Origin of the sequence: Psychrobacillus psychrotolerans (assembly GCF_900115805.1) — a bacterium.
Classification (GTDB): Bacteria; Bacillota; Bacilli; order Bacillales_A; family Planococcaceae; genus Psychrobacillus; species Psychrobacillus psychrotolerans.
The window spans coordinates 1-115,343 of sequence record NZ_FOXU01000003.1 but is presented as its reverse complement, the minus strand read 5'-3'; the positions used below and the strand labels follow the sequence as shown (position 1 = coordinate 115,343).

The 115,343-nt window shown below is 36.5% G+C and carries 113 protein-coding genes, 13 tRNA genes, 1 riboswitch and 3 other annotated features; of the genes, 35 read left to right on the top strand and 91 right to left on the bottom strand.

Translation table 11 applies throughout. The features are described 5' to 3' along the window. Positions 1–25: 25 nt before the first annotated feature. Positions 26–1,141 (bottom strand): alanine dehydrogenase, encoded by a 1,116-nt coding sequence (gene ald, locus BM260_RS08305; RefSeq protein ID WP_093536880.1) that lies wholly within the window; start codon positions 1,139–1,141, stop codon positions 26–28. Between the two features lie 222 nt (positions 1,142–1,363). Here ald and BM260_RS08300 point away from each other — a divergent pair, with 222 nt between their 5' ends. Next, positions 1,364–1,819, top strand: coding sequence for a universal stress protein (locus BM260_RS08300; protein ID WP_093536879.1), 456 nt, complete (start codon positions 1,364–1,366; stop codon positions 1,817–1,819). 527 nt (positions 1,820–2,346) lie between these two features. Here the strand turns inward: BM260_RS08300 and BM260_RS08295 are convergent. From BM260_RS08295 to sppA, 5 genes are all read right to left on the bottom strand, one after another. Next, positions 2,347–3,537, bottom strand: a complete 1,191-nt coding sequence (locus tag BM260_RS08295) for an acetate kinase (protein WP_093536878.1) — start codon at positions 3,535–3,537, stop codon at positions 2,347–2,349. Between the two features lie 62 nt (positions 3,538–3,599). Then, positions 3,600–4,541 carry a class I SAM-dependent methyltransferase gene (locus BM260_RS08290; protein WP_245762672.1) on the bottom strand — a complete coding sequence of 314 codons (942 nt, stop codon included), beginning with the start codon at positions 4,539–4,541 and terminating at the stop codon, positions 3,600–3,602. Positions 4,542–4,686: 145 nt separating this feature from the next. Beyond that, positions 4,687–5,193 carry a thiol peroxidase gene (gene tpx, locus BM260_RS08285; RefSeq protein ID WP_093536877.1) on the bottom strand — a complete coding sequence of 169 codons (507 nt, stop codon included), beginning with the start codon at positions 5,191–5,193 and terminating at the stop codon, positions 4,687–4,689. Between the two features lie 35 nt (positions 5,194–5,228). Continuing rightward, a complete protein-coding gene (locus BM260_RS08280) occupies positions 5,229–5,807 on the bottom strand; it encodes an RDD family protein (protein ID WP_093536876.1) in 579 nt (192 codons plus the stop codon). Positions 5,808–5,819: 12 nt separating this feature from the next. Further along, a complete protein-coding gene (gene sppA, locus BM260_RS08275) occupies positions 5,820–6,833 on the bottom strand; it encodes a signal peptide peptidase SppA (protein WP_093536875.1) in 1,014 nt (337 codons plus the stop codon). A gap of 104 nt (positions 6,834–6,937) precedes the next feature. On the opposite strand from sppA, the gene BM260_RS08270 reads away from it, so the two are divergent. Next, entirely contained in the window at positions 6,938–7,738 is an 801-nt protein-coding gene (locus tag BM260_RS08270; RefSeq protein WP_093536874.1) for an NAD kinase, read from the top strand. 151 nt (positions 7,739–7,889) lie between these two features. Here the strand turns inward: BM260_RS08270 and rarD are convergent, their stop codons facing one another. From rarD to ezrA, 6 genes are all read right to left on the bottom strand, one after another. Next, a complete protein-coding gene (gene rarD / locus BM260_RS08265) occupies positions 7,890–8,795 on the bottom strand; it encodes an EamA family transporter RarD (RefSeq protein WP_093536873.1) in 906 nt (301 codons plus the stop codon). 123 nt (positions 8,796–8,918) lie between these two features. Continuing rightward, positions 8,919–10,502, bottom strand: coding sequence for an acyl-CoA synthetase MbcS (gene mbcS, locus BM260_RS08260; protein WP_093536872.1), 1,584 nt, complete (start codon positions 10,500–10,502; stop codon positions 8,919–8,921). A 175-nt stretch (positions 10,503–10,677) separates the two neighbouring features. After that, complete coding sequence (locus tag BM260_RS08255; protein WP_093536871.1) at positions 10,678–10,881, bottom strand: alpha/beta-type small acid-soluble spore protein; 204 nt, start codon at positions 10,879–10,881, stop codon at positions 10,678–10,680. An 82-nt stretch (positions 10,882–10,963) separates the two neighbouring features. Next, complete coding sequence (gene thiI, locus BM260_RS08250) at positions 10,964–12,166, bottom strand: tRNA uracil 4-sulfurtransferase ThiI (RefSeq protein WP_093536870.1); 1,203 nt, start codon at positions 12,164–12,166, stop codon at positions 10,964–10,966. Between the two features lie 6 nt (positions 12,167–12,172). Continuing rightward, positions 12,173–13,306 carry a cysteine desulfurase family protein gene (locus tag BM260_RS08245; protein WP_093536869.1) on the bottom strand — a complete coding sequence of 378 codons (1,134 nt, stop codon included), beginning with the start codon at positions 13,304–13,306 and terminating at the stop codon, positions 12,173–12,175. 117 nt (positions 13,307–13,423) lie between these two features. Beyond that, a complete protein-coding gene (ezrA, locus tag BM260_RS08240) occupies positions 13,424–15,124 on the bottom strand; it encodes a septation ring formation regulator EzrA (protein WP_093536868.1) in 1,701 nt (566 codons plus the stop codon). A gap of 150 nt (positions 15,125–15,274) precedes the next feature. On the opposite strand from ezrA, the gene hisJ reads away from it, so the two are divergent. The 4 genes from hisJ to BM260_RS08220 all read left to right on the top strand — a co-directional run bounded on the left by hisJ (position 15,275) and on the right by BM260_RS08220 (position 19,064). Next, a complete protein-coding gene (gene hisJ, locus BM260_RS08235; protein ID WP_093536867.1) occupies positions 15,275–16,072 on the top strand; it encodes a histidinol-phosphatase HisJ in 798 nt (265 codons plus the stop codon). A gap of 16 nt (positions 16,073–16,088) precedes the next feature. Beyond that, positions 16,089–16,568: a GAF domain-containing protein gene (locus BM260_RS08230; RefSeq protein WP_093536866.1), complete on the top strand. Its 480-nt coding sequence runs from the start codon at positions 16,089–16,091 to the stop codon at positions 16,566–16,568. A gap of 312 nt (positions 16,569–16,880) precedes the next feature. Next, a complete protein-coding gene (locus BM260_RS08225; protein ID WP_093536865.1) occupies positions 16,881–17,966 on the top strand; it encodes a DUF1611 domain-containing protein in 1,086 nt (361 codons plus the stop codon). Then, complete coding sequence (locus BM260_RS08220; RefSeq protein WP_093536864.1) at positions 17,967–19,064, top strand: alanine/ornithine racemase family PLP-dependent enzyme; 1,098 nt, start codon at positions 17,967–17,969, stop codon at positions 19,062–19,064. Between the two features lie 253 nt (positions 19,065–19,317). On the opposite strand, the gene megL is transcribed toward BM260_RS08220, so the two are convergent. Next, on the bottom strand, positions 19,318–20,505 hold the full coding sequence (megL, locus tag BM260_RS08215; protein ID WP_093536863.1) for a methionine gamma-lyase: 1,188 nt from the start codon (positions 20,503–20,505) through the stop codon (positions 19,318–19,320). A gap of 70 nt (positions 20,506–20,575) precedes the next feature. Further along, on the bottom strand, positions 20,576–22,438 hold the full coding sequence (locus BM260_RS08210; RefSeq protein WP_093536862.1) for a sensor domain-containing diguanylate cyclase: 1,863 nt from the start codon (positions 22,436–22,438) through the stop codon (positions 20,576–20,578). A 363-nt stretch (positions 22,439–22,801) separates the two neighbouring features. Here BM260_RS08210 and rpsD point away from each other — a divergent pair, with 363 nt between their 5' ends. After that, positions 22,802–23,404, top strand: coding sequence for a 30S ribosomal protein S4 (gene rpsD / locus BM260_RS08205; RefSeq protein ID WP_093536861.1), 603 nt, complete (start codon positions 22,802–22,804; stop codon positions 23,402–23,404). Positions 23,405–23,520: 116 nt separating this feature from the next. Further along, positions 23,521–23,949, top strand: a complete 429-nt coding sequence (locus tag BM260_RS08200) for a hypothetical protein (RefSeq protein ID WP_093536860.1) — start codon at positions 23,521–23,523, stop codon at positions 23,947–23,949. Between the two features lie 474 nt (positions 23,950–24,423). Here the strand turns inward: BM260_RS08200 and BM260_RS08195 are convergent, their stop codons facing one another. Next, a complete protein-coding gene (locus tag BM260_RS08195; protein ID WP_175496237.1) occupies positions 24,424–24,672 on the bottom strand; it encodes a DUF3006 family protein in 249 nt (82 codons plus the stop codon). 199 nt (positions 24,673–24,871) lie between these two features. On the opposite strand from BM260_RS08195, the gene BM260_RS18405 reads away from it, so the two are divergent. Next, positions 24,872–25,036 carry a hypothetical protein gene (locus tag BM260_RS18405; RefSeq protein WP_175496234.1) on the top strand — a complete coding sequence of 55 codons (165 nt, stop codon included), beginning with the start codon at positions 24,872–24,874 and terminating at the stop codon, positions 25,034–25,036. 60 nt (positions 25,037–25,096) lie between these two features. Here the strand turns inward: BM260_RS18405 and tyrS are convergent, their stop codons facing one another. Next, positions 25,097–26,359 carry a tyrosine--tRNA ligase gene (tyrS, locus tag BM260_RS08190; RefSeq protein ID WP_093536858.1) on the bottom strand — a complete coding sequence of 421 codons (1,263 nt, stop codon included), beginning with the start codon at positions 26,357–26,359 and terminating at the stop codon, positions 25,097–25,099. Positions 26,360–26,407: 48 nt separating this feature from the next. Further along, positions 26,408–26,603 (bottom strand) — a binding site (T-box leader). 99 nt (positions 26,604–26,702) lie between these two features. Here tyrS and BM260_RS08185 point away from each other — a divergent pair. Beyond that, positions 26,703–29,624, top strand: coding sequence for a transglycosylase domain-containing protein (locus BM260_RS08185; protein WP_093536857.1), 2,922 nt, complete (start codon positions 26,703–26,705; stop codon positions 29,622–29,624). A gap of 484 nt (positions 29,625–30,108) precedes the next feature. Next, positions 30,109–30,486, top strand: a complete 378-nt coding sequence (locus tag BM260_RS08180; protein ID WP_093536856.1) for an SET domain-containing protein — start codon at positions 30,109–30,111, stop codon at positions 30,484–30,486. Between the two features lie 78 nt (positions 30,487–30,564). On the opposite strand, the gene BM260_RS08175 is transcribed toward BM260_RS08180, so the two are convergent. The 4 genes from BM260_RS08175 to acsA all read right to left on the bottom strand — a co-directional run bounded on the left by BM260_RS08175 (position 30,565) and on the right by acsA (position 35,091). Next, positions 30,565–31,746, bottom strand: coding sequence for an amidohydrolase (locus BM260_RS08175; RefSeq protein WP_093536855.1), 1,182 nt, complete (start codon positions 31,744–31,746; stop codon positions 30,565–30,567). A 146-nt stretch (positions 31,747–31,892) separates the two neighbouring features. Then, positions 31,893–32,771, bottom strand: a complete 879-nt coding sequence (locus BM260_RS08170; RefSeq protein WP_093536854.1) for a phosphotransferase family protein — start codon at positions 32,769–32,771, stop codon at positions 31,893–31,895. Positions 32,772–32,841: 70 nt separating this feature from the next. Continuing rightward, a complete protein-coding gene (locus tag BM260_RS08165) occupies positions 32,842–33,261 on the bottom strand; it encodes a DUF4181 domain-containing protein (protein WP_093536853.1) in 420 nt (139 codons plus the stop codon). Between the two features lie 111 nt (positions 33,262–33,372). Beyond that, entirely contained in the window at positions 33,373–35,091 is a 1,719-nt protein-coding gene (gene acsA / locus BM260_RS08160; RefSeq protein WP_093536852.1) for an acetate--CoA ligase, read from the bottom strand. Positions 35,092–35,263: 172 nt separating this feature from the next. Between acsA and BM260_RS08155 the strand changes: the two genes are divergently transcribed. Genes BM260_RS08155 through BM260_RS08145 form a run of 3 tightly spaced genes read left to right on the top strand, consistent with a single transcriptional unit; the run spans position 35,264 to position 37,749 of the window. Beyond that, the gene (locus BM260_RS08155) at positions 35,264–35,896 is read left to right on the top strand and encodes a GNAT family N-acetyltransferase (RefSeq protein WP_093536851.1); all 633 of its coding nucleotides are present in this window, start codon (positions 35,264–35,266) and stop codon (positions 35,894–35,896) included. Positions 35,897–35,932: 36 nt separating this feature from the next. After that, complete coding sequence (locus BM260_RS08150) at positions 35,933–36,580, top strand: acetoin utilization AcuB family protein (protein ID WP_093536850.1); 648 nt, start codon at positions 35,933–35,935, stop codon at positions 36,578–36,580. After that, complete coding sequence (locus BM260_RS08145; RefSeq protein WP_093536849.1) at positions 36,577–37,749, top strand: acetoin utilization protein AcuC; 1,173 nt, start codon at positions 36,577–36,579, stop codon at positions 37,747–37,749. The genes BM260_RS08150 and BM260_RS08145 overlap by 4 nt, the downstream gene beginning before the upstream one ends. 24 nt (positions 37,750–37,773) lie before the next feature. Here the strand turns inward: BM260_RS08145 and ccpA are convergent, their stop codons facing one another. Together ccpA and BM260_RS08135 are read right to left on the bottom strand one after the other, a co-directional pair. Further along, the gene (ccpA, locus tag BM260_RS08140) at positions 37,774–38,772 is read right to left on the bottom strand and encodes a catabolite control protein A (RefSeq protein WP_093537077.1); all 999 of its coding nucleotides are present in this window, start codon (positions 38,770–38,772) and stop codon (positions 37,774–37,776) included. A 137-nt stretch (positions 38,773–38,909) separates the two neighbouring features. Then, the gene (locus BM260_RS08135; protein WP_093536848.1) at positions 38,910–39,995 is read right to left on the bottom strand and encodes a bifunctional 3-deoxy-7-phosphoheptulonate synthase/chorismate mutase; all 1,086 of its coding nucleotides are present in this window, start codon (positions 39,993–39,995) and stop codon (positions 38,910–38,912) included. 165 nt (positions 39,996–40,160) lie between these two features. Between BM260_RS08135 and pilM the strand changes: the two genes are divergently transcribed. Next, complete coding sequence (pilM, locus tag BM260_RS08130; RefSeq protein WP_093536847.1) at positions 40,161–42,296, top strand: pilus assembly protein PilM; 2,136 nt, start codon at positions 40,161–40,163, stop codon at positions 42,294–42,296. 182 nt (positions 42,297–42,478) lie between these two features. On the opposite strand, the gene BM260_RS08125 is transcribed toward pilM, so the two are convergent. Genes BM260_RS08125 through BM260_RS08115 form a run of 3 tightly spaced genes read right to left on the bottom strand, consistent with a single transcriptional unit; the run spans position 42,479 to position 44,446 of the window. Beyond that, positions 42,479–43,138, bottom strand: coding sequence for a uridine kinase family protein (locus BM260_RS08125; RefSeq protein ID WP_093536846.1), 660 nt, complete (start codon positions 43,136–43,138; stop codon positions 42,479–42,481). Between the two features lie 46 nt (positions 43,139–43,184). Beyond that, entirely contained in the window at positions 43,185–43,802 is a 618-nt protein-coding gene (locus tag BM260_RS08120) for an NUDIX hydrolase (RefSeq protein WP_093536845.1), read from the bottom strand. Further along, on the bottom strand, positions 43,799–44,446 hold the full coding sequence (locus tag BM260_RS08115; protein ID WP_175496247.1) for an HAD family hydrolase: 648 nt from the start codon (positions 44,444–44,446) through the stop codon (positions 43,799–43,801). Before BM260_RS08115 ends, BM260_RS08120 begins: the two co-directional genes overlap by 4 nt. A gap of 361 nt (positions 44,447–44,807) precedes the next feature. Here BM260_RS08115 and BM260_RS08110 point away from each other — a divergent pair, with 361 nt between their 5' ends. The 4 genes from BM260_RS08110 (at position 44,808) to BM260_RS18785 (ending at position 46,775) form a co-directional block, all read left to right on the top strand. Further along, the gene (locus BM260_RS08110) at positions 44,808–45,098 is read left to right on the top strand and encodes a hypothetical protein (RefSeq protein WP_093536843.1); all 291 of its coding nucleotides are present in this window, start codon (positions 44,808–44,810) and stop codon (positions 45,096–45,098) included. Between the two features lie 564 nt (positions 45,099–45,662). After that, positions 45,663–46,010 (top strand): ABC transporter, encoded by a 348-nt coding sequence (locus BM260_RS08100; RefSeq protein ID WP_245762671.1) that lies wholly within the window; start codon positions 45,663–45,665, stop codon positions 46,008–46,010. Positions 46,011–46,211: 201 nt separating this feature from the next. Beyond that, positions 46,212–46,640: a hypothetical protein gene (locus BM260_RS08095; RefSeq protein ID WP_093536841.1), complete on the top strand. Its 429-nt coding sequence runs from the start codon at positions 46,212–46,214 to the stop codon at positions 46,638–46,640. A gap of 3 nt (positions 46,641–46,643) precedes the next feature. Then, positions 46,644–46,775, top strand: coding sequence for a hypothetical protein (locus tag BM260_RS18785; protein WP_281249747.1), 132 nt, complete (start codon positions 46,644–46,646; stop codon positions 46,773–46,775). A 52-nt stretch (positions 46,776–46,827) separates the two neighbouring features. On the opposite strand, the gene xerA is transcribed toward BM260_RS18785, so the two are convergent. Further along, positions 46,828–47,667 carry a site-specific tyrosine recombinase/integron integrase gene (xerA, locus tag BM260_RS08090; protein WP_093536840.1) on the bottom strand — a complete coding sequence of 280 codons (840 nt, stop codon included), beginning with the start codon at positions 47,665–47,667 and terminating at the stop codon, positions 46,828–46,830. Between the two features lie 582 nt (positions 47,668–48,249). Here xerA and BM260_RS08085 point away from each other — a divergent pair. Then, positions 48,250–48,444 carry a hypothetical protein gene (locus BM260_RS08085; RefSeq protein WP_093536839.1) on the top strand — a complete coding sequence of 65 codons (195 nt, stop codon included), beginning with the start codon at positions 48,250–48,252 and terminating at the stop codon, positions 48,442–48,444. Positions 48,445–48,902: 458 nt separating this feature from the next. Here BM260_RS08085 and BM260_RS08080 read toward each other — a convergent pair whose 3' ends face one another. The 10 genes from BM260_RS08080 to BM260_RS08035 form a co-directional block, all read right to left on the bottom strand. Then, positions 48,903–49,469 carry a YtxH domain-containing protein gene (locus BM260_RS08080; protein ID WP_093536838.1) on the bottom strand — a complete coding sequence of 189 codons (567 nt, stop codon included), beginning with the start codon at positions 49,467–49,469 and terminating at the stop codon, positions 48,903–48,905. A gap of 14 nt (positions 49,470–49,483) precedes the next feature. Next, positions 49,484–49,948: a DUF948 domain-containing protein gene (locus tag BM260_RS08075; RefSeq protein WP_093536837.1), complete on the bottom strand. Its 465-nt coding sequence runs from the start codon at positions 49,946–49,948 to the stop codon at positions 49,484–49,486. 142 nt (positions 49,949–50,090) lie between these two features. Continuing rightward, positions 50,091–51,392 (bottom strand): UDP-N-acetylmuramate--L-alanine ligase, encoded by a 1,302-nt coding sequence (murC, locus tag BM260_RS08070; protein WP_093536836.1) that lies wholly within the window; start codon positions 51,390–51,392, stop codon positions 50,091–50,093. 112 nt (positions 51,393–51,504) lie between these two features. Beyond that, positions 51,505–54,012 (bottom strand): DNA translocase FtsK, encoded by a 2,508-nt coding sequence (locus BM260_RS08065; RefSeq protein WP_093536835.1) that lies wholly within the window; start codon positions 54,010–54,012, stop codon positions 51,505–51,507. A gap of 320 nt (positions 54,013–54,332) precedes the next feature. After that, the gene (gene ytpR / locus BM260_RS08060) at positions 54,333–54,938 is read right to left on the bottom strand and encodes a YtpR family tRNA-binding protein (RefSeq protein ID WP_093536834.1); all 606 of its coding nucleotides are present in this window, start codon (positions 54,936–54,938) and stop codon (positions 54,333–54,335) included. After that, positions 54,935–55,750, bottom strand: a complete 816-nt coding sequence (locus tag BM260_RS08055) for a DUF1444 family protein (RefSeq protein ID WP_093536833.1) — start codon at positions 55,748–55,750, stop codon at positions 54,935–54,937. Before BM260_RS08055 ends, ytpR begins: the two co-directional genes overlap by 4 nt. Before the next feature lie 187 nt (positions 55,751–55,937). Next, on the bottom strand, positions 55,938–56,249 hold the full coding sequence (locus tag BM260_RS08050; protein ID WP_093536832.1) for a thioredoxin family protein: 312 nt from the start codon (positions 56,247–56,249) through the stop codon (positions 55,938–55,940). Positions 56,250–56,262: 13 nt separating this feature from the next. Next, positions 56,263–56,775: a hypothetical protein gene (locus BM260_RS08045; protein WP_093536831.1), complete on the bottom strand. Its 513-nt coding sequence runs from the start codon at positions 56,773–56,775 to the stop codon at positions 56,263–56,265. 62 nt (positions 56,776–56,837) lie between these two features. Further along, positions 56,838–57,371: a DUF84 family protein gene (locus tag BM260_RS08040; protein WP_093536830.1), complete on the bottom strand. Its 534-nt coding sequence runs from the start codon at positions 57,369–57,371 to the stop codon at positions 56,838–56,840. Between the two features lie 82 nt (positions 57,372–57,453). After that, positions 57,454–58,527, bottom strand: coding sequence for a M42 family metallopeptidase (locus BM260_RS08035; protein ID WP_093536829.1), 1,074 nt, complete (start codon positions 58,525–58,527; stop codon positions 57,454–57,456). A 156-nt stretch (positions 58,528–58,683) separates the two neighbouring features. On the opposite strand from BM260_RS08035, the gene BM260_RS08030 reads away from it, so the two are divergent. After that, a complete protein-coding gene (locus tag BM260_RS08030) occupies positions 58,684–58,998 on the top strand; it encodes a hypothetical protein (RefSeq protein WP_093536828.1) in 315 nt (104 codons plus the stop codon). A 275-nt stretch (positions 58,999–59,273) separates the two neighbouring features. On the opposite strand, the gene BM260_RS08025 is transcribed toward BM260_RS08030, so the two are convergent. The 7 genes from BM260_RS08025 to pepV all read right to left on the bottom strand — a co-directional run bounded on the left by BM260_RS08025 (position 59,274) and on the right by pepV (position 65,552). Continuing rightward, complete coding sequence (locus tag BM260_RS08025; protein WP_093536827.1) at positions 59,274–60,119, bottom strand: YtnP family quorum-quenching lactonase; 846 nt, start codon at positions 60,117–60,119, stop codon at positions 59,274–59,276. A gap of 74 nt (positions 60,120–60,193) precedes the next feature. Continuing rightward, positions 60,194–60,835: a tRNA (guanosine(46)-N7)-methyltransferase TrmB gene (gene trmB, locus BM260_RS08020; RefSeq protein WP_093536826.1), complete on the bottom strand. Its 642-nt coding sequence runs from the start codon at positions 60,833–60,835 to the stop codon at positions 60,194–60,196. A gap of 19 nt (positions 60,836–60,854) precedes the next feature. Further along, positions 60,855–61,772 carry a diacylglycerol/lipid kinase family protein gene (locus BM260_RS08015; RefSeq protein WP_175496236.1) on the bottom strand — a complete coding sequence of 306 codons (918 nt, stop codon included), beginning with the start codon at positions 61,770–61,772 and terminating at the stop codon, positions 60,855–60,857. Beyond that, entirely contained in the window at positions 61,765–62,748 is a 984-nt protein-coding gene (locus BM260_RS08010) for a nuclease-related domain-containing protein (RefSeq protein WP_093536824.1), read from the bottom strand. The genes BM260_RS08015 and BM260_RS08010 overlap by 8 nt, the downstream gene beginning before the upstream one ends. Further along, positions 62,732–63,295, bottom strand: coding sequence for an RNA 2',3'-cyclic phosphodiesterase (gene thpR / locus BM260_RS08005; RefSeq protein ID WP_093536823.1), 564 nt, complete (start codon positions 63,293–63,295; stop codon positions 62,732–62,734). Before thpR ends, BM260_RS08010 begins: the two co-directional genes overlap by 17 nt. Further along, positions 63,292–64,143, bottom strand: coding sequence for a D-amino-acid transaminase (gene dat / locus BM260_RS08000; RefSeq protein WP_093536822.1), 852 nt, complete (start codon positions 64,141–64,143; stop codon positions 63,292–63,294). Before dat ends, thpR begins: the two co-directional genes overlap by 4 nt. A gap of 2 nt (positions 64,144–64,145) precedes the next feature. Continuing rightward, positions 64,146–65,552, bottom strand: coding sequence for a dipeptidase PepV (pepV, locus tag BM260_RS07995; protein ID WP_093536821.1), 1,407 nt, complete (start codon positions 65,550–65,552; stop codon positions 64,146–64,148). Positions 65,553–65,891: 339 nt separating this feature from the next. Between pepV and BM260_RS07990 the strand changes: the two genes are divergently transcribed. After that, positions 65,892–66,113: a DeoR family transcriptional regulator gene (locus BM260_RS07990; RefSeq protein WP_093536820.1), complete on the top strand. Its 222-nt coding sequence runs from the start codon at positions 65,892–65,894 to the stop codon at positions 66,111–66,113. Between the two features lie 36 nt (positions 66,114–66,149). Here BM260_RS07990 and BM260_RS07985 read toward each other — a convergent pair whose 3' ends face one another. Together BM260_RS07985 and BM260_RS07980 are read right to left on the bottom strand one after the other, a co-directional pair. Then, positions 66,150–66,872 (bottom strand): pseudouridine synthase, encoded by a 723-nt coding sequence (locus tag BM260_RS07985; RefSeq protein ID WP_093536819.1) that lies wholly within the window; start codon positions 66,870–66,872, stop codon positions 66,150–66,152. A 9-nt stretch (positions 66,873–66,881) separates the two neighbouring features. Beyond that, positions 66,882–68,498: a putative polysaccharide biosynthesis protein gene (locus BM260_RS07980; RefSeq protein WP_093536818.1), complete on the bottom strand. Its 1,617-nt coding sequence runs from the start codon at positions 68,496–68,498 to the stop codon at positions 66,882–66,884. Positions 68,499–68,856: 358 nt separating this feature from the next. Here BM260_RS07980 and BM260_RS07975 point away from each other — a divergent pair, with 358 nt between their 5' ends. The 3 genes from BM260_RS07975 (at position 68,857) to BM260_RS07965 (ending at position 72,414) form a co-directional block, all read left to right on the top strand. Continuing rightward, positions 68,857–70,119 (top strand): BaiN/RdsA family NAD(P)/FAD-dependent oxidoreductase, encoded by a 1,263-nt coding sequence (locus BM260_RS07975; protein ID WP_093536817.1) that lies wholly within the window; start codon positions 68,857–68,859, stop codon positions 70,117–70,119. A 24-nt stretch (positions 70,120–70,143) separates the two neighbouring features. Next, positions 70,144–70,375, top strand: a binding site (T-box leader). 66 nt (positions 70,376–70,441) lie between these two features. Continuing rightward, positions 70,442–71,830 (top strand): anthranilate synthase component I, encoded by a 1,389-nt coding sequence (trpE, locus tag BM260_RS07970; RefSeq protein ID WP_093536816.1) that lies wholly within the window; start codon positions 70,442–70,444, stop codon positions 71,828–71,830. Then, the gene (locus BM260_RS07965; protein ID WP_093536815.1) at positions 71,827–72,414 is read left to right on the top strand and encodes an anthranilate synthase component II; all 588 of its coding nucleotides are present in this window, start codon (positions 71,827–71,829) and stop codon (positions 72,412–72,414) included. Before trpE ends, BM260_RS07965 begins: the two co-directional genes overlap by 4 nt. A 199-nt stretch (positions 72,415–72,613) precedes the next feature. Here the strand turns inward: BM260_RS07965 and BM260_RS07960 are convergent, their stop codons facing one another. From BM260_RS07960 to BM260_RS07920, 9 genes are all read right to left on the bottom strand, one after another. Next, complete coding sequence (locus BM260_RS07960; protein WP_093536814.1) at positions 72,614–73,321, bottom strand: DNA alkylation repair protein; 708 nt, start codon at positions 73,319–73,321, stop codon at positions 72,614–72,616. Between the two features lie 67 nt (positions 73,322–73,388). Then, positions 73,389–73,799 carry a VOC family protein gene (locus BM260_RS07955; protein ID WP_093536813.1) on the bottom strand — a complete coding sequence of 137 codons (411 nt, stop codon included), beginning with the start codon at positions 73,797–73,799 and terminating at the stop codon, positions 73,389–73,391. A 419-nt stretch (positions 73,800–74,218) separates the two neighbouring features. Beyond that, positions 74,219–76,630 (bottom strand): leucine--tRNA ligase, encoded by a 2,412-nt coding sequence (leuS, locus tag BM260_RS07950; RefSeq protein WP_093536812.1) that lies wholly within the window; start codon positions 76,628–76,630, stop codon positions 74,219–74,221. A 228-nt stretch (positions 76,631–76,858) separates the two neighbouring features. Next, positions 76,859–77,071, bottom strand: a binding site (T-box leader). Positions 77,072–77,119: 48 nt separating this feature from the next. Next, the gene (locus BM260_RS07945; RefSeq protein WP_093536811.1) at positions 77,120–77,773 is read right to left on the bottom strand and encodes a 3-oxoacid CoA-transferase subunit B; all 654 of its coding nucleotides are present in this window, start codon (positions 77,771–77,773) and stop codon (positions 77,120–77,122) included. A 13-nt stretch (positions 77,774–77,786) separates the two neighbouring features. Continuing rightward, positions 77,787–78,476: a CoA transferase subunit A gene (locus BM260_RS07940; RefSeq protein WP_093536810.1), complete on the bottom strand. Its 690-nt coding sequence runs from the start codon at positions 78,474–78,476 to the stop codon at positions 77,787–77,789. A gap of 152 nt (positions 78,477–78,628) precedes the next feature. Then, positions 78,629–79,396: a 3-hydroxybutyrate dehydrogenase gene (locus BM260_RS07935; RefSeq protein WP_093536809.1), complete on the bottom strand. Its 768-nt coding sequence runs from the start codon at positions 79,394–79,396 to the stop codon at positions 78,629–78,631. A gap of 44 nt (positions 79,397–79,440) precedes the next feature. Further along, a complete protein-coding gene (locus BM260_RS07930; protein ID WP_175496246.1) occupies positions 79,441–80,763 on the bottom strand; it encodes a GntP family permease in 1,323 nt (440 codons plus the stop codon). A 421-nt stretch (positions 80,764–81,184) separates the two neighbouring features. Beyond that, entirely contained in the window at positions 81,185–82,528 is a 1,344-nt protein-coding gene (locus BM260_RS07925; protein WP_093536807.1) for a sigma-54 interaction domain-containing protein, read from the bottom strand. Between the two features lies 1 nt (position 82,529). Next, the gene (locus BM260_RS07920) at positions 82,530–83,714 is read right to left on the bottom strand and encodes an MDR family MFS transporter (protein WP_093536806.1); all 1,185 of its coding nucleotides are present in this window, start codon (positions 83,712–83,714) and stop codon (positions 82,530–82,532) included. A gap of 121 nt (positions 83,715–83,835) precedes the next feature. Between BM260_RS07920 and BM260_RS07915 the strand changes: the two genes are divergently transcribed. Both BM260_RS07915 and BM260_RS07910 read left to right on the top strand, forming a co-directional pair. Continuing rightward, positions 83,836–84,795 carry a TIGR01212 family radical SAM protein gene (locus BM260_RS07915; RefSeq protein ID WP_093536805.1) on the top strand — a complete coding sequence of 320 codons (960 nt, stop codon included), beginning with the start codon at positions 83,836–83,838 and terminating at the stop codon, positions 84,793–84,795. Beyond that, positions 84,792–85,364 (top strand): class I SAM-dependent methyltransferase, encoded by a 573-nt coding sequence (locus BM260_RS07910; protein ID WP_093536804.1) that lies wholly within the window; start codon positions 84,792–84,794, stop codon positions 85,362–85,364. The genes BM260_RS07915 and BM260_RS07910 overlap by 4 nt, the downstream gene beginning before the upstream one ends. Before the next feature lie 67 nt (positions 85,365–85,431). Here the strand turns inward: BM260_RS07910 and BM260_RS07905 are convergent, their stop codons facing one another. Next, entirely contained in the window at positions 85,432–85,899 is a 468-nt protein-coding gene (locus BM260_RS07905; protein WP_093536803.1) for a hypothetical protein, read from the bottom strand. 420 nt (positions 85,900–86,319) lie between these two features. On the opposite strand from BM260_RS07905, the gene BM260_RS07900 reads away from it, so the two are divergent. After that, on the top strand, positions 86,320–87,402 hold the full coding sequence (locus BM260_RS07900; RefSeq protein ID WP_093536802.1) for a type III polyketide synthase: 1,083 nt from the start codon (positions 86,320–86,322) through the stop codon (positions 87,400–87,402). 82 nt (positions 87,403–87,484) lie between these two features. Next, a complete protein-coding gene (locus BM260_RS07895) occupies positions 87,485–87,946 on the top strand; it encodes an isoprenylcysteine carboxyl methyltransferase family protein (protein ID WP_407691707.1) in 462 nt (153 codons plus the stop codon). A gap of 16 nt (positions 87,947–87,962) precedes the next feature. Here BM260_RS07895 and BM260_RS07890 read toward each other — a convergent pair whose 3' ends face one another. The 9 genes from BM260_RS07890 to BM260_RS07850 all read right to left on the bottom strand — a co-directional run bounded on the left by BM260_RS07890 (position 87,963) and on the right by BM260_RS07850 (position 94,861). After that, positions 87,963–89,285 carry an NAD-dependent malic enzyme gene (locus tag BM260_RS07890; protein WP_093536800.1) on the bottom strand — a complete coding sequence of 441 codons (1,323 nt, stop codon included), beginning with the start codon at positions 89,283–89,285 and terminating at the stop codon, positions 87,963–87,965. Between the two features lie 60 nt (positions 89,286–89,345). After that, positions 89,346–90,281, bottom strand: a complete 936-nt coding sequence (locus tag BM260_RS07885; RefSeq protein WP_093536799.1) for an ABC transporter permease — start codon at positions 90,279–90,281, stop codon at positions 89,346–89,348. After that, positions 90,274–91,179, bottom strand: coding sequence for an ABC transporter ATP-binding protein (locus tag BM260_RS07880; protein ID WP_093536798.1), 906 nt, complete (start codon positions 91,177–91,179; stop codon positions 90,274–90,276). Before BM260_RS07880 ends, BM260_RS07885 begins: the two co-directional genes overlap by 8 nt. A 1-nt stretch (position 91,180) precedes the next feature. Beyond that, positions 91,181–91,882, bottom strand: a complete 702-nt coding sequence (locus BM260_RS07875; RefSeq protein ID WP_093536797.1) for an ATP-binding cassette domain-containing protein — start codon at positions 91,880–91,882, stop codon at positions 91,181–91,183. Beyond that, a complete protein-coding gene (locus BM260_RS07870) occupies positions 91,879–92,244 on the bottom strand; it encodes a GntR family transcriptional regulator (protein WP_093536796.1) in 366 nt (121 codons plus the stop codon). Before BM260_RS07870 ends, BM260_RS07875 begins: the two co-directional genes overlap by 4 nt. Then, complete coding sequence (locus tag BM260_RS07865; RefSeq protein WP_093536795.1) at positions 92,241–93,008, bottom strand: hypothetical protein; 768 nt, start codon at positions 93,006–93,008, stop codon at positions 92,241–92,243. The genes BM260_RS07870 and BM260_RS07865 overlap by 4 nt, the downstream gene beginning before the upstream one ends. A 180-nt stretch (positions 93,009–93,188) precedes the next feature. After that, a complete protein-coding gene (locus BM260_RS07860) occupies positions 93,189–93,521 on the bottom strand; it encodes an ArsR/SmtB family transcription factor (RefSeq protein WP_093536794.1) in 333 nt (110 codons plus the stop codon). Then, entirely contained in the window at positions 93,521–93,943 is a 423-nt protein-coding gene (locus tag BM260_RS07855; protein ID WP_093536793.1) for an SRPBCC family protein, read from the bottom strand. The genes BM260_RS07860 and BM260_RS07855 overlap by 1 nt, the downstream gene beginning before the upstream one ends. Positions 93,944–94,069: 126 nt before the next feature. Next, on the bottom strand, positions 94,070–94,861 hold the full coding sequence (locus BM260_RS07850; RefSeq protein ID WP_093536792.1) for an alpha/beta hydrolase: 792 nt from the start codon (positions 94,859–94,861) through the stop codon (positions 94,070–94,072). Between the two features lie 108 nt (positions 94,862–94,969). Between BM260_RS07850 and BM260_RS07845 the strand changes: the two genes are divergently transcribed. Then, complete coding sequence (locus BM260_RS07845) at positions 94,970–95,482, top strand: gamma carbonic anhydrase (protein ID WP_093536791.1); 513 nt, start codon at positions 94,970–94,972, stop codon at positions 95,480–95,482. 807 nt (positions 95,483–96,289) lie between these two features. On the opposite strand, the gene metK is transcribed toward BM260_RS07845, so the two are convergent. Next, a complete protein-coding gene (gene metK / locus BM260_RS07840; protein WP_093536790.1) occupies positions 96,290–97,486 on the bottom strand; it encodes a methionine adenosyltransferase in 1,197 nt (398 codons plus the stop codon). A 249-nt stretch (positions 97,487–97,735) separates the two neighbouring features. Further along, a riboswitch (SAM riboswitch) is annotated at positions 97,736–97,852 on the bottom strand. A 192-nt stretch (positions 97,853–98,044) separates the two neighbouring features. On the opposite strand from metK, the gene pckA reads away from it, so the two are divergent. Continuing rightward, positions 98,045–99,631 (top strand): phosphoenolpyruvate carboxykinase (ATP), encoded by a 1,587-nt coding sequence (gene pckA / locus BM260_RS07835; RefSeq protein ID WP_093536789.1) that lies wholly within the window; start codon positions 98,045–98,047, stop codon positions 99,629–99,631. Between the two features lie 132 nt (positions 99,632–99,763). On the opposite strand, the gene BM260_RS07830 is transcribed toward pckA, so the two are convergent. The 7 genes from BM260_RS07830 to BM260_RS07805 form a co-directional block, all read right to left on the bottom strand. Continuing rightward, positions 99,764–100,213 carry a hypothetical protein gene (locus tag BM260_RS07830; protein WP_245762670.1) on the bottom strand — a complete coding sequence of 150 codons (450 nt, stop codon included), beginning with the start codon at positions 100,211–100,213 and terminating at the stop codon, positions 99,764–99,766. Beyond that, positions 100,213–101,004, bottom strand: a complete 792-nt coding sequence (locus BM260_RS07825; RefSeq protein ID WP_093536788.1) for an alpha/beta hydrolase family protein — start codon at positions 101,002–101,004, stop codon at positions 100,213–100,215. Before BM260_RS07825 ends, BM260_RS07830 begins: the two co-directional genes overlap by 1 nt. Then, entirely contained in the window at positions 100,982–101,455 is a 474-nt protein-coding gene (locus BM260_RS07820; RefSeq protein WP_093536787.1) for an NUDIX domain-containing protein, read from the bottom strand. The genes BM260_RS07825 and BM260_RS07820 overlap by 23 nt, the downstream gene beginning before the upstream one ends. 85 nt (positions 101,456–101,540) lie before the next feature. Continuing rightward, positions 101,541–101,699, bottom strand: coding sequence for a hypothetical protein (locus BM260_RS18400; protein WP_175496235.1), 159 nt, complete (start codon positions 101,697–101,699; stop codon positions 101,541–101,543). After that, entirely contained in the window at positions 101,696–102,031 is a 336-nt protein-coding gene (locus tag BM260_RS07815) for a hypothetical protein (protein WP_093536786.1), read from the bottom strand. Before BM260_RS07815 ends, BM260_RS18400 begins: the two co-directional genes overlap by 4 nt. Before the next feature lie 225 nt (positions 102,032–102,256). Next, on the bottom strand, positions 102,257–102,436 hold the full coding sequence (locus BM260_RS07810) for a YjfB family protein (RefSeq protein ID WP_093536785.1): 180 nt from the start codon (positions 102,434–102,436) through the stop codon (positions 102,257–102,259). Between the two features lie 58 nt (positions 102,437–102,494). Next, positions 102,495–102,959 carry a Dps family protein gene (locus BM260_RS07805; RefSeq protein WP_093536784.1) on the bottom strand — a complete coding sequence of 155 codons (465 nt, stop codon included), beginning with the start codon at positions 102,957–102,959 and terminating at the stop codon, positions 102,495–102,497. A gap of 102 nt (positions 102,960–103,061) precedes the next feature. On the opposite strand from BM260_RS07805, the gene BM260_RS18780 reads away from it, so the two are divergent. The 3 genes from BM260_RS18780 (at position 103,062) to BM260_RS07795 (ending at position 104,517) form a co-directional block, all read left to right on the top strand. Further along, positions 103,062–103,184 carry a hypothetical protein gene (locus BM260_RS18780; RefSeq protein WP_281249746.1) on the top strand — a complete coding sequence of 41 codons (123 nt, stop codon included), beginning with the start codon at positions 103,062–103,064 and terminating at the stop codon, positions 103,182–103,184. 3 nt (positions 103,185–103,187) lie between these two features. Then, complete coding sequence (gene yidD / locus BM260_RS07800; protein WP_093536783.1) at positions 103,188–103,421, top strand: membrane protein insertion efficiency factor YidD; 234 nt, start codon at positions 103,188–103,190, stop codon at positions 103,419–103,421. A 100-nt stretch (positions 103,422–103,521) separates the two neighbouring features. Further along, positions 103,522–104,517 carry a metal ABC transporter solute-binding protein, Zn/Mn family gene (locus BM260_RS07795; RefSeq protein ID WP_093536782.1) on the top strand — a complete coding sequence of 332 codons (996 nt, stop codon included), beginning with the start codon at positions 103,522–103,524 and terminating at the stop codon, positions 104,515–104,517. Between the two features lie 697 nt (positions 104,518–105,214). On the opposite strand, the gene BM260_RS07790 is transcribed toward BM260_RS07795, so the two are convergent. From BM260_RS07790 to BM260_RS07770, 5 genes are all read right to left on the bottom strand, one after another. Beyond that, on the bottom strand, positions 105,215–106,633 hold the full coding sequence (locus BM260_RS07790) for an o-succinylbenzoate--CoA ligase (protein ID WP_093536781.1): 1,419 nt from the start codon (positions 106,631–106,633) through the stop codon (positions 105,215–105,217). A 621-nt stretch (positions 106,634–107,254) separates the two neighbouring features. Continuing rightward, a complete protein-coding gene (gene menB, locus BM260_RS07785) occupies positions 107,255–108,073 on the bottom strand; it encodes a 1,4-dihydroxy-2-naphthoyl-CoA synthase (RefSeq protein ID WP_093536780.1) in 819 nt (272 codons plus the stop codon). Next, positions 108,070–108,897 carry a 2-succinyl-6-hydroxy-2,4-cyclohexadiene-1-carboxylate synthase gene (gene menH, locus BM260_RS07780; RefSeq protein WP_245762669.1) on the bottom strand — a complete coding sequence of 276 codons (828 nt, stop codon included), beginning with the start codon at positions 108,895–108,897 and terminating at the stop codon, positions 108,070–108,072. Before menH ends, menB begins: the two co-directional genes overlap by 4 nt. Further along, positions 108,885–110,594, bottom strand: a complete 1,710-nt coding sequence (gene menD / locus BM260_RS07775) for a 2-succinyl-5-enolpyruvyl-6-hydroxy-3-cyclohexene-1-carboxylic-acid synthase (protein ID WP_093536777.1) — start codon at positions 110,592–110,594, stop codon at positions 108,885–108,887. Before menD ends, menH begins: the two co-directional genes overlap by 13 nt. Then, positions 110,587–111,948, bottom strand: a complete 1,362-nt coding sequence (locus BM260_RS07770; protein WP_093536775.1) for an isochorismate synthase — start codon at positions 111,946–111,948, stop codon at positions 110,587–110,589. Before BM260_RS07770 ends, menD begins: the two co-directional genes overlap by 8 nt. A gap of 152 nt (positions 111,949–112,100) precedes the next feature. On the opposite strand from BM260_RS07770, the gene BM260_RS07765 reads away from it, so the two are divergent. Beyond that, the gene (locus BM260_RS07765) at positions 112,101–113,012 is read left to right on the top strand and encodes a 1,4-dihydroxy-2-naphthoate polyprenyltransferase (protein WP_093536773.1); all 912 of its coding nucleotides are present in this window, start codon (positions 112,101–112,103) and stop codon (positions 113,010–113,012) included. A 51-nt stretch (positions 113,013–113,063) separates the two neighbouring features. On the opposite strand, the gene BM260_RS07760 is transcribed toward BM260_RS07765, so the two are convergent. The 14 genes from BM260_RS07760 to BM260_RS07695 all read right to left on the bottom strand — a co-directional run bounded on the left by BM260_RS07760 (position 113,064) and on the right by BM260_RS07695 (position 115,335). Further along, on the bottom strand, positions 113,064–113,903 hold the full coding sequence (locus BM260_RS07760; protein WP_093536771.1) for a hypothetical protein: 840 nt from the start codon (positions 113,901–113,903) through the stop codon (positions 113,064–113,066). Positions 113,904–114,112: 209 nt separating this feature from the next. Next, positions 114,113–114,184, bottom strand: a tRNA-Glu gene (locus tag BM260_RS07755). 6 nt (positions 114,185–114,190) lie between these two features. Then, positions 114,191–114,281 (bottom strand) — tRNA-Ser (locus BM260_RS07750). 5 nt (positions 114,282–114,286) lie between these two features. After that, positions 114,287–114,361: transfer RNA gene (locus tag BM260_RS07745), tRNA-Asn, on the bottom strand. 4 nt (positions 114,362–114,365) lie between these two features. Further along, positions 114,366–114,442, bottom strand: a tRNA-Ile gene (locus BM260_RS07740). Between the two features lie 7 nt (positions 114,443–114,449). Next, positions 114,450–114,523 (bottom strand) — tRNA-Gly (locus tag BM260_RS07735). 6 nt (positions 114,524–114,529) lie between these two features. Then, a tRNA-Phe gene (locus BM260_RS07730) sits at positions 114,530–114,605 on the bottom strand. Between the two features lie 74 nt (positions 114,606–114,679). Continuing rightward, positions 114,680–114,755 (bottom strand) — tRNA-Asp (locus BM260_RS07725). Between the two features lie 3 nt (positions 114,756–114,758). Further along, positions 114,759–114,833 (bottom strand) — tRNA-Met (locus BM260_RS07720). A gap of 52 nt (positions 114,834–114,885) precedes the next feature. After that, positions 114,886–114,978: transfer RNA gene (locus tag BM260_RS07715), tRNA-Ser, on the bottom strand. A gap of 10 nt (positions 114,979–114,988) precedes the next feature. After that, positions 114,989–115,065, bottom strand: a tRNA-Ile gene (locus BM260_RS07710). Between the two features lie 6 nt (positions 115,066–115,071). Then, positions 115,072–115,145 (bottom strand) — tRNA-Met (locus BM260_RS07705). 25 nt (positions 115,146–115,170) lie between these two features. Then, positions 115,171–115,246, bottom strand: a tRNA-Ala gene (locus tag BM260_RS07700). Between the two features lie 12 nt (positions 115,247–115,258). Then, positions 115,259–115,335: transfer RNA gene (locus BM260_RS07695), tRNA-Pro, on the bottom strand. Positions 115,336–115,343: the final 8 nt, after the last annotated feature.

Below are 115,343 nucleotides of genomic sequence, written 5' to 3'. Positions count from 1 at the left end.
TGCTTTGAGTGATGATTTTATCATATTATTTTAAAAGTGTAGCTACATCTACATAAGGTAAATCTTGTGCTTCTGCAACCGCTTTAAAAGTAACATGTCCCGCTAAAGTGTTAAGTCCTTTTTGAAGCGACAGGTTGTCTAGACATGCTTGTTTATAGCCTTTGTTGGCAATTTGTAACGCATACGGAATTGTAGCATTTAAAAGCGCCATTGTAGAAGTTCTTGGAACCGCTCCAGGCATATTTGCTACAGCATAATGTACTACCCCATGTTTTTCATATGTTGGATTATCATGTGTTGTGATGCGATCAGAAGTTTCGAAAATTCCACCTTGATCGATAGCAATATCAATTACGACAGAACCTGGAGACATCGTTTTAATCATTTCTTCAGTTACTAATTTCGGAGCTTTTGCACCGGGGATTAATACACACCCAATAACTAAATCTGCTTCCTTAACTGCTTCTGCAATATTATATGGGCTAGAAATTAATGTTTGGATGCTTGACCCAAAGATATCCTCTAATTGACGAAGACGATCCGGATTTAAATCGATGATCGTTACTTGTGCTCCCATCCCAATAGCTACACGCGCTGCGTTGGCCCCAGCAATCCCTCCACCGATGATTGCTACTTTTGCGCGAGGAACTCCTGGAACTCCACCAAGTAATATTCCTTTTCCACCATGTATTTGCTCTAAGTACTGTGCACCAATTTGAGTTGCCATACGGCCAGCAACCTCACTCATCGGAGACAACAACGGTAATGTATTATTAGGTAATTGTACTGTTTCATATGCTATAGCTGTAACTTTTTTATCTATTAGTACTCTTGTTAAATCCGCTTCAGGAGCTAGATGTAAATAGGTGAAAAGAATTGACTCTTCACGGATTAACTCATATTCAGCATGAGTAGGTTCCTTTACTTTCATGACCATCTCCTGATCCCATGCTTCTTTTGCAGTGGATACAATTTTAGCACCTGCAGTAATATAGTCTTCATCTGTAAAACTTGACCCAAGCCCAGCTCCGGTTTCGATAAAAACTTCATGTTGGTAATGAGTAAGACTCACTACTCCAGCTGGTGTCATTGCTACGCGATTTTCATTGTTTTTTGTTTCCTTTGGAATCCCAATACGCATTTCTTGCATCCTCCTATGTAAATCATGTTGGTATGAAGATGACACAATATTTCATACAAATTCATTTTATCATTTATATATTTAAAATACTGCAACTATTTAATTTTCAATTTTAAGTATTCACAAATATGACTTAATATACAGAATTAAAATGAATAAAAAGAAGGAATATGTCTAACAATCTCGAATACTATATATATAACCAACAAGGAGGTTTTTAAAATGACATTAAAATATAATCAAATTTTAGTTGCAGTCGATGGTTCCAAAGAAGCGGAATATGCATTCAAAAAATCTGTTTCTATTGCCGCACGTAACAATGCAACATTAAATCTTATTAATATTATCGATACTCGTTCATTCGCTGCAATTGAAGCTTATGACCGCTCTATCGCTGAAAGAGCTCAAACATTTGCAGAAGATTTACTAGGTGGATATAAAAAAGAAGCGCTTGCTGCTGGAGTACAAAATGTAAATGTTGTTGTGGATTACGGTTCACCAAAAACAATGATTTCTAAAGACATTGCTAAAAAAGTAGAAGCAGATCTTATCATCTGTGGAGCGACTGGTTTAAATGCAATGGAAAGATTCTTGATCGGTAGTGTATCCGAATATATCGTACGTTCCGCTACATGCGACGTATTAGTAGTACGTACAGAAGAACGTCCAGAAGTATAAACTCATAGATTAACAAAATGGCTAGACGTGAAACTTCTCACGTTTAGTCATTTTTTATTTAAACTTTGTTTTTCTTCTACCATGCTATGATTGGAGCGGAAGGCGGCGACTCCAGCGGGACAGCGCGAGCTGAAAGCCCCGCAGGAAAGATATTGGGCAAACTTTATTTTGACCAATGTCTTTGCGACGAGTAACCGCAGGAGCATATGTTTTCGCAGTGACGAGGAGATTGAAGCCGTGCCCGCGGAAAGCGACCGCCTGAAGAGGAAATCAATATTAGGAAGATTACACTTTTTTACATTGACTTATATAGATTATTTTCTATAAATGTCTATTAAATTAATCAAATTTTACTTAGGGATAAAACAAATATAAAAAGGAGTAGTTCATCAAATATAGTTGATGTGGCCTACTCTCATTTTTTAAAATTCACTTTTGTATATTGCATAACTATTAGAACTATTACCTTCTATATCCTTTATTTATCCGGATTTAAACTTTACACAATTTGAAATCACTCATTCTAGCTACAATCCCGCTATTCTCACCGTATCTCTAGCAATCATAATCTCTTCGTTTGTCGGGATAACTATCACTTTAACCGGTGAATGCGGGTAGTTGATGAAATTTTCTTTTCCGTTTATTTTATTTAGATCGGGATCCATATACACGCCCATAAACTGCAGTCCTTTTAAGACTTTTTCACGAATAACCTCACTATTTTCACCGATTCCTGCAGTGAAAATAATGGCATCCACACCATTCATACGTGCAGCATAGGAGCCGATGTACTTATGAATTCTATTAGCAAATACATCTAAAGCTAACTGTGCCCGGTCGTTCCCTTTTGTAGCTTCCGTAACGATATCACGCAAATCACTAGAGAATCCGGAAACACCTAGCATTCCTGATTTCTTATTTAAAATATCTAAAATACCTTCTGCATCTTTCCCTGTTTTCTCCATCAAATAAGGGATTAGAGCAGGATCTATATTACCAGACCTGGTTCCCATTGTTACCCCTGCAAGCGGAGTAAACCCCATAGATGTGTCAATAGATTTACCATGGTGAATAGCCGCAATACTTGCCCCATTGCCAAGATGACAGGATATAAATCGAGTTGTTTCCAAAGGTCTGTTTAATAAAATTGCAGCTCTCTCTGAAACATACTTATGGGAAGTCCCATGAAAACCATATTTTCGAATACCATACTTTTCATAATAATTATATGGGATGGAATATAGATAAGAACTTTCTGGCATCGTTTGATGAAAAGCAGTATCAAAAACAGCAACCGCTGGCACATTAGGAAGTTCTTTTTTAAATACTTTTATACCAGTAACGTTCGCTGGATTATGAAGCGGCGCTAACTCCGATAGTTCTTCTAGCTTCTCTAATACTTCAGTTGTTATTAAAACAGAGTCACTGTAAACCTCTCCTCCATGTACAACTCGGTGTCCAATTCCATCAATATCATCTAACGATTCTATTACATTCTTTTCAATTAACATATACATCAATAGTTTTACCGCTTGTTCGTGATTGTCCACCTGTTCAATAATATTTATACGTTCCTCATTTGTCGTCATTGTAAAAATTGGATTTCCTAGACCAACTCTTTCTATTAATCCTTTAGCAATTACTTGTTCGTCTACCATTTCAAAAACTTGGAATTTTAATGAAGAGCTTCCTGCATTTATAGCTAATATTATTGGCATAAAAAACGCTCCTTCGTTGAACTAGTACTTTAATTGTACCGTTCAACGAAGGAGCTAGCAACTCACTTAGTATTCTCTTCTTGCCAAATTTCGACCTTTTTCAAAAACAGTTCCATAGATTCTTTGTTCATCATGTTTGGAACTTTTGCTAAAAGAACCTCTCTTGGCGCTTTTAAGTCACTGCTTTTCTTTTGTAATATTAGCAAGCTTTTCTCTTGTCCCTTTGTTTTAAAAATAGAAGTTGGAAATTGAATGACTGCTTGAATCCAACCATTTTCCTTGATGAATTCATGAAGCTTCGGTGCTTGTTTCGATTCAAATATAGTATCTGGTACTAGGAAGAAAAGATAGCCACCTGGTTTAACGTGTTTCATCGACTGCTCCATAAACAAGTGATGGGCATACGACATTTCCTCCGTACTATGAAGGAAATAATCTTGCGAAGTTTCCGAATCTGGATAATATCCAACCGGTAAATCACTTACTACAATATCCACAGGATCAATTAAAAGAGGCTTTAATGCATCTTGTCTAAATAACTGTACGTCGTGTGTAAGGAGCTCACCAGTTTGCGCAGCCAATTGAATTAACAACTCATCAATTTCTACACCAAATGCGTAGTTTTCTGTTGGTAGTGCATTCATAATCGTAAATAACAAATTCCCTGTTCCTAGGGCAGGATCTAAAATTGATAGTTCTTTTCTATCCTTAGTCATTTCTTTCACAAAGTAACTTACTAATAATCCTATCGCATCCGGAGTCATTTGATGATTAACCTGTACGGACTTCTTCATTCCTTTTAAGATTGCTAATTGAATTGCTTTGCGTACTTCTTCTTTATCTGCGTCCCGAACAGATGGCACTTTTTTTTCATTAAGCCATAGCTCTAACGCATAAACGACACCTTCTAAATAAGTAGCAGAAGCTTCATTTTCAATATAATTACTCTCTTGATCAATAAACGTAAAAATTTGTTCTACATGTGTATGCATAGTATCCCTCATAGTAAAACCCACTCCTTCTTCAGAGTGGGTTTGCATTTTTTTAAAGATAAGAAAGTATATACTTTTTTACCCTTTATCTGTCTAGCTCCTGCGCCTAACCCTTCAAGTCGCTTCAGACTTGCAACGCTAGGCGTTTGCGCTTTTCTTAGTTCGTTAGTGCTTTTACTGCTTCTAATGCTTTTTCATAATTTGGATGATCTGTACCTTCTCCAACATATTCAACATAAGTTACAACATCGTTTTTATCTACTACAAATACAGAACGAGCTAATAAGCGTAATTCCTGCATAAGTACCCCGTAAGCTTCTCCGAAAGCTGCATCACGGTGATCTGATAAAGTTTGAATTGCATCAGCAGCATTAGCCCCGCACCAACGTTTTTGAGCGAAAGGTAAATCCATGGATACTGTTAAAATTGCTACATCTTCACCTAAACTAGCAGCCTCTTCGTTAAATTTGTTTGTTTGTGTAGAACAAACTCCTGTATCTAGGGAAGGAACTACACTGATTAAACGAATTTTACCAGCAGAATCTTGTAGAGTCACAGGTGATAAATCATTTGCTAGCACAGAAAAGTCAGGTGCCTTACTACCAACTACCACTTCTTTACCAACTAATGTGACCGGACTATTTTTAAATGTTACTTTTGCCATAATATGTAGCCTCCTTTTTCATTATCTTTATCTTACTAGAATACGTTCGGCTCATGCAACTCTTTTGCAGGAGCGTTCTCATATGTGACTTTCTCTTTTAGATCAAAAACGGTCTCATGGACAACAAGCGTATCCGCGATAAAATCATGTACCCCTTGTTTTTTCGGAGTAAAAGCTACCACTAAATAAGGTATATTCAATGGAACAATAGAGATTAAGCGACCAATCCATTCTCTAAATATAACAGTACCCCATTTTAGTTTTCCACCGTCTTTGGATATAACTTTAATACCAAAAATCATCTTTCCTACTGTCTGGCTACAAAGCTTTGTCATCAACACAAAGTATGCGTAAAAAATAGCTGCTGTGATTAATGTAAAAGGCGCATACCATACAGGATTATTTAAGTCTAATGAAAACAACCGAAATATAGGTTTGATCAATAACATACCAACAGATGCCAAAATGAGAATATCTACTGTATATGCCCAAAAACGAATCCAAAAGCCCGCAGCCTTCTGTTCATATTGTGCCGTTCGATGAACAATTACTTGCTGGGTTGCAGAGGTGTTCGCTTGCACATGCTGCTCTTCTGATTGTACAAATTCACTCATCTTAAACCCTCCTTATTCATTCCCGTATAAATACATCATTTTTGGTGAGCTATTTTCTGTGATTAACTTCGCAATAAGCTTGGTTTCCAAATCTAAACCTAAGAATGATTGTGCTTTCACAGCAAATAGGGAAGCAAAACTTTGTGAATAGCCATATTCAAATACTTCTGCATCTTGTAAGTCATAATCTGTTTTAATAGATTGAATTACATCCTCTACAAATCCATATTCATCAGCTAAGCCAGCTTCAATTGCTTGTCGACCATTTAAAATTCGTCCATCCGCAACTTTTTTCACTTCTGCTTCGGTCATATTTCTACCTTTTTCGATAATATCAACGAAGTCCTCATACGAGTCATTTAACATTTCTTGAAGCATTGTTCTTTCAGCTTCTGTCATTTCTCTAGTAGGGCTCATAATATCTTTGTATGGACCAGATTTAATTGTTACAAATTCTACGCCATATTTTTCTGCTAGTTTACCATAGTTAACACTTTGCATAATGACACCAATAGAACCTGTCATCGTCTCTTTGTTCACAAATATTTTATCAGCAGGTGCAGAAATATAATATCCACCTGAAGCAGCCATACTTCCCATAGAAACATAGATCGGTTTCTCAGTTTCTTCTTGAAGTTCAATAATTTCTTTATAAATTTGTGCCGATTCGACAACTCCGCCACCTGGTGAATTTACTTGTAACACAATCCCTTTTACAGTGTCATCGACTTTTGCTTGTTCTAATTGTTGCATGAAGAATTGATGATTATATCCTTCCGCTGCAAAAAGCGAGCTTGCACTTCCAGTATCTTGAATAGTCCCATCTACCGTAAGTACTACGATTCGTTCGTTCATACTACCTTCTTCCAAAACAGTTTCAAAAAACTCTGAGCTAGAAGCAGATGCAAAGTCCTCTAAATACGATGTCCAATCTGTTGAAAAAGCAGTGGAAACAGTATTGACGAAAATAGAAAAAAGCAGTAACAGTGATGCTCCTAAAATAGCAAACCAGCGTTTCATATTCATATGTACAATTCCTCCTTTAATACTCCTCTTTACATACGTAAAGAATATCTAAATGTTTCACGAAATGTTAAAATAAATATATACAATAGTAAAGGAGAATGTTTATGCCCTCCAAAAACGCAATATATTTATATACTAAGAATGACACAAAATCTTTGCAAAGAAAAGAAAGTATCTCTGAAGCCATACATACTCATGGTTTTACAGTCGTGGAAGACCCTCAGCTTGCTTCCATAATTGTTAGCATCGGGACGGATGGTTCTTTTTTACAAGCAGTCCGTAAAACAGGATTTAGGCAGGATTGCTTATATGCTGGAATTTCTACAACAGATACGCTAAGCATGTACTGTGATTTTTTAGCGGATGATATAGAAGCAATGGCTGAAGCAGTTCTTACAAAAAATATCCAAGTTCGGAAATATCCTTTACTAGAAATCTCGGTAAATAATGACCCTAAATTTTTATGTTTAAATGAATTTACGATTCGTTCAAATATTATCAAAGCATTTGTACTAGATATAATTATTGACCACAAGCATTTTGAGTCCTTTAGAGGAGATGGTATGGTGATTTCCACTCCGACCGGAAGTTCAGGTTATAACAAGTCACTAAATGGGGCAGTGGTTGATCCTCTCCTACCTTGTATTCAAGTTGCGGAAATAGCTTCTGTGAATAGCAATGATTATAGAACGCTAGGTTCCTCTTTTATATTAAGCGGAGAAAGAACACTAGAACTTCGACTGCATAAAGACTGGAATGATTACCCTTCGATGAGCACAGACAACGAAGCTCTTAGTATTCAGCATGTTGAAAATGTATCTATTTGTTTGAGTGATAAAATCATTAAAACGGTTAAAATGAAAGATAATAGTTACTGGGAAAAAGTGAAAAGATCGTTTTTATAATTTGAGCTAGATAGTCCATTTGCTAATTACTTGTTTCATAATTTTATAGCGGATGCTGGTTGGATGTGACGGGCGTCACATCCAACCAGCATCCTTTTTTATAAAGTTTGTCATTCCGTCACCTGAAATGTAAATAAATGTTGTCAGTATTTCACTTATGAACTTGTACTTTTCTCACTTGCATTATTTTGGAAACCGTAAATAGTATTAACGCAAGCCAGATACATGAAAATGATAAAAACTCTATTTTACTAAATGCCTCGTCGTATAAAAATATTCCAACTAGCAGCATTAACGTTGGTGCAATATATTGAAAAAATCCTGACATATACAGTGGCATTGTCTTAGTTCCCTTAGCAAACAAGATCAAAGGCACGGCAGTTGCAACACCCGTGAAAATGAGTAGGATGGCAGTAGGAGCATCGGTATTAAAAAATACCGCCTTGTCTGATACTACTAAATAGATAAAGTATACGAGAGCAACAGGTAAAACAAAAAAAGTTTCAATCGTTAATCCTCTTAATGCATCGATTTTAATACTTTTCTTAATCAGACCATATAAAGCAAACGTTATAGCAAGCGTAAAAGCTATCCACGGAATTCCACCGTAAGAAACAGTTAGAATAATCACTCCTACAGCAGCTAGTAGTACAGAAAACTGTTGTGCTCTGGAAAGTCTTTCTTTTAAAAATACAATCCCCAATAATATAGAAAGAAGTGGGTTTATATAATACCCCAAACTTGTTTGTACGATATAACCTGCGTTTACTGCATATATGTATGTAAACCAATTTCCTGATACAAGATAAGAAGCTAGAAATAGCCCCCAAAAAGATTTTTGATTAGCCCATAAATCCTTCAAATCTAACCTCAGCTGATTTAAATTTCTACCTACAATTACTAACATGAAGGTAAAAATGAATGACCAAATTACTCTACCTGAAAGTATTTCATCACTAGAAACATGCTCTAATAACTTCCAATAAATTGGCATGAAACCCCAAAATACATATGCCAGTACTACAAATATGATTCCTTGTTTTTCTTCTGAACCCAATAAAAGCACCTCTTTACTTTGTAACTCGAAATATTAAATCATTATATTGCTTTAGAGCATTAAAGTAAATAAGAAAACACGAAGAGGTATGATCTCTTCGTGTTTGATAAACCATTTTAATTTTTATGATCGACTTTTACTCTGTTCTTTTTGTCGCAAATCTAATCTTCTAATTTTCCCAGATGTTGTTTTTGGTAATTCGTCGATAAATTCAATTTCTCTTGGGTATTTATAGGGTGCGGTTATTTGTTTCACATGATTTTGTAATTCTTTTATTAAATCCTCAGATCCTGCTAAGGATGCATCACGTAACACAACAAATGCTTTAACAATGCTGCCTCTTTCCGGATGCGGCGCCCCAATTACTGCACATTCTTGAACAGCTGGGTGTTTTGTCAATGCGTCTTCTACTTCAAAAGGTCCAATTGTATAGCCCGAGCTAATAATAATATCGTCTCCGCGCCCTTCAAACCAGAAGTATCCATCTTCATCTTTTTTCGCTCGGTCACCTGTAATATAATAATCTCCTCTAAATTGCATAGAGGTTCTTTCAGGATCTTTTAAGTACTCTTTAAATAATGCTGGCGTTTCAATATGAACAGCTATATCTCCAACTTCTCCAGTAGCACAAATCTTCCCTAAATCATTGATAATTTCCACTGTATTACCCGGTGTTGGTTTGCCCATGGAACCAGGTCTTGCCTCCATGCCCTTCATCGTTCCAACAAGCAATGTATTTTCAGTTTGGCCATAGCCATCTCGGACCTCTAGACCAAAAACTTTTTCAAACGTTTCAATTACTTCTCTGTTCAATGGTTCTCCTGCAGAAACAGCACTCTGAAGCGACGAAAGATTATACTCGTTTAATGTATCTACTTTAGCCATAATCCGGTACTCAGTAGGTGTACAACAAAGAATATTTACTTTTTGCTCTTGAATAATTGTTAAGTATTTTTGGGGTTCAAATTTACCGTTATATACATAACCAATTGCTCCGCTACCCAGTGTCGCTAAGAATGGACTCCAAATCCATTTTTGCCAGCCCGGACTTGCTGTAGCCCACACTACATCTCCTTCTTGTATTGCCAACCAGTTCGGCCCAGAAGTGCGTAAATGTGCAAACGCCCATCCATGGGTATGGACTACACCTTTAGGATTTCCGGTAGTACCACTCGTATACGATAGGAATGCCATGTCATCCCTTAGCGTATCAATTGTTTGAAATTCATCTGATTCGGCTTGTATTTCCTCCGTTAAAGATATCCAATTGTCTTTCTTATTACCGATTACTAATAATAGTTGCTCGTCTAAATTCCGAACATCTTCAAATTGATCTAAAAATGGTTCGTATGCAATAATTGCCTTCGCTTCACTATGTGTCAAGCGATATTCAATATCCTTTGCGCGAAGCATTTCGGAACTTGGGATAACAACTAGCCCGGCTTTTAGTGCACCTATATAAATTTCATAAGCCTCGATTAACCGTGGTACCATTATTAATACCACATCTCCTTTTTGGAGACCTTTACGGGTAAAAAGATTAGCTATCTTATTAGCTCTCTGTATTAAATTTTTATATGTACTTTTTTTCTGCTGACCATCTTCAGATTCCCATATTATAGCTAACTTTTCATCGTCTACTGCATACTTTTCGAACTCAGTAATGAGATTATAATGTTCTGGAGCAATTAAATTTAGATTATTCATTTGATTTCCTCCTTTGTACTATTTTAATTATAGAGGAAAATTAGCCACATTGGTTAATAAAATTTAAATTTTCAGATAGTATACAACCATTATTGATGACTTTGGTAGAGGTAGGTTGGAATACGCCTATCAATAAAAAAACCGGCAGCTTAGGCTACCGGTTTTCTTATTTCACTTATTTTTGGAATCCGTTCATTTGTTGTTGGGCTTGTGCAACTAATCGCTTAGTAATTTCTCCGCCTACGGATCCGTTGGCACGCGATGATGCTTCACCACCAAGTTGTACTCCAAACTCTTGAGCGATCTCATATTTCATTTGATCAAGTGCTTGTTTTACTCCAGGTACTAGAAGTTGATTTGAGTTGTTGTTGTTTGGCATGTTCCTCACCTCCTTGTGAAATTAGATTGTTCATTTTCATCTAATTCATACATGGAGGATAAAAGGTATATTTTGTCATTTACTATAGGAGGTTTGAAAAATCATTAGCCTTCTTCATAGGGAATGAAAGAACTTCTCTATTTTGCACTGCTTCTGTTATTAATTCATCAAAATCCTTAAAGCTCTCGTAGTATTCCACTTTCTCGAGTTTAGGTTTAGTTTTTGGACAAGATGGTGTAAAGATAGTACAACAATCCTCGTAAGGTAAGATGGAAGTTTCGTAAGTCCCTATTTCCCGGGCAATATCAATAATATCAAGCTTATCCATAGAGATTAGTGGTCTGAAAATTGGCGTAGACGTAACCGCATTTATTGCAGTTAAGCTTTCCAAAGTTTGACTTGCTACCTGACCTAAGCTTTCCCCAGTAACAATTCCTAATGCTCCTATTTCTTCTCGAACAAGATCAGCAATTTTCATCATTAACCGTCTTGTCGTAGTCATGGATACATTTTCAGGTATTTGAGCTTGTATACTTTGTTGTATATCTGTAAAAGGTATGACATGTAGTCTTACAGTTGCACCAAAATGACTTAACTGATTGGCTAGATCCATTACTTTTTCCTTCGATCTTTCACTTGTGAACGGTGGACTATGAAAATGTATTGCATCGAGCCGAACGCCACGTTTTAATAACATGTATCCAGCTACAGGACTATCAATCCCTCCTGATAACATAAGTAACGAACGACCATTTGAACCTAAAGGCATACCACCTGCTCCAGGAATAACCTGTGCCATCATATATACTGCATCATTTAATACTTCAATACGTAAATCTATTTCTGGTTTCTTCATTTGAACTTTTAAACTTGGGTATTGTCTTAATACATTACTTGCTACGACACTTTGTAACTCGTATGTATCCAGTGGAAAAAACTTATCTGAACGTTTTACAGTAACACGAAACGTTTTATCTTGACTGTCTAAACTATCCATAATTTGAAGTGCAGTTGCTTGAATATCATCCATTTCTTTAGAACAAGAAGCTACTGGACTAAACGATTGAATCCCAAAGATTTTAGGTAATCGTGTTATTAGTGCCTCAATTTCCGAATCATCAGTTGATGTTAAAAACATGCGATCTCTTTCCGCTTGTATTTTAATATTTGGCAAATCAACAAATGAAAACCTAATATTATTTCGTAAATGTGAAATAAACTGCTTTCTATTTTTCCCTTTAGTTGATAATTCACCATAACGTACTAATATTTTTTCCCATTTCATCCTATTTTAATCTCCTTTAATTACATTCATGACACGCTTGAATACAATTTTAAATTGGTCTATTTCTTGTTGGTTATTAAGGGTACTAAGGCTTACTCTTAATACGCCTTTTATATAATCATCCGAAATATGCATAGCCTTTAGTACATGACTTGTTTTTGTTTGTCTGGAGGAGCATGCACTACTAGTGGATACAATGATATCCTGTTCCTGCAATGCATTAATCATTACTTCACCTTTAACTTTTTGCACCGAAAATGTAACAATATGTGGTGCTTTTTTTGCTGGAGATATTACTTTAACAGAAGGAAAAGTATTTAAATATACCATCAAATCGTCCGAGAGTGTTTGTAATTTTAAAATGTTGTTTTGTAAGTCTGTTACAGCTAATCTTATCGCTTTCGCTGTAGCAACTGCCAAAGGTACGGAGGTTGTACCACTGCGAATACCCGATTCCTGTCCTCCACCGTATAATATCGGTTCTATTTCGACGAATTTTTTTAATGCAAGTAATCCCGAGCCTTTTAATCCGTGTATTTTATGAGAAGAGATCGTAATAGCATCAATATCCAAGATTTTAAAGTCAACTGGAATTTTCCCGAAGCTCTGAACAGCGTCCATGTGAATAAGCGCTCTGCTTTGTGCTCTAACAATTTTAGAAAGTTCTTCTATTGGTTGTATAGCACCTGTTTCATTGTTCACGTGCATAACACTAACCAATATAGTATCTTTTCGAACCAGTTTTTCTAGTGTATCCAATATAATGATGCCCTCTGAGTTGACGGGAATCCACTCAACGTCAAACCCTATTTCGCTCAATTTTTTAGCTGTTTCTATAATAGAAGGATGTTCAATCTCAGAAATTAATACATGCTTCCCTCGTTGCTTATATTTATGAGCTAAACCGAATATCGCTAAGTTATTGGACTCCGTTCCCCCAGATGTAAAAAATATTTTTTCATTTGACGTTTTCAATATATCTGCAATTTGTTCTCTAGCAGATTGTAACAATTCATTTGTCTGATGTCCAAATGTATGAATTGATGCAGGATTTGCCCAAAATTTTTCGTTCACAGCGACGAAAGTATTTAATACCTCTGGATGTACTTTGGTCGTCGCACTATTATCTAAATAAATCATTTCAATAACTCTCCTTTTCGGAAAAAAACCACCGTCACATAGTGAGGTGGTTCACGTTTGTATACAAAATATGATTTTCAAACATCTCAATTTCATACTGTTCTTTAAATCGTATGATTATGTACGCCAAGCGTCTTCCTTCACTAATGTATCAATTTTCTTTAAAGCTCCCGGTTCTACCTCTTCGACAGCTGTCGCTGCATCTTCAAGAGCCTTAGAATATCGCAGTTGCCTAAACGCTTCCTCTGCTTCTAACAGTTTTGCATGAACTTGCGGGTGACTTGCACGATAGCGGTTACCATATTGAATGATTTTTTCTGTTAGTAAAACATTTTCAAGCATTTCTTTTGCTCTGCTATGTACTTCTTCCATACAAGCCTCTGCTTTTTCTAAGTAATTATCTACTAGAGACATATTTAAAGGTACTTCTTGCAGACTTTGCATTGCTACATAAATGTGCTCTTCTGCTTCTTCTAAACGAACGTCCATATCTTCTGGGATTCCAGGTATATTGGCTTTTTGTAACATACGATCGGTATCATGTAATAAATCCTTTAGTTCATCCAACTTTTCACGTGCATTATTTTCATCTATTCGAAGATTTTTCAATCGATTTGCAAATCGGTCTTGTTCTTCATATAGTCGATCAATTTCTTCAGCAATTTCATTTAACTCTTCTTGTAGGCTTGAGTACGCAGATTGCTCTTCTTCTACGCGACTTGAAAGCAATTCATACTTTTTCTCTAATTCCTCTAGCTCTTTTAAACAACTTCGGGGAATTTCCGCCTCTTTTTCTGGCAGATGATAGCTCTGTTGAACATACGCAGCTTCTTCACTAACAGCTCGTGTAACAGTAGTAACTTCTCGTAAGCGAGAGCCTGTTTGCTCTTTATATTGATCCACATATTTTTTCGCAAGCACTTCTTTTTCCAGTAAATCATAAAATGTATCTAATTCATCTTTTAACTCTTCCACTCTGCTCATTGTTTTCCCGACATGCAATTCAATAATTGCTTGTTTTAATTCCACAAGTTCGGCTTCTATGGAGTCTAATTTTTGATTCATTTCGAGATGCTGTAAGTAGTAAGAACTCTCTTCCATCTCTTTTTGTCCATTACGCAACTCATGAATAATGGCTGGTATTTTATGTTGTATATCAGATAATACTGTAGGAATATCATGTAATTTAGGGAAGAATTTTTGGCCATCTTCTTGGACAGTAATAACTAGTTCACGGGCACTTAAATAGTTACCTGTATCCGTTAGTCGATCGAACTCATCAAACAGTGGAATGAAAGATTCCAACTTTTGTTCCAACGCCTTCACTGCTTCTCCAAATGAATACTGATGTGCAAGAAGTGTTTTTCTAGCTGCACGATGTTGATCTTTTAACTGTTCCATCTCGATACGGTTTTTTTCTTCACTACCTATCAAATCTTCAAGTTCGATTAAAATTTCAGACATTTTCTTATCACAAAGTGTTATCAATATTTGAATTTCTTTTTCAATTTTAGTCGCTTTTGGAAATATAAATCTATCTATACTTTCTTCTGCGTCAAATAAAAGAACATCGATTTTCGGCATATGCACATCCATTACTTCTGTCCATGCATTTCTCCATCTTTCAAACATTTCCTCGGTTTGCCCATTCATATTCAGCTGTTTTACTTTTGTCATTTCTTCTAAAATCGGTTTATTTTGAATTTGATGTTTCTCATGTTCTAATCTTTCTATTTCTACGTTATGTTTTCGTCTTATGATAAATGCAAAAATTGCAATTCCTAAAAGTATAATAACTGCTGGGATGATATACTTCATCGTAAGCCCCCTGTTCCAAATTCAAAAAGTTCTATTTCCAATACTACTCTATATCTTACCATGCTTTTTATGTTATTGTTTCATAAACAAGAGAAAAACTGTTAATTCTTTTTAAAAATTATATTTCTATAGTTTGGAGGCTGATTTTTATTGAAAAAGGATGGGCATATCCACACACCTTATTGTCCACATGGAACAGAAGATTCCTTTCATCTGTATATTGAAAAAGCCATACAAAGTGGTTTTGACACCATTACATTTACAGAACATGCTCCTCTACCTTTAGGTTTTATAGATCCCACCCCTGATAAGGATAGTGGAATGAGCATGACCCATTTAGAGTCTTATATTACCAAGTTACAAAAGTTGAAAAAAGAATACAAGAAAGATATTGTTATTTCTACAGGCTTAGAAGTCGATTTTATATCTGGGTTTGAACAAAATATTACTTCTTTTTTAAATACATATGGAAAATATTTAGATGACTCTATTTTATCTGTTCACTTTTTAAAATTTGAAAATGACTATACTTGTATTGACTTCTCTAAATCTACGTTCACAGAATTTGTCGAACGGCTTGGAAGCCCAATGGCTGTGTATAAATTGTATTATAAAACATTGATAGATTCAATAACGAGTAATCTAGGCGACTATAAACCACGGAGAATAGGTCATATTACGTTAGTGCATAAATTTCAACATACACTTACGGAAGTAGTACAAGACCATGAAGATATAGTAAATATTTTAAAAGAAATCAAACATCAACAGCTAGAACTGGATGTTAATACCGCCGGATTAGCTAAACCATATTGTTTAGAAGTGTATCCTCCGCTTCCCTATATAAAGCTTGCGAAGGAACTAGAAATTCCTCTTGTTTTTGGGTCTGACGCACATCAAGCAAAAGATCTACATCAGTTTTACAATAATATAAGTAACTTACTATAGAATGGAGAATGAAAATATGTTCACGAAATCAGCATACTCTGAAGATGTAACTGCAAATTATAATATGCTTTCTAAACAACTGGACGCTCTTTTAACGGGAGAAACTAATGCAATTGCTAATTTTAGTAATGCTTCGGCATTATTAAATCAATTTTTTGATCAGATTAATTGGGTTGGTTTTTATCTAATGGAAGATGGAGAGCTTGTCTTAGGTCCATTCCAAGGATTACCGGCTTGTGTTAGAATTCCACTGAGTAGAGGTGTTTGTGGAGCTGCCGCTACAAAACAAGAGACAGTTATCGTACCAGACGTACACGCTTATCCAGGTCATATCGCCTGTGATGCTGCATCACAATCAGAGATTGTGGTTCCCATTACTAAAGACGGTAAGCTAGTAGGTGTTTTGGATATCGACAGTCCTATTAAGGATCGATTCTCGGAGCAGGATGCAGAAGGACTGGAACAGTTTATCGAAGTATTAGTGAAGCACATTTAAAATTGAAATTGTTATACGATTAATAATAAGGCACTTTCTGTTCATGTTGAATAGAGGGCGCCTTATTTTTTTCGTAAAGCTCTAACATATCGTCTGGACGGCTTTTCACTCATAAGCTGTGTAAATATTTTACTTTTGGAAAAAAAAGGTGTATAATAGGTCTTGTATACTAAATAATTTGAAGCAAATGCTTGATAATTGTCATAATAAAACTAAATCTATTTCTTATTGAACATCTATTTCCTCTTTTTTTAGGGTGTACCAGATGTTCTTTTTTTATCTAGAAAACAGATTTACTTGGAGGTAAGGTCAATGAAGAAAAATGCAATTATTTATTGTGAGGGCCAATTTAGTTCGATGGATGGAAAGACGGCCAATGGATTAATACGTGAACCTGGCAATTATTCTATAACTGCCGTTATCGATAGCACAAAAAACGGCCTAGACTCAGGACAATTTTTAGATAACAAAAAGAATGGCATTCCATTGTGTAAAAACTTAGAAGATGCTATCGAATGCTCACCTCAAAAACCTACTTATTTCATATTTGGAATCGCCCCCTCAGATGCTTTCTTAAAAGACAATGAACGAGAAGTTATTATATCCGCAATGCAAGCTGGTCTTCATATTATCAATCCACTTCAAGAATTTCTTACAGAAGATGAAGAAATGCTGAGCATTGCTACTCGTTATGGGGTAGAAATCCAAGATATTCGAAAGCCTAAACCAAAAGATTCATGGAAATTATTTACCGGTGATATCCTTAAAGTAACCACTCCTATTATTACAGTTTTAGGAACTGATGGGGCTTGTGGGAAGCGAACATCTGCAGTGATTATTGAAAAAGCATTGAAGGCAAGAGGATATAAAACTGCTTTTATAGCAACCGGACAAACTGGGCTTATACAAGGGGCTGCTTATGGTTTTGCAATGGATGCTTTTCCATTACAATACGTTATTGGTGAACTTGAAAGTGAAGTAGTACGTGCAAATAATACAGATAATCCTGATATTATTATTGTTGAAGGACAAGGCGCTCTAAGTCATCCTGCTTATGCAAGTTCATGTGGTATTTTAAGAGGATCTAGACCAAAAGCTGTTATCCTACAACATCCCCCAAAAAGAAAAGTGTTAGGAGATTTCCCTTTTGTGAACATGCCAAGTGTCCAAAGTGAGATAGACCTTATTGAGCATTTCAGTGAGACAAAAGTAATCGGTATTACCCTTAATCATGAAGGTATGGACCATCAGGAAGTTAATACTACTATTCGTGAATATGAGCAAACCTTCCAATTACCAGTAACAGATTTATTAACTACAGGTTCTGATAATATAATTGACTCTATTATTGAATTTTTCCCATCTCTACAAAACAGCGCGAAACTGGTTTTATCTTAAATGGTATCTAACCCTAGAATTGAAATTAACTTAGATAAAATTAAGCATAATGCGACAACATTAAGAGAGTTGTATGAAGCAAAAGGCGTTCATATTACAGGAGTCGTCAAAGGGGTATTTGCCAAACCAGAAGTAGTAAAAGTGCTGATAGATAGCGGGATTAAGAGTATTGCAGATTCCAAAATTTCTAATATAGAAAAAATGAAGATGGCAAATTTACAAGCAACATTCATATTATTACGTACTCCTGCAATGAGTGAAATTCAAAAAGTTATAGAGTTTGCAGATATTAGTATGAATACAGAAATCGAAGTTGTTCGTGCCCTCTCAGCTGAAGCGAAGAAACAGAAGAAAATACATCAAATTATTATAATGGTTGAAATGGGAGATTTACGAGAAGGCATATTGCTAAATGATGTTGCTGCCTTTATTGAAGAAGTGATTATATTCCCTAATATTCAAATTGCGGGTATTGGTGCAAACTTTGCTTGCTTTGGTGGAGTCATCCCTACAGAGCACAAAATGCAATTGTTTTCTTCACTCGTAAAAAGAATGAAACGAAAGTTCAATATTCCCTTCCCTTATGTATCAGGGGGGAACTCCGCAAACCATAATTGGCTTATGAATACGACGGATGTAAGAGAAGTCAATAATATGCGTCTTGGTGAATCTATATTTTTAGGCTGTGAGACGGTAAAAGGCGAACCTATTCCCAATTTATTCACAGATGCATTTTCCTTTTTTGCGGAAGTAATTGAGTCGAAACTAAAGCCATCTGTACCGACCGGCATGAGGGGTAAAAATGCTTTTGGAGAATTTATATCATTTCCGGACAACGGAATAATTAGAAGAATAATTGTGGGTGTTGGGCGACAAGATGTCCTCGTCTCTGGATTAACACCCCTCCTCCCACTTGAGATAATTGGTTCGAGTAGTGATCACATTATTTTGGATGCTAATAATAATTATTTAAAATCGGGTGATGAAGTTGCATTCTCCCTTAATTACGGAGCTCTGCTAACTGCTATGACTTCGCCTTCGATATATAAACACACCACCTATAGTGCTTTAGTTAGCAGAGGGTCTGCGAGAAAATAAGAAGCTAAGATCTCTTTGCAAATGGTTACCGGGAGTATTCTTACTTCCGACACCGTTTTCTTTTTCCACAATGGTTGAGTATGTTTCATTCGGATTATTTGAAAATAAAATTACCATTTACCTCCATAATTATTCAGACGCGCATATCCCTTCCCTTAGACACATAGATATGTTCCCTCACAAAAGCTCCACGTCTTTAAAAAAGACTCTTATTATGCATCAAAAAGTGGAAGGAGATATCTCCTTCCACTTTTTACATATTAGATAAAGCTTGCTGTAAATCTTCTATAATATCACTAGAGTTCTCAAGCCCTACAGAAAGTCTTAACAGGCCGCCTGTTATCCCCATCTCTAATCTTTCTTTTTCCGGTACAACAGAATGAGTCATTGTGTAAGGATGCTGGATCAAAGTCTCAGCATCTCCTAAACTAACTGCAATTTTTATCAGTTTTAGTTCATTCATCAATTTTTGTGCCTCTTTCACTCCTCCTTTTATAGTGAAAGAAATAAGACCGCCACCGGCTTTCATCTGTTTCTTCGCTACATGATATTGTGGATTATCTACATCAAACGGATAATAGATATGTTCAACAGATGGATGTGCCTTTAAAAAGTCGAATACTTTACTAGCATTTTCCGAATGTCTGTCCATGCGAACATGCAATGTTTTTAATCCGCGTATTAATAGCCAAGCATCGAATGGTGAAATAATGCCGCCAAAGTCTTTTTGTACAGTACCGCGAATTGTCTCCATTTCCCCTTTATCTCTTCCTACTAGAATTCCAGCAATAACATCGCCGTGCCCATTAATGTATTTTGTCGCACTATGCAGTACGAAATCTGCTCCTAGTTCTATCGGATTTTGTAAGTACGGGGAGGAAAATGTATTATCTACAACTACCGGAATACCATGTTTTTTAGCAACTTTTGTTATTTGCTCGATATCCACGATTTCCATCGTTGGATTAATTGGTGTTTCTATATATATACAAGTTGTATTTGGTTTAATAGCATTTTCTATCTCTTCTTCAGTAATTAAAGTCTTTAAGTCATGTGAAATATCATATTTTTCTTTCAAAATTTTCAGCAATCCAAATGTACAACCATAAATCCCTCTCGTACATAGGATATGATCACCTGATTTAGTAAGGTGAACTAATATAGTACTCACCGCTGCCATTCCAGAACCAAAAGCTAGTGCACCTTCCCCTAGCTCCATTGCGGCAATCCGTTCCTCTAATACTTGTACGGTCGGGTTCCCTAACCTTGAATAGATTCCCCCTGGTTCTTCCCCTGCGAACCTTCTTTCACCCTGTTCCGCAGTGTCAAATGCAAATGTCGACGTCTGATAAAGTGGAACAGCTAGGCTATCTTGATGATCTCCCGTTTTATACCCTTTATGGATATACATTGTCTCTTTTGAAAAATTTGAATTACTCATAAAAACACCCCTTATTGTAAACGCTTACATCTAGTGTACATGGAATTCTATAAAAAGAAAAGACACCTCATCAAGAAGAGTGAGATGCCTTATAAATACATAGCTGATTTTTCCCATTATTTTTCGCTTCGTACAATACTGTATCCGCATTGTGAAAGAGATTATTAAAACTCAAATTATCACTTCGAGACCAGTGCGATATACCAATAGACACTGTTACAGAAGGGTTGGTCTTTTGAGGAATGGCCGCCAGTAATTGTCTGCTCATTTCCACTCCTTGCTCTAGGGACATATGAGATAAATAGAGGGCTAACTCTTCTCCACCCCATCTCGCACTAACTCCTTTGTTTTTAATCATTCCTTGTATGACTCTTGCTATTTGTTTTAGAATCTCATCCCCAATTTGATGCCCATGTGTATCATTAATACGTTTAAAGTTATCGATATCAATAAGGACGAAGACACCTTGGTCATCTGATTCCATCGCATCTTCAACGAACCTATCTAAATAATTTCGTGCAAAAAGATTCGTTAAATGATCTCGATCCACCATTTTTTGTAGCTTGTATCTTAATGTAGAATTACTTATAGCTAAAGATGAATGTTGTATCAAAGACTGCATTAATTTGTAGTTGTCAAAAGAGAAAAAATAGGGTTCCTTATGCAAGATTATACTAAACCCGGTTATATTATTTTGTTCTTTTAAAGGAATTGCCACTAATGAGCGATACTCATATTTTGACTCTATTAGACGATTGAAATCGGCGATAAATAAAGAATCCTTCTCACTTTTAAAGTGATTCGTGACATATTGAATATAAAGATGCCCTTCCATCGTATGAAATACATCCGTACTTGCTGGTGATATTTTATATTCGTCATTTTCTATAAACACAAAACCTACATGCTCTGGGTGGAAAAACTTCATTAATTGATTGCGTAAAAAAACAACCATCTCATCTAATGATAAATTCATATTCAATTTATGCGAAGTTTCGTTGATTAATTGTAGATCGGAAACTAACCGATGTGATTGGATGTATAGTTTAGCATTTTCTAATGCATTGCCGGCTGCTCTAGCAAGTAAAACTGCAAATTCTTTTTGTCTAATTGAAAATAAATAGTCTAAAGGTGTGGACATTTGTAAAATTCCATAGATACCTTGCTTTCCGACAATAGGAATATTCAGTAATCTTACACCTAAATCTTGCGCTAATTCTGTCGTTATTTCACCAGATACATATGCCTCCACGGTAGTATTTCTTTCTGTTGTATAATCGAATAATTTATATGGAGCAGATGTTTTACGATCCTGATCATTTGATAAAATAAGTATAGATTTAAATTTTGGAAATGCATTTTCAATAGAGTTTAATGTACCCTCTAATATTTGACCGATATCTAATGTCGAATTAAACATTTTCGTTACATTGAACAAATTTCTAAACTGGCTCTCCTGCTGTGTTAAATATACAGATTTTCTAATCGTTTTAACTAATTTAGTAATAGTAGTCAAGAATATATCTAGTTGAGTTGTTTTTGAAAATTCTATCCACTTTTCTGAGGATTCCATTATGATTAATCCTAATGGATGCAATTCTTTATCTCTTAACAATAAAGCTACGTCATTTTTAGCACAATCTTTTAGTTGTAGTTTGTGAGCATCTATTATGTCTTTATCATAGAACAATGGCTCTATCTCTACCCATTTAATAGCATTGAGCTTTTTCGCAAAAGAGTGATTCCATGAAAGTTGTAAAAAAGTTTCCGCATCATATATGTAATACTTTGCTTCTTTTATATCAAAAAATTCAAATAAGATATTTTTCAAGTCATCAAACCATTTAATACTGGATTCATGGGTGAATACATTTTCATTCCAAATGTCAAGTATTCTACTTTTAAAACCAATAATTGTATTTTCGCTTTCCATTAGTTCACCTCTCAGCTTTCCAAGAGTAAATTATGATACTTTTAGCACAGTTACTAATAATTCAATATAACTATATTTTATCCTATTTATCCTTTCTATGTCTACGCTATTTTTGTAATTATTTTTGAATTTGATTATCGTTTGACTTTCGATAGATATAGAGATACAATGAAATTTGTGTAAAATAAATGCAGCAGTTGTATGGCCTAGATTGCTCATTTTGTTCCTCTATACTATAGATGGTGTATCCCGTAACCCTCGGCTGCTAGGGCGATGATACATGAAAACAAAATGTCTGCTAGTCTGAATACATCTGGTCTTATTTTACAACAAAATAAAACCAACATAGAGGAGGAGACATATATGTCTCGTTATACAGGTCCATCATGGAAATTATCACGTCGTCTTGGTATTTCACTAAGCGGTACTGGTAAAGAATTAGAAAAACGCCCTTACGCACCAGGACAACACGGTCCTAACCAACGCAAAAAATTAACTGAGTACGGTATGCAATTACAAGAAAAACAAAAACTTCGTCACACTTATGGTGTAAACGAACGTCAATTCCGTACATTATTTGATAGAGCTGGTAAAATGCCAGGTAAACATGGTGAAAACTTCATGATTCTTCTTGAAACTCGCCTTGATAACATTGTTTACCGTTTAGGTCTTGCTCGTACACGTCGTGGAGCACGTCAATTAGTAAACCACGGTCACGTTATGGTTGATGGTAAACGCGTTGATATTCCTTCATTCCGTTTAAAAGCAGGTCAAGAAATTTCTCTTCGTGAAAAATCTCAAAACCTTGATGTTGTAAACGAATCAATGGAAATTAACAACTTCGTACCAGAATACTTAACTTTTGATGCAGACAACAAAGTTGGTACTTTCGTTCGTAACCCAGAACGTGGAGAATTAGCTGCTGAAATCAACGAAGCTCTTATCGTTGAGTACTACTCTCGTTAATATTATTGCTCTATTAAAAGCCTTCGAAACCTTGTTAATACAGGGTTTCGAAGGCTTTTTCTTATCATTCGATAATGCAAGATAAAACATCAAAATGTTAATAAAGGAATGAGCCTATGGAAGTCCTTATGAATTTAGACCACGCAACTTTCCATGTAGAAAAAACGAAAGCACTGAAACTAAAAGAAGTAAATTTTAAGATTAAACCTAACATTAAAGAACAAAAAAGGTTGTTTAGAACACCATTATATAAATTAACAATTATCGTAGAAGTAAATAATCAAGTTTATGAATTTGTAGGTTATAATCTCAACCATGAGCTGATTTCACAGCTAGAAAAAGATCCTTCAAGATTTTTAGTTGGAGCAGAGCCCCCATTTTTAAGTGGAACTAACTGGCCGGATAGTGGAATATCTGAAGTTGTAGTGGCAAACAATGTCCCTCTGGATTCCCTGATTATAACAGATGGAAATAATGTCATTGCTACAATTTATAATGATGAGATCCCTATACTGATTAACTGGTTTAAAAATTTAATCAATTAAATAAAATGAAGAGAAAAGGAGATTTACTAAAAATATTTAAGCGATATTCACGATAATGTTTTAAACTATGCTGAATAAACGTTTTAGAAAAGAGTAGCTCTAGCTACTCTTTATTTGTTTTTTTCTTCCCCTTATTTAAGGTTGAGGTGATGGCGGTTTTAATAGCTAGAATTTTTATGAAGTAAGTGAGATCAAACGAGATTTTTTGCTCGGAAATGAGAACATTATTGACATTCCTCTATTGTCATTACCTATTTAGCTAAAAATATATACCGGGAGTACAATGCTCTCGTTAATATGAGGGAGTGATATTAAAAGCCTATGGAACCTTGATAAAACAAGGTTCCATAGGCTTTTTTCTTTAGTGATATAGTATCTGTATATAAAAAAACACCTCTAGGATGAAGAGGAATTTTCTCCTCTTTCCAACAGAAAGGTGTATAGACTGAATGAGATTAGTTTTAAAATCGGGAGTTATTTCTTTTTCATACTCTCAATTAAGTCTAATAATCTTTTTTTCGTATTATCTGTTTCTTCTTCTAGCATTTTAAAATTATAACCTGATTTATCTTGATTTATCTCTACCTCTAATAAATCTCCCTCTTTTGCATTCACTGTAAATTTGTCTTTTAAGATAACTAATTTATTTGCTTTGTTATCCTTTTCGAATAGAACAACAAAAAAGTCATCGAAATGATGTAACAGGTATCTCTTTGCACTCACTAATAACGTCCCCTCAATCTAATAATAAAAAAATGTGTTTATATTTCCAAACCTTTATCCTATTTATCATTTTATACTATTTCATGTACTTTTTTAACTAGTAATGCTTTCTTTTTGAATCTTCTTGTTAAATTTGTGACTAATTACACAAAACTGGTCAATACTAACGAAGAACTTTTAAGAAACAGGAGGATTTTCTATGAAAACAGGTAAATCGGTTAATACATCTAATAAGAAGGAAAAAGACAATGTTACAGGCGAAAGTTATTTGGAATACCAAAAGTTAAACGAGCACGAAAAGAAACAGTTACAAGTTAAAGATGGACAAAATAATCATCACGTAGATGAACGTGGTGGTTTTTAACTAATCATCTAGCTCTATAAAAAGCTACTTCCCTTATAGTATTGGGAAGTAGCTTTTATCTTATACAAACTTAATCATTTTATAGTTCTTTTTACCACGACGAATAATCATAAACTCATCTTCTAACCGGTCTGCCCCACTTACTACATATGCAACATCCGTAACTTTTTCTCCATTAATAGAAATAGCACCATTTGTTACATCTTCTCGTCCCTGGCGCTTAGATGGTGACACCGTAGCCTCAACTATGAAGTCAACAATAGATTTTTCATCTTTTGTCATCTCGACAGAAGGTACATCTTTAAATGCATCTTTCATTTCTGATGCAGTTAAGGCTTTCAAATTGCCACTAAATAATGCTTGTGAAATTCGAATTGCTTGATCCAATGCTTCTTGTCCGTGGATCAGACGAGTCATTTCCTCTGCTAAAGTTGCTTGTGCTTTTCTTAAATGGGCTTCGTTTTCAACGGTAACTTCTAAAGCTTCAATTTCTTCACGTTCCAAGAAGGTGAAGATTTTCAAGTATTTAATAACATCTGAATCTGCTGTATTAATCCAGAACTGATAAAACTCGTATGGGGATGTTTTCTTCGCATCCAACCAAACAGAACCTGATGCAGACTTACCAAATTTGGTCCCATCAGCTTTCGTTACTAATGGTATAGTAATACCGAAAGCCTTTGTATTGTCATCATGTGTTTTACGAATTACCTCTAAACCAGTAGTAATATTTCCCCATTGGTCAGAACCCCCTACTTGAACTCGGCACCCAAAATGATCGTATAGATGATTAAAATCAATTCCCTGAATTAGCGTATAGGCAAACTCAGTAAAAGAAAGTCCTGTGTCTAAACGTGAAGAGATAGAGTCTTTTCCCAGCATATAGTTAATGTTAATTAGTTTTCCAAAATCTCTCAGGAATTCAATAACATCCATAGAGCCGATCCAATCTCTGTTATTCACCATTTGTGCACCATTATCGGTATTGAAATCAAAAATTTGCTCCATTTGTTTTTTAATACCTTGAACATTCAAATCAATCTGCTCTGTCGTTTGTAATTGGCGTTCTTCTGAACGACCAGAGGGATCCCCTATCATTCCAGTTGCACCACCAACTAAAAGAATTGGTCTATGTCCATGCATTTGGAAACGTCTTAAAGTAAGAAGCGGCACAATATGTCCTATATGCATGCTATCTGCTGTAGGATCTACTCCACAGTATAATGATACTTTTTCCTTACTAAGAAGCTGTTCCATGCCCTGAGCATCGGTTTGTTGGTATAGAAGACCTCTCCAAGCTAAATCATCCAATAAATTCGTCATTAATATTGCCTCCTTAAAATAAAAAAGTCCCCACATGATAAAAAATCATGCAGGGACGCTTAATCAATTAGCGCGGTACCACCCAGCTTGAAGGAATTATTCCCTCCGCTTCAATCACCGTATCGTTGTGAGTACGTTTAACTCCAAGCCTGTAATTCGCATAATACACTGACTAGCTCTCACCAACCGCTAGCTCTCTTCACAGTATGTATAATTACTACTTCGGACTTTTCTTCGTTAAAATATATATCTATTTTACCTAATCTACATTGTATGTCAATAACTATCGTCTAACAATTAGGCTTATGGTATAATAATTCAAGATTTAGGGGGCGAGAACTGAATGAAGAAATGGCAAGAAAATATACAGAGATACAAAGAAAAAATTGATATGTGGGAGTCTACTAAATGGGCTAAGGGATTAAGAGTTTCTTCTAGTGTCATCTGGAATTTAAGTTTACTTCTTATGGTGGGTATTCTGACACTCGGAGTATTCGGTTTATCTGTAGGCGCAGGATATTTTGCTTCATTGGTAAAAGAAGAACCACTTCGTGGTAAAGATGAAATGCGCAGTGCTGTCTTTAACTATGAAGAGACATCGGAAGTTTACTTTGCCGGAGACGTGTATTTAGGTAAACTACGCACTGATTTAGAAAGAACGGAAACAAATCTATCAGAGGTTTCTCCTTATGTAATAGATGCAGTTTTAGCGACGGAGGATGAATACTTTGAAGTACATAAGGGAATTGTTCCTAAAGCAATTTTCCGCGGATTGCTTCAAGATGTATCCAACTCTGATACACAAACTGGTGGTTCTACATTAACTCAACAATTAATCAAAAACCAAATTTTAACCAATGAGGTTTCTTATGAACGTAAAGCAAAAGAAATACTATTAGCTATGCGCTTAGAACACTTCATGAACAAAGAAGAAATATTAGAAGCATATTTGAATATAATCCCCTACGGCCGAAATTCAAATGGACGAAACATCGCTGGAATTGAAACAGCGGCGAATGGAATATTCAATGTAAAAGCAAAAGATCTGAATTTATCACAAGCAGCCTACATAGCTGGTATTCCCCAAGCTCCATTTGCTTATACTCCTTTTAGACAAGGTGGAGAGATAAAAGAAGGAGAAGCTCTCCAACTTGGGATTGAACGGATGAAAATTGTTTTATTCCGAATGAATGAAACTGGTTATATTACGGATGAGGAATATAAGAATGCTGTTAGCTACGATATTACGAAAGATTTTAGAGAGCCAGAAACACTTCCTGAAGACAAGTATCCTTGGTTAACAGCTGAAGTGGAAAATAGAGTGAAAGAAATTTTAAGAGATCAGTTTGCAGAAGCCGATTCAATTGATCCTGCTCGATTAGATAATGAAAAAAAGCTTTATCAAAAGTATGATATTTTAGCACAACGTTCCATTAGTACAGATGGTTACCGTATTCATACCACTATTAATAAAGACATGTATGAAGCTATGTTAAAAGTAAGAGATGAATTTGAATTTTACGGACATACCTTCCAGAAGGAAGTAAAGGATGAAGATTCAGGAGAGATAGTGGTAAAAGACTTCCCTGTTCAAGTTGGTGGGATGATGATTGAAAATGGTACGGGTAAAATACTTTCCTTTCTAGGTGGACGAGATCATAAAATTGAAGCCCAAAATAGTGCTACACAAGGTATTCGGCCAATCGGTTCTACCATCAAACCACTACTCGTCTATGCTCCTGCGATTGAATATGGTGTAATTGGAGCTGGTAGTCCCGTAGTCGATTTGAAGCTAGAAAAATTAGGTAGTACTACGTGGTCAAAATCACCATCAAACTATACAACAGAACAAGAGCTAGGTATTATCTCTGCTCGAGATGCTTTGACAACCTCACAAAACTTGTCAACGATACGATTATACGATTTAATCATGGATCGCAAGCCAACTCAATTCCTAACAAAAATGGGATTTGAGCATATAGATGAAGCAGAGTATGCTAATCATGCACTCTCTATTGGTGGAATGACAAATGGTGCAACACTCGAGGAAAATACAAATGCCTTTGGAACATTTGCAAATAACGGGCAGTTTATTGATGCTTATATGATCGAAAAAATTGAAGATGTTGACGGTAATGTTATTTATCAACACGAAGTGGAACCTGTGCCAGTATTCAGTGCTGCTACTTCTTATATTATTACCGATATGTTAAGAGATGTTATGTCTGAAGGGACTGCAAAACTAGCAAAAGCTAGGTTGAAATTCCAATCAGATTTTGGCGCAAAAACAGGTACAACACAGAATCATAATGATTCATGGCTAGTTGGCTATAACCCTAATATTTCTTTAGGAGTTTGGTTGGGTTATGGTGATGATACCCAAACCTTATATTATATGAATAATCGTTACAATCATCCAAGCGTGCGTATCAATATGCTCTGGTCTAATATGATGAACGCAATGTATGATGTAAATTCTGAATTAGTAGATGCACCAAATAACTTTACTGCTCCTGAAGGTGTCGTTACTAGATCCTTCTGTGGAATTTCAGGATTAGCAGTGTCAGATGCATGTTCACAAGCTGGTTTAGTGAAGTCAGATTTATTTAATGCAGCTGTTTTATTACCAACTGCAAAGGATGATAGTTTAATCTCTTCTTCCTATGTACAAATAAACGGAAACAGATATCGCGCACTCGATTCCACTCCTGGGGAATTTGTAGTAAGTGGTGGGTATGGAGTAAACCAAGATTTTATCAATCGGATGCTTGGTAAATTTGGAGGCAATGCTTCTAAGTTATTCCCTGCCAAATCTGCCTTTGGAGGAAATGTAGTGTCTGAGGAAGTATTTAATGCTGACGGGAGTGCACCAGCCGCAGTGTCTGCTGCAATGTCTAATGGGACGATTACTTGGTCTAAGTCGACTTCTGGAGATGTTGTAGGGTATCGAGTTTATGAAGTTATAAACGGACAAAGAACTCTACTCTCATCCACTAAAGAAGCTGCCGGAAACAGTCTACCTATTAATAGAGCTGGCCAATTTATCGCTGTTGCTGTCGATATCACAGGATTAGAATCTGCCGCATCTAATATAGTATCCATAGAAGCTGTAGTACCTACAGAACCAATAGTGCCTCCAACAGCACCGGAAGAGAATGAAGAGCCTACAACGCCTCCTATTGTTGTAGAACCCGTTACTCCCCCACCTGTTGTAGAACCTGTAACTCCTCCTGTAGAGGAAGAACCACCCGCTGACGGGGAATAATTAGAACAAATAAAGTACCGAAGGAGCCCAAATTTCATAATTGGGCTCTCAGTTTGACGACAAACGTATTTTTATAAATGGTTATGAATAGTAATAATTTTCCTAAGGATGTTTAATCATTCTAGTAAAAGTAAGATATTGAATACTCTATTGGAACTATTTATTAGGCAAGGTCCACCACGAAGACTCCTGTGGGAATAGCTTGAGCTGAAGACCCCGCAGGAACGTAGTGACGAGGAGGCTGAAGCCAAGCCCACGGAAAGCGAAGTGGTGGGCCTTGCCGAGTTTAATATTCAACTCTATACACCTAAAACTGAGTTTGCCTACAGTCTGAGAGCCCAAATTTCATAATTGGGCTCTTTTTTGTTTGTTAAATTGACCATCTTTCGCTCATATAATTTCGAAATACACATAAAACAGAGCATAATGTACAAATTAATGTTACAGTTAGATAGAATATTTAATAGTGAGAAGGAGAACAAACATGATTGAGGTAAAAGTATCTCCACTAAGTGATGGAGAGTTTAATAGAGGGGTATTTGCTACATGTGATATCAAAAAAGGACAGCTTTTTCATGAAGCACCTGTCATTTCATACCCTAACGACCAGCATGAACATATTGAAAAAACCTTACTAGCTGATTACGCTTTTGAGTACGGGATAAATCACACTGCCATCCTGCTTGGATATGGTATGTTATTTAATCATTCATATGAACCTAATGCAGACTATGAGATTAATTTTGATAATCACACATTTGATTTCTTTGCTTACGTCGATATTAAAGCTGGAGATGAAATTTTGATTAATTATAATGGTGAAATAGATAACAAAGATGAACTTTGGTTCAATAAGGAATAGAAAAAACTTGTAACTTACACATTCGTTTATATCATAAAAGAGTCATTCAAAAGTATATTTTGAATGACTCTTTTTGTTTTATTCTTGCATGCTACAAACAATTTGTCCGACAGCTTTTGCTGCCACTAACAGTGCATCTTCGTCGATGTCAAATTTAGGGTTATGGTTGAAATATGGTTCTTCAACGCCCTTTGGAGTACACCCGATATAAAAGAAACAAGCAGGAAACCTTTCCGCATAATACGCAAAATCTTCAGAAGGAGCCATTGGTGGGACCTCCATTACTTCTGTAATTTCCTTCACATTCGCATTTAATAATGTTACCGCTACTTTCTCTGTAAGTTCAGGATTATTGTATAAAGGTGGATAGTCGGGGGTATATGTAAGTTCACAACTTACATCAAACTCCTCCTGAAGTCCTCTGACAAGACGTTTTACTTCCCGTTCTATCGTTTCTTTCGTTGCATCTGTCATGTATCGAATATCACCCTCTAGTACTACGCTATCTTTAATAACATTAAAGGTACCAGCCCCATCAAACGAACCAATGGTGATCACACCAATATCAAATGGACTTAATCTTCGGCTTATAATAGTTTGAACAGCAGTTACAAAATGTGCCCCTGCCACAATTGCATCATTTGCTAAGTGAGGCGATGAACCATGCCCTCCTCGCCCTTGTATTTTCAATTTCATGTATGCCCTACCATTGAAAGCATAGCCCTTATTGTACCCAACCATTCCAACAGTAGCAATTGGAAGTAAGTGAATCCCATATACTTCATCTAAATCATCCAACAGACCAGATTCTACAATACTTTTCGCACCACCTGGTGGTACTTCTTCCGCATGCTGATGAATTATTTTTATCGTTCCAGCTAGCTCTGACTTCAGTTGTATTAAACAATCTGCCAGAACTAACAAATACGCTGTATGACCATCATGCCCACATGCGTGCATGACCCCCTCATTTTTCGATTTGAAAGGTACAGGTGTTTCTTCCACAATCGGAAGCGCATCAAAATCTGCGCGTAACCCTATTGTCTTTCCTCGTTTTGCCCCCACTATTGTTACAATAATTCCATAACCATTTCCTATGTTTGTTTGTATTTCCACGCCTTTTCCTTTGTAAAATTCTGCAATATATCGAGAGGTCTTTTCTTCTTTGAATGATAATTCAGGATGTTCATGTAAATAGCGACGAATCTGAATCATTTCATCTTTACGTGCATCTAGCATTTCCATAAGTTTTTCTCTCATATACCATAAGCTCCTTTGTGAGAAATTACTGTTCCTACGTTGATTGGAATTGAATAAATTCAACTTAGAAATAAGCATACACCTTTATGGACTTATTAGTAATTTTACTGATTCATTCACAGCCCTATGAAAAAAATTCTCATCATTTATCGTTCACTCTGTAATATCGATTTTAAAATTACTAAATTTTCATCAAAAAACTGTTGATGCTTTTCGATTCCACGGCGTTTACACCATCCAAGTGAATTAAATGCATCTGTAAAACGATAAAACGGCAAGATAACCTCTAAATCTATTAATGGACGAATAGATTGATACCCCTTTTTGTACGCTTCTAATGTTCCGGAGTTTTTAGTAAAAATATCACGATTGATTTTGGTGAAATCCATTTCCGTCGAACCAAAGCGAGCACTTTCAAAATCTATAATTCCAGAAACTTTGTTGTCTTGAATAATAATATTTGCTGGACGGAAATCCATATGTATAAAGCTTGGTCCATCTGAATGAGGCAGACATTTACGTTGCTCTTCAAAAAGCTCTATAGATTTTTTTAACAAGTCCTCTTGTATCACCTCTTTTACATCTTCCGCAAATCCATAAAAATGCGATTTCATAAAAGTCGACCATTGTTCATACACATTTGAAATCCCTTTAAATGAATTACCTTCTTGTGGAGTCACATTATGCATTTTTGCATGATGGACCCCAATATCATAGGCTAATACTTCACTTACATTTCCTGTGATTGGCTGCCCTTTCAGCTCTGACAGCAACATAGCACCTGGAATATTATCGTCCCCTTCCCAATATTCCAATAATTTAGGAACAGGTAGCGCTTCACTTAAGATTTCTATCGCTTCATATTCACGTATTAGTTTCAAATTGGAATAGGGGATTTTCAAATATACTATTTCTTTATTAATCTGTTCCACTCTATATACAGTCGAGCTAAATGAATTAGGCACATCTTCTATGGAAAGAACATTTATTTTTAGCTTTTTAATAATTTGACCTAATTGTTCCATTTAATTTCACCCATCTCTGTTTAAACTTTACACCATGTACTATTCCAACAAATCCCCTAGGACATTGTGTTTAAATCAATCCCCAAAAATTAGTCTGAATCACTGTTAGTATTAATAGAACTCCAAATATTAATTGACTGATTGTAAATATATAATCTTTTTTGTTTACTGCATACTTCCACTCCATCACAGCTCTAACTGTTTCAGATACAACTATAAAAACAATCAATAAAAACCATGTTTCGAAAAACCAAAACCACTCCATTGGCTCCCTCGTAATATTTATGAAATTCCCTAGCAACAGTACCACTAGAAAAACGACCCTTATAGTCCAATCCATTTTTTTGTGTTTCTCATTAATATGATTATATGAAAACAGTTTCTTCTTCTCGACTTGTAGCCATTTTCTCATAACAGCATTAAACAATAGGAATAGTAACATAACAATCGCTAGTAGGAAAAGTAAGGCAAGCCAATCAGTTGCATACATAATTTTCACCTCCTCAGCATCCTTTTGTTAGCTAATATAAATACAAAAAGCACCGCTATGTGCAGTGCCATTTTGTATTTATATATTCTAGTAATAGATTGACTTAGATTACTAGTCTTCCATAGTAGACAAATCGCCGGTTGGCAGTTTTAACTCCCAAGCTTTTAATACACGGCGCATAATTTTACCACTTCTTGTTTTTGGTAGCTTATCTTTGAATTCGATCTCTCTAGGTGCTGCATGTGCAGCAAGTCCTTTTTTCACAAATTGTTGAATATCTGTTATTAGTTCTTCCGATGGTTCGTACCCTTCGTTTAACGCAACAAACGCTTTAATAATTTCGCCACGGACAGGATCGGGTTTTCCAATAACACCAGCTTCTAAAATAGCTGGGTGCTCTAATAATTTACTTTCTACTTCGAATGGCCCAACGCGTTCGCCAGAAGTCATAATAACATCATCTACTCGACCTTGGAACCAAAAGTATCCATCATCATCCATATAAGCCGAGTCCCCAGAGAAATACCACTCATCGTTAATGAAGTATGACTCATACTTTTCTTTATTGTTCCACACCTGACGCATCATGGCTGGCCAACCCTTTTTAAGAGCCAGATTCCCCATTGTATAAGGCGGGACAATATTCCCCTGATTATCTATAATAGCTGCTTCAGTCCCAGGAAGTGGTTTCCCCATTGAACCTGGTTTAATAGGCATGCAACCATAATTACAGATCATCAGGGCACCCGTCTCTGTCATCCACCAAGTATCATGGATTCGTTTATTGAAAACTTGCATACCCCATTTGATAACCTCCGGATTTAACGGTTCGCCAACTGACAACACATGACGTAATGAAGATAAATCATGTTTTTTAACGATGGCATCCCCTGCTCCCATCAGCATGCGAAACGCTGTAGGTGCACTGTACCATACCGTTACTCCATAATCATCTATCGCTTTATACCAAGCATCTGGTGAAAATCTGCCACCAAGAATAAGGGAGGTAGTTCCCGTGAGCCACGGACCAAAGATGCCATATGCCGTTCCCGTCACCCAACCTGGATCTGCGGTACACCAATAGATATCGTCATCTCTTATATCCATCACCCATTTCATCGATTGGAATTGCTGTACCATCGCATTATGGGCATGTAAAATCCCTTTTGGTTTTCCTGTGGAGCCAGATGTATAGTGTAAAATCAGGCCATCTTCTCTATCGACCCATCTAATTTCAAAGTCTTCTGATGCATTATGTAATGCTTTTTTGAAATCGATGAACTTATCGGATTCCTCTATATTTTCACCAACTATAAATACCGTCTCTAATTTAGGTAATTTATCCATTGGAATTCTATCTAATAATTCCGGTGTTGTAACAATTGCTTTTGCTTCACTATCTTGTAAACGATCATAAACAGCGCCTTCCATAAACGCTTCAAAAAGTGGACCAACAATTAACCCCATTTTTGTAGCACCAAGAAGTGCAAAATACAATTCTGGTGATCTCGGCATGAATATAAACAGACGATCCCCTTTTGACAAATTCGAATGGGTTACGTATACATTTGCAGCTTTATCCGTCCATTTTTTCATATCGCCAAATGTATAAGATTCCTTACGATCTACATCTTGATAATGAAGTGCGACTTTATCCTTTTTATCGGATTCTGCATGACGATCAATTGCTTCATACGCCATATTCACTTTGCCAGTTTTATACCATGAGAACTCTTTTTCTGCATCTTCCCATTTAAAGTTTTTTGCAGTTTCCTCATAATTTTTTAACTGAAAGTCCCCTTGAACTACTTGTAATGTTTCCATCTTCATCCTAATCACCCTTTCTATAACTATACTATTTCATTCTACAACACTTTTTATCCTTTTTGCTAATCTTTCTACTTTTTAGAATCTTTTATCAAATAATTATGGTAATCGCTTTCTCTGTTTAAAATCATGTATAATAAATACAATTACAATACTATTAATGGGTGGTGAATCCTTGATACATACCAAAACGTATAACTCCATGCAGAAAGAGACGGTACATGGCACTGTCATTATAGAGGGTCCTGTTCCTTCCGAGGAAATTGCCAGGCTTCAGTTCCATGAGGATTTGGTAGCTTTTCGTGCACCTAAACAACAGCATCAAGCAATTATTGAAATTGCCAAGTTACCTGAAGGAAGAATAATTATTGTGCGTGATCAAGAAACAATTGTAGGTTATTGCACATATTTACATCCAGACCCCTTAGAAAGGTGGTCACAAGGTAATATGGAAAATTTGATAGAATTAGGAGCAATCGAGGTAATTCCAAAATTCCGTGGCACCGGAGTTGGGAAAACACTCCTTCGTGTCTCAATGATGGATGATGCGATGGAAGATTATATTACGATTACGACAGAGTATTATTGGCACTGGGATTTGAAAGGCACTGGTTTAAATGTTTGGGAGTATAGAAAAGTAATGGAGAAAATGATGCAAGCAGGTGGACTTGAATATTTTGCAACGGATGATCCTGAGATCAGTTCCCATCCAGCTAATTGTCTAATGGCGAAGATTGGTAACAGGGTGGACAATGAATCTATCCAACAATTTGACCAATTACGATTTATGAATAGATTTATGTATTAATCTTTGAATACTATCTGACAAAAGGAGTTCATGCCAATGCTAGTTGAACAAATCATGAATACTTCCGTACCGAGTCTAACTCCGGATCACACGATAAATGATGCATTAAAACTACTGAAAGAGAAGAAAATACGTCATTTACCAATTATTAATGATAAGCGTCAAGTATTAGGAGTTGTGACCGATCGAGATTTAAAAGATGCAACTCCGTCCACCTTACAAAATGTATCAGACCCTGAAATATATAATCGTACATTAGAAGAAATTATGACTAAAAATCCAATCACAGGCCATCCTCTAGATTTCGTAGAGGAAACTGCAAGTATATTTTATGACAATCGAATTGGTTGTTTACCAATCGTATCGCACGGAAAACTGGTAGGAATGATCACCGAGTCCGACTTACTTTACAAATTTATTGAACTTACAGGTGTACATCAACCAGGTTCCCAAATTGAAATTCGAGTTCCAAATAAGCCTGGTGTTCTGTTCGACGTTTCAAAAGTTTTCCACGACCAAAAAGTCAATGTATTAAGTGTATTAGTTTATCCCGATAAGGATCACAGCGACTATAAAATCTTAGTGCTTCGCGTAAAAACGATCAATCCACTAGAACTTATCAAATCTATTCGTGCTGAAGGCTATGAGGTACTATGGCCGAATCATCCAGGACTGGGACTATGAAAAATGCTGTATTCGTCTTTTCCGAAAACCAATTAGGCTATAAGTTTTCGGATACTCATCCATTTAACCAAAAACGCCTAACATTGACGGTGGATCTATTAAAAGAAGTAAATGCTTTATCCTTATCAGAAATTGTTTCTCCTAGAATAGCAACGGACGAGGAATTACTTCTCGTCCATGATGCAAACTATATTGAAATGGTAAAAGAAGCTAGCAAGATAGATGCCGATAGCACTAAATATGAGAGTTACGGCATCGGTACGGAAGATACCCCTATCTTCCCAGATATGCATGAAGCAAGCGCAAGCCTTGTAGGTGGAACGTTGACTGCTGTGGACTATGTAATGGAAGGTAAATCTACTCATGCGGTAAACTTAGGTGGAGGTCTTCATCACGGTTTTAAAGGTCGTGCATCTGGTTTTTGTATTTATAATGATAGTTCTGTTGCTATTAAATATATGCAAGAAAAGTATAATGCTCGTGTTCTTTACATAGATACAGATGCTCACCACGGAGATGGTGTCCAATGGAGCTTTTATGATGATCCAAATGTATGCACGATTTCAATTCATGAAACAGGAAGATATCTATTCCCCGGCACAGGGAATATTACCGAGCGAGGGACAGGAGAAGGGTACGGAACGTCTTTTAATTTCCCTATTGATGCATTTACAGAGGACGAGTCCTTTTTAGATATTTACCGGACAAGTTTTCGGGAAATTGTAGAAGCATTCAAACCGGATGTCATTCTAAGCCAAAATGGTGCAGATGCTCATTATTTTGATCCACTTACACATTTATATGGAACAATGAATATCTATCGAGAGATTCCTAAGTTGGCGCATGCGCTCGCACATGAATTTTGTGATGGCAAATGGATTGCAGTTGGTGGTGGTGGCTACGATATTTGGAGAGTAGTACCTCGTGCATGGTCCTACGTATGGATGGAGATGAATGATATTCCATTGCCAGAAGGCGAATTACCCAAAAGTTGGTTGGATCGATGGTCGAAAGAAGCACCAGTCCCACTCATCCCTACTTGGCAAGATCCAAATCCGCTATACGAACCTATTCCACGTAAAGAAGAAATTACCGAAAAAAATAAACATATGCTCGAAAAAGCACTTTACCAGTTGCGAAATCAGCAAGCATTTAAAAAACACCAGTAACTGTTTAGTTTACTGGTGTTTTTTTTATTTAACTGATTTTCGTTCCTCAATCCAATACGGAAGAATTACGTTATTCTCTTCAATATTTTCTTTGTTCATATGCTTCGTCAGCAATCGCATTGAGACTGCCCCAATATCATACAATGGTAATACGACACTCGTTAGTTGAGGTCTAACCATTCTTGTTAGTTTCGAGTTTTCAAAACTCATTACTTCTATATCCTCGGGTACGCGTAATCCGTTATCTTGTGCACCATGGATTAAACCAATAGCAATTTCATCGTTACCAGCAAAAAATGCTGTTGGCGGATCCTTTAACTCTCGTAACTGATCCCATGCAACAAGACCATCGTCGTATGTATTATTAACACCTACTATAAGATCTGTGTCAATTTCGATACTAGCCTCATTTAATGCTCTTTCATAACCTGATACCTTGTATAGTTTAGTAATGGTGCTATCAATAGATCCAGATACAAAAGCAATGCGTTTATGTCCATTTTTAATCAGACGATTCACTGCGTCCACTGCTGCATCATGGTATTCAATATTTACAGATGGAAACGAGTTTGATGTTTCCACTGTTCCTGCTAAAACAATAGGAACGGTTGCTCTGTTCATTTCATGCAACATTTCAGAGGAAATTTCATCACTCATCATAACTACCCCATCTACTTGCTTACTAAGTAGTGTAGATAGTAATTGAACTTCTTTATCTTCTTGCTGATCGGAGTTTGTTAAGATGATGTTATAACGGTACATCGTTGCAATATCCTCAATACCACGTACTAGCTCTGCATAAAATACATTTGAAATATCGGGAATGATAACGCCGACCGTTTTTGTTTTTTTACTCGCTAATCCTCGTGCAACAGCATTTGGTCGATAATCCAGTCGTTCAATTACTGCCAATACTTTTTGACGGGTAGCTGGCTTCACATTCTGATTTCCATTAACAACGCGTGAAACAGTTGCCATTGATACATTTGCCTCTCTGGCAACATCGTAAATTGTAATAGTCAACATATATCCCTCCTTCACCTTTTTTACATACAAAAATTTATATATATATTAATAATACTTGATAACCTTCCTAACTTTCAATCAAATAGTAAAACCGACTCTAAAATTAGAGTCGGTTTTGTGAATTTTTTCACTATCTATGCGTGGATCTCATGATTTTTCAAGAATTTCTGTACAGAATCATAAAACTCATCAAATTGTTGTAAGTTCATTTGTTGAGCCGCGTCCGATAAAGCAACAGCTGGATCTGGATGAACTTCTGCCATTACCCCGTCAGCACCAATAGCAATTGCGGCTTTAGCAGCAGGTAGAAGTATATCACGACGACCCGTTGAATGTGTTACATCTACAAATACTGGTAAATGTGTTTCCTGTTTCAATATTGGCACCGCAGAAATATCTAACGTGTTTCTTGTCGCACGTTCATACGTTCGAATACCACGTTCACATAAAATAATCTGGTCATTACCTTGAGACATTATATATTCAGCAGCATGGATGAATTCATCCAATGTAGCAGCCATTCCTCGTTTTAATAGAACTGGTTTATTGATAGAGCCTACTGCTTTTAATAATTCAAAGTTTTGCATATTACGAGCACCGATTTGAACTACATCAATATAGTCTAATGCTTCGTCTAAATGACTTGGCGTTACGATCTCAGAAACTGTAGACAAGCCAAATTCTTTTGAAATTTGTTTTAAGATTTTTAGTCCTTCTAATCCTAGACCTTGGAAATCATACGGAGAAGTACGTGGCTTATATGCTCCACCACGGATTAGCTTCAATCCTTTAGATTGGATAGCTGCTGCTACCTCTGCCACTTGTGTATAGGACTCAACTGAACATGGTCCAAATACAAACGATGGTGTACCTGTTCCAATAAGTTCTCCATTAATATTAACGATCGTACTCTCAGGTTTTCTTTTACGAGACACAAGAAGTGCTTTCTTTTGATCATCTACTTGTATTTCCAATGCAGTTTTGAAAATTTCTTTGAAAATATGCTCAACAGTTGATTGTGGAAGTGGTCCAGCGTTATTTTCTTTCAAGTGATCTAGCATATGTCTTTCACGAAGAGGATCATATCTATTAACACCCTGTTTTTCTTTTACTTTACCAATCTCTTGAATAACACCAGTTCTTTCGTTTATTAACTGTAAGATCTCTACGTTAATTTCATCAACACGTGCGCGTAAAGCGTCTAAATCTACATGACTCATAGATAATTCTCCTCTCTTCTCTCCATCGGTACTTTATAACGACTGAAAATTGTGATACATTTTTAGATATAAGACATATTATAATCAATGCATGAGAAAATGTCACGCATTTTATTTTAGCGATTCAACTCGTTAAAGTATTTGTCTAAAAAAGGACGTGGGAATTTGGCATCTAAATTATTTGCATTAGATATTGGGACAAGGTCAGTAGTGGGAATCATTTTAGAAGAGCATGGGGAGTCTTTCCATGTTGTTGATATATTAGTAGAAGAACATAAGGAAAGAGCAATGGTTGACGGTCAAATACATAATGTCTTAAAAGTGGCTGAGATAATTCAGTCTGTCAAAGAAAAGTTAGAAAAAAAGCATGGCAAGCTAGAAAAGGTTAGTGTAGCTGCTGCTGGTAGAGCACTAAAAACAGAGCAAGCTGAAGTCATAATGGATATTAAAAATAGACCTATCTTCTCAGAAGACGATATGAGTCGACTTGAGTTATCAGCAGTACAAAAAGCACAAAGTAACCTACTTCAAAATAGTACGGACAAAAATACCAATCATTATTATTGTGTAGGCTACAGTGTTGTCTATTATCGATTAGATGGAGAAGAAATAGGCAGTCTAGTTGATCAACAAGGAAATGAAGCATCTATAGAGGTTATTGCTACATTTCTACCTCGGGTTGTTGTAGAATCTCTTATTTCTGCATTAAAACGAGCTAACTTAGAAATGGAGGCATTGACACTGGAACCAATTGCCGCGATTAATGTGTTGATCCCTCCTTCTATGAGAAGATTAAATGTAGCATTAGTCGATATTGGAGCAGGAACATCCGATATTGCTATAACAGATTTGGGAACTGTAGTTGCCTACGGAATGGTTGCAACGGCTGGTGATGAAATTACTGAGGCCTTAAGTGACATTTACCTATTAGACTTCCCATTAGCCGAAGAAGCAAAAAGAACCCTCAATACCGAAGAATTCATTCAAATTCAGGATATTTTAGGCTTCGAACAAGACATTCCAAAAGAAGAAGTTGTCGACTCACTAAAGCCAGCTATAGAGGTTTTAGCTAGTTCCATTTCAAACGAAATCCTTCGACTGAATAATAATAAACCTACGAAAGCGGTAATGCTTGTTGGTGGAGGAAGTTTGACTCCAACGTTGCCTCGTATTTTAGCTGAAAAACTAAATTTACCTGCCAATCGAGTAGCTGTTCGTGGCATTGATGCCATTCAGAACTTAACGAAAGCAGATCATATCCCAATTACACCTGAATTGGTGACTCCTATTGGTATTGCTATCGCTGCAAAGCGTGCACCAATCCAATATATGTCTGTACAAGTAAACAATCAAATTGTTCGGTTATTTGAACTCAAAGAAATGACTATAGCCGATGCCTTACTAGCCGCTAATATCTCTGCACGTAAACTCTATGGAAGGCCTGGTGAGGCCCTATCAGTACATGTGAATGGACAAGTTATTCATATTCCCGGAGAGCATGGAAAACCTGCCGTTATTCAACTGAATGGTATAGAAGCCAATACAAAATCATCTATTCAAAATAACGATAAGATTGAACTATTGGAGGGCATCGATGGAAAAGAAGGAATGGCCACAGTTCGAGATCTTTTAGATGATGCTACTATTAAATCTATAACATTCCAAGGAGTTATGTATATAGTAGAACCTTCCGTACAAATAAATGGCAAGAAAGTATCTTTAGACACTATGTTGCAAGAAAATGACAAAATTACTGTGGAGACTCCACAAACTGTTGAACAAGTTTTGTATGCAATTCATAAAGAAAATTATTTGACTCAGCTCCATCCATACACCGTCACGATAAATAATAAAAATCATTTTATCCCGCCATTTTCAACCAAATTATCACTAAATGGCAGTCCAGTAAAACTTTCCTATTCTGTACAAGAGAATGATATTATACAAATGGAAACACATAATTCACCTACACTGGAACAACTGGCAAATCAACTCGATAAAAAACTGGTAGATCAGATAAAAATTACGTTCCAAAATAACACGCTAGAGCTTTCCAGAGATTGCGCCATTGTTCATAATAATAACGTCCAATTGTCCTCAACGGATATTATTGCGAACGAATCGAAAATTCAGTGGCAAGATATAAATAGTTCCCCTTGGATCTTTCAAGACGTTTTTCGCTTTACAGAATGGACTATGCCTGAACAAGCCGGCTCCTTCCAAATCTTAAAAAATGGAAATCCTTCCCGTTTCGATGAAGAAATATTCGGTGGGGATCAACTGGAGATTGTCTTTGAATAAGAGCTCCCTTCGATATTGGCTACAATTTTAAATTGCATAAAAGCATGAAAAAACGAGCATCTGACATAGTCAGTCCTCGTTTTTATTTTGTATAAAATTACCTATTCCAACTTGAGCCTCAAGAATTCCAACTACAGTCCCGTTTATTCCAACTAAGCCCTTCAAAATTCCAACTAGAATAATCACCACTTTAAAAGTTCATCAAAATTACCCTTTTCTAGAAAATAATCCTCATTGGAATTTTTTAAAACGACATCAAAATTCCGATGATAAGGATGCATGAATAATTCATATTGAATTCTACGCATTTCATGAGATTTTCTTAAATAATTTATATCTGTTCCTCTTTCAGAAATATCACGGATGCCCCTTCTTGTTAACTCAGTTTCTCCATCAGTATACAAATACACTTTTAGGTCATATAGAGCAGGATCTGTAAATGCAACACTCATCCCTTCGACTATATTAATATTATTTTGCGAAGAAAGTAACTTGCTCGTTGAATAATTCGTACCTATTGTATAAAAATCTAAACCATCTCTCATCATATGAATATCTCTCTCTAAAGCCAATATATTATGAGCAAAAGGGTGACAGGCTGTCATTTTATCATGATGAGTTTCGTTATGATATTCATAATCTATCAACGCATATTTTCTAAGTTGAGATCCAATAATATAAGGGTCCGTATTAATATAATTTACACAGTCCTGCCCTAAAATCTTTATAAGATTATTTGCAAGTGTTGTCTTTCCAGATGCACCATGTCCTGAAATTCCAATAGTAATTCTTTTATCCGTCGCGCTTATCCAATTGGCTATTTTATGTATTATCTTCTCCACGGGTCACCTCTTCTCTCTGAAATATTAATATCAAACCAGCTTTACTTTAATCTAATATCGTTTCTTTTTGTGGATTCCTCAGAAACTCGAAGAGCGTTTTAATCTGTGACTCCGTATTTCTATTCGTAGAAAGCTGCGGTAAATTATGTTCCGAAAAAAAGTTAATACTATTCGTTTCAATTCCTAAAGTAGGTTTTCCCCCAATAATTTCACACAATATAAATATCTTATAATAATGATAAGCTTCAGGAGGATGTGGATGTTTATTTTTATCCATTAAAGCAATTAATCTTATTGGTAGTACATCAAAGCCTGATTCCTCCTTTATTTCCTTCATCACATTCTCAGATGGGGATAGTCCTATATCACAAAAGCCTCCTGGTAATGCCCATTTATCATCTATATTTTCTCTTACCATTAAAATTTGATTGTTTTTAAAAACCACACCACGTACATCTACTTTAGGAGTTTGATAGCCAGTTTCACTTGTAAATAAATCCCTAATTTTATCCATTTCTAATTCTGTATGTTCCCTCATAATTTCAATACTAATCTCACGTAATTCTTCATAACGTTCGATATCATATATATCTTTAGAAAATGCCAGCCCTGACTGAGACAAAGCTTGTATTCTTTTTGCCCACTCTAACCATTGTTTGCTCATAAGATACCTAACTTAAAGGAACTTTTAAATTCTTTTATACTTTTAATTATCAAGTTGGGTTGTTCACTAAATGTAGATGTTTGATACTCTGACAACCACTGTACCCCAATCGTGTACACATTAGCTTGTACCCCCGCAACTATATCAGCATCACTATCACCTATGTAAATTGTATCCGAATTATTTACTCCTAATATAGATAATGCTTTTATCAGCCCCTCTGAATCTGGCTTCGGATTTGTCACATCATCCCCCGTTATGATAACGTCGAATAATTCATCCATATTCAATTCTTTTAAAGAAATATCTAAACTTCTTTTTGCCTTCCCAGTAAAAATCCCTATTTTAATATCTAGCTTTTTCAAGTAATTCAGCAATTCTAGAATTTCAAGATTAGTCTCTACTAATCTATTATGATGTTCAAAATACATCTCGTAGTAATATTCAATAGCCTCTTCCTTATTTACATTAGACAAATTTTTTCTTATAATACCTGTTTCAGAAGGACCAAACATATCCTTTATACCATCGGAAGAAATATCCTTATTATCAAACTTTTTAAACACATTTTGAAAAGCATAAAAACAAATAGGTAAAGTATTAGCCAATGTTCCATCAAAATCAAATATAATTGCCTTCATTATTGTCCTCCTCATGTTCTACAAAAATCACAAAATATTTCTCCCTTTTTTCTATATGCAATCAATGACGTTTTTAAAGCAGCGTAATTGCCTATCTCTTACTTAAATTCTATAGGAACAGGAAATTTCCTCTTATTTTTTTAAAAACAAGGCTCTGTTAAAGAAAGAGGTTGATAATCGTTAATGACTGCGAAGAATAGGTTTCCGGATCGTATTGGAAATTTATGATAAAATAAATAAATAAATAAATATAGGCTTGTAAAAGTGTTCACTTAAACTAACGAAGCAGGTTAGTTGAAGAATGTTGTTTAACTTGTAAGAAAATCTTTTGTTTAAAAAAACAGTTTTAAGAAGGTGAAAGGTCTTGGAAAGAAAAGTTGAATTAAAACACTTTTTACTAGGTGGGTATACAATTGGTTTTGTGGTAGGATGCTTAACATCTCTTCTGTCAAAGATTAGCACTACCGTTAATCTCAGTTTTTCCTTTGAAAGTATTTTTTGTATTGTAGTAGTTTTACCAATAATTTATTGGATGTATCGTTATTCAGGAATGGTTTTCGATGACCAAACAATGAAAATGAAGTTGTTATATGCTTTTATATTACTATTAGGTTTTTCTTTCGGAATATTCTTTTTTGAATTACTTTTAAGTTAATAATTTGTCTCTAATAATAGAGTATTGTAAAAGTGCTTTTAAACAGATAGAGCCCCTTTTTCTATTCAACTAACGGGTGCTTTACTTCAAGAAGGAGTAAAGCCTTTTTTTCTTATTGAACTAAAGCGGCAGGTAGTTGAACAAGGATTAGGCCCAATCAGGAGAGAATTCTCAAAAGGAAAAGTAGATAGGAGTAAACTAGGTTTAGTTTTTTATTTGAATTAATTGCAGGATTATTCGGCAGTGTTGGATATAGTGACACTTTAAATACGAAAAAAATTGACCAAAATATTGAATGGTTAAATCAATACGATTGGTTTAAAAAGATTTACGAGGATGAAGAATATCACCGTTTGTTTTTTGTAAATAAACACGTCAGACGTTATTTACAAAGCACAATTCGTGTTAGAAAAATTATTCGTAGTAAAGAAGCACGAAGAAAGCTATTGTACCTTCTTGATAAAGAAGTAAAATCATAATTTTCTAATTGAACTAAAGCAGCAGGTTAGTTGAATAAGACATGATAGAATATGTATATAAAATTGTATGTTGGGCGTGATTAAAATGGATAGTAAGCTATTAGAAATATATGTAGGATGGGAAGATAAACTAAGTAATGATGAGTGGTATTTTAGTAATTGTTTCGAAACAATTACTAAAGGCATGTCTCCAGAAGAAGCGTTTAATTACATCCCAAACGTCATTGAGGTGTTATTCAAATTAGATGATGACTTTTTAGTATGGGTAACCCTTTATTTCTTAATTGAACTCTATGGTCTTGCAAATACCACTCAGATACATCCATATCTCGAAGGTAATTGGTCAATGTTATTACAACATATTAAGAAATTTGAAGACTCTTATGCTACTCCATTTAAAGAACTTATGAAGGAACTAAGAATTAAAGTATGATGTTAATACGCTTTTATTAACGGGTGCTTTACTTCAAGAAGGAGTAAAGCATTTTTTCTTATTGAATAAACGCAGGAGGTTAGTTCAATAAGAGAGAATGAACAAAGTAGAGAATATACTATCTAGATTTTATGAAATGAAGCCTTTGGAATGATACTACGTAAATATAAGTACTCTAAATCGTTATAGGGAAGTGGAAAAATGTTTTATATTATGCTAATAATAGGATTTTTGTCAGTTCTAATGGCTGTATTTATATTTGGTTTTATGTATGTTGAAAAGGAATTTACATTACTAAATGTAGTCAAGACCATTGGAGCCCTTCTATTTGGTGTTTTTCTTTTAGTGATTACTCTACCAAGTCTAAAATACATACTACTAAAGGAATATGATGTTGTCAGCGGGAACTGCACCATCGAAATATTTTCATCAGGGCGTTCTACAGAATCCAACTTCGAAATGCTTGATACAGGTGATATATTTACTTTTAACTATATTCCTGTTCTGGATGCTTATGGAGAGTCAATCCCGTACTATTGTGAGGTGACAGTTACAAAAGACCATAAGTTTGAAATTAGTTATAAAATTTATGATGTCAATTCGCGAGAGCTTATATTAACAAGTGAATAGCCTATGTTCACAGTTGATGGTATTGAAAATAATGACATTGAAGAAACAACACGAAGAGAATATATCGTTGGCTACCCTTGTAAGCTAATATCTGAATTAGAAACAGAAAACGAACAAAACTTCTTATTTCACTAACGGGTGCGTTAGTCAAAAGGAGCAACGTCATTATGACGTTGCTCCTTTCTAGTTAAAAGTATTTCTGATAATACTCTTTCCTTATCCTTCCGCTTAATTGAGCATAGATCCTAGTTGTTTCACTTTTCTCATGCCCCATAAGACTTTGTATAACTTCAATAGGAGCTCCATTATTCATCAAATGAGTTGCGTAGCTGTGTCTAAGTTGATGCGGGTGAATCTCTTTATTAATTTCTGCACGATTAGAGATCCGTTTGATGATGTATCGCATTTGGGCGACACTCATTTTATGTGGTTGTCTGGCTGTGACAAAGATGGCTGGATTATGGTCATTACGACTTTCCATATAGCGTTTAAGCCAAATATCGCAACGTGTATTAAAATAAACTTCCCTTTCCTTATCTCCTTTTCCTCTAACAATCGCAGATTGATTGGACCAATTTATCTGGTTCTTTTCTAACGCAACTATTTCTCCAATACGACAACCAGTAGAAAACATGAATTCGAAAATCGCTTTTTCCATGGGAGAATGACAGGATTCACGAAGGTGTTCTATCTCCCGTTCGGTTAAATACTTGGGTATCCGTTTACCCACTTTGGGTTCTTTAATTTTGGAAGTTGGGTTTTTACTCAGGTAGCCTTCTTCATGGGACCAACGAAAAAATGATTTCATAAAGCGGATACGATGTGCGAGACTGGCCGGTTTTAAATGCTTGCCGGCTATAGAGAGATATTCCTTCAGTTGATTTGTATCCAGTGATTCTATTTCTGTATCCTTAAAATAATCAATAAGTAGCAAAAACTGTAACCCGTAGGCCTTCAACGTTTGTGGAGAGAAGCCCTCTATTCGTTTATCCGCTTCAAATGAGGACCATGCTTTTGACAGTAACAATTCCATTCCCCCTAAAATAGTAATATTAAAAGGATTATTACCAACTTAATAGAATTATAGACATAGGGTGTATTTTTACTAACGGTGCAGTTTAGTTCAACAAGAACGGCTTAAATCACTCTAGCTCCGACTTATAAAACAAATCAAAAAACTAGTAATAAGGTGGTGTTTTACCTGCTGAAATATATAAAAATTTTTATTAGTATCATCTTAATTTTTCTCGGTAGTACGTTTTTAAATATAACCGTTGATGATGAGGTTCTGGATAATATATTTATTAAAACATTGGGCGTGCTTATGATGTTTGTGGGTGTTATTTTAGGCAGAAGAGCAATCAAAAAAGGTAAATTGAAGAACTTGAATAATTGAGGTATCTAATTATTAACGTATTCCAGAGCGTAATGGATATCACAGACATTCCATCTTGAAGTAACGGGTGCTTTACTTCAAGAAGGAGTAAAGCCTTTTTCTTAGCTAAAGTGGCAGGTTAGTTCAATTAGAGGATATTATTTAAAGAATGACGAATTTGTCAATATTAGTGTAGTTTTTGAGTATTTCCTTTTACAAATGAGGGGTGACAATATGGAATTATTAGTTCAAGCGGGATTTTTTTTAAATCCAATTTTAGCAATAGTATTTTGCTTAAATTTAGTAGCATTAATCAAAAAAGTTAGTAGTGATAGTAATGCTGGTACCTCTAAAAATACATTTTGGATGACTATTTCAGCTACTTATATCATATTTAGTATAACTTGGTTGTTGATGTTTCTATTGTAATTCATTTACAACTCAATCTTTCTTCTTCAACTAACGGGTGCTTTAGTAAAAAAGGACATCAAAATAAAATGAGCTGGGAGAACATAGCCAAAAACAAAAAAAGCACTGCTAGATGCAGTGCTTCCAGTTTGACGACAAAGGTATTTTTATAAACAGTTATGAATAGTTATAAATGTTCCTAAGGATGTTTATTCTTCTTATTAAAAGTAAGATATCGATTACTCTATTGGAACTTGTTTTATAAGGCAAGGTCCACCACGAAGACTCCAGTGGGAATAGCTTGAGCTGAAGACCCCACAGGAACGTAGTGACGAGGAGGCTGAAGCCAAGCCCACGGAAAGCGAAGTGGTGGGCCTTGCCGAGTTTAATATTCAACACTATACACCTAAATTTGAGTTTGTCTACAGTCTGAAAGCACTGCTAGATGCAGTGCTTCCTTTGATATTTATCTTATTCGATTACTTTTTATCTGATTCGGCAACAGCTTCTTTAATAGCCTCTGCTACTGCAGTTGCATTTTCTTCTTGTTCTGTTAACTCCTCAGTTGTATGAGAGATCGTTTCCATAAATTCCATTGGCTCTTCTCCCTCAGAAGAAGCAGTACCATCATCAAGTGGTGAAGAAGCACTTGGTTTAATAGCTTTTACTTTATCAACCAATTGTCCAGATTGTTCTTGAATTTGCTTAGAAAGTTGTGTTGTTTTTTCTTTTGCAGTTGATGAGAGATCAATGGTTTTATCTTTAAGCTGATTAGCTTGAGTGGAAAGATTTCCACGAAGCTCTGTTCCCGTTTTAGGTGCTAATAATAATGCAGTTGTTGCACCGATAATACCACCGATTAAAACACCGATGATAAAGTCCTTACCATTTACTTCTTCGTCACGATAAATATCATCGCTATTATAGTAAGGTACTGGCGGATAATTTGAATTTCCTTGCTGATTATAAGAAGGTTGGTTTGCAAAGTATTCATGATTATAAGTTGCTTCATTGTAGTTAGGTTTAGTCTGTTTTTGATTTGTCATGTAAATTCCTCCAATTATTGTGGTTTATTTTGATCGTTTTCATAGGTATAATACCCAGCACGTTCTAATGCTTTGCGTTCTTTCCATTTGTCGCGAACACCTAAGAAAACGTTACTCCATTGCACTACTTGCGCTATCTTTTCTTCATTCTTCTCCACTTCAGTTGTTACGGAAGTTGTTAAGCGTTGGATAGAATGATTAAATCCATTAACTGAACTACCTACATTTTTTACTGCATCTACTACTGTGTTCAGCTTCTCAGATTTAACTTGAATGTCTTCTGCTAAGTTATTTGTTTTATGAAGTAGTTCCGCTGTTTCTTTCGTCATATTCTGCAGATTTGTTTCTAACCCATCTAACGTGTCTGCTACATTATTTAGCGTCTTTTTAACTGAAAATAATGTCATTGCCAAACTAATACATAAGATTAGAAATGCAACAGCGGCTATAATAGCTGCTATGTATAAAAGATTTTCCATTGTCCATCCTCCTAGAAACTTGTATGTCTTATTACATTTTTACCCTATTCAAATCAAATTAAACTTCCTACCTATACTATACTACGTTTCTTTTAAATATCCTTCAAAAAAAAGCTTAATCCTCATCGGATTAAGCTTTTTCTTATTTATTTAACTTTTTTTCAAAAGCTTGTTGATACTTCTGTACGTCGCCTGCTCCCATAAATAAGAAAACAGAATGTTCATTTGTCTTTAATTCTTCTACATTTTCTTCTCTAAGGATATGACTTCCTTCAATAATATCTCCAAGCGTTTCGATGGTTAAATTCCCTGCGTTCTCTCTTGCAGAACCAAAAATATCACATAGATAAACCCGATCTGCCAAGCTCAAACTCTCACTGAATTCTTGTAAAAACTTTTGTGTTCTTGTGAAAGTATGTGGTTGGAAAATCGCAATAACTTGATGATTTGGATACTTTTGTCTAGCAGATTGAATTGTTGCTCTTATTTCTGTCGGGTGATGAGCATAATCATCAATGATAATATCATTACCTACGACTGTCTCCGTAAACCTTCTTTTAACCCCTTCAAACGACTCTAAGCCTTTTTGTATAGTATCTGCAGGGACACCTTCATATTGGCAGAGAGAGATAACTGCAAGGGCATTTAGAATAGTATGATCTCCAAACAAGGGAATTGTGAAGCGATCATAATATTCGTTACGAACAAATACATCAAAAGATGTACCTTCCGGCGTTATTTCAATATTGCGAGCTGCAAAATCATTATGTTCTCCAAAACCGTAGTAGACTACAGGAACTTCTGATTTTATTTGTTGCAAGTATTTATCATCTCCACATGCAAAGATGCCTTTTTTCACTTGCATCGCCATAGATTGAAATGCCTGGAATACATCATCAATATCTTGGAAATAATCAGGATGATCAAAATCAACATTTGTCATTATTGCATAATCCGGATTATAGGCTAAAAAATGACGTCGATATTCACAAGCTTCAAACACAAAGTTAGATGCATTTAGCATACCTTTTCCTGTACCATCACCTATTAAATAAGATGTCGGTTCGTGTCCGCTCAATACATGCGATAACAATCCTGTAGTCGACGTTTTTCCATGAGCGCCGGTAATTGCTATAGATGTAAACTGACTCATATAATTGCCTAAGAAGTCATGGTAACGAATGATTTCCAACCCAAGTTCTCTAGCTTTGACTAACTCTGGATGACTGTCAGGAAATGCATTTCCTGCAATAACAGTCATGCCCTCCTGAATATTGGATTCATCGAACAATAAAATCTCTATATTCCGCTCGTGTAATGGTTTTTCAGTAAAGAAGTATTTTTCAATATCAGAACCTTGAACTTCATAGCCAGTATCATGCAAAATTTGCGCTAATGGACTCATTCCAGACCCTTTAATGCCTGTAAAATGGTACTTTGTCATACGTATAAACCTCCTGGGATTAGCCCCACTCATATACATTATATAATTCATGCGCCTTTTTAGACGTATTTATAATTATATCACTATTTCTTATAATACTTAAAAAATAAATTTAACCAAATATTCCCTCTAATGTTTCACTTGTTAATAATACGTCTCTTGCTTTACTTCCTTTTTGTTCTGTAATATATCCATTTTCATACATTGCATCTATTAATCGGGCTGCACGGTTATATCCTAGATGAAACTTACGTTGTAGCAACGACGTAGATGCTGTGCCCTGTTCTACGATAAAACGGCAAGCCTCTTCAAATAATTCATCCTGCTCAGAAGTAATTTCTTTTTGTAGAAGTTCCTCTTGCTCAAACAAATAATCAGGATTCCCTTGACTCCTCGCATATTCAATAACACTTTCAATCTCATCATCAGAGACATACGTACCTTGGATTCGTACAGGACTAGACATACCATTTCCTTGATAAAGCATATCTCCCTTACCTAGTAAACGTTCTGCCCCTTGCTGATCCAAAATAGTACGAGAATCGATTTGTGATGAAACAGAAAACGCAATTCGTGTAGGGATATTAGCTTTAATCAGGCCAGTAATAACGTCAACAGAAGGACGCTGTGTTGCTAATACTAAGTGTATTCCACATGCCCTTGCTTTTTGTGCAATTCGACAAATAGCATCCTCTACTTCCGTTGGCGCCATCATCATCAAATCTGCAAGCTCATCGATGACAATAACAATATAAGGAAGTTTTTGCGCAAACTGTCTCTTCTCCGTAGCCAGCGTATTATACCTAGATATATCGCGAACGCCGATATGAGCAAACAGCTGATAACGTCTTTCCATTTCCTCCACTGCCCATTTCAATGCAGCTGTTGCAGCTTTTACATCCGTAATAACTGGGCTTACAAGATGAGGTATATGATTGAAAGGTGCAAGTTCTACCATTTTAGGATCGATTAATAGTAATTTTACTTCATCAGGCGTCGCTTTATACAATAGACTTACTAATAATGAATTAATAAATACAGATTTCCCAGATCCGGTTGCTCCAGCTATGAGTCCATGGGGCATTTTCCGAAGATCCAATGTCACTGGCTTACCTGTTAGATCCAATCCCAATGCCGCTTCTAGAGGTGAATCCGATTTTAAAAATGTATCTGTATTTATCACTTCCGATAAGCGCACTGCTCGAGACTTTCTATTCGGGATTTCTATTCCTATGGAACTCTTTCCTGGAATGGGTGCTTGAATACGAATATCTTTCGCTGCTAACGCAAGTTTTAGATCATCTGCTAGATTGCGTATTTTACTTACCTTTGTTCCTTGACCAACCGTTATTTCAAATTGAGTAACCGCTGGTCCCTGTACCATTTGAACAATCTCACCTGTTACTTGGAAATGGGACAAAGCATCTATTAATGTAAAAGCTTGCTCCTCCATCCATTCTCTATCCTCTACATTCATTTCGGGAGGTAGTAAATGACTAATAGATGGTCTCACATAATTTGATTGTTTCGCTTTTTGCTCCTGTTCCTTTAAGGTTTCAACTTCTTGCTCACCTATTGGAACATTTTCTTTTATTTCTTTTTGCTCCTGCTGAATAATTGGCTTTGTTACAGGAACCGCTTTCTGTGCTATCGGAGATAATTTGTTCATAGTATCTATTCTATTCATTTTACTTTTATCTGATTTCAGCATTAATACATTAAATGGTCTAATCTTTTCTTTGACAGGTTTTTCTGTTGCTAAAATATCCGTAGTTTGCATTGGAGCATGTGTTATTTCAGGTATTTCAGTCACTGCTACCTCTGCTTGTACAGCTTCAACAAGCTCATTCACTTGCTCAAACTCGTCTACTACTTCAGCTATTTGTATATCTTCGTTTACTACCTCTATTATTTGCAAATCCTGTTCTAAAACATCCACTTGGGGGTTTTCGCCTAGTTCTGTAACAGGCGATAATTCTTCAAATGGTTTCACTGCTGCTTCTTCAATAATATTTTCTACTAACTCTATTACTTGTACATCCTCGTTTACTGCCTCAGTTACTTGCATATTTTGTCTGTTTACATCTGCTACAAGGACTTGCTCTTTTACTTCGCTCAGTTCTGGACCTGGCGTAATAGCTTGAGCATTATTTAATACGTTCGGATTTATCGTTTCCGTTCTTTGTTCTTTTTCTTCCACTTTTTTATTTAGGTTTGTTCTTGAAAATCCATAAACTGGTGATGGTACTTCTGTAGGTGTGAATGCTCTTTTCTTTCGAATTACAGGAGGAGTATCAGCTACTACTTTTTCCTCCACTATCTTCTTCTCTGCTCGGTGAACGATAGTAGGTTTCTGTGCTCGTTGTTTCCAAAGATCTTGTGTATATAGAGGTTTATATATTTGCTCTTCAACTGGAGCCTCTTCTTTATAAATTTCACCTATTTGCTCTTCCTTTGGATATCCATATACAGTTTCATTTTTTTCTTCGTCTGATATCAATGGGAAACGAAAAGGAGTTTTTTTCTTTGTAGGATCTAACGTTTGTTGCTTCTCTTTGTATTCCTCTTCATATTCTTTCTCATCTGAGGCAAATAATTTTTTTAACCAATTCAAATTCATCACTCTTTCTAAAAGATACCTCTTATTCTACCAATAATAATAGGTTTCGTCTGTATTTATAAGGTAGAATGGTAAAAAAATCATGTGTTTTAGGATTTTATCCGAGGGGAATATGCCACTTATGTATCGGAATAGCAAAATATATGGTTAAATATTCCACCCACTTTGTTTCTTTTTAGGAACAAAAGCGTAAGTACTATATCCTCCTGGACGACACTGGAGTCTGGAAAAGATTCAATTACAGATAGTTTCAGGTCCAGAGTTTTATAATTTTCTTTTCATCAAAAAAAGCACACCTTAAAGGCATGCTTGTCATTTCTTTATACTATAAATTCGCTTCCAACTTCTTTTTGCTCATCTAGGATTAAAATCCCTTTTACTTCAGGTGCATTCGGAATAGCCAATTCTCTTGCAGAACATAGCATTCCACTTGAAGCTACACCTCTAAGTTCAGCATCCTTAATAACCATACCTGAAGGCATAATTGCTCCAACTTTAGCTACTACTACTTTTTGACCTGCTTCTACATTCGGAGCACCACATACAATTTGTAAAGTCGATTCACCAACATTTACTTGGCATACTTTTAACTTGTCCGCATTTGGATGTTGTTCCAATGAATCTACAAGGCCTACCACAAACTTAGGAGATAGATCTGCTTCTAATGTATAAGAAACACCGTTTTTCTCTAATGTTTGTTGCACGGTTTCGATTAATTCAGCAGTTAAAGATATATTACCTTGAACATCTAGCTCTTTGTATTTGCTAAATTCAAAAATGTTTATAGCCAGTACTTCGTTTGTTGTTGCATCTTTTACTTGTGTAACATCACCATTAGTTTCCGTAATAACTTTTTCTGTTTTTTCAGGTGTTAGTTGGATTAATAGTACATCTCCAACTCCAGGTTTGTTGTAAAAAATATTCATTTTTCCTCGTTCTCCTTTGATACTCGATTTTTCGCCATGATGAATATAGGTTCTAAATCTCCGTTTTCGTAGATGAAAGATAATGAAGTAATAGGCACTGTTCCAACCGTGAAGAAATGCATCGTCATTTGCGCTAGAACATCGTAACCTGTTTCATTTCTTATATCACCAATTATCATAACATCTTGATGGGGTACAGAAATAGTCATATCTCCAGTAATTTGTTTTTTCATATCTTTTAATAGCGATTCGTTCAATATACGACTTGCATCATATCCATCGTTATTATTAAAGAAATAAAAAGTATTACCTGCTACCTCATCTATTTTATAATGATTTTCTAATTTTCTCACTTGGAAGAGTGCTCGTTCCCTTACTTCCGTTTCTCTGACTTTCCACTCCAACAACATTTTTTCATCTAGTAAACGGTAAGTCTTACCAAGATCGACTGCATAGTATACGCGTGTTTCTGCTGTATGATCTTTCGTTATAAAACGGTTACCTTCATTCGATTTAAGTGGAAAGGAAGTGGAGCGGATAACGGGATACACGGACAATGATGGATCTATTTCACCGGCCATCTCTTTTTCCATCGCTTGGAATGTTTCGTTTATTGTATATACAACCTCGTTAATCGCCACTTCTTTTTTCATTTCATATTTAGCTAAAATCGGAGGGATTGAAATCTCAATTCCCTTTCCTATTTCTTTATGAGTCAAGCGTAGCTTGTTTGTTTCTCTATTATAATCATACGTGTATATATCTTCGGAAAGCTTTGTTTTTAAATGCCTTACAAGTTCAAGTGCTTTCATTTATTATCTAGTCCTTTCAAAGTGAAACTTCAAGCCGTCGGGTTACTTATCCTGTTGAAAAACGGAACCATACAATTCCCCCAGAAGTTGAACTGCCACTAGGGCATGTTTGGCTATCCTTTGGGATGGCAGTCCTAATACTTCAGAATAAACAAAACGGTCCACTAGGTGAACCGTTTGGATGGGGTTAAATCGATTGAAGAAATGATTCAATTTCTTCTCTAGTTTTACGGTCTTTACTAACAAACCGACCTTTTTCTTCGCCATTTTCATATGCTAGAAAACTAGGAATACCAAATATATCAAGCTCGATACATAAGTCTATGAACTGATCACGATCTACAGAAATAAATGTAATATCTGCAAATTTTTCTTCTATCTCTCCCATAAATGGATCGATGAAATGACAATCTGGACACCAATCAGCTGTGAATTTAAATACAACTTTTCCTTGCTGCTTTATCTCTTTGAATTGTTCTACTGAAGCTAGGTTTTCCATATGTACCACTCCTCTAGTTTGTTGAAATGGAGCGAACGATAAGCATCATTTTTTCTAAATTTTTCGCAACATCTTGTTGGTCAGAAATAGTTGTTAGTTTGATGCCACCAATGCTCGTTATAAGTTCATACTTTTCTTCACTATTTTCAATAATTGCAGCAAATCCAAATCGTCCATTTTGCTCAAATGTTTTTTCTTCTAATACTTTTAAATTTTTATCAGATGTCATCAAATCATAGTATAGTTGACTACTTGGTAATTCATTTGGATTAATAAAGAGTATAAATGATTCTTTTCCTTTAGAAAGAATAATATTTGTTTCATTAGATTCTTCTTCTATCGAAAAACCACTAGGTATAAAAATATTAATATCATTTACTTTTTCATTTGGTTTTTCTGCGTCGCCTTGAAAAGCTACTTTTGCGTTCTCAAGTCCATCTGAAGTTTGTTCTTCCAAAGAAGAGCATCCTGCTAATAAAATGACAGCTAATGACGCGATCAATAATCGCATCCAAATTCGGGTCATTCTCTTTCCTCCATTCAGTGATAACTGCTATATATTTTATCGATGATTCCCTACAGTTGCAACTACTTGGGCTTATTAGCAAATTCAAATTGCCCAATCAATAATAACATTATATGCTCGAACATTGCACTTCTATTAACAAGTCCATTGGAGAAGACACCAATGGCACCTTCATCGTGACGTATACCTTTCTTATTAGTATAGACGTCCATTACAGGTCCAAGTTCGGCACCGCCTCGTAATTGTTCAGCTATTTCCGCTGGTAGGGGTACACCAGCTCCTGTAGCAGTAAATACGTCACCGGCAGGCGTCGCCAATGCCCCCCAATTACAAATATACAATTGACCATCTATTTCTTGTACGCCGCCTTCTAAACCTATCCCAAATAGTGTGTCTGAATCTTCCATTAGCTCATCTATTAACTGCTTTGCTCGGTTAATAGCACCTTGCCTAGTCTCTTCCTGACCCATCGGTTGATCGGACACTAGTGATGGAACTTCTTTGTTTTCATAATTTACCTCTGGATAATATATACTAGAAATAGTTTGAACTGCTTTTGTTTTAGCTCTATTATGCGTACCTATTAATATTTTCATGCAATAATATTCCTTTCTAGTTAAAAAGATGCCCCGGAAGGCATCTTTTTAAAAGTATAGAGTAACATAGTCACTCCACTACTTATACATTCGATTTAATTGTCTCTAAAGTAGTACGGTCACATGATTTAACTAGTTTCACAATAAGCTCTTTGGCTGCAGCATAGTCATCTGTGTGGATGATAGATGCAGAGGTATGAATATATCGTGAACAAATACCAATTACCGCACTAGGAATACCTTCATTCGAAGTATGAACGCGTCCCGCATCAGTACCCCCTTGTGAGATGAAATATTGATATGGAATATTATGTGTTTCTGCAGTATCTAATACGAACTCACGCATTCCACGGTGTGTCACCATTGTACGATCGAAAATTCGTAAAAGTGTTCCTTTTCCTAGTTGTCCAAACTCATTTTTGTTTCCAGATGCATCATTTGCAGGACTCGCATCCAAAGCAAAAAATAAGTCTGGATTAATCATATTCGCAGATGCTTGTGCACCACGAAGACCTACTTCTTCCATTACATTTGCACCGGAATATAGCATGTTCGGAAGTTTCTCGTTTTGCACTTCTTTCAAAAGTTCAATAGCCAATCCACAACCATAACGATTGTCCCAGGCTTTAGCCATTATTTTTTTATCATTCGCCATAGGTGTAAACGAACAAACAGGTAAGATTTGATCACCAGGTTTTATACCCATTCGTAGAGCATCCTCTTTATCGTCTGCTCCAACATCTATTAGCATATTTTTTATATCCATCGGTTTGCTACGAAGTTCATCACTTAACAAATGCGGAGGAATAGAACCGATTACTCCTGGAACTGTTTGAGTCTTAGTAACAACTTCCACTCGTTGTGCAAGTAAAACCTGGCTCCACCAACCACCTAGAGGTTGAAAACGAATCATTCCATTATCTGTGATCCCAGATACCATAAATCCTACTTCATCCATATGGCCCGCAACTAAAATTTTCGGTCCATTTTCATCACCTTTTTTAAGACCAAATATACCGCCTAAATTATCTTGAACAATTTCATCTGAATATTTAGTCAGTTCATTTCGCATAAAGGCACGTACAGCATATTCATTCCCAGGTGCTCCTGGTAGTTCTGTCAATGTTTTAAAGAGCGAGCGCGTTTCTGCATTCATTAAAAAAGCCTCCTAAAGCTGTGTAGAAAATTATCTTCCCCTCTATTGTAATAAAAGTTGGGTTCGTTTACTACAATAAAACTTCGTAAACCGAAAAATTTAATCGGAACGAGGATGTATGATACACTAAAAAAAATACGATGAGGAGGAATACTGATGAAATTAAAGGATTACATGATGGGACTTGGAACTGGAATTGTAATTGGTGTTATAGCCAGCCAAGCCACGAAACAAATGGATTTCAATCGTTCAGCAGAATTAGTATTAAATGAAATTAAAAGCTCATTCAAAAAAGAGGGTCCAATCGATGGATCCTGGATATATATGACCCCTGAGAAGTTTCAAAAAGAAGCAATAAGTATGAATGTATATAAAGGCGGAATTTCTCGAGTGAAAGAAGGGGAAATTGAGCAATTTGAGTTCGCAGCAGATGCAAAAACAGGATCCGTCGTGGAATTGGTGAAAATTTAAATTTAATAGTGGATGGTTGGTCATGATTTTCTCATGTTCAACCATTTTTTGTCATCTATATAGTTTAGTTGGAATTTTTGGGGAGTTAGTTTGAAAAGAGTAAATTTTCCACAAAAATAACGAGGGCTGACATCGTCACTGCCCTCGCTTTTTATCTGTCCAACTCTAGAACAGTGCCTGAGTCACTCAAGATTTCAGTAAAGTCAAAGGACTCCTTAACTTAAAATCCTATCAAGTGCTTATCGGGGCTGAAATAGGTAATTGAACTTTTCTTTTTATCTACTTCTCTCAACTATATCTACTATTTCTTTTCCATCTTCGGACCATTTGATCATTCGATAGAAAGCATCGTGATAAAAGCTGAACCAATAATTTTGTTGAAGTGCTTGTTTGACCCATTTTTCTTTTGCAAACACTGAAGTCATCGGAAAATCATCATATGCAAGCACCCACAGTGGGTTTTGGTGAGCATGGGTAGGCATTAGATCTGCCATATGTATGACAGTATCTTCTTGCTGCTTGAATACAACAATACTATGGCCGTCACTATGGCCTCCCGTGTGAATCATCTCTATTCCCTCTACTATTTTAAGAGAATTTGTAAATGGTATCACTTGGTCTTCTATTGGCTCCCAATTTTCTTTCCAATATGTGTTTTTGGAGCGAATGTTAGGATTTTTCATTTCATTCCATTCCACATCGGACACATAAATTTTAGCATTTGGAAAAGTGGAAACAATTCGGTTTTCATCCCATTTTGTTAAACCACAGGCGTGATCGAAGTGAAGATGAGTCATCATAACAATATGAATGTCTTCTGGCAATAATCCTAATTCTACAAGATTATCTTCCACTTGAGATTGATCGGTAACACCGTAGTTTCGCAATTGCTTCTCCGTCATTTTCTGGTAGCCAAGACCTGATTCCATTAAAATGTTTTGCCCCTTATATTGGATGAGTAATGGATCCGATGGCAGTTCAATTTGATTTTTCTCATTGACAGGATATTTTTTTTCCCATAATGGTTTTGGAACAACTCCAAACATGGCACCCCCGTCCATAAAAGTTGTTCCTCCCTTTAACCATGTAAATGACATTTCGTGAAATTGAAACTTGTCCATTCTCCCACGCCCCTTTTCAAATATTCCTCTGTGTATACATTTATCGACCTAGCTAGCATTTCCGCTCAATAAAGTTACACGTATTTTGCTTCAACTCGGTATATTGGTTGACCTTTTGCAGAAAACTTTTCTTCATATTCCGTCATAATATTATCTTCCGGCATATTAACATGCAAATCGAGAGAGACCTCTTTGATAAGCATTCCAAAAGCTGACATACTCGTTAATGAATACTCAAATAAACCTCGATTATCCGTTTTGAAATGGATTTCAGCATGATCTACTAGAATCGATTTGTATAGTTCTAAAAACTCTGCATGTGTTAAACGTCGTTTCGCATGCCTAGTTTTTGGCCATGGATCTGAGAAATTTAGGTATACACGGTCTACGTCATTTTTTTCAAAATACTTTGCAAGATCAGATCCGTTTACTTTCAATAATCGTAGATTAGGTAATGGCTGAGCGGCAATCGCATTTTCTAGCGCTGACACTATCACACTGTCATATAACTCTATGCCAATATAATTGATATCGGGATTTTGCTTTGCCATTCCTGTTACAAACTGCCCTTTTCCTGAACCTACTTCAATATGCAATGGATTGTCATTCTTAAATACTTCTTCCCATTTCCCTTTAACTTCTTCTGGATTTGGGATAACTATTTCCGGATGAGCATTGATAAAATCCTCTGCCCATGGTTTATGTCTTAACCTCATTATTCAAACTCCTCTTTCTTTAACGGTTTGCTAAATTCCATGCATGTGCTTCTATTGAACATGAATAAGCTATATCTTTTTCTGTTATACATGAAAACTCACCATCCACATGGCCATACACTTTATCATGAATAACCATATTAAAATCTGATGATTGATACTGTTTTACCTCTTTAAATTTAGTATGTTTTCCAAAGAATACTGTACCAAAAATAAATAACAATTTCCATCTTGATAATTTGTTTACTACTGTCATCTCAAGTAATTGATCATTAGGAATGGAATCAGGAGAGATTTTCATTCCACCTCCAAAAAAAGGCTGATTACAAATTACAAAAAACCAAACATCATCATATCGAGTGACTTCATCTTTATTATGTAAGGTAAAAGAAAACGTTTTAAACGTTAGTAACTCTTTTATAAGAAATAATATGTATGCAAGTTTGCCTAGCCTAAAAAGGTTCAGCCTGCTTTTCCAAACAGAATAATTTGCAAGGTAAACAACTTTTGCATCAAAACCAAATCCGGCATTATTAACAAATTTGTATTCCGAATTTGGAGTGTTTACTGTTCCAATATCCATCTTGGTGTGGGAATTACTGTGTGCGACTTCCTTGAGGTCTTTCAATGTATGAAAAACATAAAAGGTTCGTCCAAAGTCGTTTCCACTCCCAGCCGAGATTATTCCAACTCGAACATGCTCAAAACCAACTATACCCAAAATAATTTCGTGAATAGTACCATCACCACCAACTCCAACTAAAAGCAAATCATCCGTTGATTCGGCGCATTTTTTGGCTATTTCGGTGGCATGATCTTCTCTTTCCGTCATATAAACTGTGTGAGGAAAATCGATTGTTTCTCTCCATTTCCTCCACACCTTCTTGCCTAAACCATTCCCTGCGTGCTCATTTACGATAAAGACAATATTATTCATTGGTTTCCTCATTACCTATATCCCAACTAGATCTAGAATAAGAAGTGGTTTGTACTAGATCTAATATCGCCTGGGCTGCTTTAAATTGCATATGCTTCATCGGAGAATGTGAAGATTTCAATGAAAGAAACCATTCAGGAAACTTTCTCGTATCGACAAATTCTGTATTGAACGAATTTCCCGGATAATCAATATAACCATTTCTTGAAAGAATTACTTTTTTTATCGGCAATTCTACGTCCTGCTGTTGGAAAATTTGTCCTAATATCGATTCCATTCGATTTAGATTAATCGTAGGATTTAATATTTTCTTTTCATCTTTCCCACTTTTCTTAAGCCAGAATCGTTCCCCACTCCCTATAAAAGCATCGGAATTTTTGCCCTCAAGTACTACAATACAAACAACTTCAGTAGGAAGTACAAGTATAATATCTAGCTCTATTGGAGCCTTTTTTAGCTTTAAGATTGGATAATAAAAGACAAAATAATTATCTGGTAGTTTCAGTGTAAAATCCCTCAGTAGTGTGTCACGCATATATTTTGGATCTACATATGACTTTTCACGTAAAGTGGAACTTGCCCATTTTAATTGAAAGTGAAACAGCTGATCTAGATACATACGTTTTAACTCTTCTTTTGTTTGAGGTTTATAAACTAGTTTAGGTTCAAATAGCAACGTAGTAGATTCTTCTGATACTGGAATCTCTTCCGTCAACTCTTTATTTCCCCAGTCTAAGTCTTCTACTATTTCTTTCTTGCTTTTTGGAAACAGAATGGAGAAAAGTGATTTTTTCTTGTATTCTACAACAACTTCATCTTCCTTTTCAATCCACTCAGAAGTAAAAGAACCTCTTTCCCACTCTTCCTTTGTCCGATCCCACTGTTGTTTTTTTAAACGTACAAACTGCGTTGGGTATCTTTTTAAATCTACTTGATAACGGGAAACATAATCTTGTAATTTAACTAGTTGGGCCATTATTTTCACCCCTCCTCCACTTAACTGTGCATATTTCTTCATAACGCGGAGACCGATTCACATTAACGGTAAAAATGGAGAAACTTAATACGTCAAAGACTACATCAGATAAGTTGAACGCTTTTAAATTTAGCGACTCTAAAGAAGCCCATTTTTTTGCCATTGTAATATGAGCAGTGAAATCGTTTGTTTTCTGTACCTCTATAAAGTTACTTAACAGTTGTACAATTTTTTGCTGCAATAATTGTAAAGAATCGCTTTTTTCTAATGATGTATATACAACACGCGGGGTAGCTTCATTACCAAAATGAGCTACTCCACTTGTTTTCAATTCGAACGATTCCCACTCTAAACGGTTTAGCGAATGAATTATTTGCTGTAATATACCATCTGCTACATGCCCTAAATAATAGAGCGTGATATGAAGATCTTCTGCAACTGGTAAGATTTTATGAGTCCTGTGTAAATTGGTTTTATCACGTTCCTGAATAATTGCAGCAGCTAACTCCTTAGGGATTTTTATAGCGATAAAATAATGCTTGTTCATGCTTCAACGGATGTAGGAATTCTTTTTTCAAAAGCTAATTGTAGCTTTTCAGCCCATTCGCCACGTTTTCCAGTACCAATTATTTTATCGTCAATCGAGATTATTGGCATTACTTCCGCATTCGTAGAAGACATAATCATTTCATCCATTTCTAATGCTTGCGCTTTTGTAAATGCTTCTTCCACTACCGGCAGTCCTACTTCTTCACAACAATTCAAAATAACTTGGCGTGTAATTCCGTTTAGCATTAAATTACTAACAGGATGTGTATACAAAACTCCATCTTTAATACCATACATATTAGAAGATGAACCTTCTGTAATTGTTTCTCCACGATGTAGTACAGCCTCATAGCAGTCTTTACTAACAGCTTCTTGTTTTGCTAGAACATTTCCTAACAAATTTAACGATTTGATATCACATCTAAGCCAACGAACGTCCTCTACAAAGCAAGCTTTTACTCCATTTTCTAACTGTGTATGTGGGCGTGTTGTTTCTTTTGTATAGGCTGTTAGAACAGATTCCACTGCTGGAACTGGAAAATTATGCTGACGCATGCTTGTTCCTCGGGTAACTTGAAGATACACTTGACCATCTTGAAGTTCATTCATTTCAATAAGTTCGTGTAACATTTTATGCATCACGTCTTTTGTATATGGAATAACTAGTTGAATCTTGTCTGCACTCGCATATAGTCGATCAATATGCTCTTTAGCTGTGAACATATCGCCGTTGTATATTTTGATCACTTCATAAATTCCATCTCCAAATTGATAACCACGATCTTCGAATCCAATTTTCACGTCTTCTTCTTGTACAAATTGATCATTCCATAATACTTTTACCATGTTCATTCTCCCTCCGAATTTGAGCTTCCAGCAAGTTCAACTATTGCATCTGCATAAATAGCAGTTGCTTTTATTAGATCTTCGATATCTACATATTCATCCACTTGATGTGCTACATCTTTTCTGCCAGGGAACACCATACCAAATGCTACCCCTTTTTCTAATACTCTTGCATACGTGCCGCCACCGATAGATAATAACTCTGCTTTTTCACCGGTATGTCTTTCATATACTTTTTGTAAAGATTTAATAAGTATATCTTCTTTATCGACATAATGAGGCTTAGAATTAGTACTTAAATCCAAAGTAATGCCTGAACCACTAAGTACTTCTCTGCAGGCACTTAATTGTTCGTCAAAAGGATAGCTTACAGAATAACGCAAACTTACTTGCGTACAAGATCCTTGTGCAGGGGCATAGTGAATAACACCAGGATTTAAGGTCGTATCTCCTGAAAGCTCATCTGTGAAATTGAGTGCCAGGCCATGCCCTCTGCTATCTTCTCCAAATGCATTTACTAAAAAGTTAACGAACGCTTTGGAATGTGGAGTAAGATTAATATCTTGTAAAAATTTAGCCAATAGTATACCTGCATTAATCCCATCATCTGGCTCCATTGCATGTGCAGATTTACCAAAAACAAGCACTTTAACCATAGGGCCTTCTTGTGTGACTTCTCCCTCAACTTTAAATTCAGCTGCAAATGTTTGGAACTTTTCTTTAATCATATGGAGACCACCGTAGATAACTGCGAATGCTTCATCTGGCACCATATTTGTACGGTTACCTGCTTGGAAAAACTGAATCGTTTCTGTATCAGCAGAACCAGTTTGTGTAAAGATCAAACTCGCGATTCCTTTTTCTGCATTAATAATTGGGAAATCAGCATCCGGTGCAAATCCCATCTGAGGCATTGCTTCCTTTGCAAAATATCTATCCATACAACGGAATCCACTTTCTTCGTCTGTCCCAATAATGAGACGGACTTTTTTGGATAGCTTAATCCCTGCTTCTTTTACTAATTTCATGGCCATCCATGCAGCAATAGTTGGACCTTTATCATCTATAGCACCACGGCCATACACTCTATCGTCAGCTACAACACCTTCAAACGGTGGATACGTCCAATTTTTACCTTCTGGCACGACGTCAACATGACAAAGGATTCCTAATATATCTTCGCCTTCACCCATTTCAATATGTCCAGCCATATTATCTACATTTTTTGTGATAAATCCTTCTTGCTCACCTTCGTTCAACATGTGGAGAAGAGCCTCCAACGGTTTAGGTCCAAAAGGCATTTCATCACTACCTGCTTTTTCATCCATGACACTTGGAATTTGTATTAATCTTTGCAATTCTGCTATGATATCTGCCTTTTTGGATTCTGCTAGTTCTAACCAATTCATATTAATATCCTCCTAAGTAATGCTTATATTCCATTTTACACTTTTTATAGTAAAAGGCACAAAAAAAGAAGGCATTTTATAACCTTCAGGCAGTGTTTTGCCAACAAAATAACATTCTTTTCTGACTTGGTATTCACTGGAAAGAATTGTGAATGTTTTGTAAATATGATTATATCTATAGAAATTTTAATAGAAATCTATTATAATGGAATTGTCAGAAAGTAAATACTTTGACTATCATTTTGTAAAGGGGCTGTAAATTGCAATTACTCAGTTGCTTTTCACCCAAGTCGTCCGCTAGTCTAGCCAAGGGATATCATGATGAAGGAGTGGTTACTTATGAAACCAACTACTGATCGGATGCTAACTCGAATAAAAGACATGTATATGTTCATCCGTGATCACGGGACAGTTACAACACAAGATTTAGTCGATGAATTTGGCATCACTCCTCGCACAATTCAACGAGATTTGAATGTGCTTGCTTTTAATGACTTAATCATTAGCCCAACAAGAGGTAAATGGACCACGACGAACAAACGCGTTAAAATGACATCTTAGATATGAACAATATGAAAAGAATGACCAAGCTAAAACTTAAGCCTGGTCATTCTTTTGCTGTATTTGTGTTAGCTCTTCTTCTGTTAGTTCTCGATATGTACCTTCTGCTAATGTAGCATCCAACTCAAGTAACCCCATCGAAAGCCTTTTTAAGTAAACTACGTTTTTTCCAACTGCTTCAAACATTCTTTTCACTTGATGAAATTTACCTTCTGTAATGGCCAATTCGATTTCAGAAATAGAATCACTTTTTAAAACTTTTAGTATGCCTGGCTTTGTATGATAGCCATCATCTAATATTACTCCATTGGAAAAGGCTGTAATATCCGATTCATCTACTACACCTTCTACTTTCGCGTAATACACTTTGGGTACGTCTTTGTTTGGTGATAGAAGTCGGTGTGTCAAAGCCCCGTCATTCGTTAATAGAAGAAGACCTACAGTATCCTTATCTAATCTTCCTACTGGATATGGTTCAAAATGACGTACGTCTTCATCTAATAGATCTATGACTGTTTGCTCCCTAGAGTCCTCTGTCGCAGAAATTACTCCAGGTGGTTTGTTCATCATTAAATAGATGAACTCTTTATATACTACTACGTCTCCGTAAACTGTCACTTTATCCTTCAGCTCGTTCACGTGCATGGAGCTGTCTTTTACAACAGCTTCATTTACTTGAATAGCTTTGGATTTGACCAATATTTTTACTTCTTTTCTTGTACCATATCCCATATGAGATAGAAATTTATCTAATCGCATTTTATTCTCCTAAAAACCAATTTTTTTGGTAAAGCGTGTAAGTCTCTCTCCGAAGAGTTTTTGAGCAAGACCCAAGCGTAATGTAACAAAAGCATAAAATACAGCTCCAATACCAGCACAAACGATAATCGCAAGTAATCCTTCTAGTTTAGTATCAATCGTCATGAATTGTCCAAATCCTAATTTGACTAGGAACACAAGCACTAACATGATTACATTGACGATAATAATAAGCATTACTCTTCGAACGACCATATTCGATTTATAATGTAATGTCTTGCGAATAGCAAATAAGTTTAACCCGATTGCCACTAGATAACCACATGCTGTAGCGATAATAGCACCATCAGTTTCAAAAGCTTTAATAAGTGGCGTATTTAGGATTAGCTTCGTTAGTATTCCAAGCAATAAGTTTAAAATTATTAACTTCTGACGATCAATTCCTTGTAATATCGCAGTCGTTACTGGATATAAAGCAAACAATATAGCAACTGGAGCGTAATGGGCAAGTACGGTTGCCCCTGTTTCACTAGCTTCATAAAACACTAAGTAAAATTCATCTGCTAACACAGAAATCCCCATTGCTGCAGGTACAGTTAAAAACAATAAAATTTGGAATGATTGGTCCAACGCTTTACGAACCTGTACAAAATCTTGTTTTGCATAATAACTAGTGATCAACGGGATTAGCGTCATACTAAAACCAGTTGCGAGCATGACAGGAATCATTACAAGCTTGTGGGTAGTGTAATTTAACATGCCTAATAATGTGTTAGATATATCCCCACCTATTCCAATGACAGACATCGCATTATTAAACGTAATCATATCGATAAATTGGAATAAAGGATTAATAACTCCTACAAGCGCAAAAGGAACAGTATAAATTAACATTTCTTTATAAATATTTGTTAATGATACATCTGAACTAATCTTCCCTGATGTAGTTAACAAATTGTTAAACTCCGGCTTCAATTTTTTCCAATACCATACGAGAACGACTAATCCTGCAATTGCACCTAAAAACGCGGCAAATACAGCAAAGGATACTGCAGTCTTTTCTGTACCATTGAATACATAAACAACAAAGAAACCACCAACTAACACAAATAGGATTCGAACAATTTGTTCCCATAATTGAGAAATTGCTGTAGGTGTCATATGTTGATATCCTTGGAAAAATCCTCTTACTAAGCTCATAACCGGAACTACAATAACTGCAAAACTGACAAATCTAATCACAGAAGCTACATCATTTACGGAAAATACTGCTTCATCATCTTTAATAATAAGATGAGCTATTGGATCTGCAAGGAAGTAGAGGATTAAAAACCCTAAAAACCCGGTCACTCCCATAAGCAACATGCTCGACTTCACGAGCTTTCTTCCAGTAGCATAATCTCCTTGGGAATTATATTTAGATACGAACTTTGATACAGCAATTGGTACTCCAGATACTGCAATTGCTAGCATGATGGAATATGGAGTATAAGCGTATTGATAAAGTGCAATATACTCCTCCCCCACTATTTGATAGAAAGGTATTACATATAGAACACCTAGTATTCTCGATAATAAGAGACCAATTGTTAAAATCATTGTCCCTTTCAGTAAATTTGATGCCATCTAACCCTTCCATTCTTATCAAATTCGCCTCGGCGAATGTGCTCCTGCGTAATCTCGTCGCAGAAAACAGTGCGCCCAGATTTTTCTCAAGCTCGCCTGAGAAATTCATCTAAAAATCTGTGGCATCCGCCGGAGGCTTTAACTTTATTAAGCAGAGGTTTGTGGATACCATTTAGTTGAATACATATTTTGCATTCACCACATCACTTATAGAAGTGGGATACTTCTGCTCCTGAGCAAGCTCATCGCAAAAAATATTTGCTTAATAAAGTTAAAATGTCTATCTTACAGTTTACAACTGTCTAAACAAAACCACAATCATGTATAATAAAGAAAAAACCGAAAGTGTGAATATATTATGTATGACGTTATTGTAATTGGTGGGGGTCCCTCAGGACTGATGGCTGCTGCGGCGGCTGGGGCAGAAAACAAAAAGGTACTACTAATCGAAAAAGGAAATAAGCTTGGGAAAAAGCTTGCTATATCTGGTGGTGGTCGTTGTAACGTTACAAATAGACTACCTCAAGAAGAGATTGTAAAAAATATCCCTGGAAATGGCCGCTTTTTATTTAGCCCTTTTTCTGTATTTAATAATGAGGATATCATCGAGTTTTTTGAAAATCTAGGAGTTGCTTTAAAAGAAGAAGATCACGGAAGAATGTTCCCAGTTTCTAACAAGGCGATGGATGTTGTAAATGCTCTATTAGATGAATTGAAAAGACTACAAGTAGAAATCAAGTTAAATTCAGTAGTTTCCAAGTTGTTAATGAATGATGAAAAAGTAATTGGTGTAAGACTAGCTTCAGGTGAAGAAATCACTTCCGGTGCTATTGTCGTAGCGGTTGGGGGCAAAGCAGTTCCTCAAACCGGATCTACTGGAGACGGATATCCTTGGGCAGAAAAAGCGGGTCATACTGTCACGGATTTATATCCGACAGAGGTACCTCTTTTATCCAATGAGACATTCATCAAATCGAAAGAACTTCAAGGCCTTGCACTTCGAGGCGCTGGTGTTTCTGTGTTAAATAAAAAAGGAAAACCAATAATTACGCATGAGATGGATATGTTGTTTACTCACTTCGGCTTAAGTGGACCAGCCATCTTAAGATGCAGTCAATTTGTTGTAAAAGAACAAAAGAAAAATGGCGGACAACCTGTCTCTGTTCGAATTGATAGCCTTCCAGAGCAAAATGAAGAACAAACTTTTCAAATGCTTCTATCTGCTTTGAAAGAGGATCCCAAAAAAGCAGTAAAAAATGTGTGGAAAGGTATTGTTCCTGAAAGATGGCTATTGTTTTTACTTCAACGTACTGCTATTCAAGAAAGTGAAGATGGCCAAAATCTTCCGCATGAAAAGATTCGTGCACTCGCACATGAGTTAAAACAATTCAATGTCTTTGTTTATGGGACACAACCATTAGAAAAAGCCTTTGTTACTGGTGGAGGTGTATCCATCAAGGAGATAGAACCAAAAACAATGGCGTCGAAGAAGAAGCCTGGACTCTATTTTTGTGGGGAAATATTAGATATCCACGGATACACAGGCGGCTACAATATCACCTCTGCTCTTGTTACAGGTAAAATTGCTGGAATGAGTGCTGCAAAATCGATTGAATTATAAGATAATTTATATTACAATATACGTTAATAAGCGATTAGGAAGAATAGTAACTTTATGAAATGCTCTAGAGAGCTGACGGTAGCTGCGAGTCAGTGCAAGCAATAAAGTGAATGGGCTTCTTAGCTCCAAAGCTGAACGTATATAATCAGTAGGTTTTGGCGTTCGTCTACGTTATAGGACTCGCAACTGTCAGGTTGCAATAAGTGGATTACAATAGTAATCAATAAAGGTGGCACCACGGCTCTCCGTCCTTTGCGATGGAGGGCCTTTTTGTGTTTAGTTGAGTTGAGCTGAGATTAGTTAAGAATAGGAGAGCTGAGAAATGACAGTTGAGACAAAAAGTTATCAAATGAAAGAAATCCAAGGAGATATGATGACTCCAATATCCATTTACCATTCTTTGCACGGAAGGAAAAAAGTGTTATTTGAATCCTCCGCTAAGCATGAGGAAAGTGGAAGATACTCCTTTATTGCAGTTGACCCTATCGGGGAACTAACCGGAGACCAGCATGGATATTCACTATCCGTCGAAAATCGTGCAACCGAAGGTGAACACAGGTCAGTGATAGAAAAGCTTAAACAGATGATGCCAATTCATCAAGACTGCTATCCATTTTCTTTTTTTGGTGGTGCTATTGGCTATTTCGGATATGAAACTGCTTTTTATAATGAAAAAATAGGAGATTTATTAAACGACGAATTAGATATGCCAGATGTACATGTTATGTTTTACGATACGTTTATTATTTTTGATCATCTAAAACAGACGGTTTCCATAGCTGCGATCGATTTATTCCAAAATGGGCGTTCTTCAGATTCGATGACTGATGCTATAGAAAAGATATTGTCTGAACTAGAGCAGGGACCGATAAATCCTGAACGAACGGAACCCTCTCTCTCCTTTAAACCACAGATTCAGGAAAAAGATTTTACGAATATGGTGGAAACAGCAAAGGAACATATTTTAAAAGGCGACATATTCCAGGTTGTCCTATCTCAACGTTTTACCTCTCCATTTGACGGAGACCCTTTTTCGTTGTATCGACAGCTTCGTACTTCCAATCCATCTCCTTATATGTTCTATATGGACTTTGAAACTTACACTATCTTGGGGACATCTCCCGAAAGCTTAGTAAAAGTAAAAAATGGAATAGTAACAACGAACCCTATAGCAGGGACAAAGCCTCGCGGGAAAACTCCTGAGGAAGATGCTCGCATAGCTCATAATTTATTGCATGATGAAAAAGAAGTTGCAGAACATCGAATGCTCGTAGATCTTGGACGTAATGATATTGGTAAAATAGCTGAAATAGGAACTGTTCAAATTGAGAAATATATGAAAGTTGAATACTATAAATACGTCATGCATATTGTGTCTGAGGTGACTGGTCAACTAATTGAAAATGCACATATTTTAGATGTGTTAACTACCTGCTTACCTGCTGGAACTGTTTCAGGTGCACCGAAAATTAGAGCTATGCAGATTATAAATAATTTAGAACCAATGAAACGTGGGATCTACGCGGGGGCTGTCGGCTATGTATCTGTTACAGGTAATATGGATTTGGCACTTGCCATTCGAACAATGGTTGTAAAGGATCATTATGCCCATGTTCAAGCTGGAGCTGGTATTGTCCACGATTCTATTCCAAAGAGTGAGTATGAAGAAACGATTAATAAAGCTAAGGCTCTCTTGGAGGTGCAACGATGATTTTGTTAATCGATAACTATGATTCTTTTACGTATAATTTATATCAACAAGTCAGTATGTTAGGCAAAGACGTTAAAGTCGTTCGGAATGATGCTATTACTATTGAAGAACTCGAAGAGCTAGACCCTGAGGCTATTATTATCTCTCCTGGCCCTGGTACTCCTGTAGATGCAGGTGTATCGATCGACATTATTCAGAAGCTATACAAAAAGTATCCCATTTTAGGCATCTGTCTTGGCCATCAATCGATTGGCGCAGCTTTTGGAGCAAAAATTGTGCAGGCAAAAACCATTAGGCATGGTAAAATGTCCACCATATCTTATAGCCCTCAAGCTTTGTTCAAAACTTTCGAGGAGCCAATTTCAGTCATGCGATATCATTCGCTTGTGATAGACGGAGAGTCATTAATAGACGAACTAGAAATTCTAGCAAGGTCAAGAGACGACAATGAAATAATGGCCATCAAACATGTCGACTACCCTTTATATGGCCTTCAATTCCACCCGGAATCTATTGGGACAGAACAAGGAAGCCGAATAATGCAGTCATTCATCGAAAGCTTCGGAGAAAATTATGTAAAATAAGGTAAGTTGGAGTTCCTAGGATCGTTCTAGGAGCTTTTTTGATCCGAAAAATCTCTTACAGGTGTTTTAGTTGGAATTTTGGAGGGTTTAGTTGGAAAAATGAGAAGTTTAGTTGGAATTTTGAGCACGCTAGTTGGAATAAACAAAAAATAGCAAAAAGCAGCTTATCCCTATAAAGGACAAGCTGCTCTATAAGATATTAACATCTAACATGCTTGCGTTTAAAACCAATTCTTCCTTTATCTACCGCTGTTTGAATACTGTCATAAGCATTTAAGAAACTGCTTTTTTTGTTGTCTCTTTTGACTTCAACTATACCTATTTCCTTTGCAGTCTCCAGTGCTTTTTCATGCAGAGGTACATAAGAAGTTCCCACAGTTAATATAAAGTTATTCATCGAAGATTTTGTTCGTTCAGGTGATTCATGAATCTTATTTTTCACCATATCAAGCATATTAGACATTTTACTTTCTGAAAACTCAACGTCTTTTCGATTCCCCAAAAGCCAGCAGTAGCAACTCCACCCTGCTGACATTTTCAACTCCTCGTCACTTGTAATCCATTTGTCCGCAACTTCTTGAGCGATATCGGACTCTGACAAAGTTACAGCTACTACAAAATCAGAAAGCATATAAAAATATGCTGAATCCATCCAGCGATTATAATCCGCTACAGTCATGCCGTTTGGATCTGCAATAATACCGGCAAAATACATGGCATCATAGTTCCCTGTTGCGTATAGCTCATCCGCTAACTGTTGATTTATTTTTATTTTTTTTGAAATTGGTTTCATCACACCAGTAGCCACGCCGAAAAGTGGCTCATGTGCTCCATTGGATATGTATATTTTTTTAGTTCTTTCTTTACCAAGAGCTTCGAGTTCCTGCATAACTTCTTCAAAATTCATCTATTCGCACTTCCTTTATTTTTGATTTTCACAGATATAACGCTCGTTCAGTTATCACTAAATCATTTTAATCCAATCTATCCTTGAAAGTAGGACTCAATTCACTCCATACATCAAACATATTCCCGTCTAAATCATAGAATACAAAATTGGTGCCGGGATGCCCCCGATTTTCAATTTTCCCAACACGTACTCCCTTTTCCTGAAGAAAGCTGTTAAATTCTATTAATCGATCTATTCCATTCACTTCAAAGGTCATTGTAAAATGTTCCTGTTCATAAATATCCAAAAAACAAAACCGTTCTCCTTTTTTGGCCTTAACAAGAAAAAAACTTTGATCTGCAAATTCTAAAATCGCTTTGTCCATATTTCTAAAATTTTCAACAGCTCCTAGCATTTCTTGATACCATAATGATGATTTCTCTGGATTAACAACTGGTATGTATGTAGTTCCCACTCTTTTAATAAATGAACTCATTGCACACATCCCTCCCATATTCTTATAACCTTCATCATATCATTTTTTAGAACTTTCAAGGCATAGCAGGAAAATAATTCAGAAAAATCCAAACTTTAAAGCTCTAGGAATCGTTTATATATGGAAAGGAGTTGTGGTTTTGATAAATATTAATGACCTAAAAACGTTAATTCTGCAATTTACAGAACCCCTAATACGTTTGGCTTATTACTACGTAAAGGATCTCCAAGCGGCAGAGGATATTGTATAAGAAGTATTAATAGAAATAGGTTATCCTAACCCTTATGAATTCCAATAGTTATTGCAAATAAAAAAGTTGCTTATTTCTACTAACCATTCAACAAAAAAATCATCTCAACTCTAAGAAAAGCATAGAGTTGAGATGATTTTAAATACTCTTATTTATAGTCACAGCTACATTAAATTACGATATTGACCATTTTACCTGGAATTGCAATAATTTTCTTCACTTCTTGACCATCCAACCATTGTTGAACTTGTTCTGAAGCAAGAGCTAATGCTTCCAACTCTTCTTTTGTTGCATCTTTAGCAACGTTCAATTTTGCACGTACTTTCCCTTTAATTTGAACTGGGATTTCTACTTCATTGTCTACTAGTTTCGATTCATCAAATGTTGGCCAAGATTCGTAAACGATTGTATCGTCATGTCCAAGAATACGCCATAATTCTTCAGCAATATGTGGAACGATTGGAGAAATAAGCTTCACAAATCCTTCAACATATTCTTTTGAAATTTTCTCCGCTTTATATCCTTCATTGATAAATACCATCATTTGTGAAATAGCGGTATTGTAATGCATTGCTTCAAAGTCTTCCGTTACTTTTTTAACTGTTTGATGATATGCTTTTTCCATATTATCAGAAGAAGTATCTGTAACTTTAGCACTCAACTTACCGTCTTCATCGACCAATAGACGCCATATACGATCTAGGAATCTTCTTGATCCATCTAAACCATTTGTAGACCATGGTTTCGAGGAGTCTAGTGGCCCCATGAACATTTCATAAAGACGAAGTGAATCGGCTCCATGACTTTTCACGATATCATCAGGGTTAACTACGTTCCCTTTCGATTTAGACATTTTCTCGTTACCTTCTCCAAGAATCATCCCTTGGTTAAATAGCTTTTGGAATGGCTCTTTCGTAGTAACTACACCAATATCATAAAGGAATTTATGCCAGAAACGTGCGTACAATAAATGAAGTACTGCATGCTCTGCTCCACCTACATAAATGTCCACTGGAAGCCAGCGTTTCGCTAGTTCTGGATCGACAAGTGCCTTGTCATTGTTTGGATCGATATAACGTAGGTAATACCAGCAGCTACCTGCCCACTGAGGCATAGTATTCGTTTCACGACGGCCTTTTTTACCGGTTACTGGATCCACAACATTAACCCATTCCGTGATATTAGCTAGTGGCGACTCACCTGTACCACTTGGTTTAATATCTGTAGTAACAGGAAGCATTAACGGTAATTCAGACTCTTCTACTGGTGTAGAAGTGCCATCTTCCCAATGAATAATTGGAATCGGCTCGCCCCAATAACGTTGACGACTGAATAACCAATCACGTAGACGATACGTAATTTTCTTCTCACCTTTACCATTTGTTTCAAACCATTCAATCGCTTTGGCAATTGCTTCTTGTTTGTTTAAGCCATTTAAAAACTCAGAGTTAATAAGTGTGCCATCAGCAGTGTAAGCTTCTTGTGAGATGTCTCCACCAGCAACTACTTCCACGATTGGCAAATCAAATTGTTTTGCGAACTCGTAGTCACGCACATCATGTGCAGGAACTGCCATAATAGCACCAGTACCGTATGTCGCTAATACATAATCAGCAATCCATATTGGCATCTTCTCTCCACTTACTGGGTTAACGGCATAAGCACCTGTAAATACACCTGTTTTATGTTTTGCAAGATCTGTACGTTCAAGGTCACTTTTTAATTTCACTTGATCTTTATAAGCTAGCACTGCTTCTGCTTGTTCCTCAGTAGTTATAGCATCCACAAGCTTATGCTCAGGCGCTAATACTGCATAGGTTGCACCAAAAATTGTATCCGGACGTGTTGTAAATGCACGGAAGGATTCTTTCGTGCCTGCCACTTCAAAAGTAAGCTCCGCACCCTCTGAACGTCCTATCCAATTACGTTGCATTTCTTTTAAGCTGTCTGGCCAGTCAAGATCATCTAAATCTTCTAAAAGTCTGTCTGCATAAGCAGTTATACGAAGTACCCATTGTCGCATCGGACGACGTTCTACTGGATGCCCTCCACGCTCTGACACACCGTCAATTACTTCTTCATTAGCTAAAACAGTTCCTAATGCTGGACACCAGTTTACCGGCACTTCATCTACATATGCTAGGCCTTTTTTGTACAGCTGGATGAAAATCCATTGAGTCCATTTATAATAAGAAGGATCTGTCGTATTTACCTCTCTGTCCCAGTCAAAAGAAAATCCTAAATCCGTCATTTGACGTTTAAAAGTAGCAATATTTTTTGCCGTGAACTCTGCAGGATCGTTCCCAGTATCAATTGCATATTGCTCCGCTGGAAGTCCAAAAGCATCCCACCCCATTGGATGAAGAACGTTATAACCTTGTTTACGTTTAAACGAACTTAGAATATCCGTTGCGATATATCCAAGTGGATGACCTACATGTAGACCTACTCCTGAAGGATAAGGGAACATATCCAATGCATAGAATTTTGGTTTAGACGGATCATCTGTCATCTTATACGTTTTGTTTTCTTGCCAATACTTTTGCCATTTTTTTTCGATTGCTTCATGATTAAAGCTCATAAATTTTTCCTCCTCCAATGTATGAAAAGCGGAAGCGCCTATTTCTGCCTCGACAGGCAAATGTGTTTAGGATAGATCTGTAAAGTGCACCACATCCTGTGGCATAGCAGACATAACCTGCATCGTGCGGACCTAGGAAGAAGCACCTCAGCCACATCAACTATTTCACATTTGCCCCGAGAGGTTAGACTCTAAAGCTAGACATAAAAAAACTCGCCCCTTAAAAAACTAAGGGACGAGAGATATACTCACGCGGTACCACCCAAATTAGTGAAAAATTCACTCAACTTGATTCCTTAACGCGGAAAACGGTACAAGCTACTATTAGTTCACTTATACAGACTCAAAGGCGAGTTCAATAATTCGTAACGCTAACTTACACCATCCGTTAGCTCTCTAAAGATACGAGATTTATTTACTAATCCTTTTCACAGTCGACTTCTATTAGTTTTAATAATAATGGATTCCACTTTAAAATACAAGCTGATGTTAAATAGAGACATTTTCCCTTACGTTATTAATTATAAGTTCCGCTTCTGTAGCATCTATTATATCCTGAACAGAGTAACCCTCGAATACCTCTTTCAATTCAAGTCCATTTTCTGTTACTTCTATCATTGCCCGTTCTGTTATTATTTTATTCACAACTGCCTTGCCTGTTAAAGGTAATTCACATTGTTTTTTAATTTTAGCAGAACCGTCTTTTGCACAATGATCCATAATGACGATAATTTTCTTTGCACCGTGCACGAGATCCATTGCCCCTCCCATGCCTTTAATCATCTTGCCTGGGATCATCCAGTTAGCGAGGTCACCTTTTTCGGATACTTCCATCGCACCTAAAATAGCCACGTCGACATGTCCTCCGCGAATCATCGCGAATGACTCTGCACTATTGAAAAAAGCCGAGCCTGGAATAGTCGTTACTGTTTCCTTACCTGCATTGATAAGGTCAGGGTTAACTTCTTGCTCGGTTGGGTACGGTCCAATACCAAGTAAGCCATTTTCCGATTGTAAAACGACCGTTTTATCGGGAGAGATGAAATTCGCAACTAAAGTCGGAATTCCAATTCCTAAGTTTACGTAGTTTCCATTTTCAATTTCTTTTTCCGCTCTTCTTGCAATTTTTTCACGTGAATTCAATCGAAACTCCTCCTTAAGAACGTGTCGTTAAACGTTCGATTCTTTTTTCTTGTTCCGCTTGGAATAGACCTTGAACATAAATGCTTGGTGTATGTATTTGAGCAGGATTTAAATCTCCTGTTTCTACAATTTCTTCTACCTCTGCAATGGTAATTTTACCAGCAGCAGCCATCATTGGATTAAAGTTTTGCGCTGTCATATTATAGATAAGATTTCCGAATTTATCTGCTTGAGCTGCACGTATGAAAGAATAATCCGCTCGAAGTGCCTCTTCTAGTACATATTCTTTTCCATCATAAACTCGCACTTCTTTACCTTCCGCCACTGTAGTACCTACACCAGCAGGAGTAAAGAAAGCGGGAATTCCAGCCCCACCAGCACGGATTTTCTCCGCTAGAGTTCCTTGTGGAGTCAATTCCACTTCTATTTCACCCGAGATTACTTGTCTTTCAAACTCTTTGTTTTCTCCAACATATGAACCTATCATTTTCTTTATTTGCTTATTTTTAAGTAGCAGACCTAGACCCCAGTCATCCACGCCACAATTGTTCGAAATAACCGTTAAGTCCTTCACACCTTTATCGACTAAAGCCAGTATTAGCTGTTCTGGAATTCCAACTAGTCCAAAACCTCCAACCATCAGCGTCATTCCATCTTGCACCCCTGCAACAGCCTCTTTAGCTGAATTGTAAATAGGTTTCATGCTCCAATCCCCTTTCATCTAAGCTTGATACATTATTATTTTCTCAAATATTCGACAACTTAGCAAACTATATTCTTATACCTAGATTCTAAGCATTATTATTCTGAATCGCACCTAGAATTGAATCAAAATTTTCCATATAAATAGACAACTTATTGACTAGTATAACCACCATCCAAAACAACTGCTTGCCCGGTCATTCCTTTTGCGGAATCACTAGCTAAAAAAAGAGTTAGATCTGCAACTTCCTTCACTTCTAACAATCGTTTTTGTGGAACTAGAGGATATAACACTTCTTCCAATACAGATTCCACTGGAACATTTCGTACTTTTGCTAAGTCTTTGAATTGGTTTCGAACGAGTGGGGTATCCACGTACCCTGGGCAAACTGCATTGACAGTTATTCCATCCGCTGCTGTTTCCAGAGCTGCAACTTTCGTAAGTCCAATTAAACCATGTTTAGCTGAGTTATACGCTGCTTTCCCAGCAAAACCGACTAAACCATTTATAGATGCCATATTGATAATTCTCCCTAATCCGTTCTTCCGCATATGCGGAAGAACGTGTTTAGTTGCTATAAACGGAGCAGTCAGCATTATTTTTATCAATAGTTCAAAGCGTTCTGTTGGAAAATCTTCCAACATTGCAACGTGCTGCATACCGGCGTTATTAATAAGAATATCAACACTCCCATACTTCTCAATAGTGACATTAATTGAATTAATAATATCTTCTTCCTTTGTCACATCGCATTTAAGACCTATTACATCATCCCCTAAAAGTTTTGCGGCTTCTTTTACTTTTTCTTCATTTACATCTGTTAGTACTACAATCGCCCCAGCCTTATAAAATTCATGAGCAATCTCCAACCCAATGCCCCCTGCTGCTCCCGTAATAAGGAGCACTCTATCTTTTACCATTTTATAACCTCCAGAAATATGTCGTATAGTAATTTTCAGTAATTTTAAATCCCTAATCCAAACGAGAAGAGAATAATCGCAATTATTACACCAAGTGTTGGTACGACTACAGTGGTCGCAGCAACTGGCCAATAAGCTGCACTATGTTTTTCACCACAGATTGATTGAATAGTAGTGACGACATAGCCATTATGCGGCAATGAATCAAGGGCACCCGAAGAAATGGCTACGACCCTGTGTAATGCCTCAGCATTTACCCCCATATCTAGATAATGCGGGGCTAACAATGGCAATGCAATTGTCTGACCACCCGATGAAGAACCCGTCATACCAGCAATTACCGATACCGCAATAGCAGCACCAATTAGTGGTGAACCAGGAATATTTGTCATTGCCTCTACTGCCGTTGTAAATGCAGGTACGTTTTTAGCAACTCCGCCGAAACCCACTACTGCGGCAGTATTTCCGATTGCTATAATCGCACCGACTGTACCTGCTGAAAATGCTTCCCAGAAATTTTTAGAATATTTTCGTCCAACAATATAAGTGGCAATTACACCACCAAGTAATGCAATTATTAAAGCCGACTGCGCAAGTTTATCATGGAAAATATATGAGATTATTAGTACTACTAGTAATGGAATCATTGCTAAAAACGGATTTGGCAGATTTCTATTAGTATCAAATGTTGGATCTGTTTCACGATCTATAAAACGTTCCCCTTTATTGACAGCCTTTTGAATAATACGTTTCAACCACCAGTATCCAAAAGTGGCCATAAACAAAGCGACAATTATACTTACTTCCCAACCCGCATATGCATCAGTCCCTAAATATTCAATTGGGATCCAGTTTTGAATTTCAGGTGAACCCGCAGATGTCATCGTAAACGTGACAGATCCTAAGGCTAATGTCGCTGGTATAAAACGACGCGGTAAATCCGCTTGTTTAAACAAAGAAATAGCCATTGGATAGACAGAAAAAGCAACTACGAAAAGACTTACTCCTCCAAATGTTAATACTGCACAAGCTAGGACAATAGCTAGTACTGCATACTTCATCCCCAACTTACCAACAATCCACTTGGATACGGAATCTGCCGCACCACTATCCTCCATGACCTTTCCGAAAACCGCTCCAAGTAAGAACATCAAATACCACGAAGCGATAAAACCAGTAAAACCTGACATATAACTCGTAACATAATCAGCCTCATCTTTACCAGCAAGCTGGGAAAATAAAGGCATTCCACTTGTCACAGCTACCAATAGTGCAGAAATAGGACCAGCTATTAAAATATTAACGCCTTTCATAGTCAACACTATTAGTAAGGCTAAACCTCCTATAAGACCGACCATACTCAATATTTCCATTTACATTTCCCCCAATTATTTAAGAGTAATAAGTTGTATTTGTAGCATCCGTGTATAAAAGTGATTGAAATAAATAACAAAATCAAGTAAGAAAAAATTAAGTGCGCGATCATACTAATCGTAAATTCATTTACAACCAATTTTCTTTGCTAGTATCCAAAATCTAAACTCTGCAGTGAATAGATTTCTTCCTTGGTTAACTTTTGAATACAAAATTTTAAAAGCGCTTTCATAAGTCATTAAAGCACAACCATAATTTTCTATCAATACAAAATGTGACAGAAATGTTAACTGTAAATATCCTCAAAATCCGAATTTTCGGATATAATTTTAATCAAACTTGGTATCAAGAGGTATTTATAAATAAAATAAAAATCCGTTTTTCTGGATTCGTGTCCAGAAAAACGGATTTAGGTCATAAGTTGTGTTTTTTTATCTTCTCGTAAAGTGTTGATCTACTGAGTCCAAGTTGTTTGGCAATTTGTCTTTTATCAGATTCTTCCTCTAAGTAAGATTGAAGTACTTTCTTTTCTACTTCTGCTAATATATCCTCAAGCGTCCCCGTAGTTTGAAAAGAAGGTACATTACTTAACTTAATCTGGGAAGGCAGAGCGGAAGGCATAATAGTATCTTTTTCTGCTAAGTAAACAGCAGCCTGTAAAATATTTTGTAATTCCCTTACATTACCTGGCCAATGATAGGATTGAAGTAATTCCCGAGTTTTTGTTGCGAGTGTGATATGTCTTCGCCCCGCGTGAAGCATGAACTTTTGTAAAAAGAAATTCAGTAAATCAACAAAATCTTCCATTCTTTCTCTTAAAGGTGGAATTTTCAATGTAATTGCTTGCAAACGATAATATAAATCCTCCCTAAATTTCTTTTCCTCAATTAGTTGAGAAAGGGAAATGTTGGACGAAGCAACTATTCGTATATTTACTTTTTCACTCTGCTCCGAATTCAGTGGAGTAATTTCCTCTTCTTGCATTGCTCTTAATAACTTTGCTTGAAGTGTCAGCGGAAGTGCACTTATTTCATCTATATATAGAGTCCCTTTATCTGCTTGTTTAACTCTTCCATTTTGGACAGTTTCAGTAAGTGGATTATATACACCAAATAGTTCCCTTTCCAATAACTCAACCGGAACTTCTGCACAATTCACTTTAACAAAAGGAAAGTCTGAGCGTTCAGAAAGCTGATGTATGCTATGCGCAAACATATCTTTTCCAGTTCCACTCTCCCCTTCAATTAAGACTGGAAGATCACTAGGTGCTATTATTCCAGTCGTTTCTTTAATCTTCCGGATAGCTGGTGAACTTCCTTTTATGTCTTCCAATCTGTACTCGGTATAACTATTGTCTTCTATATTTAACTGCATTCTTTCCATTGTGGTACGAACATGAGAACTTAGTCTTTTCCAATCGGACATATCTCTGAAAATTACACTTCCAAAAGCCCCAACAATCTTTCCGTCTACAAAAAGAGGAACTCGATTCGCTAGCATATACGTTCCTTTAATATAATGTGGAGATGCATTGTCTGGAACACCAGACTTTATAACTTCATGCATTTTCGTATTTTCAATAATATCAGCTACTGGTTTACCTATCGCTTCCTCTCTCGTTACTTCAAGAAAGCGGCAATAATCTTCGTTGATATATAGAATTTTCGAATCTGCATCTACTACAACAAACCATTGAAATGCATTTTCTAAAATTTCGGCAAGTACAGAAGTTGGTAAATGTTGTTGAAAATTATCCAAACTAAATCACTTCCTTCTCCAGCTCTGCTTTCTTCAGTGGTCGATCATATAAAAGCGTAGGAATTATTGCTAACCCTATTAGCAAAGTTAAAACAAAGAACATGGCTTGAATACCATATACATCTACTAAAATACCTCCAGCTAACGGACCAATCATTCTTCCAATAGTAGCCATGCTATTCACTATACCTTGATAAAATCCTTCTCTCCCTTTCGGTGCTAACTGTCCAGCCAATGTTGGTACTGCTGGCCAGATAAATACCTCCCCGAGTGTCAGGATCACCATTGCAACGATAAACATTGTATAATCTTCCGCATAAGAAACAACAACAAATGACGCCATAAATATAGCAATGCCAAGAATCATTTGTGTTTTTATCTTATGCTCCAATTTATTTATAATTGGCTTTATAAGTGGCTGAGCTGCCAATATGAGTCCGCCATTTATAGTCCATAGTAAACTATATTGTTTTAATGTTATACCTAAATCCAACACATGAGTAGAAATGGTAGAAGTCCATTGTACATAAGCTACCCATGTAAACATATAACCGATAGTGACAATTAACAACGCATAAAACGGTGCTTTTTGTTTGATTTTTTTAGAACTTTTCAGTACAGAAGCATTAATATTTGGAGCAAGTCCCATTTTGCGGTAATAGACGCCTGCAACCACTAAAAATAATACATAAGTCAATAAATTTGCTAGAAAAATATTATTAATATTATGATCTGCAACCAATCCTGCCACGGCTGGACCAAGAGCCACTCCTAAATTTTGGGACAAATATATAGCATTAAACGCCTTACGACCACCTTCGGGCCAGACACTACCTACTAACGCATACATGCTAGGGAAAATAATACCACCACTAAAACCTAAAATTGCCACAAACCATATATATTCTGGCCATCCATGCCAAAAAGTTAAAAGCACTAGAGAAATCATGGACAATATAATTCCGAACATAATAGATTTATAACCACCTATTCTGTCAAATAAGTAACCACCAAGTAAGTTACCAATAACTCCAGTTCCAGCATTAATCATTAGCACGAATCCTGCCATCGTTAGTGTTTGTCCTAAATGCTCATGCATATATATTGTATGTAATGGCCATAAAAAAGAATTTCCCATTGTATTGATAAACATTCCAATTATTAAAAACCATACTGCTTTTGGCAATTGTAACACCCCATTTCTATTGCACTCAGAATATTGTATTCCTTTTCAAATAGCACTTCAAGAAGATTAGAACAAACTTCTCAAAGTCATGTTAAAATAATCCTGTTAAGGAGTGAAGAATATGAATGAAAATAACTTTCCATTCCCTTCAGATGGGAAACGGTATTATACATGGAATCGACATTTAAGAGATAGATTTGGCATGAAGATTTTCAAAATAGCTTTAGATGCGGGGTTTGATTGTCCAAATAGAGATGGTACTGTCGCTTTTGGCGGCTGTACTTTTTGTAGTGTCGCAGGTAGTGGAGATTTCGCGGGCGATAAAGTAGATCCTATACCAGTGCAATTCGAAAAGATTAAAACAAACATGCATGAGAAATGGAAAAACGGAAAATATATAGCCTATTTCCAAGCTTATACGAATACACATGCCCCCCTCCCTGTTTTAAAAGAAAAATTTGAAGCTGCATTGGCCTTAGAAGGTGTGATAGGGATTTCTATTGCGACAAGACCTGATTGTCTACCCGATGATGTAGTTGAATACCTAGCTGAGCTCAACAAACGAACATTTTTATGGATAGAGCTTGGACTACAGACAGTTCACGAGCGAACTGCTAATTTAGTAAACCGTGCACACGACTTCCCTACTTATATAGAAGGAGTCAATAAATTAAGAAAACATGGAATTTCAATATGTACGCATATTATAAACGGGCTACCCTTAGAAAATCGAGACATGATGATGGAAACCGCTAGAGAAGTTGCCAAACTCGATGTTCAAGGGATAAAAATACATTTACTTCATCTGTTAAAAGGAACACCAATGGTTAAACAGTATGAAAAAGGAATGTTAGAGTTCATGGAGCGTGACCCCTATATTCAGCTAGTAGCTGATCAGCTAGAAGTTTTGCCTCCTGAGATGGTCGTACAGCGTATAACTGGAGATGGCCCCATTGACTTAATGATTGGACCAATGTGGAGTGTAAATAAATGGGATGTATTAAACGGGATAGATGCGGAACTTGCTTCACGAGAAAGTTATCAAGGAAAACATTATGAAAAAAGTGGTGTAGTAAAATGAAACTAAAAAGAGTACTACCTTTTGCGAAACAATTGCTCATGTCTACGGTTGAACCAGGAGATACTGTAGTAGATGCAACTGCAGGGAATGGACACGACACCTTGTTTTTAACCGAGCTTGTTGGTGAAAATGGACATGTTTATGCTTTTGATGTCCAGGCCGAAGCTATTCAAGCAACTAGCGACAGATTAGAAGAAGCAAATAAATTAGAGCTAGCGACATTAATTCAAGATGGGCATGAAAACCTACACCTTTATATCCAACAAGAAGTTTCAGCAGCCATATTCAATCTAGGTTATTTACCTGGAAGTGACCATGAAATTATTACTACGGGTAATTCTACATTACAAGCTATTGAATCGTTACTACAACTTCTCAAAGTTGGTGGAATGATCGTACTAGTCGTTTATCACGGTCACCCCGGAGGTAAAGAAGAAAAAGAGGCTTTACTGAGCTATGTTCAACAATTACCTCAATCATTTGCTCATGTATTAAGCTATCAATTCTTAAACCAACAAAACAATCCACCATTTATCATTGCAATTGAAAAGATGAAAAAGTCTATATAGACACTGTCTTTTTAAGACAACCATAAAAAGAGCTCAAATTCAGTTATGAAATGAGCTCTTTTTATCATTAGTGCCATGTATAGTTTTTGAGTAATTTTCCACACAACACATAAAATACACGGTTTGGATAGTAAGAACTTTTCTTTTTCAATAGTTCAGTAGCATTCTCCACAGCTTCCTCGAGTGTGCTAAAACTAATTACTTTTTCAAATGAAGAATAAAGAATAAACGGTGAATCTGCATCCATCTTTAAAAATAAAAATGCATAATAATTATGCTTTTCTTCTTGATTATGCCCGGAATTTTCAATTACTTCTAAGTCATTTTCAGGAAAGTAAGTCCATTTTTGTTCTTTTAAAATACCGATACGTTTCATCACCCAAAGATTTGTGTAGCCCATATCAATTTCTTCGTACATCCGATTCTCGATATTCTTTAACTGTTCCTCGAACATTGGAAAATGTGGACTTCGATTTGTCATATATACAAAATACTTACGATTGTCTTTTTCATCGAGCAATTCTTTTTCTAACATGTATCGTGCCCTCCGTTTTCAAGAATGCTGATTTTAAGCTATGCCCTAGTCTTCCCAACTGCTAAAAGAATTGTCAGATAGAACCGCATTCTACCCCTTATAAATATATATTCTTTTCTCCCTTGTAATAATCCTTTTTTTAAAAACTATATGTAAAACTAAATTCTAATCTTTTTCCTACATAAGATATTACAGTTTATTATTAGAATATTTAGGGAAACATAATGATATTAATAATATGAGAGCTTACATAATCCTTTCCAAGCGATTCAAAACATACTTTTCTTTAGCGACCCTCTATGGCACATAGTTGCATATATAGTAGTAACAAGGGCAAGTTATTAAGAAAAGAAAATGTAATATGACATAGCTTGTGAAGTCCCTAAAGCTTAATGAGAATAAATTTAAAGGAGACACTTCATGCCGAAAATTGCTTCGATTAGTACATATAACCCTCCATATTCCTTGGAACAATCAAACATTGAGAATCTAACAAAAGAACTATTTCATGATAAGATACCCCAATTGAACAGACTATTAAAGGTGTTTGAAAATGGAGATATTCAAACTCGCCATTTTTGCGTGCCCTTAGAATGGCACCAAAGTGAACATAGCTTTGAAGAACGTAATAATTTGTATATTGAGTTAGCCACACAATATAGTGTGGAAGTAATACAGCGTTGTTTAAATAGTAATGAGTTTTTAGAAACTCCCTTGCATCCTAGTGAAATTGATGCCATATTTTTTGTTAGTAGTACTGGGATATCTACCCCGAGTATCGATGCCAGAGTCATGAATCATCTTCCCTTTTCAGATCGTATGAAACGGATTCCACTATGGGGGTTAGGCTGTGCCGGTGGTGCCTCAGGGATAAGTAGAGCATTCGATTATTGTAAGGCGCATCCCACCTCAAAAGTATTAGTAGTTTGCATAGAACTTTGTAGTTTAACCTTCCAACCAAATGACTTTTCAAAGAGTAACCTAATTGGAGCTTCGCTGTTTGCAGATGGAGCCGCTTGTGCATTAGTTTGTGGAGATGAAGTGAAGCTGACAACAACAAAATCAGTTCCTCATATTACCGCAACAGCCTCTAAATGGATGCCAGATTCTGAAGATGTAATGGGATGGGATATAAAAAATAATGGATTGCATGTTGTATTTTCTAAAAGTATCCCTTCTATTATTTCTACATGGTTAGGACCATTTATAGATGAATTTTTAAGTGAGCAACATATTAAGAAGGAGCAACTAGCGAACTTTGTGGCACATCCAGGTGGAAAGAAAGTATTACAAGCATATGAGGAAACATTACAATTAACAGAAGAACATACGAATATTTCACGTGATGTATTAAAGAAGCATGGGAATATGTCGTCTCCTACGGTTCTTTATGTGCTAGAGCAGTTTATGAAGAAACAACGCTCAAATGACGAATTAGGCTTACTAGTAGCATTAGGACCTGGTTTTTGTGGGGAAGCTATATTATTAAATTGGAGGGATTAGTTTGTTATTCTTCATCCTTATCTCACTAGTGATTATTCAGAGACTTATTGAAGTGGCTGTTGCAAAACGCAATGAAAAAAGAATGCTTGCACAAGGGGCTTATGAAGTGGGAGCATCTCATTATCCATTTATGGTTGCAATGCATGTTTGTTTTTTTATAAGTTTGATAGCAGAAGTTTTAGTATTTGAACGAGGTCTTTCTCCTTTGTTCCCAGTATTTCTGCTACTCTTTATATTTGTTCAATTGCTCCGTATGTGGTGTTTGACCTCTTTAGGATCTTTTTGGAATACAAAAATAATCATCTTACCAGATGCAAATGTTGTTAAAAGTGGTCCTTATACATTCATGCGACATCCAAACTATGTAGTTGTTTGTGTGGAGATTGTTTTATTGCCACTCATGTTCCAAGCATATTTTACGGCTATTGCTTTTACCCTTTTAAATCTGGCGATGCTCTCTGTCCGGATTCCTACAGAAGAAAAAGCTTTGCGGGAAGTCACTAACTATGAAGACAAATTTAAAAAGAAGATTTCGGCATCATAGCCGAAATCTTCTTTTCTTATTTAGTCATTTCTTTATTGGCAGCTTCTTCTACTGCTCTGGCAACTAAATGATGCAATGTTGGATCCAACGGGTTTGGAATCAGTTCGCCTGGTTTAGTATGCTTAACAATTGCTAAAGACGCAGCGATTAACATTGGATAAGTAATCTCTTTTGCGCCAGCATCTAAAGCTCCCTTGAAGATACCTGGGAATCCGATAACATTATTTACCGAGCGTCCGTCCGCTGCAAATGCTGCTCCTGCCGCAATTGCATCAGATGGTAAAATCTCTGGATTTGGGTTTGATAATGCTAGTATTATTTGCCCTTCTCGAACTATCTCAGCTTTAATAAGGCCAGAAACTCCAGTTGTAGCAACAATAATATCACATTTTTCCATTATCGCTTCTAATGATTCTGAAGTTTTTCCGCCGTAATTAGTTAAACGCTCTTGTGCAGCTTCTTGTCTGTCTAAACCGTAAACTTCCTCTACTCCATATGCCATTAACATACGACAAATTGCTAAGCCTGCGGCACCAAGTCCAATCTGTCCGATTTTTGCATGTTTAATATCCACGTTAGTAGCTTTACAAGCAGACAATATTGCAGCAAGTGCTACTACGGCTGTACCATGTTGGTCATCATGCATAACCGGTATGGATAGTTCTGCTTTTAATCTTTCTTCAATCTCGAAGCAATGTGGAGAGCCAATATCCTCCAGTAAAATTGCTCCAAAACCTTTGTGAATATGTTTGACTGTTTCCACAATCTCATCTGGATCGCTAGTATTTAATAATATTGGTATTCCACTTAGTCCAACAAATTGGTCTAACAGTACCGCTTTTCCTTCCATAACTGGCATCCCTGCAACAGGTCCTATATTCCCTAGACCTAAAATAGCAGTTCCATCCGTTACAATAGCAACAGAGCTACCAATGGAAGTAAAATAGTTCGCTTTTTCTGGATTGTGTAAAATCTCCATACAAACCGATGCTACACCCGGTGTGTAAATACGTTGAAGATCGCGTAGAGAACGAACATCTAGTCTGCTCTTCATCGCAATTTTACCGCCTTCATGAGCCTTTAGTACATCATCAGTTACAGCATGAATTTTCACGCCGTTATCAATCGATTCTATATTGGAAATCACTTGATCTAATTGGGTTTTTGATTTACAAGTAATAGTAATATCTCGAATAGTTGTTAACGCACCACTTTTAAGAGTAGTAATGTCCCCGATATCTCCCTCTGCCATACCGATTGCAGTTGCGACTTTAGCAAAATTACCAGGTTTTGAAGGTGTTTCTACAATAATGTTACGAATAATATGTTGGCTTTGCATGTTAAATCTCCTAACTCTATTCTCTTTTTCAACCAACAAATTATAACATAAATAGCATACCTATGCCTTGACATCTCTTTTAATAAATGTCATGAAGCTTAATGCTATAAATATTATTGCGTAAACTCCAAGGACAGCTAGTGACATAAAGAGAGTAGTTTCTTCTATAAAAAATTCTTTTCTCAGATGTTGTGTTAAGTCTGAATGTGTTAACCAGATATATTCCACTGGTATATACTTTTGCAAAAGCATAATAATCATAGGTCCCATCATTAAAAATAACATAGACAAAGCTATTGCAATAGAAGGTGAACTAAATACCGTTCCGATAAAGAATGCAAAAAGGATAGACATAGTGAAATCCCCTAGAGAATACACGTACGTTAAGAATATATCTTTCATCGTATTTGTCTGTTGCACTACCCCATCAACAATAGTCAAATCAACCCCAGTAGCTGTTCCAAATAAGATAAATCCAATTACAGTTGTAAGAACAATTGTCACTAATATTAAAGTAAATCCAAATAAGAATATCGTTATTAGTTTAGATGTTAATACTTTAAAACGACTAACCGGCCTTGTTAAAAGCATCTTAATCGTACCATCTGTAAATTCCTGCGATACAATCGACGCGCCTGGAATCACAGTCAATAATGTTATTAGCACCATTATAGATGCCCCAAATGCCATATTCCCCTCCATACTTTGGTTCACTTGAGGTGCTGCGTTGTTGTCTAAGCGATACTGCGCCATTTCTTTTTGTTCCTCATACATTTGAATGGACCATTCATCTAAATCTGGAGTTTGAAGCTGTGTATTAGCGTCTGTAATCATAGCTTGTTGTTCCTGTTTCCAATCTGAGTCATTCACTTCTTCCATAAATACCTTATCTAACACACCAACACCGATAATAACTAATAGTAAAATAACTAAAATTGCCCATGTGCCTTTTTTATGCCATAACTTCATCCATTCATTCTGTATCAAATTAAACAATTTGACCGCCTCCTGTCATTTGAAGAAACTGCTCTTCAAGTGTTTCATGCACGGCTGAAACAGCAAATATTTGAACCTGTTGTGCAACTAATTCATTGATAAGATCAGGTACCTTATCCTCTTTTAACTCAAGTAAAAATATCCCTTCTTGCGTTGTAAATACATAGTCATTTGAACTTAGATAGTTTTCTACCAATTCGAATGGCTCAGCCTTAAGCTTCATACGTGCCTTTTCATCGCTTTGAATCATCCGTTCATCTATCAGCTTACCATTTTGAATAACAGCAACCCTATCACACATTAACTCTATTTCTGATAAAAGATGACTAGAGACAAATATAGAAACGTTATTTTCCACGGCAATTTTTCGAAGATACGTCCGGAACTCTCGAATTCCTGCAGGATCTAAACCGTTTGTTGGCTCGTCTAATATTAAGAATTTAGGATCATGAAGTAGTGCTTGTGCTAATCCTAATCGCTGTCGCATCCCCAAGGAATACGTCGATACTTTCTCATTAATACGCTTTGTTAAACCTACTTGTTTAACTACTTCATCAATTCGCTCTTTTGAGACATCTTTGTGCATTCGAGAGAAATGAATTAAGTTCTTGTATCCCGACATATATTTGTACATTTCCGGATTTTCTACAATTACCCCTACATTCGAAATTGCCTTTTCGTAATCATCTGCTATAGATGCACCCTCAATTGTAATTGTTCCACTAGTTAGACGCATAAGACCTGTCATTAAACGAACAGTTGTTGTTTTACCAGCCCCATTCGGTCCTAAAAATCCAGTAATTTGTCCTGGAAATAACTCTAGTGACAGATTATCAATAAGTGTTTTTCCTTTAATAATCTTCGTAACATTTTTTAATTCAACAATTGGTTTTGACACTTCAATTCACCTTCTCTTTCGTTACATATTTCATCCAGCTCACTGCATCCTGATTGGTTTCAAAACGGATTGTTTCTAAATCATCCTGGGCAATTACTTTTCCTTGCTTTAAGACGATTAGTTGATCGAGTATAGGCTCGACTTCATGTAATTCATGCGTTGATAAAATGATGGATTGCTCCTCCATATTTGTATAGCGAATGAGTCCCTTTATCAATGATTCACGTACAATTGGATCCAACCCAGAAAATGGTTCATCCATTACATAGTAGGCAGTATTTCTACCAAGTGTGGCTGCCATTTTTGCCCTACCACGATTTCCTTTTGACAGCTTTTTCAATTTCACATCTACATCTACTTCTAAAAAATTGGCTACTTCTAATGCCTTATGAATAGAAAAATCCGAAAACTGAGATGCATAGAATGTGAAAAGCTCCTTAGTTGTATAAAAGCTATAAAACAAATCCATATCAGGTAAATACGCTATGTCAGCTGCATGTCTCCTAGATAAGGACTCATCGTAAAGAGAAATAGTTCCTTTTCTTGGTCTTTGTATACCAGCAATTATTTTCAGTAGAGTAGATTTCCCACTGCCATTCTCCCCAGCTATACCTATTATCTGCCCGATTGGAAAAGAAAGTGATATATCCTTTAGTACTTCCTGTCTTTGGTAGTTATACGAGACATGTTGAAGTTGAATCATTTACTCTCTTCCTTTCTTTGCAAAATTTGAATGATTTCTTCTTTTGAAAAACCAAACGCTGCAATAGACTGAATAAATTGAGTGACCAATTCAACTTTCATATCCTCTCGCAAATGCTGAATTCGACCTTCCTCTGTTGTAATGAAGGTACCTTGACCGCGCTTAGTATCTGTTAGCCCCATCATCTCAAGCTCCTTATATACACGTTGTACAGTGTTGACATTAACACCAACCTCCAATGAGTATTCTCGAACAGATAGCATTTTGTCACCAGGCTGTAAATTTCCTTTTAAAATATCCCCACAGATTATATCTACGAGTTGGCTATAAATAGGTTTGTCACGAGTGAAATGCTGTGTCATCTCGTTACCACCTTCTCCAACCATTTACAAATGAACCAAAATAACAGAATAAAGATAATCCACATAAAAATTTCTTCTACTATATAAATTGAACCTATATCCAGGGTAAAATCACTTGTAGCAGACTCAGGTAAGTAAGTACCTAAAAATTTTAAAGATACTTCACCTTGCATTAATAACTTATCAATAGAAAGAAAACTAAGTACTTTTGGTAAAAAAATAACAACTAACAAGAAAACCACTAAAGACAGAATTACAGAAAATTTACCAATCCAGTATTTACCTTCTACATACAATGTCCAAAATAATAGCCAAATAATAGTTAAAATAATACCCGCTATTAGCAATATAACTAGCAATAAAATTTGAAGATAAAGCATCTGAGCAAAGCTACCAATTATCATATCGGACAAGAAATAGATGCCAGCTGTCGTAATGAATATATTTCCAATAAAATATATTCCTAGGCTAAACAAAATTTTAGCACCAATCAACATGTGCATTGAATTTGGATTATGTAACCACGTATCTTTTTTTCCATTGTCCGTATTTAATGATTTATTAAACTGGACTAGGAGATTTACAATACTAAAACCAAGCATTATAATCAGCAATCCCATTCTAATTTCCTGTACGCTTTGAACAGATGCTAGATATTTCTCCAATAATATCGGAAGAATGAAAACAACACCCAAACTCATTACAGCTGAACCAAGTAGCCACGACTTGTACAGAGCCCATTCCTTTAATAATAATCCCTTCAATTTTTCATCTCCTTTATTAACAGTATATTAGTGTATTAGTTATATAGTACACTAATACTATATAATGGAATATTCTTATTTTCAAGTGTTTTAATTAAATTATCAGAAAGAGCACAAAAAAGTTAGTTGCTTATATACAATGAAACCCCGTCATTATAATTGACGGGGTTGTTTTTTCTTTTATTTATCTTCGTTTTCATTTTCAACTAAGAACTTTAATTTAGAAAGTTTGTTATGCCAGAATTGTTCATAGTAGTCCAACCACTGCTTCACTTCCGTCAATGGCTCCAGCTTTAAATGATACACTTTTTCTCTGCCTAACTTTTGACCTGTGACTAGACCGGCTTCCGTTAGAACTTTTAGATGTTTAACAATTGCTGTTCTGCTCATATCATAATTAGAAGTAATTTCAGCAATGGATCTCTCTTTACTTGCTAATAGTCGAAGGACGTCTCTCCTCGTTGGATCAGCAATAGCTTGAAAAACATCTACTTTTTTGAGCGATTCACTCATTAAGATTCAACTACTTGTTTAAATTTATTTTGTACAATTCCATTCCAACCTTGCGCCATTATATCACGAACATCAGCATTCGACTTTTTAGCTTTCGGTACAATAGAGTCTGCTTCCTTCCATCCACCATGAATCAATGTGAATTCAGTTTGAGAACCAATTTCTTTCAAAAGAAAAGTTATAATCCAACCATCTGTATCCCATTGAAAAGAAAGTTTATGTGGTTCGTCTATTTCAACTACCTTACAAGGGGATGGCCCAAATGGTGATTGGATAGTAAATTCAAATCCAACTTGAGCTTGAAAATCATTGGACATAAACCAAGCTGAAATTCCTTCCGCAGTGGAGACATAGTTCCATACTTTTTGAATTGGTGCTTCTACTAAAACTGTTTGCGTTATATCAGGTAAATTATTTTTCACTTTTAAATTTCTCCTTTACTACATAAATGTGAAACCCTTAGGTGTCATATTATATAGAACCAAAAGGTGTTATGTCAATTCGCACAAAAACTCCCCTCTACAATTTAGTAGAAGAGAGTTTTAGTTTTAAACAATATAGCCTATATCCGTTAACACATTATTAATAAATGACTGAGAGTAAGTAAAGATTTCTTCTCGCTCTGGTTCGTGATAGAGGTCGTGAAAACAATTTTTCCATTCTTTATATTGATATTCAGAAAGTTCCTGCCTCTTCAACCATCTTGCTACAGCATTTGTCTCGGTAATCTTATCTCGTTCACCAGTCATAACGAGAATTGGTTTATTTGGAATAGAGATTTCCGATTGATTTACTGTTTTTAGGAGTGTTTGAAGCTCCTTGTACCATTCTGTTGAAATAAAGGTACTATAAGTAGGATCAGATACAAATTGTTGAATTACCTCATAATTTCTCGTTAACTCATTTAATTGAATATCATGATTGATTTTCTGCGGTATGGACAACTTGGCTAGTGTATTTGTCCATTTGGATGGGAGTTTTTGAAGTTGGAGCCATGGAGATGTCAATATTACTCCCGCATATTCAATATCTAGTTTTCGTAAAACTTTAATAAGTAAGGTTGCTCCAAGGCCATGCCCCATTAAAAATATAGGTAGGTCGTATGTAACCGCCACTTGCATCGCTTGTTTAATGTAGTTCTTATATAGTTCGAAGGATTCGTCATGAATATTTTTTGATTTTTTTAATTCTCCATGACCGGGCAAGTCACCCATAACGATATGATAGTTGGAGCTTCTCAACTTTTCGATTAACCAAGCATATCTTCTATGATGTTCATATGCACTATGAACAATAACTATTACGGCTTTAGGCTTTCCTTCTGTTTCCCATTTCCACATATAAACAAACCTCTTTTCTTCCTTGCATTTCCACGGTATTTATTTTCATTCAAACTGTATGTCTGTTACCATTAATTATAATCTATTTTCAAAAGGAGCGTATGTTAAATGATTTATCCATATAAAGGGAAAACACCAATTATAGACGACTCTGCTTTTATAGCTGATTATGTCACAATAACAGGTGATGTGACAATCGGTCCAGAGACTACAATTTGGTTTAATACGGTAATTAGAGGGGATGTTGCTCCTACTATTATTGGAAGTAAAGTTAGTATACAAGATTTAAGTTGTCTGCATCAAAGTCCAAATAATCCACTCATCATAGAAGACGAAGTAACTATTGGACATCAAGTCACTTTACATAGTTGCACAATACGTAAAGGTGCATTAATAGGGATGGGATCCATTATTCTAGATGGAGCTGAAATTGGAGAAGGTGCATTCATCGGAGCAGGTAGTCTAGTACCTCCTGGCAAGAAGATACCTCCCAATTCTTTGGCACTAGGAAGCCCCGCAAAAGTCGTTCGTGAGCTAAACGATGAAGATAAGGCCGATGTCCAAAGAATTATCCGAGAATATGTAGAAAAAGGACAATACTATAAATCCCTTCAAAAATAACATTAGTTAGTGATTATTTGTCTTGATTGATCGATTAATAACTATCATTGATCGATTCTTATTATATTCCCCATGAAAAAAGGCTTTCCCTTATAGGAAAGCCTTTTTTGAAAGATAAGCGTATATAAAATTTTACTGTGGACACTGTGTTTTTGGGTGAAAGAATGAATAGTACTACTGATTTGCGTTTCAGGTGGACGCGTTCGGTGGGGTGAGCGATGAGCTATCACCGCCGCTACGCGTCGTTGTGATATCTCATCTGTCTCACTCATCCCACCCGAGTCGCCACCTTGCACTCCAATCGATTAAGCAAGTAGTTACTCAACAAGAAACAACACAGCCTATTGCTTAAATGATAAGAGTAGTACAAAGTTAATATAGTGATAAAACAGTCTGTTGAATGAAGGATTCTATCCTGTCATGAAGGATGAAGATAGTAGATTTTGTAACAGTGGAAATAAATGAAAATAGCGAGTTTTTACTAAATAAAGAAGCGAAATAGCGAACGAAATTGCATCTTCGTGAGCTTTCTCTTTTCAGTAGGAAAGAATTTTATCTCTAGTTAGCCAAAAATGCACTAACCTGTTTCTTAGAGTTATAGAAGGGCGACGGACACACAAACGCCATAAGATTACCGAAAAAAGGTGTGCTGGTTGGTTGTGACTTCCGTCACAACCAACCAGCACACCTAAAAATTCAATCGGTAATAATATAGCAAAACATCTGTTCAAAGCCATTCAAAAACGATAGAAACGGGTTTTGAACTTAATGAACTGGGCATGTACCTAGCCTTTTTTGTTCATACTATTATAATCCAGCCATTTGTTTTAATTGTGCAGCTTTATCTGTTTTTTCCCATGGCACATCAATGTCTGTACGACCAAAGTGACCATAAGCAGCAGTTTGTTTGTATATTGGACGGCGTAGATCTAGCATTTTAATAATTCCTGCTGGACGAAGGTCGAATAGTTCACGAATATATGAAACTAATTTCACTTCTTCTACTTTTCCAGTACCAAAAGTTTCTACAGCAATGGAAACAGGTTTAGCTACACCAATTGCATAAGCAAGTTGTACTTCACAACGATCAGCAAGACCAGCGGCAACAATATTTTTAGCAACATAGCGTGCAGCGTATGCAGCAGAACGGTCTACTTTTGTTGGATCTTTACCAGAGAATGCTCCCCCACCATGACGAGCGTATCCACCGTAAGTATCTACGATAATTTTACGTCCTGTTAAACCAGCATCTCCTTGTGGTCCACCAATTACAAAGCGTCCAGTTGGATTGATAAAGTATTTTGTATTTTCATCTATTAAATTTGTAGGAACAATCGGATTGATCACTACTTCTTTAATATCTTTTTGAATTTGTTCTAACGTAATTTCCGGATGGTGTTGAGTAGATATAACTATTGTATCGATATGAACCGGATTATTGTTCTCATCATACTCTACAGTTACTTGTGTTTTCCCATCTGGACGAAGATAATCTAAAGTTTCATCTTTACGGACTTGTGCCAATCGATGAGCTAGTTTATGCGCTAAACTAATTGGTAACGGCATAAGCTCTGGAGTTTCATTACAAGCATAACCAAACATTAAGCCTTGGTCTCCTGCTCCAATTGCATCTATATCAGAATCGCTCATAGATCCTTCTCTTGCTTCTAACGCTTGATCTACACCCTGCGCAATGTCAGGTGATTGTTCATCAATAGAAGTTAGCACAGCAGAAGTTTCTGAGTCAAAACCATACTTCGCACGTGTATAACCAATTTCTTTAATAGTAGAACGAACTACTTTAGGAATATCTACATAAGTAGATGTAGTAATTTCTCCAGCAACTAATACTAACCCTGTTGTTACACTCGTTTCACAAGCTACACGAGCATTTGGGTCTTCTGCTAGAATTGCATCTAGAATTGCATCAGAGATTTGATCACAAATTTTATCTGGATGTCCCTCTGTCACTGATTCTGACGTAAATAATCGACGTTGTGTCATAGATTGTTCCTCCTATATCCCGCGAGATTTCTCTCAAGAATTGATACGGTACTCATTCCCATGTCAAGCCATTCAAAATGTTTCATGCATTTTCTTCACATAATAGTACATGTAAGTTAAATGCATTGAAGTTAACTTGAAGCCGTTTCGGACTTGGCACACAAGGATAAAGGGCGATGTTCAATAAAAAAACCTCTCACTCACGTAAATATACATGAGGAAAGGTATTAGTATCATAAGCACCTTTCACTCTTATCAATCAAGGAATTTCACCTTGTCTCAGGTTTGGCACCTTTGTAATAATGAAAATACTACAGGTTGCCGGGTTTCATAGGGCCTGACCCCTCCACCAGCTCGGGATAAGAGTATCCGTTCAATTTATCATCATACGTAAGTATGTATAAGATGTCAACTATTTTTGTTTGTATTTTATACACAAAAGAAAAAATTAAAAGTGAATAGTATAGACTAATGAACCTAATGTGTTATACTAATTCACATATCTAGAAAACTTCCTCTTTTGAAGAGGAAATATAAAAAAAGGATGGTATATTCAAAATGAATTCAATCGAAACAGTGAGTGAACTGAAAGCATTGTTAGCAGGAAATAACGTTAGCAGCCAATTGTCAGTGCCACAACTTGTGGAAAAAGCTACAACAAGAGGAGAAGCAGTACTAACTTCTACTGGTGCAGTTAAAGCTGAAACAGGAAAATATACTGGCCGTTCTCCCCAAGATAAGTATATAGTAGATGAAGCTATTTCTAAAGACAAAATCGATTGGGGCTCAGTAAACCAACCAATTTCTTCTGACATTTTCGAAGCATTATATAAAAAAATGATTAACTTCTTAAACAAACAAGATGAAATATTTGAGTTTAAAGGATATGCAGGAGCAGACAAAGAATCACGTTTAGGTATTCAAATTATTAACGAATACGCTTGGCATAACCTTTTCGCTCATCAGCTATTCATACGACCAACACAAGAAGAACTTGCTACTCATACGACTGATTTCACTATTCTATCTGCTCCTAACTTTAAAGCAGATCCAGCGGTAGACGGTACTCACTCAGAGACTTTTATCATCGTATCTATGGAAAAACGCACAGTGCTAATCGGTGGAACTGAGTATGCTGGCGAGATGAAGAAATCTATTTTCTCTATTATGAACTACTTACTACCAGAACAGGACATTTTACCAATGCACTGCTCTGCAAACGTTGGGGATGATGGAGACGTTACATTATTCTTCGGATTATCAGGAACAGGGAAAACTACCCTTTCAGCAGATGCTGGTCGCAAATTAATCGGAGACGATGAGCACGGTTGGTCGGATAACGGTGTGTTCAATATCGAAGGTGGCTGTTACGCAAAATGTATCGACCTAACTCGTGAAAACGAACCACAAATTTGGGACGCGATCTCATTCGGCACGGTCCTAGAAAACGTAGTAGTAGATGCAGAAACTCGCGTAGCTAACTATGCAGATAACTCATTAACCGAAAATACACGTGCTGCATACCCAATTCAATATATCGATAATATTGTAGACCCTTCAGTAGCAGGTCACCCAAATACAATTATTTTCTTAACTGCGGACGCTTTTGGCGTATTGCCTCCGATTAGTAAACTAACGAAAGAACAAGCAATGTACCATTTCTTAAGTGGCTTTACTTCTAAACTTGCTGGTACTGAACGTGGAGTTACATCGCCACAACCGGTATTCTCGACTTGCTTCGGTTCGCCCTTCCTACCATTACATGCAACAGTGTATGCAGAAATGCTAGGCAAGAAGATTGACGAGCACGGTGCACAAGTATTCTTAGTAAACACTGGTTGGACTGGCGGAGAATACGGTGTTGGTAACCGTATGAAGCTTTCATACACACGTACAATGGTTCGTGCTGCTATTGATGGCAAACTAAACAATACTGATACTGAAACAGATACAGTATTCGGATTAGCTATTCCTAAAGTAGTAGAAGGCGTACCTTCTGAAGTCCTTATCCCTCGTAATGCATGGGCAGACAAAGCAGCATATGACCAAAAAGCTGCTGATTTAGCTCAGTCGTTCCGTGATAACTTTAAAAAGTTTGGTACAGTTTCTGAAGATATTTCTGTTAAAGGCGGACCATTAGCTTAATAGAGTAAACATCAAAAAGAGTCCAAATTCGAATGAATTTGGACTCTTTTTTTATATTTGTGCTTTTATTTGCTAAAAAGAATAATAAGTATATTTTATTGCAAAGGATGGTTAAGTCAAATTAGCATTATTCTAGTCACCATTAGTCTCATGATATTCACTATCCGTTATTTTAGGAAATATTTCTACAAACTTTTCGGCTTCCTCTTCATTAACTTTATATAGAATAATTTCAGAACCATAATGACCTATTTCCATCTGTTCAACCCCATCTTCTTGAAAGAACATTGTATACCACTTTAAACCACCTTTTGGATCAACAGAATAATTTCTAAAATAGAGTCTATTTTCATCCGTTAGATTAATAGTAATCACTTTCATCAATCCTTCTGTCTGAACGGAAACAGCTCGAGAGTTTAACTCTTCTAACACTTCTAGTTCTTCCAACCAACAATGGATCACTACTTCTTGGAACTCGTTTGTATATTGATCCCACAAATCCTCCCAAAAACTCGTATCTATGGGAAACGAAGATTTCCCCTCTACACTCATTGCCTCAGTTGTTACTACAACATTACCCACTATAAAACCCCTCTCTGATTTTTCATCCAATGACATGCATCTTTTACTACACGTCTATTTATTTTGCTCGGAAAAAAATGTGTGAATTCTGGATAGTACCAGGTTTCAACTGGTATACTATTCCCTACTAATGCATGCTCTAAAACCTTTGCATGCTCAAAAGAGACATTTTTATCTTGTTCACCGTGAATTATAAGCGTGGATGTCTTCATTTCCTTTATAAGAGGTAATACATCTCGCTCTTCGTATCCCACTGGATATTTGCTAGGAGTACCACCAATGACTCGTTTCATCATCTTTCTCATATCTAATCTTTCTTCATATGTTAGATATATATCGGACACACCCGCCCACGTAACTAAAGAGGTAATATCATTACGTAGAATAGCAATCCATAATGCCATGATTCCACCACGAGAAAATGCAAATAGGTGAATCCGTTCTGCAAGGCAATATTGCTTAAGTATATCTACTCCGTAGATAGCATCCCAACGATCTTCTCCAGCGAATTCATCTTTTCCTTCACCACCACGATTGCCACGATAATATGGCGCAAATACGATAAAACCTTCAGAAGCAATTTGTGCGATTCGGGCGGGTCGAACCATACCAATACTTTGCATACCACCACGACAATATAAAATACCTTCATAGTCTCCTACTTCTTTTGGTGACGCTAGCATCCCTTTGACACGTAGTCCACAGGACCAATATGTAATTTCTCTTAATACAATATGAGGATTGGGCGATGGATAAACTCGAACTTTTTCAATCGTTCCATTTGCTTTCAATTTCTTTCACCTTCTTTAAAATGGCTTTCATTCCATCATCTTTCATATGGAAGCTCAAATAATTACTTTGTGTAAGTTCTTCTGAAGATAACCAAAAGGCTCCTTCTGTTTCAAAGTTTGTCTTCTCTTTATTAATATACCCAACTTCCGCTACATAAACAGTTTTACAAAAAGGGATATTATCTATTACCATATATTCTGCAAGCCATGCTAACTCCACTATATCCACATTTGTTTCTTCTTTTGTTTCTCTAATTGCTGCTTCAACTAAAGTCTCTCCCTGCTCTAACTTACCACCTGGAAACTCTAAACCCCTTTTAGGATGCTTCGTCACCAACCATTTGCCTTTATATTTTGCTACGACTAGTACATGTTCAGATGGGATTGCAAAGCTACCTTGCTCAAAAGATAACAATACATCATAACCATTTAAATCTTGGAAAGAAATCATATCCTGACTCCCTTTGTTTTCTTTCAATTTTAGCATATGTATATAAAAAACTTAGCCCATGGAGAGCTAAGTCTAAAAGTAACTATTATTTTTGGGGTCCCATTTTATAATCTTCATTTCCTTCTTCTCTATTTTGTGCAATATTCTGCTTGGATTTGTCTTGAGGGGATAGGTTGAGTAAGGAACTAACATTTCGATAAGTTACTGGATTTTCATTACCTTTTCTATTTAAATTTTTACTCATAATTGAATCTCCTTTCTTCTTTGAAAATAAGGTAGCTGTTCGATAAATCGTTTAGAGTCATCTGAAGAGAATTCATGAATCCATGCATACACTTTCTTGAGCCTTCTATCATATTGGTCATTTTCCCCATCCACATGATATGGCTTTACCAATTGTGGTTCATGAGCCCGTAGAAAGTTTCTGCTTTGCACTGACTTCAGCTGATAGAAAAGTTTTTCAAATACTTTTATTTCATTTCTGGTAGCTGTTACTTCGTATTCCCACTGAGATTCTTCAGGATAAGCATATACTTGCTGACTTTTAACGGAGATATACACTTTGTATAAGGTCATTTTCACACATCCTTTTATAGAAGTTTGTGCAAAAAGCAAAAAAACATGCACCACTAGGGCACATGTTTTTTAAGCTTGAGGATATACTTTTTAATCATCATCTGTCTAGGCTACAGCGCCTAGCCCCTCGAGTCGTTTCAGAATGTCAGATAAAGGCAAAAAACGCCTTTACTGTCATTCCTCCAAAGCTTTTCGAGGCTAACAAAGGCGCTTTCGCTTTTCTTATTAAGCTTGAATATCTACAACGGTTCCTTTATGAGGATGTGTTGCAGCTGATTGAGACATGCCTTCCAACATTCCTATTGCTGCTACAGTTTCCATGTTCATAGCATTTCGTAAAACACTCATTTGCACGGTCTGTTGCAATTGTAGTAAGTTAGATGACATTATGGAGTTTATATCCAAAGAAATCCCTCCCTAACAAGCTTTATATCGGTAAATTCAAATTATTATTAAATGTATATTATTTTTTAGCAGTGTTAGCGTTAGTATCTCCTAAAAATGCATTTAACATCCACTGATGTTTTTCAGTTTTTTGGTAAATTGCATTTAATACATCTTCTGTCATATCATCTTCATCTTTGGCTGCTTCTTCCATCCCTTTTTTAAGAGATTTCATAATTTTATCAAAATCATCTACAACCGTTTGTACCATATCGTCAGCCGACTCTTTACTCGAAGCTTCTTTAACTTCTGAAAGCTCCAAATGTTCTTTTAAAGTTGCTGTAGGTTTACCACCAAGTGTTAATAAACGTTCAGCAATTTCATCCATATTAAGTGTAGCTTCGTTATATAATTCTTCAAATTTAGCATGTAAAGTAAAAAATGACGGACCCTTTACATACCAATGAAAATTATGTAATTTAGTGTACATAACTGACCATGTTGCTACTTGTTTGTTTAGTTCTTTGTTTAATGCTGCTGACATAAAATTGTCACTCTCCCTTTAATAATAGTTGCTTTCTCTTTTAATATACCTCTAACTCTCATACAATAAACATAACGATAAGTTTAATTGGAGTGAATAAAAATGGTATTTTGGATATTAGGTGCAGCAATAATATTAAGTATTTTCGGCTTTACCTTTTTGTACAAATTAGCTATGAATGAGAAACCTTCGAAAATTGATCCTCAACCAAAGGATGCTGATTAATACATGAAGCATATTATAATATCTATTTTTCGTTTTTATCAAAAGTTTATTTCCCCACTGTCTCCACCTAGTTGTCGCTTTTATCCAACCTGCTCTCATTATGGAGTTGAAGCACTTCAAAAACACGGAGCAATTAAAGGGAGTATTTTAACTGTAAAGAGAATATCGAAGTGCCATCCTTTTCATGAAGGTGGCATTGATCCCGTTCCTGATGAATGGCCTTTGAAGAAAAAATAAACAAAGGCTATTTTTTCTTGCATTTTTTCCGAAAGTCCTGTAATCTAATGAAGTTATCATTTTTCAAAACGTAATCATTACTATTTAGGGAGTGAATTTATTGAAACGAATTTTAATATGGAGTAGTCTTTGTCTTGTATTATTCCTTGCAGCTTGTGGAAAAAGTGAAGAGAAAGCTCAAAATACGGATGAGAAAGTTCAAATATATACAACCGTATACCCATTACAATACTTTGCTGAACATATCGGTGGAGAATCTGTACATGTCTCTTCTATCTACCCTGCTGGCGCAAATGAACATACTTTTGAGCCAACACAAAAAGATATGATGGCACTTGCAGATGCTGATTTGTTTTTTTACATAGGACTTGGCTTAGAGGGTTTTGTAGAGAATGCTAAAAAGACATTGGCAGATGAAGAAGTTAATATGATAGCCACTGTGGATGCAATTTCAGACGAACAATTAGAGGAAGCCGCTCACGAAGAGGAAGAAGCGACTTCAACGGATTCTCACGATCATGAACACGAAAGTGAATCATCAGAAGATCACAGCCATGAGGGACATGATCACGGGGATATTGATCCACATGTTTGGATGTCACCTAAAATCAGTCAAAGTCTTGCGCTTTCTATTAAAGACTCTTTAGTGGAGATCTCACCTGAGCAACAAGAGACTTTTGAAAAAAATTATGATGAATTAGTTAGTGAACTTCAACAACTAGATGCAGACTTTGAAGAAATGGCGCATAATGCACCTAACAAAACATTTTTTGTTTCTCACTCAGCATTTGGTTATATTGCTAACACATACGGGTTAGAACAACTGGCAGTAGCTGGACTAAATTCACAAGATGAACCTTCTCAAAAAGAACTGACTAAATTAATCGATTTGGCAGAAGAAAAAAATATTGAATATATTTTATTTGAGCAAAATGTATCTTCTAAATTGACTGAAGTGATTCAAAAAGAAATTGGTGCAGAAAGCTTGGTTTTGCATAATTTAGGTGTGCTATCGAAAGAAGATATCCAGAACAAAGAAACTTATTTTACATTGATGAACAAAAACCTCGAGACATTAAGAACGGTTTTGAAATAAAATTGTAAAGCTTCAAAATTCATTAGAAAAATCGGGCAAAGACGGCTAACTCTTTACGTTCAAACCTGCCCCTATCGTTTTCAAAGGACTATGGACAGATATTACTATAATGATTACCGAATTAACTTTTTAGGGATGCTGGTTGTTTGTGACGAACGTCACAAACAACCAGCATCCCTTTTTTGGGTAATCTTATGGCATTTGTCTGTCGGTCGCCTTCCTTCAACTCTCAGAAACAGGCTGGATAATTAGAGATAAGATAATTTCCTATTGATAGAGCAAAGATGATGACAGTCTAAGTACGCGACATCGTGTCGCAACGACTGCCTGACCCGCATCGTGCGGGGCCGATGATACAATTTTGTGAGCTATTTCACTTCTTTATAGGGCAAACACTTACTACTTCTATTATTTCTACTAGTATAAAAGGTAATTTATTTTCTTCGTCCTTCTGACAGAATAGTTAATATCCTATTATTAAGTACCACACATTAAATAGATTGTAGTGAAAGCTGGCACCTCCAGCGGGATAAGCGAGAAAGTCGTGACCCCGCAAGGAGCGTAGCGACCGAGGAGGCTCGGCCTCGCCCGCGGAAAGCGTCCACCAGAAACGGAAATCAGTAGCATTATTTATTCATTGATATCCCAACAAAATGATACAATCCATTCTTTATACTTTCTTATCTTTTAAAGCTATTCATATCAAATTTAATAACTCTCTTCTCACTAACTTATTTGCCCCGTTACGAGGTAATTCTTCTATAAAGTAATATTCTTTTGGCAATTTATAAGAGGCAATCTGTGTCTTCATGAAAGCCGCTAACTCTTCAATAGAAACTAATTCTTTTACTACAACAAAAGCTATTGGAATTTGTCCCCATTTATCATCTTGTCGACCTGTAACTCCTGCTTCAACAACTGCTGGGTGTTTAACTAATGCTTGCTCTAACTCGGCAGGATAAATATTCTCCCCGCCGGAAATGATTAGATCTGAGCGACGATCTACAACAAACAAATAACCTTCCTCATCTAAATAACCTATATCTCCAGTATGTAACCAACCATTCAATAATGGTTTCTTAGACTCGGCTGCTCCAATATATCCTTTCGTCACATGTGGCCCTTTAATACATATTTCTCCCATTTTTTCTTCCCCATCTATCCGAACATCTGCAAAGAAAAGAGGTTTCCCAGAAGATCCAAGCTTACGGATAGCATCCTCACTTGATAAGGTAGTGGTCTGAGAAGCTGTTTCTGTCATGCCATACGTTTGTAATACTGGTATATTCCGTTCGATTGCCCTCTCTAAATAAGACAAAGGAACAGGACCGCCACCAACTAAAATCGATTGAAACGAATCAGGGAAATACTGATTTCTATTTTCTAAAACGGATACGATGCGTTGAAGCATCACCGCTACTAATGACATTCTTGTGGCAGCACCCTCTAATATTTCATCAACTACTTTTTCCGGATCAAATTTAGTATGAAGGCTAACAGTCATTCCATATAATACAGAACGCATTAGAATAGAAAATCCACTTATATGAAACAAGGGTACTACACATAGCCAGCAATCATCGGGATGAATACCTAGATGTAGTGCGGAACCAGTTGCGTTCATAGCATGATTTTCTAATGATTGACGTACTCCTTTAGGGCTTCCCGTAGTTCCAGAAGTATACATAATAGAAATAGTACGACTTTTTGGCCAATCTCTTTCCATAGCATATACTTTTCTTTTGTTGTTATGAATATCATGAAAAGAAAATCTTTGGTTATAATTTATTTCTCTTTCATAGTTATCTACAAGTAAAATATTTGGCTTACTATCATGAAGCTGATAGTTTAGCTCTACTTCACTTAAACGTTCGTTTAACATAACTAATTCACAACCAAGTTGAAGACAACCATGTATGGCAATTACTAGCTCTGCATTGGAGCTTGATAAAATAGCAATCCTCATACCGGGCTGAATTCCTTTAGCGTGTAATTTCTCTGCAAATTCATTGGCTTCGTTATAAAGCTGTTGAAATGTCCATGCCTCTTCCCCAAACCGTAAAGCAGTGCGTTCCGGAGTCAAATAGGCACGTTTTAATAGTAAATTAGGAAACATGTTAAACTCCTTTCTTTAAACTATATAATTAATATACCTCGATATTCTATGTAAAAAAACCAGACAAAAAGAAGCCCGATACTTTAAAAACAAAACTTAGATATGTGTTGATTTCCGCTCCGAGCGGACGCTTTCCGTGGGCACGGCTTCAGCCGCTTCCCTCGCTTTCACTCAGTCCAAGATCTTCAGCTCGTGCTATTCCCACTGGAGTCGCCGCTCTGCGCTTCAATCAAAGAAAATCCATTTTCATCTTTCCTAATAAAATAGTATTCCTTAGCAAGCGGACGATTTTATCCATCTCTTCACTTGGACAACTCTTATCATCTAAGCGAAAGACTATGGTCAATATTATCGTGGAGTACTACTCACTTAATTGATTTTAGTGAAATCTAGCCGGGATAAGCGAGAAAGTTGAGACCCCGCAGGGAAGAAGCGGAGCGCCTGACTAAGGAGGCTCGACCTCGCCCGCGGAAAGCGTCCACATATAACGGAAATCAGTAGTATTACTCTTTCTTAATAGTTCTGTAAAACCATTGTTTATGCTGTATTTTTATATACTTGCTTATCTAGTAAAAAAGCTATCCCATAAAGGATAGCTTTTTTACACTCGTCATTCACTAATCACGGGAAACGTGGGAATTGCCCGAAATCTGGTTTGCGTTTTTCTTTAAATGCATCTCGGCCTTCTTTGGCTTCATCCGTTGTATAGTAAAGCAGTGTTGCGTCACCTGCTAATTGTTGAAGCCCTGCTAAACCATCCGTATCTGCATTCATCGCAGCTTTTAAGAAGCGAAGTGCTGTTGGACTCATTTCTAGCATTTCTGAACACCACTGAACAGTTTCATCCTCTAACTGTTCATATGGAACTACTGTATTGACTAAGCCCATATCAAGAGCTTGCTGTGCATCGTATTGACGACATAAATACCAAATTTCACGCGCTTTTTTATGTCCAATAATACGTGCCAAATAGCCAGAACCATAACCAGCATCAAATGATCCAACCTTAGGACCAGTTTGTCCAAATCTAGCATTGTCCGCTGCAATTGTTAAATCACAAACAACATGTAGAACATGTCCGCCACCAATTGCATAACCAGCTACCATTGCGACAACCGGTTTAGGTATTACACGGATTAGGCGTTGTAAGTCTAGTACGTTTAAGCGCGGAATCTCGTCTTCTCCAACGTATCCACCATGTCCACGTACTTTTTGGTCTCCACCTGAACAGAATGCATGCTCACCTTCACCAGTTAAAATAATGACACCTACATTTTTATCGTCACGAGCACGAGAAAATGCGTCAATCATTTCCATTACTGTTTTAGGGCGAAATGCATTACGCACCTCAGGACGGTTAATAGTTACTTTAGCAATTCCGTTAAAAAACTCATACTTAATATCTTCATATGTATGTAATGTTGTCCATTCACGAGTCATCTTACATCCTCCTTTAAAATAATATCCTTTACTATTGTAGCAAACAATTCAGGATTTTCCACATGAATTGCATGGCCTACATTCCTAACTTCTGTATGGGCCGCGTTTGGAAAGTAGTTTTTCATCTTTTTTGCAAGATTACTAAATTTTTCATCTAACTCGCCTGTTATTAAAAATGTAGGTGTAAAAAGGTCATCAAGCTTTTCCCAATAAGAAGGTTGCACTCCAGTGCCAAATCCACGTAAACTATTTGCCAACCCAATTTCAGTCCCTGCTAGTCGCTCTTGTCGTATAAGCTGCTGTTTCTCCAAGGATAACTTTCTTTGGGATTGAAACAAAGGTATTCTTTCCCAAAAATCTACAAAAGATACAAGCCCTTCTTCCAATATTCGATTAGCAAGCTGCTCATCGGATTGTTTTCTATTGGTGCGTTCTTCTATTTCTATAAGTCCGGGAGAACTACTTTCTAGAATTAGTCTTTTTACAGTGTACTGACTTGCATAGGCTAGAGCTAACCTACCACCCATTGAATAACCAACAAGCGTAAAATTACTCCACTGAAGCTGTTGAAATAATGCATGCAAATCTTTTATCTGCTCCTCTGCTGAATAACGACCTGAATCCATAGGTTTAGAAGTCCCCCCATGTCCTATAAGATCAATTGCAAGGAGATCAAATGTACTGGGTAGATGTGAAATTACTTCATCCCAACTATGTGTAGACCCCGTAAATCCATGCAAAAAAATAATTTTTTCATTTGCACCCTTATTATATCTGTCGATATGAATATCAATTCCTCGGATATTTACTGTTATACTTTCCAAACCGAATCCAGCTCCTTCGAAATCGCAGCCCATAATTTTCGATGTGTCTCTGTATTTACTTGTCTATTCGTGAATACTTCGATAATACGAATATCCTTCGTCTTTTCCTCGGCTAAAGCTTCTTTAAAATCTTCCTTCGAGTGAACTGCATTGTACTGAGCATTATACATAGTGGCTATATTGGAAAACTCTAAACCTGTCGGAGTACCAAATAAATGCTCAAAATAATTGGTTTCTGTAGATTGAGGGAGATAAGAGAAAATTCCTCCGCCGTCATTATTCATAACAATAATCGTCATGTCAGAATGGTGGAACCGACTAACTATCAAACCATTCAGATCATGTAAAAACGCTAAATCTCCAATCAATAAATAACCAGGACGATTTAGTGCTGTTTGAACTCCAAATGCGGAAGAAACTACCCCGTCTATTCCATTCGTTCCTCTGTTTGCGTAGAGTTGAATATCCTTTGTGGTTTTATTGAAAAAGGTATCAAGGTCTCGTATTGGCATACTACTACTAGCAAATAAATATGACTTATCTGGTAGTGCTTCAAACAACAAACCTGCTAATGCACCTTCATCTGTTTCATGTTCCATATAGCTGTTCACATGAGCAGTCGCTATATTATTTGCTTGAGTCCAGCAATCCGTGTATGTAGAAGAAGACTTTGTATCTGTTTTTAGCCATAGTGATTCAGCATCCACTTGCACATGATGCGTAGCAATATGAAGTGAATCACGGAAAAGTGGACTTTCGTCGACAACCATAAATACCATAGGCTTACACTCTTTTAAATAAAGCATAAGTGGTTTAGAAACTGGTTGTGCTCCAAAACGAATTACGACATTTGGAACAGCCATCTCTTGAAAGGACTTGTTTTTCAGAATGGCATCGTATTGATCAATACATAAATCCATGCAATCCGCAGGTATAGAAGTGCGTAAATTCGATAACGGATCAACTAGAACTGGCCATTGTACCATTTTTGCAAATTTCCAAAAACCATCAGTAGTTTGAAGAGAATCTCCTACGATAAATATGCCTCTTACTTCATTTTGAAGCAAATCTTTATACCACACTAAAAATTCTTCACTTGGTGCTAACTTTCCAATCTCGGGTACAAGTATGTTCATTGTTGGTAATGGCTGTTCCATATCAAGTAATAACGGCTCACGGAATGGTACGTTAATATGAACAGGTCCCATAGGAGCAGTTTTGGAAGTAGACACTGCACGCTGAATATGACGCTCTACAAACGCTAAATTTGCTTCTGATTCTGGTAGAGGAAAGTCTACTGCCCATTTAACATGCTTTCCATATAGATGAACCTGGTCTATTGTTTGAGGTGCTCCCACTTCTCTAAGTTCATGTGGACGATCAGCTGTAACAACTAATAGCGGTACACGAGCATAATACGCTTCTACAATAGCCGGAAAAAAGTTTGCAGCAGCGGTTCCAGAAGTACATAAAAGCACAACTGGAGTTTTCTTAGCTTTTGCAATGCCAAGAGCAAAGTAACCGGCGGAACGTTCATCTATTTGTCTATAAAATTGAAAACCCTCACTTTTGGCAAATGCATATGCCAGAGGAGTTGACCTTGAACCAGGACACATCACTATGTCCTGAACACCTGCCTGTCTAATAGTTTCTACAAAGTGATTTACATAAGATGTTAAATACTCGATGTTAGTCATTCATATTTCCTCCAAGTGTTCGAAGCATTGGACGGAACTTCACTCGTGTTTCTTCAAATTCCTCTATGGAGGATGATTCGGCAACGATTCCGCCACCTGCATATAAATAGGCGTGTTCATTTTCTACTAAAGCAGAACGTATTCCAACAGCGAACTCCCCGTCTCCTTCAGCGTTTATCCAGCCAATTGGAGCAGCATAATACCCACGATTCATCTGTTCCGATTCGCGAATAATCTTAATCGCATCCTGGCGTGGCTCCCCACCTAGTGCTGGAGTAGGATGTAAAGCCTGTACTAGCTCAAAAAGCGATGAATTCTTTTTCAGACTTCCTTCAATCGGAGAATATAAATGCTGAATATCTCTAATTTTCATAAGCTTTGGTCTAGTGGGTACTTTGACGTCTTCACAATATTGCATGAATACTTTTTTAATCATTTCCACTACATATTTATGCTCACCTAAATTTTTGGGATCTGATAATAATGCCTCTCCAAGCTCCTTATCCTCAAGAGAATGCTTTCCTCTTCTCGTAGAACCGGCAAGTCCAGCAGATTGGGCTTTGTCATTTTCTACTTTAACAAGTCGCTCTGGTGTTGCACCAAAAAAGATTTTCTCTCCATTTTCTAATCCAAATAGATAACTTTCAGGTTGCTCCATGGAAGCATTATATATTGCTGTTGCTGGTGAGAAAGTATCAGCAAATGTCAGTTTAAGTGATCTAGCTATAACTACTTTTTGGACTTCATCTTTTCGAATTCTCTTCGTTACATCCTCTACAGCATGTAAATACTCGTTCTTCAAGCGGTCTTCCCGTTTGATCAAGGACGGTTTTTCATGTACCCTTAACTCTTTTACTTGAGCAGTGTGTATTAACGTATCTCTTTCTATACGTAACAGTTCAAACGTTTCCGTACTCTTTGCTTCGTCCGTAATATAGTGAATGTTCACGAATGCCTGATCATGTTGGATAACTAGCTGAAACGTAGACACGACAAAGAATGCAGAAGGAAATGTATCCCATTCCGAAGAAATCTTGTTTTTTGGATCGAAAGCAAACCCGCCAAATAGGATAGGAGATACATCCGCTTTTTCCTTTAATGATGACTGGCAAAGTTCCTTCCATTTTGTATCAATATCCTTATATCTATTATCTTCTAAGTTATTTGTAATAGTATGAGCATGTCCCAATCCTACTAAGGTCAATGTCTTCTCTTTGTTTTGCCAAAAATAACGTTTCCCTTTATATAATTCATCCCCTGCTTCAAAAAAAGCTTGTGCAGACAATCTCGATACTTCTATTGTTTCCGTATAAAAACGGTATTTTGTATTAATGGTACCGGTGGTTTTCGGCATAAATATGACCTCCGTTTAGTAACTACTCTTTTATCTAGGTTAACTAATTTACTCTACCTTTAATCATACATCTTTCTACACATTTCAGCACACATTTAGCTATAAATTTATGTTAAAATTGATATTGGATTCTTTTAAAGGAGAGAAAAAATATGTCACACGAATTTCAAGCTGACAAGGGCTGGCGCGTATGGTGGAAACTGACAAGACCACATACCCTAACTGCCTCATTTGCACCAGTTTTTCTTGGTACAATGATTGCCCTATACGAGGCAAATATTGATTGGCTATTGTTTATTGCTATGTTATTAGCTTGTCTACTGATACAAGCTGCTACAAATATGTTTAATGAGTATTATGATTTTGTACGAGGTCTCGATAGCGAGGAATCGGTCGGTATTGGTGGGGCAATTGTTAGGAATGGTGTAAAACCCAAAACGGTAATGCAACTAGCTCTATTGCTATATGTAATAGCTGCTATATTAGGTATCTATATTTGTTATGAAAGCTCTTGGCTATTATTAATAGTCGGTGCAATTTCTATGGCAGTGGGATATTTCTATACTGGGGGACCTTACCCTATTTCTAGTACTCCCTTTGGTGAGCTTTTCAGTGGGTTATTTATGGGGATGCTTATTGTTTTAATTGCAGTTTATATTCAAGTAGGTTCAGTGCCTTTATTCGCTGTATTGTTATCTGTACCAAGTGCTCTGCTAGTAGCAGCAATCATGCTATCTAATAATATTCGCGATTTAGTAGAAGACACAATAGGCGGACGAAAAACGATGGCTATATTAGTTGGTCGGAAAACAGCAATTACAATTCTAGCTTCCTATTTTGTTTTGTCTTACCTATGGATTATAGGTTTAGTAGTTTTGCAAATAATCACTCCATGGAGTTTATTAGTTTTATTGAGTTTGAAAAAACCTATACATGCGATAAAATTATTTAAACAAACAGAAAATCCAGTTAAAGTTGCGCCTGCTATGAAAGACACCGCTCTTACGAATACGATTTTTGTATTCCTTTTAGGCTTAGGTCTATTGATTGGCTATTATTTATAATATTTTAAAAAACCAGAATGCTAGTAAAAAGCTAGCACTCTGGTTTTTTTCTTATTTATAGGATAATAACTCTGCTTTAAGTACACCTTTTTTATCGACAAGCTTGATAATTCCGATTCCAGGTGCGATATAGAACGTGTAGCCATAGTTTGTGCGAACAACTACCACGTTTTGGAATGTTCCGGCTTTTACTTTAACCGTACTAGTAGTACTTTCCACATTTACATTATAAAAAGCTTGACTGTTGTCCTCTGTTAAATAATATTCTTTCGTTGTTTTTCCTTCAATCAATGGAAAAGCAATATCAAGTATGGCCCAATCTGTATGACCTACCCCAAATATTAAACGATCTTTATGTTCAATATATGTAAAACTATTTAGGGAATTACCTTTCTTCATTAAAAAAGCTTCCGTCATATCGTATTCAGAATTATAGGAATCACTAACAGTAAATTCATTTTGTGTATTTTCAGTAAAGCTAGGAGAATAAACAAGCTTCATCCCTGCTTTTGGAGTTAGCCCACCAATTACTTCTTTATTAAGCAAAGCTAGCTTACTTTTAGATGGAGTTTCATATTTCACTTTAGAACCTTTTTGTACGAAACTACTTGCCCCTACTCCATATAAGCCACCATTTGTTCCCTTATACGTATAGACTCTATATTCATCACCTTTTTTTAGTGTGCGTACTTTATTAAGTGATCCATTGGAGCCAACTTTAACTAAATTCGTGTCTGCAAGAATTGTTACTTTACCTATTTGCCCTTGTTTTAACTCTGTTTTTCCCCACATAACTTTGTTTGTAGCTGCGTCTGCTTGCATGTTACCTAAGCTTGTGAAGCCTACCGCTAGTACAAGTATGAGCATAACTTTACTAAATTTTTGAAACAACTATAACCTCTCCCTTCATTGGAAATTATATCATATTTTAATACCACTATAAATATAACCTTAGGTTCATTATTCATGCGGTATCAATGGTCATTATGTTGTATACATTCTATTGACTGACCTTTCCATGCATAGAAAAAGGGAAAGGAATAAAATAAAAGTTAAACATAAAAAAAGGTAACCAATGATTGGTTACCTTTTTTTGAGTATGACCCCTACGGGATTCGAACCCGTGTTACCGCCGTGAAAGGGCGGTGTCTTAACCGCTTGACCAAGGGGCCTATATATGGCGGAGAAGGAGGGATTTGAACCCTCGCACCGGTTGCCCGATCTACACCCTTAGCAGGGGCGCCTCTTCAGCCACTTGAGTACTTCCCCATATATGGCTCCGAAGGTAGGACTCGAACCTACGACCAATCGATTAACAGTCGATTGCTCTACCACTGAGCTACTTCGGAATAATGGTGGGCCTAAATGGACTCGAACCATCGACCTCACGCTTATCAGGCGTGCGCTCTAACCAGCTGAGCTATAGGCCCATTATTTTGGAGCGGGTGAAGAGAATCGAACTCTCATCATCAGCTTGGAAGGCTGAGGTTTTACCACTAAACTACACCCGCATTAAATGGTGGCTCAGGACGGAATCGAACCGCCGACACAAGGATTTTCAGTCCTTTGCTCTACCGACTGAGCTACTGAGCCTCTTCAATCTTAAAATAAAAGCTAATTGTTTAGGCTATATTTACAATTGATATGTATTAATATTATTAAATAAATGGCGGTCCCGACCGGGATCGAACCGGCGATCTCCTGCGTGACAGGCAGGCATGTTAACCGCTACACCACGGGACCATTTGGTTGCGGGGACAGGATTTGAACCTGCGACCTTCGGGTTATGAGCCCGACGAGCTACCACTGCTCCACCCCGCGACAATAAAATACTTAAGGATTATTATTACTTCCACAAACAATAAGATAAAAATGGAGGAGGAAGAGGGATTCGAACCCCCGCGCGGTATGACCCGCCTGTCGGTTTTCAAGACCGATCCCTTCAGCCGAACTTGGGTATTCCTCCAAGACATTGTTGGTGGACCTTGCAGGACTCGAACCTGCGACCGGACGGTTATGAGCCGTCTGCTCTAACCAACTGAGCTAAAGGTCCTTAAGATGGCGGCAGAGGGAGTCGAACCCACGACCTTTCGGGTATGAACCGAGTGCTCTAGCCAACTGAGCTACACCGCCATGATTTTCAAACTAATTTTATAAATGGTGGAGCCTAGCGGGATCGAACCGCTGACCTCCTGCGTGCAAGGCAGGCGCTCTCCCAGCTGAGCTAAGGCCCCATAAATAATAACTGGTCGGGAAGACAGGATTCGAACCTGCGACCCCTTGGTCCCAAACCAAGTGCTCTACCAAGCTGAGCTACTTCCCGTTATATGG

Bases quoted from the DNA above. Each gene is read 5' to 3' on its own strand.
- BM260_RS07965 (WP_093536815.1), top strand. From the start codon at position 71,827: ATGATTTTGTTAATCGATAACTATGATTCTTTTACGTATAATTTATAT.
- BM260_RS07940 (WP_093536810.1), bottom strand. From the start codon at position 78,476: ATGAAACCTATTTACAATTCAGCTAAAGAGGCTGTTGCAGGGGTGCAA.
- murC (WP_093536836.1), bottom strand. From the start codon at position 51,392: ATGACAAAGTACCATTTTACAGGCATTAAAGGGTCTGGAATGAGTCCA.
- mbcS (WP_093536872.1), bottom strand. From the start codon at position 10,502: ATGAATAATCTAAATTTAATTGCTCCAGAACATTATAATCTCATTACT.
- BM260_RS08075 (WP_093536837.1), bottom strand. From the start codon at position 49,948: ATGGAAAATCTTTTATACATAGCAGCTATTATAGCCGCTGTTGCATTT.
- trmB (WP_093536826.1), bottom strand. From the start codon at position 60,835: ATGAGGTTAAGACATAAACCATGGGCAGAGGATTTTATCAATGCTCAT.
- pckA (WP_093536789.1), top strand. From the start codon at position 98,045: ATGAATTCAATCGAAACAGTGAGTGAACTGAAAGCATTGTTAGCAGGA.
- trpE (WP_093536816.1), top strand. From the start codon at position 70,442: ATGACAGTTGAGACAAAAAGTTATCAAATGAAAGAAATCCAAGGAGAT.
- BM260_RS08040 (WP_093536830.1), bottom strand. From the start codon at position 57,371: ATGAAAATATTAATAGGTACGCATAATAGAGCTAAAACAAAAGCAGTT.
- BM260_RS08025 (WP_093536827.1), bottom strand. From the start codon at position 60,119: ATGGACAAGTTTCAATTTCACGAAATGTCATTTACATGGTTAAAGGGA.
- BM260_RS08010 (WP_093536824.1), bottom strand. From the start codon at position 62,748: ATGGCCCAACTAGTTAAATTACAAGATTATGTTTCCCGTTATCAAGTA.
- ald (WP_093536880.1), bottom strand. From the start codon at position 1,141: ATGCGTATTGGGATTCCAAAGGAAACAAAAAACAATGAAAATCGCGTA.
- BM260_RS07980 (WP_093536818.1), bottom strand. From the start codon at position 68,498: ATGGCATCAAATTTACTGAAAGGGACAATGATTTTAACAATTGGTCTC.
- BM260_RS08085 (WP_093536839.1), top strand. From the start codon at position 48,250: ATGGAATTATTAGTTCAAGCGGGATTTTTTTTAAATCCAATTTTAGCA.
- BM260_RS18780 (WP_281249746.1), top strand. From the start codon at position 103,062: ATGGTATTTTGGATATTAGGTGCAGCAATAATATTAAGTATTTTCGGC.
- BM260_RS08135 (WP_093536848.1), bottom strand. From the start codon at position 39,995: ATGAGTCATGTAGATTTAGACGCTTTACGCGCACGTGTTGATGAAATT.
- acsA (WP_093536852.1), bottom strand. From the start codon at position 35,091: ATGAAGATGGAAACATTACAAGTAGTTCAAGGGGACTTTCAGTTAAAA.
- BM260_RS07845 (WP_093536791.1), top strand. From the start codon at position 94,970: ATGATTTATCCATATAAAGGGAAAACACCAATTATAGACGACTCTGCT.
- leuS (WP_093536812.1), bottom strand. From the start codon at position 76,630: ATGAGCTTTAATCATGAAGCAATCGAAAAAAAATGGCAAAAGTATTGG.
- BM260_RS07960 (WP_093536814.1), bottom strand. From the start codon at position 73,321: ATGAATTTTGAAGAAGTTATGCAGGAACTCGAAGCTCTTGGTAAAGAA.
- BM260_RS08030 (WP_093536828.1), top strand. From the start codon at position 58,684: ATGAAATTAAAGGATTACATGATGGGACTTGGAACTGGAATTGTAATT.
- BM260_RS08175 (WP_093536855.1), bottom strand. From the start codon at position 31,746: ATGAGAGAAAAACTTATGGAAATGCTAGATGCACGTAAAGATGAAATG.
- BM260_RS07770 (WP_093536775.1), bottom strand. From the start codon at position 111,948: ATGCCGAAAACCACCGGTACCATTAATACAAAATACCGTTTTTATACG.
- tyrS (WP_093536858.1), bottom strand. From the start codon at position 26,359: ATGACGAATTTATTGGATGATTTAGCTTGGAGAGGTCTTCTATACCAA.
- BM260_RS08295 (WP_093536878.1), bottom strand. From the start codon at position 3,537: ATGCCAATAATATTAGCTATAAATGCAGGAAGCTCTTCATTAAAATTC.
- menD (WP_093536777.1), bottom strand. From the start codon at position 110,594: ATGACTAACATCGAGTATTTAACATCTTATGTAAATCACTTTGTAGAA.
- BM260_RS07905 (WP_093536803.1), bottom strand. From the start codon at position 85,899: ATGTTAGAAAAAGAATTGCTCGATGAAAAAGACAATCGTAAGTATTTT.
- BM260_RS08290 (WP_245762672.1), bottom strand. From the start codon at position 4,541: ATGAGGGATACTATGCATACACATGTAGAACAAATTTTTACGTTTATT.
- BM260_RS18400 (WP_175496235.1), bottom strand. From the start codon at position 101,699: ATGAGTAAAAATTTAAATAGAAAAGGTAATGAAAATCCAGTAACTTAT.
- BM260_RS07900 (WP_093536802.1), top strand. From the start codon at position 86,320: ATGCCGAAAATTGCTTCGATTAGTACATATAACCCTCCATATTCCTTG.
- BM260_RS08220 (WP_093536864.1), top strand. From the start codon at position 17,967: ATGGTATCTAACCCTAGAATTGAAATTAACTTAGATAAAATTAAGCAT.
- BM260_RS07955 (WP_093536813.1), bottom strand. From the start codon at position 73,799: ATGAGTTCATTTATTAAAAGAGTGGGAACTACATACATACCAGTTGTT.
- BM260_RS08270 (WP_093536874.1), top strand. From the start codon at position 6,938: ATGCCCTCCAAAAACGCAATATATTTATATACTAAGAATGACACAAAA.
- yidD (WP_093536783.1), top strand. From the start codon at position 103,188: ATGAAGCATATTATAATATCTATTTTTCGTTTTTATCAAAAGTTTATT.
- menB (WP_093536780.1), bottom strand. From the start codon at position 108,073: ATGACTCGTGAATGGACAACATTACATACATATGAAGATATTAAGTAT.
- BM260_RS08120 (WP_093536845.1), bottom strand. From the start codon at position 43,802: ATGAGCAAACAATGGTTAGAGTGGGCAAAAAGAATACAAGCTTTGTCT.
- BM260_RS07890 (WP_093536800.1), bottom strand. From the start codon at position 89,285: ATGCAAAGCCAACATATTATTCGTAACATTATTGTAGAAACACCTTCA.
- BM260_RS07975 (WP_093536817.1), top strand. From the start codon at position 68,857: ATGTATGACGTTATTGTAATTGGTGGGGGTCCCTCAGGACTGATGGCT.
- BM260_RS08015 (WP_175496236.1), bottom strand. From the start codon at position 61,772: ATGAATAATATTGTCTTTATCGTAAATGAGCACGCAGGGAATGGTTTA.
- ezrA (WP_093536868.1), bottom strand. From the start codon at position 15,124: ATGAAGTATATCATCCCAGCAGTTATTATACTTTTAGGAATTGCAATT.
- BM260_RS08100 (WP_245762671.1), top strand. From the start codon at position 45,663: ATGGATAGTAAGCTATTAGAAATATATGTAGGATGGGAAGATAAACTA.
- BM260_RS08035 (WP_093536829.1), bottom strand. From the start codon at position 58,527: ATGAATGCAGAAACGCGCTCGCTCTTTAAAACATTGACAGAACTACCA.
- BM260_RS08080 (WP_093536838.1), bottom strand. From the start codon at position 49,469: ATGACAAATCAAAAACAGACTAAACCTAACTACAATGAAGCAACTTAT.
- BM260_RS08200 (WP_093536860.1), top strand. From the start codon at position 23,521: ATGGAAGTCCTTATGAATTTAGACCACGCAACTTTCCATGTAGAAAAA.
- BM260_RS08065 (WP_093536835.1), bottom strand. From the start codon at position 54,012: ATGAATTTGAATTGGTTAAAAAAATTATTTGCCTCAGATGAGAAAGAA.
- BM260_RS08245 (WP_093536869.1), bottom strand. From the start codon at position 13,306: ATGATTTATTTAGATAATAGTGCGACGACCAAAGTACATCCAGAGGTA.
- BM260_RS07805 (WP_093536784.1), bottom strand. From the start codon at position 102,959: ATGTCAGCAGCATTAAACAAAGAACTAAACAAACAAGTAGCAACATGG.
- BM260_RS07875 (WP_093536797.1), bottom strand. From the start codon at position 91,882: ATGATTCAACTTCAACATGTCTCGTATAACTACCAAAGACAGGAAGTA.
- metK (WP_093536790.1), bottom strand. From the start codon at position 97,486: ATGACACAACGTCGATTATTTACGTCAGAATCAGTGACAGAGGGACAT.
- BM260_RS07850 (WP_093536792.1), bottom strand. From the start codon at position 94,861: ATGTGGAAATGGGAAACAGAAGGAAAGCCTAAAGCCGTAATAGTTATT.
- BM260_RS08150 (WP_093536850.1), top strand. From the start codon at position 35,933: ATGCTAGTTGAACAAATCATGAATACTTCCGTACCGAGTCTAACTCCG.
- pepV (WP_093536821.1), bottom strand. From the start codon at position 65,552: ATGAATTGGTTAGAACTAGCAGAATCCAAAAAGGCAGATATCATAGCA.
- BM260_RS08145 (WP_093536849.1), top strand. From the start codon at position 36,577: ATGAAAAATGCTGTATTCGTCTTTTCCGAAAACCAATTAGGCTATAAG.
- BM260_RS07915 (WP_093536805.1), top strand. From the start codon at position 83,836: ATGAATGAAAATAACTTTCCATTCCCTTCAGATGGGAAACGGTATTAT.
- BM260_RS08280 (WP_093536876.1), bottom strand. From the start codon at position 5,807: ATGAGTGAATTTGTACAATCAGAAGAGCAGCATGTGCAAGCGAACACC.
- BM260_RS07990 (WP_093536820.1), top strand. From the start codon at position 65,892: ATGAAACCAACTACTGATCGGATGCTAACTCGAATAAAAGACATGTAT.
- thiI (WP_093536870.1), bottom strand. From the start codon at position 12,166: ATGAAATGGGAAAAAATATTAGTACGTTATGGTGAATTATCAACTAAA.
- thpR (WP_093536823.1), bottom strand. From the start codon at position 63,295: ATGAACAAGCATTATTTTATCGCTATAAAAATCCCTAAGGAGTTAGCT.
- BM260_RS08165 (WP_093536853.1), bottom strand. From the start codon at position 33,261: ATGTATGCAACTGATTGGCTTGCCTTACTTTTCCTACTAGCGATTGTT.
- BM260_RS08095 (WP_093536841.1), top strand. From the start codon at position 46,212: ATGTTTTATATTATGCTAATAATAGGATTTTTGTCAGTTCTAATGGCT.
- BM260_RS08185 (WP_093536857.1), top strand. From the start codon at position 26,703: ATGAAGAAATGGCAAGAAAATATACAGAGATACAAAGAAAAAATTGAT.
- BM260_RS08210 (WP_093536862.1), bottom strand. From the start codon at position 22,438: ATGGAAAGCGAAAATACAATTATTGGTTTTAAAAGTAGAATACTTGAC.
- megL (WP_093536863.1), bottom strand. From the start codon at position 20,505: ATGAGTAATTCAAATTTTTCAAAAGAGACAATGTATATCCATAAAGGG.
- BM260_RS08225 (WP_093536865.1), top strand. From the start codon at position 16,881: ATGAAGAAAAATGCAATTATTTATTGTGAGGGCCAATTTAGTTCGATG.
- BM260_RS07935 (WP_093536809.1), bottom strand. From the start codon at position 79,396: ATGGTAAAAGATAGAGTGCTCCTTATTACGGGAGCAGCAGGGGGCATT.
- BM260_RS08050 (WP_093536832.1), bottom strand. From the start codon at position 56,249: ATGGAAAACCTAGCTTCAGTAGAACAATTCAAAGAGATAAAGCAGCAA.
- BM260_RS07790 (WP_093536781.1), bottom strand. From the start codon at position 106,633: ATGTTTCCTAATTTACTATTAAAACGTGCCTATTTGACTCCGGAACGC.
- BM260_RS07910 (WP_093536804.1), top strand. From the start codon at position 84,792: ATGAAACTAAAAAGAGTACTACCTTTTGCGAAACAATTGCTCATGTCT.
- BM260_RS07860 (WP_093536794.1), bottom strand. From the start codon at position 93,521: ATGAGTGAATCGCTCAAAAAAGTAGATGTTTTTCAAGCTATTGCTGAT.
- BM260_RS07895 (WP_407691707.1), top strand. From the start codon at position 87,485: ATGCTTGCACAAGGGGCTTATGAAGTGGGAGCATCTCATTATCCATTT.
- BM260_RS07985 (WP_093536819.1), bottom strand. From the start codon at position 66,872: ATGCGATTAGATAAATTTCTATCTCATATGGGATATGGTACAAGAAAA.
- sppA (WP_093536875.1), bottom strand. From the start codon at position 6,833: ATGAATATGAAACGCTGGTTTGCTATTTTAGGAGCATCACTGTTACTG.
- rpsD (WP_093536861.1), top strand. From the start codon at position 22,802: ATGTCTCGTTATACAGGTCCATCATGGAAATTATCACGTCGTCTTGGT.
- dat (WP_093536822.1), bottom strand. From the start codon at position 64,143: ATGGTAAAAGTATTATGGAATGATCAATTTGTACAAGAAGAAGACGTG.
- ytpR (WP_093536834.1), bottom strand. From the start codon at position 54,938: ATGAATATTTTTTACAACAAACCTGGAGTTGGAGATGTACTATTAATC.
- BM260_RS08170 (WP_093536854.1), bottom strand. From the start codon at position 32,771: ATGGAACAATTAGGTCAAATTATTAAAAAGCTAAAAATAAATGTTCTT.
- BM260_RS08300 (WP_093536879.1), top strand. From the start codon at position 1,364: ATGACATTAAAATATAATCAAATTTTAGTTGCAGTCGATGGTTCCAAA.
- BM260_RS18785 (WP_281249747.1), top strand. From the start codon at position 46,644: ATGTTCACAGTTGATGGTATTGAAAATAATGACATTGAAGAAACAACA.
- BM260_RS08045 (WP_093536831.1), bottom strand. From the start codon at position 56,775: ATGACCCGAATTTGGATGCGATTATTGATCGCGTCATTAGCTGTCATT.
- BM260_RS07870 (WP_093536796.1), bottom strand. From the start codon at position 92,244: ATGACACAGCATTTCACTCGTGACAAACCTATTTATAGCCAACTCGTA.
- BM260_RS07820 (WP_093536787.1), bottom strand. From the start codon at position 101,455: ATGATTTCTTTCCAAGATTTAAATGGTTATGATGTATTGTTATCTTTT.
- BM260_RS08255 (WP_093536871.1), bottom strand. From the start codon at position 10,881: ATGCCAAACAACAACAACTCAAATCAACTTCTAGTACCTGGAGTAAAA.
- BM260_RS07765 (WP_093536773.1), top strand. From the start codon at position 112,101: ATGTCACACGAATTTCAAGCTGACAAGGGCTGGCGCGTATGGTGGAAA.
- BM260_RS08055 (WP_093536833.1), bottom strand. From the start codon at position 55,750: ATGAAAGCACTTGAACTTGTAAGGCATTTAAAAACAAAGCTTTCCGAA.
- tpx (WP_093536877.1), bottom strand. From the start codon at position 5,193: ATGGCAAAAGTAACATTTAAAAATAGTCCGGTCACATTAGTTGGTAAA.
- BM260_RS07815 (WP_093536786.1), bottom strand. From the start codon at position 102,031: ATGACCTTATACAAAGTGTATATCTCCGTTAAAAGTCAGCAAGTATAT.
- BM260_RS08230 (WP_093536866.1), top strand. From the start codon at position 16,089: ATGTTCACGAAATCAGCATACTCTGAAGATGTAACTGCAAATTATAAT.
- BM260_RS18405 (WP_175496234.1), top strand. From the start codon at position 24,872: ATGAAAACAGGTAAATCGGTTAATACATCTAATAAGAAGGAAAAAGAC.
- BM260_RS08180 (WP_093536856.1), top strand. From the start codon at position 30,109: ATGATTGAGGTAAAAGTATCTCCACTAAGTGATGGAGAGTTTAATAGA.